Source organism: Luteimonas aquatica (assembly GCF_022662575.1).
GTDB lineage: Bacteria > Pseudomonadota > Gammaproteobacteria > Xanthomonadales > Xanthomonadaceae > Luteimonas > Luteimonas aquatica.
On the sequence record NZ_JALBFU010000010.1, the window covers coordinates 1 to 92,069 of the forward strand.

Annotated in this window: 84 protein-coding genes and 2 tRNA genes; 48 read left to right on the plus strand and 38 right to left on the minus strand. The window is 69.1% G+C overall.

Annotation, left to right across the window (positions count from 1 at the left end; genetic code table 11):
- The 7 genes from MD221_RS14410 to MD221_RS14440 all read left to right on the plus strand — a co-directional run.
- Window positions 1–2,437, plus strand: a 2,437-nt coding sequence (locus MD221_RS14410; protein ID WP_242112561.1) for a TonB-dependent receptor, incomplete at its 5' end; no start/stop codon positions are given.
- A gap of 217 nt (window positions 2,438–2,654) precedes the next feature.
- The gene (locus MD221_RS14415; protein WP_242112562.1) at window positions 2,655–3,212 is read left to right on the plus strand and encodes a hypothetical protein; all 558 of its coding nucleotides are present in this window, start codon (window positions 2,655–2,657) and stop codon (window positions 3,210–3,212) included.
- Between the two features lie 307 nt (window positions 3,213–3,519).
- Window positions 3,520–4,446: a hypothetical protein gene (locus MD221_RS14420; RefSeq protein ID WP_242112563.1), complete on the plus strand. Its 927-nt coding sequence runs from the start codon at window positions 3,520–3,522 to the stop codon at window positions 4,444–4,446.
- Between the two features lie 190 nt (window positions 4,447–4,636).
- Window positions 4,637–5,608 (plus strand): hypothetical protein, encoded by a 972-nt coding sequence (locus MD221_RS14425; protein ID WP_242112564.1) that lies wholly within the window; start codon window positions 4,637–4,639, stop codon window positions 5,606–5,608.
- Between the two features lie 73 nt (window positions 5,609–5,681).
- Window positions 5,682–6,647, plus strand: coding sequence for a hypothetical protein (locus MD221_RS14430; protein ID WP_242112567.1), 966 nt, complete (start codon window positions 5,682–5,684; stop codon window positions 6,645–6,647).
- Window positions 6,648–6,797: 150 nt separating this feature from the next.
- Window positions 6,798–7,331: a hypothetical protein gene (locus MD221_RS14435; protein ID WP_242112568.1), complete on the plus strand. Its 534-nt coding sequence runs from the start codon at window positions 6,798–6,800 to the stop codon at window positions 7,329–7,331.
- A 94-nt stretch (window positions 7,332–7,425) separates the two neighbouring features.
- Complete coding sequence (locus MD221_RS14440; RefSeq protein WP_242112569.1) at window positions 7,426–8,085, plus strand: hypothetical protein; 660 nt, start codon at window positions 7,426–7,428, stop codon at window positions 8,083–8,085.
- A gap of 73 nt (window positions 8,086–8,158) precedes the next feature.
- Here MD221_RS14440 and MD221_RS14445 read toward each other — a convergent pair whose 3' ends face one another.
- The 3 genes from MD221_RS14445 to MD221_RS14455 are packed head-to-tail and all read right to left on the minus strand — an operon-like array spanning window position 8,159 to window position 10,762.
- Window positions 8,159–8,830, minus strand: a complete 672-nt coding sequence (locus MD221_RS14445) for a class I SAM-dependent methyltransferase (RefSeq protein WP_242112656.1) — start codon at window positions 8,828–8,830, stop codon at window positions 8,159–8,161.
- Between the two features lie 17 nt (window positions 8,831–8,847).
- Window positions 8,848–9,468, minus strand: coding sequence for an SGNH/GDSL hydrolase family protein (locus MD221_RS14450; protein ID WP_242112570.1), 621 nt, complete (start codon window positions 9,466–9,468; stop codon window positions 8,848–8,850).
- A gap of 22 nt (window positions 9,469–9,490) precedes the next feature.
- The gene (locus tag MD221_RS14455) at window positions 9,491–10,762 is read right to left on the minus strand and encodes an aminotransferase class I/II-fold pyridoxal phosphate-dependent enzyme (protein WP_242112571.1); all 1,272 of its coding nucleotides are present in this window, start codon (window positions 10,760–10,762) and stop codon (window positions 9,491–9,493) included.
- A gap of 179 nt (window positions 10,763–10,941) precedes the next feature.
- On the opposite strand from MD221_RS14455, the gene rsgA reads away from it, so the two are divergent.
- The 6 genes from rsgA (at window position 10,942) to MD221_RS14485 (ending at window position 20,809) form a co-directional block, all read left to right on the plus strand.
- Window positions 10,942–12,072 carry a ribosome small subunit-dependent GTPase A gene (gene rsgA, locus MD221_RS14460; protein ID WP_242112572.1) on the plus strand — a complete coding sequence of 377 codons (1,131 nt, stop codon included), beginning with the start codon at window positions 10,942–10,944 and terminating at the stop codon, window positions 12,070–12,072.
- Window positions 12,073–12,101: 29 nt separating this feature from the next.
- Window positions 12,102–13,364 carry a flavohemoglobin expression-modulating QEGLA motif protein gene (locus tag MD221_RS14465; protein ID WP_242112573.1) on the plus strand — a complete coding sequence of 421 codons (1,263 nt, stop codon included), beginning with the start codon at window positions 12,102–12,104 and terminating at the stop codon, window positions 13,362–13,364.
- Between the two features lie 323 nt (window positions 13,365–13,687).
- Window positions 13,688–16,009, plus strand: a complete 2,322-nt coding sequence (locus MD221_RS14470; RefSeq protein ID WP_242112575.1) for an NADP-dependent malic enzyme — start codon at window positions 13,688–13,690, stop codon at window positions 16,007–16,009.
- 33 nt (window positions 16,010–16,042) lie between these two features.
- Window positions 16,043–16,963, plus strand: a complete 921-nt coding sequence (locus tag MD221_RS14475) for a glycosyltransferase family 2 protein (protein WP_242112577.1) — start codon at window positions 16,043–16,045, stop codon at window positions 16,961–16,963.
- Window positions 16,964–17,047: 84 nt separating this feature from the next.
- Complete coding sequence (gene aceE, locus MD221_RS14480) at window positions 17,048–19,741, plus strand: pyruvate dehydrogenase (acetyl-transferring), homodimeric type (RefSeq protein ID WP_242112578.1); 2,694 nt, start codon at window positions 17,048–17,050, stop codon at window positions 19,739–19,741.
- A 270-nt stretch (window positions 19,742–20,011) separates the two neighbouring features.
- On the plus strand, window positions 20,012–20,809 hold the full coding sequence (locus tag MD221_RS14485) for a type II toxin-antitoxin system RelE/ParE family toxin (protein WP_242112579.1): 798 nt from the start codon (window positions 20,012–20,014) through the stop codon (window positions 20,807–20,809).
- Window positions 20,810–21,118: 309 nt separating this feature from the next.
- Here the strand turns inward: MD221_RS14485 and MD221_RS14490 are convergent, their stop codons facing one another.
- A complete protein-coding gene (locus tag MD221_RS14490) occupies window positions 21,119–21,313 on the minus strand; it encodes a hypothetical protein (RefSeq protein WP_242112580.1) in 195 nt (64 codons plus the stop codon).
- Window position 21,314: 1 nt separating this feature from the next.
- Here MD221_RS14490 and MD221_RS14495 point away from each other — a divergent pair, with 1 nt between their 5' ends.
- Window positions 21,315–22,775, plus strand: a complete 1,461-nt coding sequence (locus tag MD221_RS14495; protein WP_242112581.1) for an outer membrane protein assembly factor BamB family protein — start codon at window positions 21,315–21,317, stop codon at window positions 22,773–22,775.
- A 66-nt stretch (window positions 22,776–22,841) separates the two neighbouring features.
- Here the strand turns inward: MD221_RS14495 and MD221_RS14500 are convergent, their stop codons facing one another.
- Window positions 22,842–24,386, minus strand: coding sequence for an MFS transporter (locus tag MD221_RS14500; RefSeq protein WP_242112582.1), 1,545 nt, complete (start codon window positions 24,384–24,386; stop codon window positions 22,842–22,844).
- A complete protein-coding gene (locus MD221_RS14505) occupies window positions 24,379–25,119 on the minus strand; it encodes a 3-oxoacyl-ACP reductase family protein (protein ID WP_242112583.1) in 741 nt (246 codons plus the stop codon). Before MD221_RS14505 ends, MD221_RS14500 begins: the two co-directional genes overlap by 8 nt.
- A 101-nt stretch (window positions 25,120–25,220) precedes the next feature.
- Between MD221_RS14505 and MD221_RS14510 the strand changes: the two genes are divergently transcribed.
- Window positions 25,221–25,832: a TetR/AcrR family transcriptional regulator gene (locus MD221_RS14510; RefSeq protein ID WP_242112584.1), complete on the plus strand. Its 612-nt coding sequence runs from the start codon at window positions 25,221–25,223 to the stop codon at window positions 25,830–25,832.
- A gap of 63 nt (window positions 25,833–25,895) precedes the next feature.
- Here MD221_RS14510 and MD221_RS14515 read toward each other — a convergent pair whose 3' ends face one another.
- On the minus strand, window positions 25,896–26,552 hold the full coding sequence (locus MD221_RS14515) for a YceH family protein (protein WP_242112585.1): 657 nt from the start codon (window positions 26,550–26,552) through the stop codon (window positions 25,896–25,898).
- A 152-nt stretch (window positions 26,553–26,704) separates the two neighbouring features.
- Here MD221_RS14515 and MD221_RS14520 point away from each other — a divergent pair, with 152 nt between their 5' ends.
- On the plus strand, window positions 26,705–27,280 hold the full coding sequence (locus tag MD221_RS14520) for a hypothetical protein (protein ID WP_242112586.1): 576 nt from the start codon (window positions 26,705–26,707) through the stop codon (window positions 27,278–27,280).
- Between the two features lie 66 nt (window positions 27,281–27,346).
- On the opposite strand, the gene MD221_RS14525 is transcribed toward MD221_RS14520, so the two are convergent.
- The 4 genes from MD221_RS14525 to MD221_RS14540 form a co-directional block, all read right to left on the minus strand.
- Window positions 27,347–29,464, minus strand: coding sequence for a M13 family metallopeptidase (locus MD221_RS14525; protein WP_242112587.1), 2,118 nt, complete (start codon window positions 29,462–29,464; stop codon window positions 27,347–27,349).
- 99 nt (window positions 29,465–29,563) lie between these two features.
- On the minus strand, window positions 29,564–31,078 hold the full coding sequence (locus MD221_RS14530) for a M14 family metallopeptidase (RefSeq protein ID WP_242112588.1): 1,515 nt from the start codon (window positions 31,076–31,078) through the stop codon (window positions 29,564–29,566).
- Window positions 31,079–31,193: 115 nt separating this feature from the next.
- Window positions 31,194–33,398 carry an AAA family ATPase gene (locus MD221_RS14535; RefSeq protein ID WP_242112589.1) on the minus strand — a complete coding sequence of 735 codons (2,205 nt, stop codon included), beginning with the start codon at window positions 33,396–33,398 and terminating at the stop codon, window positions 31,194–31,196.
- Window positions 33,399–33,547: 149 nt separating this feature from the next.
- Window positions 33,548–33,922 (minus strand): YciI family protein, encoded by a 375-nt coding sequence (locus MD221_RS14540; RefSeq protein ID WP_242112590.1) that lies wholly within the window; start codon window positions 33,920–33,922, stop codon window positions 33,548–33,550.
- Between the two features lie 224 nt (window positions 33,923–34,146).
- Here MD221_RS14540 and MD221_RS14545 point away from each other — a divergent pair, with 224 nt between their 5' ends.
- The 5 genes from MD221_RS14545 (at window position 34,147) to MD221_RS14565 (ending at window position 40,278) form a co-directional block, all read left to right on the plus strand.
- The gene (locus MD221_RS14545) at window positions 34,147–35,085 is read left to right on the plus strand and encodes an ABC transporter ATP-binding protein (RefSeq protein WP_242112591.1); all 939 of its coding nucleotides are present in this window, start codon (window positions 34,147–34,149) and stop codon (window positions 35,083–35,085) included.
- Window positions 35,082–35,843: an ABC transporter permease gene (locus MD221_RS14550; protein ID WP_242112592.1), complete on the plus strand. Its 762-nt coding sequence runs from the start codon at window positions 35,082–35,084 to the stop codon at window positions 35,841–35,843. The genes MD221_RS14545 and MD221_RS14550 overlap by 4 nt, the downstream gene beginning before the upstream one ends.
- Before the next feature lie 28 nt (window positions 35,844–35,871).
- Complete coding sequence (locus MD221_RS14555) at window positions 35,872–36,255, plus strand: MmcQ/YjbR family DNA-binding protein (RefSeq protein WP_277928918.1); 384 nt, start codon at window positions 35,872–35,874, stop codon at window positions 36,253–36,255.
- 180 nt (window positions 36,256–36,435) lie between these two features.
- Window positions 36,436–36,855, plus strand: coding sequence for a PepSY domain-containing protein (locus tag MD221_RS14560; RefSeq protein WP_242112595.1), 420 nt, complete (start codon window positions 36,436–36,438; stop codon window positions 36,853–36,855).
- Between the two features lie 303 nt (window positions 36,856–37,158).
- A complete protein-coding gene (locus tag MD221_RS14565) occupies window positions 37,159–40,278 on the plus strand; it encodes a LysM peptidoglycan-binding domain-containing protein (protein WP_242112597.1) in 3,120 nt (1,039 codons plus the stop codon).
- 47 nt (window positions 40,279–40,325) lie between these two features.
- On the opposite strand, the gene MD221_RS14570 is transcribed toward MD221_RS14565, so the two are convergent.
- The 8 genes from MD221_RS14570 to MD221_RS14605 all read right to left on the minus strand — a co-directional run bounded on the left by MD221_RS14570 (window position 40,326) and on the right by MD221_RS14605 (window position 46,601).
- The gene (locus tag MD221_RS14570) at window positions 40,326–41,237 is read right to left on the minus strand and encodes an SdiA-regulated domain-containing protein (RefSeq protein ID WP_242112599.1); all 912 of its coding nucleotides are present in this window, start codon (window positions 41,235–41,237) and stop codon (window positions 40,326–40,328) included.
- A gap of 387 nt (window positions 41,238–41,624) precedes the next feature.
- Window positions 41,625–42,842: an RtcB family protein gene (locus tag MD221_RS14575; RefSeq protein WP_425602290.1), complete on the minus strand. Its 1,218-nt coding sequence runs from the start codon at window positions 42,840–42,842 to the stop codon at window positions 41,625–41,627.
- 62 nt (window positions 42,843–42,904) lie between these two features.
- Complete coding sequence (locus tag MD221_RS14580) at window positions 42,905–44,029, minus strand: slipin family protein (protein ID WP_242112602.1); 1,125 nt, start codon at window positions 44,027–44,029, stop codon at window positions 42,905–42,907.
- A gap of 468 nt (window positions 44,030–44,497) precedes the next feature.
- Window positions 44,498–44,570 (minus strand) — tRNA-Arg (locus MD221_RS14585).
- Window positions 44,571–44,640 (minus strand) — tRNA-OTHER (locus MD221_RS14590). It lies immediately after the preceding tRNA gene.
- 682 nt (window positions 44,641–45,322) lie between these two features.
- Window positions 45,323–45,727: a DUF3224 domain-containing protein gene (locus MD221_RS14595; RefSeq protein ID WP_242112603.1), complete on the minus strand. Its 405-nt coding sequence runs from the start codon at window positions 45,725–45,727 to the stop codon at window positions 45,323–45,325.
- 36 nt (window positions 45,728–45,763) lie between these two features.
- A complete protein-coding gene (msrB, locus tag MD221_RS14600; protein ID WP_242112604.1) occupies window positions 45,764–46,231 on the minus strand; it encodes a peptide-methionine (R)-S-oxide reductase MsrB in 468 nt (155 codons plus the stop codon).
- An 85-nt stretch (window positions 46,232–46,316) separates the two neighbouring features.
- Entirely contained in the window at window positions 46,317–46,601 is a 285-nt protein-coding gene (locus MD221_RS14605; RefSeq protein WP_242112605.1) for a DUF4031 domain-containing protein, read from the minus strand.
- Window positions 46,602–46,775: 174 nt separating this feature from the next.
- On the opposite strand from MD221_RS14605, the gene MD221_RS14610 reads away from it, so the two are divergent.
- A complete protein-coding gene (locus tag MD221_RS14610) occupies window positions 46,776–47,198 on the plus strand; it encodes a hypothetical protein (protein WP_242112606.1) in 423 nt (140 codons plus the stop codon).
- 24 nt (window positions 47,199–47,222) lie between these two features.
- Here the strand turns inward: MD221_RS14610 and MD221_RS14615 are convergent, their stop codons facing one another.
- A complete protein-coding gene (locus tag MD221_RS14615; protein ID WP_242112607.1) occupies window positions 47,223–47,780 on the minus strand; it encodes a DUF3016 domain-containing protein in 558 nt (185 codons plus the stop codon).
- Between the two features lie 123 nt (window positions 47,781–47,903).
- Here MD221_RS14615 and MD221_RS14620 point away from each other — a divergent pair, with 123 nt between their 5' ends.
- Together MD221_RS14620 and MD221_RS14625 are read left to right on the plus strand one after the other, a co-directional pair.
- Window positions 47,904–49,124 (plus strand): DUF418 domain-containing protein, encoded by a 1,221-nt coding sequence (locus tag MD221_RS14620; protein ID WP_242112608.1) that lies wholly within the window; start codon window positions 47,904–47,906, stop codon window positions 49,122–49,124.
- A gap of 107 nt (window positions 49,125–49,231) precedes the next feature.
- The gene (locus MD221_RS14625; RefSeq protein WP_242112610.1) at window positions 49,232–49,900 is read left to right on the plus strand and encodes a DsbA family oxidoreductase; all 669 of its coding nucleotides are present in this window, start codon (window positions 49,232–49,234) and stop codon (window positions 49,898–49,900) included.
- 7 nt (window positions 49,901–49,907) lie between these two features.
- Here the strand turns inward: MD221_RS14625 and MD221_RS14630 are convergent, their stop codons facing one another.
- Window positions 49,908–50,573, minus strand: a complete 666-nt coding sequence (locus tag MD221_RS14630) for an arylesterase (protein ID WP_242112612.1) — start codon at window positions 50,571–50,573, stop codon at window positions 49,908–49,910.
- Window positions 50,574–50,780: 207 nt separating this feature from the next.
- Here MD221_RS14630 and MD221_RS14635 point away from each other — a divergent pair, with 207 nt between their 5' ends.
- The 5 genes from MD221_RS14635 (at window position 50,781) to MD221_RS14655 (ending at window position 56,537) form a co-directional block, all read left to right on the plus strand.
- On the plus strand, window positions 50,781–51,413 hold the full coding sequence (locus MD221_RS14635) for an ABC transporter ATP-binding protein (protein WP_425602287.1): 633 nt from the start codon (window positions 50,781–50,783) through the stop codon (window positions 51,411–51,413).
- Complete coding sequence (locus MD221_RS14640) at window positions 51,410–53,968, plus strand: ABC transporter permease (RefSeq protein ID WP_242112614.1); 2,559 nt, start codon at window positions 51,410–51,412, stop codon at window positions 53,966–53,968. The genes MD221_RS14635 and MD221_RS14640 overlap by 4 nt, the downstream gene beginning before the upstream one ends.
- Before the next feature lie 312 nt (window positions 53,969–54,280).
- Window positions 54,281–54,565 carry a hypothetical protein gene (locus MD221_RS14645; protein WP_242112616.1) on the plus strand — a complete coding sequence of 95 codons (285 nt, stop codon included), beginning with the start codon at window positions 54,281–54,283 and terminating at the stop codon, window positions 54,563–54,565.
- A 212-nt stretch (window positions 54,566–54,777) separates the two neighbouring features.
- Window positions 54,778–55,827 (plus strand): class I SAM-dependent methyltransferase, encoded by a 1,050-nt coding sequence (locus MD221_RS14650; protein ID WP_242112617.1) that lies wholly within the window; start codon window positions 54,778–54,780, stop codon window positions 55,825–55,827.
- Window positions 55,824–56,537: a pseudouridine synthase gene (locus MD221_RS14655; RefSeq protein ID WP_242112618.1), complete on the plus strand. Its 714-nt coding sequence runs from the start codon at window positions 55,824–55,826 to the stop codon at window positions 56,535–56,537. Before MD221_RS14650 ends, MD221_RS14655 begins: the two co-directional genes overlap by 4 nt.
- 3 nt (window positions 56,538–56,540) lie before the next feature.
- Here the strand turns inward: MD221_RS14655 and MD221_RS14660 are convergent, their stop codons facing one another.
- From MD221_RS14660 to MD221_RS14670, 3 genes are read right to left on the minus strand one after another with little or no spacing between them, the layout of a single operon-like run.
- Complete coding sequence (locus tag MD221_RS14660; protein ID WP_242112619.1) at window positions 56,541–57,026, minus strand: YcxB family protein; 486 nt, start codon at window positions 57,024–57,026, stop codon at window positions 56,541–56,543.
- 38 nt (window positions 57,027–57,064) lie between these two features.
- Window positions 57,065–57,607 (minus strand): DUF1415 domain-containing protein, encoded by a 543-nt coding sequence (locus MD221_RS14665; protein ID WP_339328433.1) that lies wholly within the window; start codon window positions 57,605–57,607, stop codon window positions 57,065–57,067.
- A 2-nt stretch (window positions 57,608–57,609) separates the two neighbouring features.
- The gene (locus MD221_RS14670) at window positions 57,610–58,092 is read right to left on the minus strand and encodes a YajQ family cyclic di-GMP-binding protein (protein ID WP_242112620.1); all 483 of its coding nucleotides are present in this window, start codon (window positions 58,090–58,092) and stop codon (window positions 57,610–57,612) included.
- A gap of 150 nt (window positions 58,093–58,242) precedes the next feature.
- Between MD221_RS14670 and MD221_RS14675 the strand changes: the two genes are divergently transcribed.
- Complete coding sequence (locus MD221_RS14675; RefSeq protein WP_242112621.1) at window positions 58,243–59,298, plus strand: NAD(P)-dependent alcohol dehydrogenase; 1,056 nt, start codon at window positions 58,243–58,245, stop codon at window positions 59,296–59,298.
- A 101-nt stretch (window positions 59,299–59,399) separates the two neighbouring features.
- Window positions 59,400–60,308, plus strand: a complete 909-nt coding sequence (locus MD221_RS14680) for a DMT family transporter (protein ID WP_242112622.1) — start codon at window positions 59,400–59,402, stop codon at window positions 60,306–60,308.
- Between the two features lie 74 nt (window positions 60,309–60,382).
- Here the strand turns inward: MD221_RS14680 and MD221_RS14685 are convergent, their stop codons facing one another.
- Entirely contained in the window at window positions 60,383–61,033 is a 651-nt protein-coding gene (locus MD221_RS14685; protein WP_242112623.1) for an OmpW/AlkL family protein, read from the minus strand.
- A 171-nt stretch (window positions 61,034–61,204) separates the two neighbouring features.
- Window positions 61,205–61,705: a hypothetical protein gene (locus tag MD221_RS14690; RefSeq protein WP_242112624.1), complete on the minus strand. Its 501-nt coding sequence runs from the start codon at window positions 61,703–61,705 to the stop codon at window positions 61,205–61,207.
- A 156-nt stretch (window positions 61,706–61,861) separates the two neighbouring features.
- On the opposite strand from MD221_RS14690, the gene aceF reads away from it, so the two are divergent.
- The 4 genes from aceF to MD221_RS14710 are packed head-to-tail and all read left to right on the plus strand — an operon-like array spanning window position 61,862 to window position 66,362.
- On the plus strand, window positions 61,862–63,556 hold the full coding sequence (aceF, locus tag MD221_RS14695) for a dihydrolipoyllysine-residue acetyltransferase (RefSeq protein WP_242112625.1): 1,695 nt from the start codon (window positions 61,862–61,864) through the stop codon (window positions 63,554–63,556).
- A 16-nt stretch (window positions 63,557–63,572) separates the two neighbouring features.
- Window positions 63,573–64,298 carry an aspartate/glutamate racemase family protein gene (locus MD221_RS14700; protein WP_242112626.1) on the plus strand — a complete coding sequence of 242 codons (726 nt, stop codon included), beginning with the start codon at window positions 63,573–63,575 and terminating at the stop codon, window positions 64,296–64,298.
- Between the two features lie 17 nt (window positions 64,299–64,315).
- On the plus strand, window positions 64,316–66,094 hold the full coding sequence (gene lpdA, locus MD221_RS14705; protein WP_242112627.1) for a dihydrolipoyl dehydrogenase: 1,779 nt from the start codon (window positions 64,316–64,318) through the stop codon (window positions 66,092–66,094).
- A gap of 31 nt (window positions 66,095–66,125) precedes the next feature.
- Entirely contained in the window at window positions 66,126–66,362 is a 237-nt protein-coding gene (locus MD221_RS14710) for a hypothetical protein (RefSeq protein WP_242112628.1), read from the plus strand.
- Window positions 66,363–66,462: 100 nt separating this feature from the next.
- Here the strand turns inward: MD221_RS14710 and MD221_RS14715 are convergent, their stop codons facing one another.
- Window positions 66,463–67,164: a hypothetical protein gene (locus tag MD221_RS14715; RefSeq protein WP_242112661.1), complete on the minus strand. Its 702-nt coding sequence runs from the start codon at window positions 67,162–67,164 to the stop codon at window positions 66,463–66,465.
- Window positions 67,165–67,901: 737 nt separating this feature from the next.
- On the opposite strand from MD221_RS14715, the gene MD221_RS14720 reads away from it, so the two are divergent.
- The 11 genes from MD221_RS14720 to MD221_RS14770 all read left to right on the plus strand — a co-directional run bounded on the left by MD221_RS14720 (window position 67,902) and on the right by MD221_RS14770 (window position 76,824).
- On the plus strand, window positions 67,902–68,348 hold the full coding sequence (locus MD221_RS14720; RefSeq protein ID WP_242112629.1) for an ATP synthase subunit I: 447 nt from the start codon (window positions 67,902–67,904) through the stop codon (window positions 68,346–68,348).
- A 4-nt stretch (window positions 68,349–68,352) separates the two neighbouring features.
- Window positions 68,353–69,249: a F0F1 ATP synthase subunit A gene (gene atpB, locus MD221_RS14725; RefSeq protein WP_242112630.1), complete on the plus strand. Its 897-nt coding sequence runs from the start codon at window positions 68,353–68,355 to the stop codon at window positions 69,247–69,249.
- 71 nt (window positions 69,250–69,320) lie between these two features.
- Window positions 69,321–69,605, plus strand: coding sequence for a F0F1 ATP synthase subunit C (atpE, locus tag MD221_RS14730; RefSeq protein WP_425602288.1), 285 nt, complete (start codon window positions 69,321–69,323; stop codon window positions 69,603–69,605).
- 113 nt (window positions 69,606–69,718) lie between these two features.
- Window positions 69,719–70,189: a F0F1 ATP synthase subunit B gene (locus MD221_RS14735; RefSeq protein ID WP_242112631.1), complete on the plus strand. Its 471-nt coding sequence runs from the start codon at window positions 69,719–69,721 to the stop codon at window positions 70,187–70,189.
- A gap of 3 nt (window positions 70,190–70,192) precedes the next feature.
- Window positions 70,193–70,720 carry a F0F1 ATP synthase subunit delta gene (locus MD221_RS14740; RefSeq protein ID WP_242112633.1) on the plus strand — a complete coding sequence of 176 codons (528 nt, stop codon included), beginning with the start codon at window positions 70,193–70,195 and terminating at the stop codon, window positions 70,718–70,720.
- A 51-nt stretch (window positions 70,721–70,771) separates the two neighbouring features.
- The gene (gene atpA / locus MD221_RS14745; protein ID WP_242112634.1) at window positions 70,772–72,322 is read left to right on the plus strand and encodes a F0F1 ATP synthase subunit alpha; all 1,551 of its coding nucleotides are present in this window, start codon (window positions 70,772–70,774) and stop codon (window positions 72,320–72,322) included.
- 97 nt (window positions 72,323–72,419) lie between these two features.
- Window positions 72,420–73,283, plus strand: a complete 864-nt coding sequence (gene atpG, locus MD221_RS14750) for a F0F1 ATP synthase subunit gamma (RefSeq protein WP_242112635.1) — start codon at window positions 72,420–72,422, stop codon at window positions 73,281–73,283.
- Between the two features lie 113 nt (window positions 73,284–73,396).
- Entirely contained in the window at window positions 73,397–73,759 is a 363-nt protein-coding gene (locus MD221_RS14755; RefSeq protein ID WP_242112637.1) for a hypothetical protein, read from the plus strand.
- A 170-nt stretch (window positions 73,760–73,929) separates the two neighbouring features.
- A complete protein-coding gene (gene atpD, locus MD221_RS14760; RefSeq protein ID WP_242112639.1) occupies window positions 73,930–75,378 on the plus strand; it encodes a F0F1 ATP synthase subunit beta in 1,449 nt (482 codons plus the stop codon).
- Window positions 75,379–75,435: 57 nt separating this feature from the next.
- Entirely contained in the window at window positions 75,436–75,858 is a 423-nt protein-coding gene (locus MD221_RS14765; protein ID WP_242112641.1) for a F0F1 ATP synthase subunit epsilon, read from the plus strand.
- Between the two features lie 381 nt (window positions 75,859–76,239).
- Window positions 76,240–76,824, plus strand: coding sequence for a hypothetical protein (locus tag MD221_RS14770; RefSeq protein WP_242112642.1), 585 nt, complete (start codon window positions 76,240–76,242; stop codon window positions 76,822–76,824).
- Window positions 76,825–76,920: 96 nt separating this feature from the next.
- On the opposite strand, the gene MD221_RS14775 is transcribed toward MD221_RS14770, so the two are convergent.
- Both MD221_RS14775 and MD221_RS14780 read right to left on the minus strand, forming a co-directional pair.
- Entirely contained in the window at window positions 76,921–77,304 is a 384-nt protein-coding gene (locus tag MD221_RS14775) for a GtrA family protein (protein WP_242112643.1), read from the minus strand.
- A complete protein-coding gene (locus MD221_RS14780) occupies window positions 77,301–79,295 on the minus strand; it encodes a hypothetical protein (protein WP_242112644.1) in 1,995 nt (664 codons plus the stop codon). The genes MD221_RS14775 and MD221_RS14780 overlap by 4 nt, the downstream gene beginning before the upstream one ends.
- An 80-nt stretch (window positions 79,296–79,375) precedes the next feature.
- Between MD221_RS14780 and glmU the strand changes: the two genes are divergently transcribed.
- Together glmU and MD221_RS14790 are read left to right on the plus strand one after the other, a co-directional pair.
- A complete protein-coding gene (gene glmU, locus MD221_RS14785; protein ID WP_242112645.1) occupies window positions 79,376–80,743 on the plus strand; it encodes a bifunctional UDP-N-acetylglucosamine diphosphorylase/glucosamine-1-phosphate N-acetyltransferase GlmU in 1,368 nt (455 codons plus the stop codon).
- A gap of 2 nt (window positions 80,744–80,745) precedes the next feature.
- The gene (locus MD221_RS14790) at window positions 80,746–81,276 is read left to right on the plus strand and encodes a GNAT family N-acetyltransferase (protein WP_242112646.1); all 531 of its coding nucleotides are present in this window, start codon (window positions 80,746–80,748) and stop codon (window positions 81,274–81,276) included.
- Window positions 81,277–81,309: 33 nt separating this feature from the next.
- Here the strand turns inward: MD221_RS14790 and MD221_RS14795 are convergent, their stop codons facing one another.
- From MD221_RS14795 to MD221_RS14835, 9 genes are all read right to left on the minus strand, one after another.
- Complete coding sequence (locus MD221_RS14795; protein WP_425602289.1) at window positions 81,310–82,620, minus strand: sensor histidine kinase; 1,311 nt, start codon at window positions 82,618–82,620, stop codon at window positions 81,310–81,312.
- Window positions 82,621–82,796: 176 nt separating this feature from the next.
- Complete coding sequence (locus tag MD221_RS14800) at window positions 82,797–84,137, minus strand: sigma-54-dependent transcriptional regulator (protein ID WP_242112647.1); 1,341 nt, start codon at window positions 84,135–84,137, stop codon at window positions 82,797–82,799.
- A gap of 9 nt (window positions 84,138–84,146) precedes the next feature.
- Complete coding sequence (locus MD221_RS14805; RefSeq protein ID WP_242112648.1) at window positions 84,147–85,376, minus strand: ABC transporter permease; 1,230 nt, start codon at window positions 85,374–85,376, stop codon at window positions 84,147–84,149.
- 58 nt (window positions 85,377–85,434) lie between these two features.
- A complete protein-coding gene (locus MD221_RS14810; RefSeq protein ID WP_242112650.1) occupies window positions 85,435–86,739 on the minus strand; it encodes an ABC transporter permease in 1,305 nt (434 codons plus the stop codon).
- Window positions 86,740–86,884: 145 nt separating this feature from the next.
- A complete protein-coding gene (locus tag MD221_RS14815; RefSeq protein WP_242112651.1) occupies window positions 86,885–88,114 on the minus strand; it encodes an ABC transporter permease in 1,230 nt (409 codons plus the stop codon).
- Between the two features lie 34 nt (window positions 88,115–88,148).
- Window positions 88,149–89,450 (minus strand): ABC transporter permease, encoded by a 1,302-nt coding sequence (locus tag MD221_RS14820; protein WP_242112652.1) that lies wholly within the window; start codon window positions 89,448–89,450, stop codon window positions 88,149–88,151.
- 8 nt (window positions 89,451–89,458) lie between these two features.
- A complete protein-coding gene (locus MD221_RS14825) occupies window positions 89,459–90,181 on the minus strand; it encodes an ABC transporter ATP-binding protein (RefSeq protein ID WP_242112653.1) in 723 nt (240 codons plus the stop codon).
- A gap of 39 nt (window positions 90,182–90,220) precedes the next feature.
- Window positions 90,221–90,493 carry a hypothetical protein gene (locus tag MD221_RS14830; protein WP_242112654.1) on the minus strand — a complete coding sequence of 91 codons (273 nt, stop codon included), beginning with the start codon at window positions 90,491–90,493 and terminating at the stop codon, window positions 90,221–90,223.
- 2 nt (window positions 90,494–90,495) lie between these two features.
- Window positions 90,496–91,797, minus strand: coding sequence for an efflux RND transporter periplasmic adaptor subunit (locus MD221_RS14835; protein WP_242112655.1), 1,302 nt, complete (start codon window positions 91,795–91,797; stop codon window positions 90,496–90,498).
- Between the last annotated feature and the right edge of the window lie 272 nt (window positions 91,798–92,069).

Consider the following 92,069-nt stretch of genomic DNA (forward strand, 5'->3'; position numbering starts at 1 on the left):
CACCTTCGCCTTCCGCGTGGCCACGCAGTACACCAAGCGCGACGGCTTCGACCACAACACCGGGACGGGCAAGGACGTCAACGACCGCGACATCCTGGGCGTGCGCACCTCGCTGGCGTGGAAGCCGAGCGAGAAGTTCAACGCCAGCTTCATCTGGGACCACTTCCAGGAAGAGGACAGCCGCTCACGCACCGGCAAGCAGCTGTGCCATAACGATGCGGGCCCGACGTCGGTCGGAAGCGTGACCCTGCGGCCGAACGACATCGGCTTCCTGAGCCAGGCCTGCAAGGACGGTTCCCTGTATGACGACGGCGCATTTGGCGTGCCCAATGGCAACAGCCTGCCGCCGGTGCTGGCCGCGCAGACCACGGCCGGTGCGCTGGGCTACTACTCGGACACCTTCAACCCTGCATACCTGATCGCGCAAGGCACCGACCCGTTCGCCGGCGTGACCCAATCGAAGGACCTGCGCAAGATCGCGACCAGCTACGACCCGAAGTTCCACGCCAAGAACGACACCCTGCAGCTCAACTTCGACGTCGGCATCGGCGACCATCTGAACTTCGTGTCGCAGACGCTGTACACGCGCGATCAGTACTACTCCACCCAGGATTACGGCCGATTCCAGTCCAATCCGATCTTCACCGATTCGAACAAGGTGGTTCAGTTCGGTCCGGACGGCAATCTCGTGCCCGCTTATCCGCTGACTCCGAATGGCGTGTTCTGCGATCCGCAGCTGGGGTGTTCTGACCGCCTGCTGCTGGTCGACCTGGTCGATGCCGACAGCCGGCAGTGGTCGCAGGAGTTCCGCCTGCAATCCTCGTACGACGGCCCGTTCAATTTCAGCGTCGGCGCCAACTACCTGGAATTCAAGATCGACGAAAGCTACTACGTCTTCAGCAACTTGTTCACGGCCGCCGCGCAGAATTTCTTCAACGGCAGGGGCGGCGTGCTGAGTCCGGCTACCTGCGCGCCGGGAACGGCGCTTTCGGTTGAGACCGACTTCTTCGGTCGGCATTTCCCTTGCGTCTACATTGACCCCAATCCGCTGCGCGGCATCGACGGTCAAGGCCACAACTACTTCCGCAGCCGCAACGTCGCCAACACCCGCTCGTCGGCAATCTTCGGCGAGGGCTACTGGCAGATCAACGACAAGTGGAAGCTGACTGCCGGCCTGCGCTGGACGCGCGACGTCAAGACCACCACGCCCGTTCCGAGCCAGCTCCTGCTGGCGGATTCCACGGCGCCGGATTTCCCGCTATTGGGCGGCGGCTATGTCGGCTATGGCTATCCGGCCGGGAAGAAGATCGAGCAGACCTGGAACGAGCCGACCGGACGCCTGGTGCTGGACTGGTCGCCTGACCTGTCCTTCACCGACAGCACCATGTTGTACGCGTCGTTGTCGCGCGGCTACAAGGCCGGCGGCACCAACTCGCCGGGGATTGGCGCCAATCCGGCGGTGCTGTCCTTCATTCCCAAGGACCCGCGCTTCAAGGCCGAGTACGTCAATGCCTTCGAAGTGGGTATGAAGAACGTGATGGGCGGCGGCCAGTTCATCCTCAACGCCACCGCGTTCTACAACGACTACAAGGACTATCAGGTTTCGCAGATCATCGACCGGCAGACGGTGAACCAAAACTTCGATGCCAAGACCTGGGGCGCCGAGATCGAGGCGGTCTGGCGGCCGACTTCGCAATTCCAGCTGAGCGGCAATCTGGGCCTGCTGCGCACGCGCATCGGTTCCAACCAGTACTCCATCGACGTGATGGACCGCACCGCCGGCAATCCGGATTGGATGGTCGTGCGGCCGTGGATGCAGCTGGCGTCGAACTGCATCGCGCCGAAGGCAATGGTGGAGACCTTCTTCGAGAACTTCTACAGCATCTTCGACGAAAGCAGCCTCGCCAACTACCTGAACAGCTTCTGCACGGTCAATCTTCCCACCGGCCTTGGCGGCTTCACGCGGGATCGGGGCTTTAACGGCGGGCCGGGCGACAATGCCTGGCTGCTGGGCGGGCTTTACTACAACCCGGAAACCGACGCTCCCAACGGCGGCGCCGGGTTCGCCAAGAACGTCGGCGGGCACGAGCTGCCCAACGCGCCCAAGATCACCGTCAGCCTCAGCCCCCAGTACACGTTCGCGCTGGCCGACAGCGACCTGACCTTGCGCGCGGACCTGTACTACCAGGGCAAGAGCTGGGCGCGTGTCTATCAGGACAGGATCGACCGCCTGCACGACTGGGGCAACGTCAACCTGTCGCTGACTTGGTACAAGCCGGGCAAGGATCTTACCGTGCAGCTGTACGTCAAGAACGCACTCGACGGCGAGGCGATCACCGGCACCTTCCTCAACAGCGACGACAGCGGCCTGACCTCGAACGTGTTCCTGCAAGATCCGCGCATCTTCGGGCTTTCGGTCCGCAAGGGATTCTATTGATAGGTATTTAGCCCAATCAGCCGCTCGCATTCGGCGGGCGGCGACTACAGACCAAGGAAGCATCTGTTTCAGCGCTCTGGCGACGCAAGAGTTGGAACAAGCTGAGGTTTGGTGCTCCTAGGTTCGGTGCCGCCACGGCACTTGCGTTCCCCCCGTGGCACGACCTCCGCGCGCTTCGCGCTCGGTGATTTCGCTAATTGACTGTGGAGCAAACACAATGACGAAGTTCAAAACCGCGCTTCTCGCCACCATGATGGCCGCGAGCCCGCTCTTCGCCTCGCCGGCCTTCGCCGGTTGGGAGATGTGGAACGGTAGCGCCTGGGTAAGTACGGGTACTGCGACGATCACGGGTGCCACGACCGCCACGGTCTCGGGTATCGCCGTTCCCTGTTCCAGCGCGACCTTCAATCTGACGCTGACCAGCGGCGTCGCAACGGTCTCCGGCGCCACCTTCACGGGCGGCTCGGCGTGCACCAACAACGTGACGGCGCTGAATCTGCCCTGGTCGATTTCCGCCGGCACGCCGGGTGCGACGAGCTCGGCCATCACGATCGGCGGCACCGTCGGTAGCCCGGGTCAGGTCCAGGTCAAGTTCAACACGCCTTCGCAGACCTGCACGGGTGGCGTTGCCGCTGGCACGCTCGCGAATCTCGGCAATTCCGCGACCAACAGCACGTTCACCTTTACCGCCGATTTTCTCCCCAAGCCGTCGCCTTGCACCAACGTCCGCTCCACTTCGACGCTGACGGCCAGCAGGCCGCTTCGCTTCACCTAAGTCGAGTGCAACTTCCCGTGCCCAAGGGTAGATTACTCAGCGGGCGTGGGGATGCTGTGAAAATCGCCGTTTAGCAGTTCGCTGCACCAGGCGCGATCCATGCGCCTGGTGCAGCGCTCCTAAATGGAATAGGCGGTGTCGAAGGCGCTGGGGCGAACAACGTGCCCCTCCGGCTGGATAGGGGTTCGACCAGACTGGTGCGTGAGGCGGTAACCCGGTGATGCGGCGATCGCCAACGAAGGGCAGACATTCCGTCCGCTAGGCGAAAAAATCAGGATTCTTCCTTAGATAGATTCAGGAGTTCATTATGTCCAAGGCATTGCTTTCCACAGCGCTCGCCACGGTGTTGGCTGGGGCCGCTGTCGTGCCCGCCGCCACGGCGGCACCGCCCGCCGCGGGTTTCGAGAGGTTTCAGTATTGCCCGTATGAAACTGCGCCCATGCAAGTCGAAGGAACCGCGTGCGTACACAGCATTACGTCCTCGGGTTCGTTCACCATCGGCAGCACCACGTTGCCGATCGACAAGCCGATCGTGCTGCAGGGCGGCATTACCGGCATCCAGCCCTCGCCGCTGTACGAGGCCGTGGGCGCACCGACGCTCAATTCGCCTCCCGGCAAGGTTCCGGGCGGTCTGCTCGGCATCGTCAACCCGGCGCCCGATTGGCCGTTCTTCCTGTGGCAGGCCTTCTGGAACATCGTCAATTCCGTCAACGACGTCACCGCGACGATGGAGCCGGTACAGACGATCCAGACCGACTTCGGCGCTGCGCTGAATCCGGAGTGGGGCGGTGATCCGACTGCAGTGAAGCTTGCGTTGCGCGTGCGCTTGCAGAATCCGTTCCTCGGCAACACATGCTATATCGGCTCCGCGCAGAATCCGATCGTGGTCAAGCTGCAGACCGGCACCACTGCGCCGCCGGCGCCCACCGCGCCGATCTCGGGCAGTCCCGGCAGCCTGGATTTCATCCAGGTGGGCAACGATCCGTACGCGTATTTCCAGAACACCGGCAATATCCTGGTCGACAATTCGTTCGCCGTGCCGGCAGCGAAGGGCTGTGGCAACATCGCGCTCGGACTGCCGATCCTGACGCAGTTGCTCGACGCCCTGGTGTCGGGAGCGGTCAACCTGAAGGTGGGGCTGCCGTCGGCTGCCGGCAAGAACGAGGCGATCCTGAAGGGAGATACGGGTATCGCCGCGGCCGATTACGTGCGCAACGGCTCTCCCTATCAGTAAGAAGAGCTCGGCAAGAGGTAAGCTGTAATCGCAGGGCGGCTTCGCGAGGGGCCGCCCTGCAAGTTCGAGGTCCGTTGGTGCGCCGCGTACAATGGACAAGAGCCGTACGACGCCAGCCTCCGCTCGCGACAGCGAGAGATCGTAGGTCCGGTTGCCGGTGCTTCTCGCGGTCCGGGATTGGATTCGGGAAATGCAGTTTCGCTACATCTTGATCGCTTTGCTGGGGCTGGGTGCGCTGATCGGTGCCTATTTTTTGGGGCGCGCGCAAAACCTGAAAGAGGCAGTTGAGGCCGGGCCGGACATGGCCGTCCACGAGCCGCAGGGAAAGCTGGATGTGGTTTCGGCTGGCTCGACTCCGATTACGGCGACACTGCCGGCGCGCGACCTGCCACTGAAGCGGATCTTCAATGACCTGCGCGCGCGCGCCGATGCCGGCGACGTGGCGGCGGCGACGCGCCTGTACCGGGATCTTCGTACCTGCGCGGGTCTCGACAGCCTGGACTGGTTCCTGGCGCGTGCCGCGGACGAGACGTTGGACGATAAAGTCGACGGAACGAACGCGCAGGCGTTGGAGAATTACCGAGTGCAGCTGGAGGCGGTTGAATCGCGCAAGCAGGTCATCCAGAAGACCCGCCAGCTTTGCGACGGAATCGATCGCTCCATGCTGGAGTCGCAGCTGACGAGCTTGCAGAAGGCCGCGCAACTGGGCGAGGAGCATGCGCGCGCCTGCTATCTCTCCAATGGGCCCGCCTATGACAGCCGGGGACTCATGCGCCACCCCGAATGGCTGCAGGACTACCGCACGAACGTCAAATCGATGATCGACGCCGGACTGGAAGCGGGCGATTGGAAGATCGTGGATATCGTCCGCAGAGCCTACGAGCCGGGATCGGACGGCATGCTGGCCGGCGTGCTCGGACAGAACCCTGTCGAATATTATCGTTATCTCAAGCTGTATCGCCTTGGTGCGGAAGAAGGCCGAACTTCGGCGCTGGATCGCCAGCTGGCGGCGGCTGCGGCGCGGATCAAGCCCGAGCAGCGCGCCGATGCCGACCTGTGGGCGCAAGCGAAATTCCGCCAGACGTTCGATAACGACCAGGTTTCAACTTCCGTGACGCCAAAAGGATGGGATCCCTGCTCGTTTCCCTACGACCCGTTGTGATGTCCGGAGCCGGCGATTGCGGGCTTGTCGGCAGATCGCAGGAACTGCAACCCCTTTATGAGCTGATCCACGCATGAATCGACGACTGCCGCTCATCGTTATCGCCGTGCTCGCGGTCGCCGCGGCGGCGTATTTTCTCGGCCGCGCCACGGCGCCCAAGCCGATCGAGACGCAAGCCGGGGGACTGGGCGGGACGATCGTGCCGGAGCCGCAAGCGCCGGCGCAAGCCGGGCCCAAGCCGTTATCCGACCTGCTCAAGGGCGCGCCGTTGCCGGCGCCGAACGCACCCCTGAAGCAGACGTTCGCCGACCTGCAAGCGCGCGCCAACGGCGGCGATCGCGGAGCGGCCATGCGCCTGTATCGCGACCTGGGACGCTGCAGCCGTTTGCGCGGCTCCGAATGGAGGAACGCGGGCGCCAGGAACGAGTTGACGGAAACGAAAACCGACGGCATGACCCCGGCGCAGCTGCGCACCTATCAGAAGCTGCTCGATTCGGCGGAGCTGCGTCAGCAGGGCGTGCGCCAGGATCAGGCGCTATGCGAAGGCGTGAGCGACGAGATGCTCGGAAATCTCGTGGACAGCATGGCGCAGGCGGCCAAGCTGGGCGATGAGGAGGCGCGCTCCTGCTATCTCGCCAGTGGCCCGCTCTACGACATGCGCAACATGGTCCAGAATCCGGAATCCCTGCGCAACTATCGCAGCAACGCGGCGGGCATGATCAAGACGGGCTTGGCGTCCGGCGACTGGCGGGTGGTGGACCTGCTGCAGCGGGCATACGAGCCCGGAGCGCAAAGCCTGCTCGCCGGCCTGATGGGCGCCGACCCGGTGCAGCACTACCGTTATCTGAAACTCTACCGTCTGGGTGCGGAACCGCATCGCGCCCTGCAGCTGGACCGGCAACTCGCCGCTTCCGCGGCGAGCCTGAATCAGGCGCAACTCGCCGAGGCGGACGAATGGGCGCAGCGCACCTTGCGCGGAAATTTTGAAGGCAATTCCACCAACACCACGCCGCCGGGATGGGAGGCATGCACGTTCTGATCCGGCAGACGCTTGGGAGGTCGAGCATAGGTTAGACGTCGTCCGGTACGAATGTGCTCCGGTCGATGGCATCACGGCATCTGTTTTCCCCCACGACAAGGCCCCCGAACGTCCGTCCGGGATCCCAACAATGGAATGTGGAGAAAATGCATGACTGCGCTAAAAAACACACTTCTTGCTGTCTTGATCGTGGCGGGTCCGCTCGCCGCTTCGCCTGCCTTCGCCTGGCAGTATTTCAACGGCACTGCCTGGGTAAATAACGGCAGCGTGACCATTAGCGGGCCGACCGTGGGTACGGTCGCCGGCATTATTATCCCGTGCTCCAATACGACTTTCACGTTGGCTTTGAACGGCGGAACCGCTTCGATTGTGGCCGCCAATTTTTCGGGAGGCTCGGCGTGCACCAACAACGTGACGGCGTCGAATTTATCGTGGTCGATGTCCTCCGGAACCCCGACTGGCTCGGGTTCGGCGGATGTGGTGATCACAGGGATCACCCTGACATTCAGAACGCCCCCGGCGACTTGCAGCAACGGTACGCTGAGGGGGAAATTCACCAACCTCGGGAATTCCGCGGTCAATAGCGTGTTCACCTACACGATCACGTTCCCACCCCCGACGCTGTGCAGTAACTTCAAATCCACTGGGGCAATGGCGGTCAGCGCGCCGCTGCGCAACTACTAAAGGCGGCTTGCAGGTTCACCCGCCAGCACGCTGCTATGCGTAGGCAATCCGAGCGGGCCCGGATTTGTGCCGCCGGGATTCCCTGGGGCGGCGGATGGACACGGCGCAAGGCTGGACGAATGCCGTGACCGTTGGATGGTGGACCTTCGAGCGTTCGTTTCCCGATTGCCGGGCATCCAATATGCCCGGCTGTTTCGACAGTTCTGACATGGAGGGCAACATCATGACGAAGTTCAGATCCATCGTCCTGGTCATCCTGGTGGCGGCCGGCGGATTCCTCGCGCGTCCAGCCGCAGCGGCGAGCTGGCAGATCTACGACGGCACCGCCTGGGTGTCGGACGGCGTGGTGGTCTTCACGGGGCCGACAACGGTGACGGTCGTTGGCATTCTTGTCCCGTGCACGATCACCACCGCTTGGACGCTCACCGGCGGCGTATTCGCGGTCACCGCGCTGTCGGGCAGCGGCAGCGTGCCGGCTTGTACGAGCGCTACTCCAATAGGCCTGCCCTGGGGGGTGTCCGCGCCTTCGGCCATCTCGGGGTCCAGTTCAGTGCAATTGGCGTTCCCGATTTCGATCAATTTCTTGCCTCCGCCGTGCAGCGGCACGGCGAATGCGGTCATGACCAACGCGAACCCGAACACAGGGCCTGCCGTCAACGCGCTGACGTTCACGGTGACCATGCCGCCGTCAACATGCAGCAACTTCAGGACCCGCCCGAATTGGACGTCTTCCAAGCCGATCAGGGCGATATAGGCGCGGCAGGGGACCGGGAAGCGGCGTCGAAGCCATGAGTCGGGCAGGGCATGAACATGCCTTGCCCGGTTCCTCACGAGCGCGCCGCCACGATCAGCCAGTGGTTGAACGGCGTGCGCCCGTGCAGCGGCGCGAAGCTGGCGCTCAGGCCGGCCTGGTCGAAGATGTCCCGCAAGGCCTGCGCGCGCGGATAGTGCTTCGGGGATGCCGGCATCCAGCCGGTGAGGTGCGCGAAGCGGTCCCCCCAGCGGGTGTAGCGCCCGCGCCGGCCCTCGTCGTCGAGGGCGGCGCGGATCACTAGGCGCGCGCCCGGCGTGAGCATGGCGATGGCGGCGTCGAGCAGGCGGCGCTGCGCCGGCGCGGAGAGGTATTGCAGGACGTCGAGGACGGCGACGCTGCCGGCATGCGGCGGGATCTCGCGGGCCAGGTCGGCGGCGGCGAACTCGGCCCGCGCCAGGCCTGCGCGCTGCGCCGCGCGCCGGGCGCGGGCGATCTTGGCCTGGTCGATGTCCACGCCGCGATAGGGCAGCGCCTGTCCGTCGCGGTGCAGGGCATGGGCGAGCAGGCCCAGGCCGCAGCCGACGTCGAGCAGCGGCGCCCGGCTGCCGCGCAATGCGTCCAGTACGCCGGGGTAGAGCGGGTCGCTGGCCAGCTTCTCGCGGACGTAGAAATAGTCCCAGTAGTTGCCCCAGCGCCGCTCGGGAAGAAAGATCCCGGCGATCTCGCTGGCGCGCCGGCGCGGCAGCGGCCGTGCGTCGTCACTCATGGGCGCAGCAATGCGCGCGCGACCGGCAAGGCCAGGCGCGTCCATTCGGCGTACATCGCCGCGGACGGATGCAGGCCGTCCGCGGCCAGCATCGCCGGCTCGGCGCCGCGCGCGCGGCTGAGCGGGGCGATGTCGACGAAGGCGACGCCGTGCTGCGCGCAGATCTCGGCGGCGGCGGCGTTGTAGGCGTCGAGTTCGCGGGCGATGTTCGCGGTATCCCGGCCCGAGGATGCGCCAAAGGGCGTCACGCCCCAATCCGGGATCGACAGCACCAGCACGCGGTTCGGGCGCGCATCGGCGAAGCCGATGGCGCGTTCGAGCAGGGCGGCGAATTCGCCGCGGTATTCGTCGACGTCGCGGCCGCGGTACTGGTTGTTCACGCCGATGGCCAGGCTGACGAAGCCATGGGGGCCGAGCGGCAACGCGGCATCGATGGCGGCGGACAGCTCGTCGGTGGTCCAGCCGGTGGTGGCGATCACGCGCGGGGTGTCCAGCGCGATGCCTTCGGCGCGCAGCGCCCGCGCCAGTTGCGCGGGCCAGCGGTCCTCGGGCGCGACCGCCTCGCCGATGGTGTAGCTATCGCCCAGGGCGAGGTAGGAGATCGCGTCGGTCCGCAATGCGCCGGCTCCGCCGTGCCGCTCAGGCGACGGCCGCTTGCTGCGCAGAACCGTCGGCGCCCGCGCCGCCTCCGGCGCGATCGGCGCGCCGCGACAGCACGCGGTCGATGCGATGGAAGACCTCGCGCAGGGCGTCGGGCTCGGGCAGCAGGGTGACGCGGAAGTGGTTGCGGTAGGGCACGTTGAAGCTGGAGCCGGGCACGATCAGCACGTCCTCGGTTTCCAGCAGCTCCAGCGCGAAGCCGTGGTCGTCGAAGCCGCGCGCGGCATCGCCCACCACGCCCGGGAAGGCGTACAGGGCGGCCGAGGGTTCGGCCAGGTACAGGTGCTCGCTGGCCTCGCAGCTCTCGATCACCGCGCGGCGCGCTTCGTACAGGCGGCCGCCCGGTTCGCACAGCGGGGTGATGGTGTCGACGCCGTGCAGGGCCGCTTCGATGGCGAACTGTCCGGGCACGTTGGCGCACAGGCGCAATGCACCGAGCAGGTCCATGGCGTGGTGGAACTCGCCGCTGCGCAGCGGGTCGCCCGACAGCACCGCCCAGCCCACGCGCCAGCCGCAGGCGCGGTGCACCTTGGACAGGCCGCCGAAGGACAGGCACGGCACGTCGCCGGCCAGCGGCGCCACCGGCACGAAGCGGGCGCCGTCGTAGAGGATGCTGTCGTAGATCTCGTCGCACATCAGCAGCAGCTGGTGCCTGGCGGCGATGGCGACGATGCGCTCCAGCAGCTCGCGCGGATAGGCGGCGCCGGTGGGGTTGTTCGGGTTGATCAGCACGATCGCGCGGGTGCGCGAGGAGACCAGCGCCTCGATCTCGTCCGGGTCCGGGAGGAAGCCGGTGCTGGCATGGCAGCGGTAGAACACCGGGCGACCGTCGTTGAGGATGGTGGCCGCCGACCACAGCGGGTAGTCGGGCGAGGGCAGCAGCACCTCGTCGCCGGGGTTGAGCAGGGCGCGCAGCGAGAGGTCGATCAGTTCGCTGACGCCATTGCCCACGAACACGCGCTCGGGCGAGGCGTTGGGCGTGCCGCGCTGCTTGTGGAAGGCGGCGATGGCCTCGCGCGCGGCCGGCAGGCCCTGCTGGTGGGTGTAGGGATCGGTGGCGTGGATGTGGTCGGCGATGGCGCGCTGCAGATGCTCGGGCGCGCGGAAGCCGAACGCGCCGGGGTTGCCGATGTTGAGCTTGATCTGGGTGCGGCCCTGGGCCTCCAGCTCACGGGCTCGGCGTGCCAGCTCTCCGCGGATCTCGTAACGGACTTCGGACAGGCGCTGGCGGGTGGCGATCGGCGTGGGCATGGCGGAATGGGAGGCAAGGGGGAAAACCCCGCCAGATTAACGGATGCGGCGCGGGCGGGGCAAAGCCGGCCGCGCGACGGACGCCGCCCGTTCCGACGGTGCCCGGATGGGGATTTTCTCGGAGCGGAGGCGAGGCTCCGGTTCGAAAGACCCCGCCGGGCCTGCGTACAATCCCCGCCATGCAGCTCGATTCCGACGCCGTGACGGCATTGCACGCGATCGGCTGGCCCGGCGACGGGCCGGCCGCGATGGCGGGCTGGCGCGAGGTGCTGCAGGCGCATCCGCAGGCGCGGCCGGCGCGGGTGATCGAGCAGCACCGTTCCGGCTACGTGGTGGCCGACGGCGTCGGCGACGGGTTCGCGGCGGAATCGCCGCCCGAATGGCAGCGCGCGCCCGGCTACCGCAAAGGCACGACCGCCGTCGAGCAGCGCGCGGCGGTCGGCGACTGGGTGCTGCTGGAAGGCAAGCGCATCGTCGCGCTGCTGCCGCGCCGGACCGCGATCAAGCGCGGCGCGGCCGGCGAGCACTACAAGCAGCAGGTCATCGCCGCCAACATCGATACCGTGCTGGTGGTGTGCGGACTGGACGGCGACTTCAACGCCCGCCGCATCGAACGCTACCTGCTGCTGGTGCAGGGCGGCGCGGCCCAGGCGGCCCCGGCCGCGGTTGTGGTGCTGACCAAGGCCGACCAGGAAGGCGCCGAGGCGTCCGCCGCGCTGGCCGAGCTGGCCGCGGTGGCCGGCCAGGACGTGCCGGTGTTCGCCGTCAACGCCAAGGACGGCGAGAGCGTGGCCGTGCTCGCGCCGTGGCTGCGGCCGGGCATGACCGCGGTGCTGGTCGGCAGTTCCGGCGCCGGCAAATCCACGCTGACCAATACCCTGCTCGGCATGGACAGGATGAAGACCGGCGCGGTGCGCGAACACGACGCGCGCGGCCGCCACACCACCACCTACCGCGCGCTGATCCCGCTGCCCTCCGGCGCCTGCCTGATCGACACGCCGGGCATGCGCGAGCTCAAGCCCACCGGCGAGGAGGACCTGGGCGAGGGCGGTTTCGCCGACATCGAGGCGCTGGCCGAGCAATGCCGCTTCCGCGACTGCCGCCACGAGCGCGAGCCCGGCTGCGCGGTGCGCGCGGCGATCGAGGCGGGCACGCTCGATCCGGCGCGGCTGGCCAATTATTTGAAGCTGCGCGACGAGGTCGCGGGCGCCGCCGACAGGCTGGCGACGCGGCTGACGCAGAAAGCCCATGCCAAGGTGCAGGGCAAGGCGCTGAACAAGCGCCTGGACGAGAAATACGGCAAGCACTGACCGATCCCGGGAGCCACGACCGTCGGAAGATGAACGACCAAGCCGCAGACATCGCCCATCACGCCGAACTCGACGCACGCATGGTCGCCGCCGTCCGCGGCATCAAGCTGCTCTCCCTGGTCAGCTGGCCGGCGAGCGCGCAGCAGCGGTTCCTCGAGCGGCACGCCCAGGGCCGGGACGAATTGCCGCACGTGGCCTACCCGAAGCTCGATTTCAGCCATACCCGGCACGAACTCGACGCCATCGCCGCGGCCGCCGACCCCGCCCATCCGCTCGGCGCCTACCTGGTCGATTCCACGCGCAGCTGGTCGATCGCCGCCGAGCTGCTGGAAGCGCTCGGCACCGACGCGGTGAGCACGCATTCGATCCGCCTGTTCGGACGTCCCGACGAGCCGCTGCCGGGCAACGGCCCGACCGGACGCGCGGCCGCGCAGCATTTCATCGACATCGCCAACGAGCTCGACCACGAGCTGATCGCGCCGGAGGAGCAGGTGACCATCTCGGCCACCGCACTGCAGCTGCAGCTGCAGGTCGACCTGGACGGGTTCTTCGGCGAGCGGGTGATCGAGGTGACGCTCGATCCGGACATGATCGCCAAGGCCGCGGCGGGCGCGCAGCGCATCCGTCTGCGCACCGGCGCCGAGTACACCGACTACGACCGCCACCAGCTGCTGCAGCACGAGGCCTTCGTGCATTCGCTCACCGCGCTCAACGGCCGCGCCCAGCCGGTGCTGCCGAGCCTGGCGCTGTCCTCGCCGCGCACCACCGCCACCCAGGAGGGCCTGGCCACCTTCGCCGAGCAGATCACCGGCAGCATCGACATCGAGCGCATGAAGCGCGTGTCGCTGCGCATCGAGGCGGTGGCGATGGCGCTGGAGGGCGCGGATTTCATCCAGGTGTTCCGCTATTTCCTCGCCGCGGGCCAGTCGGCGGCGGAAAGCTTCGCCTCGGCGCAGCGGGTGTTCCGCGGCGTGCCGCTGGGCGGCGGGCACGCCTTCACCAAGGACACGGTGTATCTGCGCGGGCTGATCAGCGTGCATACCTTCTTCCGCTGGTCGCTGCGCCAGGACAAGCTGCGGCTGTGCCGGCTGCTGTTCGCCGGCAAGATGACGCTCGGCGACGTGCAGCGCTTCGAGCCGCTGTTCGGCAACGGCACCCTGGTGCCGGCGCGCTACCTGCCGCAGTGGGTCTCGCGCGCCAACGGCCTGGCCGGCATGCTCGCCTTCTCGCTGTTCGCCAACCGCATCCGTCTGGACAAGGTGGACGGCGACGCGTCGACGCTCGATCTGTGACCGGGCGGATGCGGCGCACGGGAGTGGGGGCGGATGGAGCCGGCACTCCCGGCCGGTTCGCGACCGCTGCCGGCGATAGGCGCGACCTCGTCCCGGGCCGAACGTCTCTTTCCGCCTGGCCCGCGGACGCGCCGGCGGCCCGCCCTGCCTCGGTCGCCAGGACGCGCTGCCAGGCCGGGCTGCGAGCGCCGCCAGTTCCTGGAGACCTGGCGCAGCATCGTCCAGCCCCGGCCGCCGGCCGCCGCGCCCCGACCCAGCGGCCGGCTGCGTTGCCTTAGACTAGAAACCCGTCTTCGCCAAGCGGCCCCGCCGCCATCCCCCGAATGTCCGACAACGACCTGAAAACCGCCGCGCTCGACTATCACCGCCTCAGTCCGCCCGGCAAGATCAGAGTCGCCCCGACCAAGCCGATGGTGACGCAGCGCGACCTGGCCCTGGCCTACTCGCCGGGCGTGGCCTACGCCTGCGAGGCCATCGCCGCAGACCCCAACCAGGCCAGCACGCTCACCGCGCGCGGCAACCTGGTCGCGGTGATCAGCAACGGCACAGCGGTGCTGGGCCTGGGCGACATCGGCCCGCTCGCCGGCAAGCCGGTGATGGAAGGCAAGGGCGTGCTGTTCCAGAAGTTCGCCGGCATCGACGTGTTCGACATCGAGGTCGACGAGCGCGACCCGGACAAGCTGGTCGACATCATCGCCTCGCTGGAGCCGACCTTCGGCGGCATCAACCTGGAGGACATCAAGGCGCCGGAGTGCTTCATCGTCGAGCGCAAGCTGCGCGAGCGCATGAACATCCCGGTGTTCCACGACGACCAGCACGGCACCGCGATCATCGTCGGCGCGGCCGTGCTCAACGCCCTGGAGGTCGCCGGCAAGAAGATCGAGGACGTCAAGCTGGCCACCGCCGGCGCCGGCGCCGCCGGCATCGCCTGCCTGGACATGCTGGTCGCGCTGGGCATGAAGCCGGAGAACATCCTGGCCGTGGACCGCGACGGCGTGCTCTACACCGGGCGCGGCCACATGGACCCGGACAAGCAGCGCTACGCCCGCGACACCGCCAAGCGCACGCTCGGCGAGATCGTCGAGGGCGCCGATATCTTCCTCGGCCTGTCCGCCGGCGGCGTGCTCAAGCCGGAGATGGTGGAGACCATGGCGGACAAGCCGATCATCCTCGCCCTGGCCAATCCCTATCCGGAAATCCTGCCGGAGGACGCCAAGCGCGTGCGCCCGGACTGCATCATCGCCACCGGCCGCTCGGACTACCCGAACCAGGTCAACAACGCGCTGTGCTTCCCCTACATCTTCCGCGGCGCCCTCGACGCCGGCGCCACCGAGATCAACGAGGCGATGAAGCTGGCCTGCGTGCGCGCCATCGCCCAGCTCGCGCGCATGGAGTCCTCCGACCTCGGCAGCGCCTACGGCGGCGACGTGCCGACCTTCGGCCCCGACTACATCATCCCGCGCCCGTTCGACCCGCGCCTGCTGATCGTGCTGGCGCCGGCGGTGGCCAAGGCGGCGATGGAGTCGGGCATCGCGCTGCGGCCGATCGAAGATATGGCCGCCTACCACGAGAAGCTCGGCCAGTTCATTTACCGCACCGGCCTGGTGATGAAGCCGGTCTACGACCGCGCCCGCGCCGACAGGCAGCGCGTAATCTACGCGGAGGGCGAGGAGGAGACGGTGCTGCGCGCGGTGCAGACCGTGGTCGACGACCAGCTGGCGTACCCGATCCTGATCGGCCGACCGGACGTGATCGAGTCGCGCATCCAGCGCCTGGGCCTGCGCCTGCGCGCCGGCGTGGATTTCGAGCTCACCAACATCAACGACGATCCGCGCTTCAACGAATACTGGCAGTACTACCACGCCCTGACCGAGCGCCGCGGCGTCACTCCGGCGGCGGCCAAGAACCTGATGCGTTCGCGGCCGACCCTGATCGGCGCGGTGATGCTGCAGCGCGGCGAGGCCGACGCGCTGATCTCCGGCCTGGTCGGCCGCTACCACAAGAAGCTCGGCTATCTGCGCAGCGTGATCCCGCTCGACCCGGGCGTGCAGAGCACCTCGGCGATGACCGGCGTGATCAACCAGCAGGGCTCGTGGTTCTTCCTGGACACGCACGTGCAGGTCGATCCGACCGCCGAGCAGATCGCCGAGGCCACCCTGCAGGCCAGCTATCGGCTGAAGCTGTTCGGCATCGAGCCGAAGGTGGCGCTGCTCTCGCACTCCAACTTCGGCAGCCACGACAATCCGAGCGCGGCCAAGATGCGGCGCGTGCGCGAGATTCTCAAGCTGCGCATGCCCAGGCTCGAGGTCGACGGCGAAATGCAGGGCGACACCGCCTGGGACGAAAGCCTGCGCCAGCGCATGTTCCCCAACACCACGCTGAGCGGCCGCGCCAACCTGTTCGTGCTGCCCAACCTGGACGCGGCCAACATCACCTACAACATGGTGCGGGTGATGACCGACGGCGTGGCCATCGGGCCGATCCTGATGGGCATCTCCAGTCCCGCGCACATCCTGACGCCGGCCTCCACCGTGCGCCGCGTGATCAACATGACCGCCATCGCCGCCGTGGAGGCGCAGATCCGCAAGCTGCAGCGCGAGGCCAGCGAAAGCGCCGGGCGGATCATGCGCGACGAGGAAGCGTAGGCGCGCGGGCGCGAGGAGGACGGGGCATTGGCGATGCAGCCTGAAGTGTCGGTCGTCGTCCCGAACTACAACCATGCGCCCTATCTGGCGCAGCGGATCGACTCGGTGCTGGCCCAGACCTGCCAGGACTTCGAGCTGATCCTGCTCGACGACTGCTCCACCGACGACAGCCGCGCGGTGATCGAGCGCTATCGCGGCCACCCCCGCGTCGCGCACATCGTCTGCAACGAACGCAACGGCGGCAGCGTGTTCCAGCAATGGGACAGGGGCATCGCCTTGGCCCGGGGCCGCTACGTGTGGATCGCCGAAAGCGACGACTGGTGCGAGCCGAGCCTGCTGGACACCCTGCTGGCGGGCATGCGCGGCGATCCCGATTGCGCGATCAGCTACTGCCAGACCAGCGCCGTCGCCGACGACGGCCGCATCCTCTGGCAGTCCGGGCATCCGCGCCTGTCCGAGCGCGTGGACGGGGCCGAGTTCATCCGCAAGTACCTTTCCCGCGTCTCGATCTACAACGCCAGCATGGCGCTGTGGCGCCGCGACCTGTATCCGCGGATCCCGCGGGATTTCACCGGCTACCGCATGTGCGGGGACTGGATGTTCTGGATCGCCCTGGCCCAGTTGGGCAACGTGCACATCAGCGGCAAGGTGCTGAGCTATTTCCGCAGGCACGGCCCGAGCTCGGTCAGTGCGCAGGTGTACGGTAGCGGCGAGAACTTCCTGGAGGAGATGCAGGTCTACGGCTGGATGTACGGCCGCGGCCTGATCGGGGACCGGGAATACAACACAGCGTTCAAGAAAAAGTATCGGGAGTTCTGGCGGGCCCGCAGGCAGATCGCCCCGGAGCTGCGCGAGCGCGTCCGCGCCCAGTTCGCGCGGCCGGCGTCGCCCAAGACCCCGCTGCTCTCGATCCGCGCCGGCCTGTGGTGGCGCGCGCTGCGCGGGCGGGCCTGAGCGGCGAAGCGGGGCCCCGCCTGCTAGAATTCGTACTCTAAACGACCCCCCGATGGCGCGGCCGCCAGCCGCGCGGAGCCCCCCATGAATTGGTTGAACGAGATACTGCAGAACGATCCCGATCCGCTCGAGTCGCGGGAATGGATCGAATCGATCAAGGCCGTCATCGACACCGGCGGCCCCGAGCGCGCGCACCAGCTTCTGGAAGGCATGGTGGAGCTCACCCGCCGCGCCGGCGCGCACCTGCCGTTCGCGCCCACCACCGAATACATCAACACCATCCCCGTGCACCTGGAACCGAAGATGCCGGGCGACGCGACGATGGAGTGGCGCATCCGCTCGATCATCCGCTGGAACGCCATGGCGATGGTGGTGCGCGCCAACCGCAAGCCCGGCGACCTCGGCGGCCACATCGCCAGCTTCGCCTCCAGCGCCACGCTCTACGACGTCGGCTTCAACCACTTCTGGCGCGCGCCCAGCGACGCGCATCCGGGCGATCTGCTCTACACCCAGGGCCACAGCTCGCCCGGCATCTATTCCCGCGCCTTCCTCGAAGGCCGCATCAGCGAATCGCAGATCGACCATTTCCGCATGGAAGTCGACGGGCGCGGCGTCAGTTCCTATCCGCATCCGTGGCTGATGCCGGATTTCTGGCAGACGCCGACGGTGAGCATGGGCCTCGGCCCGATCGCCGCGATCTACCAGGCGCGTAACTGGAAATACCTCGAGGCGCGCGGCCTGATGCCCAAGAGCGACCGCAAGGTCTGGTGCTTCCTCGGCGATGGCGAGACCGACGAGCCCGAATCGCTCGGCGCGATCTCCGTGGCCGGCCGCGAAGGCCTCGACAACCTGGTCTTCGTCATCAACTGCAACCTGCAGCGCCTCGACGGGCCGGTGCGCGGCAACGGCAAGATCATCCAGGAGCTGGAAGGCCAGTTCCGCGGCGCCGGCTGGAACGTGGTCAAGACGGTCTGGGGCAGCTACTGGGACCCGCTGCTGGCCAAGGACACCCAGGGCATCCTCAAGAAGCTGATGATGGAAACCGTCGACGGCGAGTACCAGAACTGCAAGGCCTTCGGCGGCGCCTACACGCGCGAGCATTTCTTCGGCAAGTATCCGGAGACGCTGGCCATGGTCGCCAACCTGAGCGACGACGACATCTGGCGCCTGAACCGCGGCGGCCACGATCCGCACAAGGTCTACGCCGCCTACCAGAACGCGGTCGACACCAAGTACCAGCCGACCGTGGTCCTGGCCAAGACGGTGAAGGGCTACGGCATGGGCGCGGCCGGCGAGGCGCTCAATCCCACCCACAACACCAAGAAGCTCGACGACGAGGCGGTGCGCGCCTTCCGCGACCGTTTCAAGATTCCGGTCAGCGACGAGCAGCTCAAGGACGGCGCGGTGCCGTTCTACCATCCGGGCGAGAAGTCGCCGGAGATCGAGTACCTGCTCGAGCGCCGCCGCGCGCTCGGCGGCTTCCTGCCGCAGCGCCGCCGCAAGAGCACGCAGACCTTCGCCGCGCCCAAGCTCGAGGCCTTCGACCGCCTGCTCAAGAGCACCGGCGAGCGCGAGATCAGCACCACGATGGCCTTCGTGCAGAGCCTGGCGATCATCCTGCGCGACAAGCAGATCGGCCCGCGCGTGGTGCCGATCGTCGCCGACGAGGCGCGCACCTTCGGCATGGAGGGCCTGTTCCGCCAGCTCGGCATCTATTCCCCGCAGGGGCAGAAGTACAAGCCGGTCGATGCCGACCAGCTGATGTTCTACCGCGAGGACGCCGCCGGGCAGGTGCTGGAAGAGGGCATCTCCGAGGCCGGCGCATTCTCCTCGTGGATGGCCGCGGCGACCAGCTACAGCACCAACGACCTGCCGATGCTGCCGTTCTACATCTACTACTCGATGTTCGGCTTCCAGCGCATCGGCGACAGCGCCTGGCAGGCTGCGGACATGCGCGCGCGCGGCTTCCTGCTCGGCGGCACCGCCGGGCGCACCACGCTCAACGGCGAGGGCCTGCAGCACGAGGACGGCCATTCGCACCTGCTGGCCGGCGCGATTCCCAACTGCCGCGCCTACGACCCCACCTTCGCCGGCGAGGTCGCGGTGATCCTGCAGCACGGCATGCACCGCATGCTCGACGAGCAGCAGGACGAGTACTACTACCTCACCCTGATGAACGAGAACTACCCGCACCCGGAACTGCCCGAGGGCGCGGCCGAGGGCGTCATCAAGGGCATGTACCTGCTCAAGGACGCCGGCAAGCCGAAGAAGGGCGAGCTGCGCGTGCAGTTGCTGGGCAGCGGCACCATCCTGCGCGAGGTGATCGCCGCGGCCGAGCTGCTGGACAAGGATTTCGGCGTGAGCGCCGATATCTGGTCCTGCCCGAGCTTCACCGAACTGCGCCGCGACGGCTTCGACGCCGAGCGCTGGAACCGGCTCAATCCCGAAGCCAAGGCGCCGCGCAAGGCCTACGTCACCGAGCTGCTGGAAGCGCGCCAGGGCCCGGCGATCGCCGCCACCGACTACGTGCGCGCCTACGCCGACCAGATCCGCGCCTTCGTGCCGCAGCGGACATACACGGTTCTCGGCACCGACGGTTTCGGCCGCAGCGACACCCGCGCCAACCTGCGCCGCCACTTCGAGGTCGACCGCAACTACATCGCCCACGCCGCCATCGCGGCGCTGGCGGCGGAAGGCAAGATGACCGCCAAGGACGTGGCGCGGGCGATCAAGCAGTACAAGATCGACGGAGACAAGCCGAATCCGATCGGGGTGTGAAGCTGCATCGCATCGAATCGAATGGCCCGAGCGGCACAACGCGCCGGTCGATCCCAAGGCGCGCTTTTCCCCGGCGAGCCGGAGCGGGAATGGCGTTTGAGGGTGAGCACGCGGATGAGCTGGCGCTGACGGGAATGGCTTAACCCGCCCCTGCTGGCGCCGCGCCAGAAGCAGGCGGCCGCGGGCCTGCACGTTACGATGTCGTCCCCGCGTCCGTCCCCGTCCTAGAGTCCGCATGCCATCCCGCGCCTCAGAAGCACTTCCGGCGACATGAGCCGGACGCCGCGCCGAACCGATTCCGGGGCGCGGGACCGGGGCGAGCGCATGCGTTCGCGGATTGCCGTGCTCGTGACGGCGTTGCTGCATCTGTCGTTGGTCTTGCTGGTGATATGGGCACCCCCGATCACCGTGACGAGGCAAGGCGGCGATGCCGGCGGCAGCATGGAGGTGACCTTCATCGACCCGTCGTTGCGGCCCTCGCCGGCCGCGCATCCGCCGGCTGCTCGCGTGGCACCACCGCGCAAGCGCGCGAAGGCCGCTCCCAAGGCCAGCCGCATCCGGACGACGCCGGTGATGCAGTCGGAGGATCCCGTGCAGCCCGACTCGGCAGCCGCTTCGGACACGATGCCACCAAGCCCGGACGAAGTGCCCGAGGCATCGCCCCACATCTGGGGACAACCGCCGGGCATGCTTGCGCAGGATTCCGGCCGCGCGAACACCGGATCGGGTCGCGGCATGGCCAGTACCCCCGGCCGCAGTGCCGGCTCGTCCGGCCCCAGCATGCAGGTGGACGGCTATGAGGTGTATTACAGCCTGGTCCGCGAAACCCATCTGCGCGCATTGCGCGACCAGGGCATGACCGAGCTGTCTCTTCCGTTGCCGGGCACGCGGCGGCTGATGGTGTGCCCGCTGGAACTCATGCTGCGGCGCGACTCCGGCGTGTGCCGCATGGTCGAGCCGGACGCGCCGGAATTGAACGGCATCGGCGACGCGCGCGACGTCATCGATATGCGGGAGGTGTACAAGCTGGGCAAGAAGCTCTGGAGCGGACCGGGTCCGTATCGCTAGAACATCGCGATTTCCTTCGCGCCCTTGGGCACGACGCTCATCGACAGGCCGCCCGTCGATCCCCGGGGCAGGCCGCTTTCGACCTCCGTGGTCTTAAGCTCTGAGATGCCATTTTCGTAGAATTTTCCCCTGGATTTATAGGGGTTTTCGAGGCATCGGATCCGCGGCTGCGCCGGGTCCGGGCCGTAGATCCGGACAACGGGTATTCAATGGCGCGACGCGTCTCTGGTCGTCGCGTCGCGTGTCTTTGCGCCTGTTTTTCTGTCCTTGCACGTGACGGAACCCCTCGTCATGTCTCTTCGGCTTGGTTCATGGAGGATCATCAATGCGATATCTGAAACATTCGATGGCGGCCGCCCTGGCGGCCTGCCTGTGCGGGCTGGCGGCCGCCCATTGGGCGGAGGGAAGTTCTTCGGCCGGAATGGTTGCGTCGGTGTCGGCGGCGACGCCAAAGCCGGCACGGGCCGATGCGACGGCCAGGTCGTGGCTGTTCGCCAGCCCCACGATGCTGCAGTTCCACTCCGAGCATGGCGAACAGGTCTCCCGGCAGTTGAGGGTGGCCTCGAAGCTGCGCGGCATCGTCCTGGAAGCCTCCGCCAGCAGCGCCTCGATCGAGCCGAACCCGGCGGTGGTCCGCATCGACGAGCGCAATTACGCGATCACCGTACGCAGCGCCGCCGGCCTCGCGCAAGGCACCTATGCCGGCTACATCACGGTGAAGGCCTGCTACCAGGCGCCGTGTACGCAAGCGCTTCCGGGCGGCACGGCGCTGGTCGGCTACCAGATCGTCGTGGATGCCGACGGAACGGCGACGGTGGGCGAATGGCAGACCTTCCAGCGCGACGCCGGCCATTCCGGCTACGTGCCGATGACGCTGCAGCCGGCCTCGTTCGCCTACAAGTGGGAGTGGCGGCGCGCGACGCCCGGCGTGCTCGGCTTCATCAACGCCGTGGCGACCGAAGCGGGCAAGGTATTCGTCTCGGACGACGAGTATTCCGGCTCTCCCGCCATTCGCGCCCTGAAGGAAAGCGACGGGTCGCTGCTCTGGCAGCACGCGTTCACCGACTATCCCGCGCTGAATCCGCCCGCCGCCTCGGACGGCAAGGTGTACGTGACGACCACCGGGCACGAGCAGACCTTCCTCTGGGCGTTCGACTCCGCTACCGGGGCGCCCGTGTTCCAGAGCGCGTTCGGCGCGCAGTGGAGCCACCTGCTGGCGCCCACGGTCAGGGACGGCCGCGTCTTCACCAACGGCGGCTACTACGGTGGCGGCGTCTACGCCTACGACGCCGCGACCGGCGCGTCGCAATGGTCGATGTTCAGCGGCGACGACGACATGACCACGCCCGCGGTGGACGGTTCCAAGGCCTACTACTACGACGGTTCCGGATTGCGGGTCTACGACGCGGCCACGGGCAGCGTGCAGGCCTCGATCGCCGATCCCTACGATCCCGAGCCCGACTACTCGTACCATGGCGCGCCGATGCTGGGGTCGCCCGGAAGCGTGGTCGCCTTCAGCGGCGGCGCCTTCAGCGGTCGCGCGTCCTCGAGCACCGAGCAGTACGACAGCAGGCCGCTGGTGAACTACTCGATCGCCGAAGGCATCGCGCGCTGGCGCACCGCCAGGAACTATCTCACCCAGCCGGCGACGGCCAAGGGCGTAGTCTACGCGGCGGGCAACAACCCCAAGTCGTTCGATGCCATCGACGAGGCGACGGGAGAGGTGCTCTGGTCGTGGACTCCGGGACCGTCCGATCTGGAGTTCCACCGCAACGTGGTGGTCACCGACAACCTCGTCTTCGTCAGCACCGATCGCGCCGTGTACGCGCTCGATCTGGCCACGCACGAGCCGGTGTGGTCGTACCCGGCGCCCGGCATGCTGGCGATCTCCGGCAGCGGCACGCTGTACATCGTCGAAGGGGCGCGCGAGCCGACGGGCAGGCTGATCGCCATCGCGCTGAAGTAGGAAGCGCGTCGCCAGGGAAGGCGGCATGCGCGGGAAGGGCGGCTTCGGCCGCCCTTCTTTTTTGCCTTACCGGGAAAGACAGGGTTCGGCGGCAGAGGCGCGAGGAGCGCGCTCGCGCAACAGGACGTAGGAGGCGAGGCCCAGCAGCAGCGTCAGCGCGGCCAGCGCGAGCAGCAGCGTGTCGAAGGCATGCGCATGGACCAACGCCAGGCCCTCGCGCGACAGGCGCGGCGCGTGCAGCGAGGCGCGGGCCAGGTCCCCGGCCGCCAGGTAGCGGCCGGCATCGGCGCCGGCTTGTCCCGACAGGCCGCCCTGCGCGAACGCGGTCAGCGCCGCGCCGGCCGCGGCCAGGATGATCGCCTCGCCCGCCACGCGCGTGGTGGTGAAGATGCCGGTGGCCATGCCGGCGCGTTCCTTGGGCACGACGCTCACCGACAGGCCGTCCATCAGGCCCCAGGGCAGGCCGCTGCCGATGCCGATGACGATCAGCGGCCAGGCCAGCGTCGCCGCCGGCGCGCCGGGCGCGATACGGCTCAGCCAGGCCAGGCCCGCCGCAGCGATCGCCAGGCCGACGCCGGACAGCGCGGCGGCCGAGATGCGCCGCGCGAGCATCGCGCCGAGCAATGGGACCACCAGCATCGGCGCCGAGAGCGGGATCATCATCAGGCCGGCGGTAACCTCGCCGCGCCCCTCGATCCCGACGAAGCGGATCGGCAGCTGGATCAGCAGCACGACGTAGCAGAACGCGGTCGCCAGCGGCAGCGCCTGCACGCCGACGAAGCGCGGATAACGGAACAGCGACAGGTCCAGCATCGGCCGCGGCACGCGGCGCTCCACGGCCACGAAGACGCCGAGGGCGATCGCGGAGGCGGCCAGCAGGCCGAGCACGAGGCCGCTGCCCCAACCCCGCTGCGGCGCCTCGACCACCGCGAAGGTGAAGGCCACCAGGGCGAAGGTGAAGCTCAGCGTGCCCGGCCAGTCGAGCCCGCGCGCGTCCGGATCGCGCGATTCGCGCATGCGCGGCACGCCGAAGAGCAGCGCGAGCAGCGCGATCACGCCGCCGCTGACGAACACCGAGCGCCATCCGAAGTGCGCGACCAGCGATGCCGACAGCAGCGGGCCGAAGGCCAGGCCGAGGCCGAAGGTGGTGCCCAGCAGGCTGTAGGCGCGCGTGCGCGCGTGGCCCTCGAACTCCTGCGCGAGCGAGGCCGCGCCGGCCGACAGGGTCAGCGCCGCCGCGACGCCCTGCACCGCGCGCAGTCCGTCCAGCCACAGCACGTCGGGCGCGAAGCCCAATGCGAAGGAGACCAGCGAGAACGAGGCCAGGCCGATGCCGAACATGCGCTTGCGGCCGTGGAGATCGGCCAGCGTGCCGGCGGCCATCACCACGCCGCCGAAGGCGAGCATGAAGCCGTTGACGATCCAGGCCAGCATCGCCGGATCGCCGCCGAGGTCGCGGGCGATGGCCGACAGCGCGACCGGCGGCCCGGTGAAGGCCAGCGGCATGCCCAGGCCGGCGAGGCAGACCGCGCCCAGCACCAGCCATCGGTCACCGCGCGAATGCGCGCGCGCCTGCGGCGCGGCCACGGGCGGCGGCGCGACGTCAGGCATTGATGCCACCGTCGACGGCGAATTCGGCGCCATTGGCATAGCGACCTTCCTCGCCGGCGATCCAGGCGACGAGGCTGGCGATGTTCGCCCCTTCGCCGTAGCGCGGGATCGGCATCATCGCGCGCAGCGCGTCGGCGCGCGGACCGTCGGCGGGGTTCATGTCGGTGTCGGTCGGGCCGGGATGCACGAGGTTCACGGTGATGCCGCGCTCGCCCAGGTCGCGCGCGAAGCCGCGCGTGAGCCCGCCCAGCGCCGACTTGCTGGCCGCGTACACGGCGATGCCGGCGCGCCCGGCGCGCTGCGCCAGGCAGCTGCCGAGGTTGACGATGCGCCCGCCCCGGTCCATGTGCCGCACCGCCGCCTGCGTGGCGACGAATACCGCGCGCAGGTTGACCGCCATGGTGCGGTCGAAATCCTCCAGCGCGAAGCCCTCGACGTTGCCGGCGATCAGTACGCCGGCGTTGTTGACCAGGATGTCCAGGCCGCCCAGGTCGGCCGCCACCCGGTCGATGCCCGCGCGCAGCGCGTCCGCGTCGCCGCTGTCGATGCGGTAGGCGCGGCCGCGCCGGCCCAGCGCCTGGATCGCCGCGACCACCTCGGCGGCCTTGTCCTCGGAACTGGCGTAGGTGATGGCGACATCGGCGCCTTCCTGCGCCAGGCGCAGCGCGATCGCCGCGCCGATGCCGCGGGAAGCGCCGGTGACCAGCGCCGTCTTGCCTGCAAGCGTGTTCATAGGGAATATTTATATAGTGATCGATATATTATTTAAGCCGGCCTTGACGCCGGATGTCAATGGCCTTATGTATCGATCGGTAAATAAATGAGGTGCTCGCCATGGCCCAGCGCGGCCGTCCCCGCCAGTTCGATCGCGACCAGGCCCTGCGGCAGGCGATGAACCTGTTCCGCGAGCGCGGCTACGACGGCGCCTCGCTGGGCGAGCTGACCCAGGCGATGGGCATCAGCCCGCCGAGCCTGTACGCGGCCTTCGGCTGCAAGGAGGCGTTGTTCCGCGAGGCGCTGGCGCTGTATTCCGCCACCGAAGGGTCGACCACGGCCCGGGCGCTGAGCGAACCGGCCACGGCGCGCGAGGCGATCGAGGCCATGCTGCGCGATGCGGCGCGCGCCTTCACCGCGCAGCAGCCCGGGCGCGGTTGCCTGGTCGTGCTTGGCGCGCCGCACCGCACCGGCGAGAACGCGGAGATCTTCGACGACCTGGTGGCATGCCGCGAGCAGACGCAAAAGCGCATCCGCGCCCGCCTGCAGCGCGGCATCGCCGACGGCGACGTGCCGGCGGGCGCCGACGTGGCCGCGCTCGCCGCCTACTACGCGACCGTGCTCAACGGCCTGTCCCTGCAGGTGCGCGACGGCGCGCCGCGCAAGCGCCTGCTGTCGGTGGTGGACTGCGCGATGGCGAGCTGGGACTGCCTGGTCGGCGCTGACGGATAGCGAGGGGCGCGTCGCGCGCGGGATGGCCCGTGCCGCGCGGCTCTTCCGCGATCCGCGCGGGGCCTAGTCGATCCGCCCGCGCAATGCGTCCAGTTCCTGTCGCAGCGCTTCGACCGTCGCCTCCAGCGCGTCGAGGCGGCTCTCCAACGAGGTACGCTCGCGCGCCGGCGCGGGACGCGCGCTGGCGAACTGCTCGGCCGAGACGGGGCCGGCGAGCAGGTGCATGTAGCGGTCCTCGCGCTGCCCGGCGGCGCGCCCGAGGTTGACGACCAGCGCCGGCGTGCGCTGCATCAGCCGCTCCAGCACGGCGCGTATCTCCTCGGCGCCCTGGAACTTCGCCAGGCGCTCGCAGCGGGTCAGCAGCTCGACCACGGTCTGCGGGCCGCGCAGCAGCATCACCGAGAGGATGGCCTGCTGCTGCGCGGTGACCGAATAGGCCTGGGTGAAGCGGTGCTCGTAGCGATCGGCGCGCGCGCCGTGCTCGGAGCGGACCAGCCGCTTGTCTTCCATCTCGCGCAGCGCATGCCCCACGGCGCCGGGTTCGAGTTCCATCACCGGCTCGCGGTTGTTCTTCTGGTTGCAGGCCAGCAGCAAGCTGTTCGCGGTGAGGGGATAGGCCTCGGGCGTGGTGGCCTCCTTCTCGATCAGGCAGCCGAGGATGCGGGCCTCGATGCCGGACAGGGGCGCGGGAACCTCCGGCAGTGGAATCTCTGTCGACATGGAAGGAGCCTATCAGAGGCCGTCCTGCCGTGCCCCGAGCGGCGCGGCCGGGGGAGGGCCACCCCAGGCCCGAGCCGCCGGGCGGCAGTTGTGGGCCGGCCGGGATCGGCGCAAGCTCCCCACGCCTTCACTTGCGCAAGGGGAGTTCGGTCATGCGTATTCTGGTTGCGGGCATCATCGGCGGGATCATCGTCTTCGTCTGGGGCGCCGTCGCCCACATGGCGTTGCCGATCGGGGAGGCCGGATTCAGGCATCCGGCGCAGCAGGACGCGGTGCTCGGCGCGCTGTCGCAGTCCGCGCAGGGCGACGGGGTCTACATGTACCCCAGCATGGAGTTCGAGAAATACGGCGACCCGGTCGCCAGGGAAAGCTTCATCGCGCAGAACGCGAGCAAGCCCTACGCCCTGGTGATCTATCGGCCGGGCGGGAATCCCTCGATCCGCAGCATGGCGCCAAGCCTGGTGAAGCAGTTCGCCAGCGTGTTCCTGGCCGCGCTGCTGGCGGCGTGGATCCTGGCATCGGCGCCGCCGGGCTTCGGCCGCAGGGTCGCGGTCAGCGCGGCGCTCGGCCTGTTCGCCTGGTTGGCGGTGAACGTGCCGTACTGGAACTGGTATCTGTTCCCGCTCGATCTCACGCTCGCCGCATTGGCCGAGCAGGTGATCGGCTGGCTGCTGGGCGGCGTCGGCATCGCCTGGTGGCTGGGGCGCGGGCGCAGATCGCCGGCCTGACCTCGCCGCGCGCGGCGGCGCAGCGACGATGCGCGGGATCGGGTCCCGCGCATCGTCGGCATCGCATCACCAGACCTTGACGCGCTTGTCCGGCGCCAGATACAGCTTCTGGCCTTCCTTCACGTCGAAGGCCGGGTACCAGGCGTCCTGGTTGCGCACGGTCAGCGCGCGGTACTGCGCGGGCGCGTGCACGTCGGTGAGCAGGCGGTTGCGCATCGTGGCCTCGCGCATCTTGCTGCGCCAGGCCTGGGCGAAGCCGAGGAAGAAGCGCTGGTCGCCGCTGAAGCCGTCCAGCGGCTTGTCTTCCTTGCCCTGCTGCGAGGCCTTGTAGGCGTCGTAGGCGGCGGCCAGGCCGGCGACGTCGGCGATGTTCTCGCCGAGCGTCAGCTTGCCGTTGACCGAAACGTCGGGGAAGGGCTTGTAGGTATCGTACTGCGCGGCCAGCGCGTCGCCGGCGGCGTCGAAGCGCTTCAAGTCAGCCTCGGTCCACCAGTTGTGCAGCTTGCCGTTCTCGTCGAACTGGGCGCCGTTGTTGTCGAAGCTGTGGCTGATCTCGTGGCCGATCACCGCGCCGATCGCGCCGTAGTTGACCGCATCGTCCGCGGCCGGGTCGAAGAACGGCGGCTGCAGGATCGCCGCCGGGAACGCCAGGCGGTTCTCGAGCGGCACGTTCAGCGCGTTGACCGTCTGCGGCACCATGTAGAACTCGTCGTGCGTCACCGGCGTGCCGAGCTTGGCGAGGTTGCGGCGGTACTCGAACAGCCCGGCGCGCTCGGCGTTGCCGAGCGCATCGTCGCGCTTGACCTCCAGCGACGAATAGTCGTGCCACTTTTCCGGATAGCCGAGCGCCACGCGCAGGCCGTTGAGCTTGGTCTTGGCGTGGGCCTTGGTTTCCGGCGCCATCCATTCCAGCGCGTCGATGCGCCTGCCGAAGGCGGCGATGATGTTCTTCACCATCTCCTCGGCGCGCGCCTTGGTCTCGGGCGTGAAGTGGTCCTTGACGTAGAGCTTGCCGACCGCCTCGCCGAGCGAGGCGTTGGTCTCGGCCACCGCGCGCTTCCAGCGCGGGCGCTGCTGCGGCGTGCCCATCAGCGTGGTGCCGTAGAAGGCGAACTGCTCGTCGGCGAAGGCCTTGGGCAGGTGCGCGGAGGCGCGGTCGAGGGCGTGGAAGGCTAAGTAGTCCTTCCAGGTGTCCAGCGGCTGCGAGGCCACCAGCTTGGCGATGCCGATCACGGCCTCCGGCTGCCAGACGACGAAGTCCTGCTGGCCCTTCAGGCCGGCTGCGTCGAAGAAGGCGGCCCAGTCGATGCCTGGCGCCTTGGCGGCGAAATCGGCCTGCTTCCAGATGTTGGCGGCGCCGCGCTGCACGTCGTTGGTCTGCTCCTGCGAGGCGTGCACGCGCGCGATGGCGGTTTCCAGGGCGAGGATGCGCCCGGCCTTGGCTTCGGCATCCTGGACGCCGGCCAGGGTCAGCACCTTGGCCACGTGCGCCTGGTACTGCTTGCGCAGTTCGGCCGCCTTGCCGCCGTCGAGGTAGTAGCTGCGGTCGGGCATGCCGAGGCCGCCCTGCAGCAGATACGGCACGTAGCGGTCGGGCTGGTGGATGTCCTGGGTGATCCACAGGCCGAGCAGGCGGTCGGTGTAGTAGTCGGTCATGTTCAGCACGTCGACGTCGGTGCGCAGCTGCGCGCCGAATTCGCGCGAGAGCGCAGCCGCGTCGGCGATCTTGCCGAAGGCCTCGAGCTGCGGCTGGATCGGCGCCAGGCCCTTGGCCTCGATGCCGGCCTCGTCCATGAAGGCGGTGTAGTAGTCGCCGATCTTCTTCACCTCACCGCCGGCCTGGGCGTCCTTGGCGGCGCCTTCCATGATCGCGCGCGTGTCGGCCTCGGCTTTGTCGGCGAGCAGGTTGAAGCTGCCGTAGGCGGAGCGGTCGGCGGGGATCTCGGTGCGCTTGACCCATTCGCCGTTGGCGAAGTCGAAGAAGTTGTCGCCCGCCGCGACGCTGCGGTCCATGCCGCCGGCGTCGAAGCCGAAGCTGCCCAGCATCGGCTTGGCGGGCGCGGACGCCGGTTCGGGCTTGGCCGCCGGTTCCGGCTGCTGCGGCGCGTTGCGCTCGCAGCCGGCGACGGCCACCAGCGCGGCAACGGCGAGGAAAAGGGCTGAACGGCGGAGCGGAGCGGTCATGGCGCATCCCGGTCGGGTAAGGAGAGCGCGCAGGGTAGTGCCATCGTCCGGATGGCGCAAAGTGCGAAAGTCACGCGCGGCATCGCGCCGCGCGCGCGTTCAGGCCTGCACCGCCTCCACCCGCCAGGCGGGGAATTCCTCGCCGATGCCCGGCTCCTCGGCCCAGCCGCAGGCGACCAGGCTGTCGTCGCTGCCGGCCTCGCACAGATAGACTGCGATCGCGCCGTAGGGCTGCGCGGTGGGCACCAGCGCCCAGCCCGCCGGCAATGCGCGGGTTTCCTGCCGATAGTCGGCGTCGAGGTAGGAGGAGGCGTTGGCCTCCAGGATTTCGCGCCCGACGGTGGAGACGCGGCCGCGCACGGTGGCGATGCGCGCCTCGAGCCGCGGCGCCGTGTCCGGGCGCTCGACCTTCAGGCCGTGGCCTTCCAGCCGCGCGGCGATCTGACCGGGCACGGCGTAGGCGAACGGGCGCTCGACCACGTGGTCGCCGACGAAGCGCCCCAGGTGCGGCACCTCGACCTCGACCGGTGCGCCGTCGAGCGCGTACGGATCGCGCGTGGGAATCGTCGCCGGCGCGCCGGCGATTTCCTCCAGCCGGTAGCGCACGGCGATGCGATCGGGCGGCAGCGTGCATGCCGACAGCAGCGCGACGATTTCGTCGCCGTGCGCGGCGACGTAGTGCAGCGTCTCGCGCAGGAAGGCGTAGGTGACGCCCACGCGCCGCTCGAAGGGAATGTAGGAATAGGCTTCCAGCAGCAGGTCCATGCGGTTGGTCAGGCCGCGATAGTTGCCGCCGAAGCGCGGATGGTGGGTATAGGTGATCCAGCCCATGCCCTGGCCGCCTTCGTCGCGCAGGAAGTTGCCGTACCAGAAGGTGTCGAATCCATCGTGCGCCCGCACCGCCGCGCGCACCGCCGGCAGCAGCTTGGCGCGCATGTAGTCGATCGGTTCGCGCCGCCCGCTCTCCAGGGTATGCGGCACGTCGTAGGTCAGGTCGAAACGATGGATCGAGCCGTTGGTGGCGTGGCAGTCGACGATCAGGTGCGCGTTCCAGGCGTGGCAGACGCGGGTCTGCAGCAGCCGCATCTCCGGCGCCTCCTGGCGCAGGTAGTCGCGGTTGAGGTTGACCCCCGCCGGCGTGTTGCGCGTGCCCACGCCGCTGTCGGGCCCGAGCTGGCCGTGCAGGTTGGCGATGTCGAGCCGGCGGTTGTCGGGGCTGATGGCCTCGTTGCCGTCGGCGTTGAACAGCGGCACCACCACCAGGGTTAGCCGTTCGAGCACGTCGCCGTGGCGGCCGGCCAGCAGGTCGCGCACCAGCATCAGCGCCGCCTCCTTGCCTTCGACCTCGCCGGCGTGGATGCCGCAGATCGCCAGCACCACCGGCAGGCCGGAGGCGTGCGCGGCCTCCGGGGTGAAGTGGCCGTGCGCGGACAGCACCAGCAGCGGCAGCGTGCGTCCCTGCGGCGTCTGGCCGAAATCGCCGATGTGCAGTCGCGCATCGCCGAGCGCGGACAACGCTCCGATGAAGTCCATGACGTCGGCGTGGCGCGAGGTGTCGGCGTAGCGGCTGCGTTCTGCGCGGGTGAGCGGATGCGGAGCGGAGTCGGTGGTCATGCGCGTGCGTGGCGGGGGCGAAGCCACGATTGTAGGCCGCCGCTGCGCGCCGGCATGTGCCGTTGGTGCGGGGCGGGCACGCGGCGCGGCACTTCGCCGCGGCGTCCCGATGCGGTCAGGCGGCGAAGTCGTCCAGCGTCAGCGCGACCGAATCCGGATCGCCGGCCTCGATGGCACGGTGCACCGCGCGCATCTCGGCGTGCTCGATCCAGTTGCGCAATCCGCGCCCGCTCCAGCCCGAGGCGTATCCGGCCAGGTGCGCGATGCCGGCCTCGGCCTCGAAGGCCAGCGGCTTGCCGGCCAGCATCACCCGCAGCAGGCGCCGGATGCCCTCGGCGTCGGGCAACGGGACCTCGATGCGCTTGGACAGCCGCGAAAGCAGGGCCGCGTCGACATGCTCGACGCGGTTGGTGGCCGCCACCACGAACACGGGCCGCGGCTGCGCCTGCACGCCGTCCATCTCCTGCAGCAGCTGGCCGATGATCTCGTCGGTGAAGGCGTCGCCGCCGCCGCGGCTGCCGGCGATGACGTCGATCTCGTCGATGAACAGCAGCGACGGCGCCGATTCGCGCGCGCGCTCGAACAGCTCGCGCACCTTCTGCCCGCTCTGGCCGAGCCAGCCCTGCTTGACGTCGGCGGTGGAGGCGGCGATGAAGCGCAGTCCGGTCTCGTTGGCCAGGGTGCGCGCGATCTGCGTCTTGCCGGTGCCCGGCGGCCCGTAGAGCAGCAGGCCGCGCGGCACGCCGATGCCGCGCTTGAGGAAGGTGTCGGCGTTCTTGAGCAGGCCGGCGGTGGTCTTCAGGTCCTGCAGCGTGCGCTCGGCCAGCACCAGCGTGTCCCAGCTGGCGCCGGCGTCGGTGGCGGTGGAGCCCTGCCGGCGGAAGGCGACGGTATAGGCGTCGAGCACGGCCTCGCTCAGCGGCGCATCGTCGGCAAGCTCGCGCGCGATGCGCTTGGCCAGCCCGGCCAGGTCGCGTCCGGACATGCCCTGGGTGAGGGCGGCGGCACGCGCCGGCAGCGCGGTGGCGCGGCCGAGGCGGTCGAGTTCGTGCCGCAGGATCTCCAGGCGCTGCGCCTCGTCCGGCAGGCCGATCTGGATCTGGTCTTCGAAGCGCGACAGGATCGCCGGATCGATCAGGTCGCGGCGGTTGCTGGCGCCGATCACCCAGACGCTGGACTGCTTGTCGATGCCGTCCCATTGCGCGATGAAGGCGTTGACGATGTCCTCGCCGAAGGCATCGGTATGGGTGCCGCCGCGGCGGGCGAACACGCCCTCGCATTCGTCGACGAACACGATCGCCTGCGGCTCGGCCAGCGCGCGATGCCAGATCTCGCGTACCCTCTCGCCGCTTTGGCCGACGTAGCCGGCTTTCAGGTCGGGCAGCGAAAGGGCGAAGAAGGCGCAGTCCAGGCTGTCGGCCAGCGCCTTGGCGACCAGCGTCTTGCCGGTGCCGGGCGGGCCGTACAGCAGCAGTCCGCGCGCGGCCGAGGCGCTGCCCTGGGCGAAGTGCCGCGCCATCGTCGTCAGCCGCGTCGCGGTCGCCTCCGGCAGCGCGATCCGCGCCCAGGCCGCCTCGCCGCGGCGCGGCTGCGCGGGCGGGGCCGCGCGCAGCGCGCGGCTGCGTTCGATCTTCGGGGCATGGGCGCGATAGGTGTCGCAGGCGGCGCCGAATTCGCGCGCCAGCTGCTGCAGTTCCGCGGGCAGCGGCGGCAGGGCGTTGTCCTGGTACAGGTCGCGGTCCCAGACCATGATCGGAAGCCAGCCTTCGGTGCGCAGCACGATGATGGCCAGGCCGCGGTCCTGGGCATCGCTGACCGAGGCCACGATGTCGCCCGGCGCCACGCCGCGCATGGATTTCCAGTGCAGGGTGGCGAAGCCGCTGCCGCTGTCGTGGATGCGCGCCACCGTGTAGGCGTGCGGGTAGTCGCCCGCCTCGTGCGCGGCCGTCAGCCGCATGAGGCGGAAGCGGTGCGCGGCCAGGGAGACGCGCGGCCGCACCCGCATCTCGAACAGCAGCGCCGCCACCACGATCGCCGCCATCAGTACGTAGCGCAGCGGCGATGCGCCGTCGGTGGACACGCCGACGCCGATCAATGCGATCGCCGCCGCCAGCAGCGTCCACCACGACGGCAGCCAGGCGGCGGTGGCGCCGTGGGCGGCGGCGCGCAGCAGCCGGTGCAGGCGCCAGCCGGCGAAATGCCTGCGCAGCGCGGCATCGATGCGGCGGGACAGGGCGTCGAGATCGGCCTCGACGGCGTTCAGGTCGGTGGCGGTCGGCGCCTGGCGCTGCGCGAAGGCGTTGCTCGTCGTCCTGTTCATCTGCAAGCCCGGGCCTGGGTGGCCCACGAAGTCCTATCGTACGGATTGGGATATCGGGCGCAACCGCCGTTGCGGCATCGTCTTTTGGGATCGCCTTCGGGGATCGTCTTTGGGGATCGCGGAAACCGCGCGGCGAGCCCGCGCCGGCCTTATGCGCCGACCGCGCGCCGCACCGCGTCGAAATCGTCCACGGGCCGCACTTCCACGCTGCCGGTGCGCGCCCAGGGGAAGCTGTGCGCGATGCGCATCGCCTCGTCCCAGTCCTTGGCCTCGATCAGGTTGAAGCCGCCCAGCACTTCCTTGGTTTCCGCGAACGGCCCGTCGACCACGCTGCTGCGGCCGTTGCGCACGCGGATGGTCTTGGCGGTGGAGGGTTCCTGCAGCTTCTGCGAGGCCAGCAGGTGCCCGCTCTCGCGCAGTTCGTCGGCGTGGCGGATGCAGCCGCGCATCATCTCGTCGTACTCGCCCTCGGGCAGTTCGCCGGCCAGGGATTTGTCGTCGTAGATCAGGACCACGAATTGCATGGGCGGATATCCGGGTTGGGGGCGTGCAGGTTACTCGACCGGGCGCGCGGAAGCATGCGGGATCGATGCTGCAGCGCAAGAAAGGCCGAGGCCGGCATTGGCCCATGGGTGGGATGCTGTCTCCTCCATGTTTCCTCGCGCCGGTCGCAAGGAATGCGACGCGTCATCGGCTAGGATGTGCGGCGTCGTTTCGATGTCCTCATGGCGTCCCCAGAGATTCTCGCGTGCAACCGATCATTTCCATCCGCGGACTGCGCAAGACCTACGCGTCCGGGTTCCAGGCGCTCAAGGGCGTCGACCTCGATATCCGCAAGGGCGAGATCTTCGCCCTGCTGGGCCCCAACGGCGCCGGCAAGACCACCCTGATCAGCATCGTCTGCGGCATCGTCAACGCCAGCAGCGGCAGCGTCGCCGCCGCCGGGCACGACATCGCCCGCGACTACCGCGCCGCGCGCTCGAAGATCGGCCTGGTGCCGCAGGAGCTGTCCACCGACGCCTTCGAGAGCGTCTGGGCGACGGTGCGCTTCAGTCGCGGGCTGTTCGGCAAGCGGCCCGACCCGGCGCACCTGGAGAAGGTGCTGCGCGATCTCTCGCTCTGGGAGAAGAAGGACAGCAAGATCATGGCGCTGTCCGGCGGCATGAAGCGGCGCGTGCTGATCGCCAAGGCGCTCGCGCACGAGCCGGAGATCCTGTTCCTGGACGAGCCCACCGCGGGCGTGGACGTCGAGCTGCGCCACGACATGTGGCAGATGGTGCGGCGGCTGCGCGAGAACGGCACCACCATTATCCTCACCACGCACTACATCGAGGAGGCCGAGGAAATGGCCGACCGCATCGGCGTGATCAACCACGGCGAGCTGATCGTGGTGGAGGAGAAGCAGGCCCTGATGCGCAAGCTGGGCAAGAAGCAGCTGACGCTGACCCTGCAGACGCCGCTGCAGCGGATCCCCGAGGGCCTGAGCGGCCTGCCGCTGGAGCTGTCCGGCGACGGGCAGACGCTGGTGTACACCTTCGACACCCAGACCGAGGAGACCGGGATCGCGGCGCTGCTCAGGCGCCTGGGCGAGCACGGCGTCGACTTCAAGGACCTGCATTCGAGCGAGAGCTCGCTGGAGCAGATCTTCGTCAGCCTGGTGCACGCGTCCAAGGGAGCGAAGGCATGAACTGGCACGCGGTCCGCGCCATCTACCGCTTCGAGATGGCGCGGACCTTCCGCACCATCACCCAGAGCATCGCCTCGCCGGTGCTGTCGACCTCGCTGTACTTCGTCGTCTTCGGCGCGGCGATCGGCTCGCGCATGGGCGAGGTGGACGGCGTCAGCTACGGCGCCTTCATCATTCCCGGCCTGATCATGCTCTCGCTGCTCAACGAGAGCATCTCCAACGCCTCGTTCGGCATCTACATGCCCAAGTGGGCCGGCACGATCTTCGAGCTGCTCTCGGCGCCGGTGTCGTGGCTGGAGGTGGTAATCGGCTACGTCGGCGCGGCGGCGACCAAGTCGGTCATGCTCGGCATCCTGATCCTGGTCACCGCGCGCATCTTCGTGCCCTACGAGATCGCGCATCCGCTGTGGATGGTGTGCTTCCTGCTGCTGACCGCGCTCACCTTCAGCCTGTTCGGCTTCATCATCGGCCTGTGGGCGGACGATTTCCAGAAGCTGCAGGTGATCCCGCTGATGGTGGTCACGCCGCTGACCTTCCTGGGCGGCGCGTTCTACTCGATCGGCATGCTGCCGCCGGTGTGGCAGAAGATCGCGCTGTTCAATCCGGTGGTATACCTGATCAGCGGGTTCCGCTGGAGCTTCTACGGCATCTCCGACGTCAACGTGGCGGTGAGCGCGGCGGCGATCGTCGGCTTCCTCGCCGCCTGCCTGGCGGCGGTATGGTGGATCTTCCGCACCGGGTGGAAGCTCAAGCAGTGAGCGGCGGCCACGGAGCGATCCGGTGGCGATGAACGTGCGGCGGTTGCGGAATTTCTGCCGGCGCCTTCCAGGCGCCGTGGAGAATCCGCGGCCGCCGCCGACCAACATCCTCGGCTACACGGTCGGCGGCAAGTACTTCGCCTGGTTCAAGACCAGCGAGCCCGAGCGCTGGCGCTTCAGCCTGCGCGTCACGCCGGACCGCTTCCTGGAGCTGACCGACATGCCCGGCTGCAAGCCGGCGCGCTTCATGGCGCGCTACCACTGGGTCACGATCGTCGACGTCTCCAGGATGCCGGAGGCGTACCTGCGCGAGCTCGTGGAATGGTCGTACCGGCGTGCGCTCGGCGGCCTGAGCGGGAAGAAGCGACGCGAACTGCTCGGGGAGGCCGCGCCTTCGCGCGATCCGGCGTGATTGGCGCGGCGCCGATCGCGTTCACGCTGTTTAAGGACGCATGAACACGCGACGGCGGATCGCCTTCGGTCTCGCATCGCGATGATCCGCGCAACGCTGGCGCGATCGCCGCTCGCGCGTATTCATCGGCGGTTTCCGGCGGCCGCCCGACACTGCAGTCCCCCTCCATCGGAGACCGAGATGAAGAAGACTGCGGCAGTCGCGATCGTGCTCGCCGGTATCGCCGGCACGGCTTCGGCGCAGGAGGCGCTCACGCAGCAACAGGTGCGCGCCAAGCTCGAGGCGCAGGGCTACACCAAGGTCAACGACGTGAAGTTCCGCGACGGCGTGTGGAAGGCCGATGCGCGCAGCGCCGACGGCAACCGCGTCGACCTGCGCCTGGACCCCGCCACCGGCGCCGTCTATCCGGACGACCAGGTCGCCAACCTGGGCGAGGCCGACGTGCGCGCGAAGCTGTCGGCGGCCGGCTACACCAACGTGCACGATGTCGACTACAAGAACGGCATCTGGAACGCCGAGGCCGACGATGCGGCCGGCAAGGACGTGGAGCTGAGGATCGATCCGGCCACGGGCAAGGTCATCGGCAAGGAAAAGGATTGATCCGCGCCCCGGCGGCCGACGCGCCGCCGGGGACGCCCGCATTCAGCCCCGCCGCGGCGCGCAATCGCGCGCCGCGCGCGTTTGGGGAGGGCGAAAAACCGTGACAGCCGCGCCTAGGGCGTTCCCTAGCTTGCGGCGCGTCGCACAGCATGCGGGGCGCGGTTTCGGGGTGTGGAATGCGCCGCGAGCACACCAGTATGACAAGCGTGAGACGGCGTGTTGACAGCGCGCATGGCGGTTGCCGGGGCATTCAGATCGCAGCGGTCATCTATGCGCTCCCGCACTTCCACGCGAGCGCGTCCCATGTCCGTTCCCGCCGACCGTATTCCGCCGCCGCCGCCCCCTCCGCCGCCGCCTCCGCCGCCGCCGCCCGAATCCAAGCCGACCCACACGGTGAAGCCGGACGAGACCCTGCAGGGCATCGCCGACCAGAACCGCACCACGCCGCAGGCCATCCTCGACATCAACCCGCAGATCCGCACGCCGGAACGCCTGGCGGTCGGCGAGGTGCTGAACCTGCCGACGGCCAAGGTCGATGCCGCCGTCGCCAAGACGGTGGACGCGGTGATCGGCAAGGACGCGACGGCCGACCAGAAGAACGATGCCTATCTCGCCGTGCAGGCCGACGTCGATCGCGCCGGCGGCATCGGCGGCAGCGGCATCGACGAGGCCGCGCTGCCCGCCCAGGCGGCCAAGACGCTCGAGCAGGCCGGCATCCCCACGCGCACCGATGCGCGCGTCATCGCCGCGGTCGACCAGGTGATCGGGCGCGACGCCACCCTCGAGCAGCGGCTGGCCGGCTACGAGAAGGTGCAAGGCTATGTCGACCAGGTCGGCGGCATCAGCGACCAGGGCATCGTCGAGACGGCGCTGCCGATGCGCGCCTCGGAGCTGCTGCAGAAGGACGGCCTGCCGGTCGCCCTGCGCGCCGAGGTCATCGCCGCGGTGGATCCGCTGCTCAAGCCCGACGCCAGCGCCGCCGAGCGGACGCAGGCCTATGCCGCCGTGCAGGGCTATGTGGATCGCGTCGGCGGCATCGGCGATGCCGGCATCGTCGCGGACGCGCTGCCCGGCAAGGCGATGCAGGTCCTGACCACGCAGGGCATCCAGACCCGCTTCGCGCCCGAGGTGCTGGCCAGCGTCGACCGCGTGATCGCCAAGGGCGCCACCGACGCGCAGAAGCTCGACGCCTACAAGACCGTGCAGTCCTACGTCGACCAGGTGGGCGGCGTCAACGACCAGGGCATCGTCGCGGACGCCTTGCCCGGTCGCACCGTCGAGCTGCTCAAGGAGCGCGGCGTTCCGGTCGACACCGCCGTCGCCGCCGGCGACTCGGCCCGGGACATCGTGCTCGCCGCGCAAGGCAGCCGCGACGCGCAGCAGTCGCTGAGCATCCTCAGCGAAGGCTATGCCAAGGCCGACCCGGCCACGCGCCAGCAGCTGCTGGCCGATCCGGCCACGCGCAGCATCATCAGCGACGCCGCCGCCTGGGCGACCGAGCCGCTGGGGCAGAAGCCGGGGAACGCGCAGGGCGACGCGGTGCCGGCGCTCAACGCCACCAAGCGCCTGGACGAGCTGACCAAGGGCCTGGACAAGGACGTCGCCGCCGCGCTGGTGAAGAGCGCGGTGCCGGCGTTCGAGCAGTACCGCATGAACGACCAGGGCGGCCAGTTCGGCCCGGAGGGCGTGACCCATCTGCTGACGGTGCTCGATCGCGTGCGCGGCACGCCCGACGGCGACGCCGCGATCCAGCGCCTGGCCGACACCGGCATCTACGATTTCAACTCGGTGCCGAACTTCATCGGCCAGGGCGGCAGCCCGGTCTACGCGATCGCGCTGGGCAACCGCGACGTGGTGATCAACGGCGTGCAGCAGTTCTCCAAGGGACCGCTGGCGCAAAGCGTGGATGCCTACACCAAGGAAACCGAGGAGCTGAACTGGCTGGTCGCCAACCACGGCGGCAGCATGACGCCCGAGCAGCTGCAGAAGGCGATCACCGACTACACCGCCTCGAAGGGGCCGGGCTGGGAGAAGCGCGTCGACGACCTGCAGGAGCAGGTGGCGCAGCAGGGCATCAAGCTGCAGCAGCAGATCGACGAGCTGCAGCGCGCCGGCGGCTACGACGACCAGATCAAGTCGCTGCTGGAGGACCCGAAGAACCAGTTCGCGCTCAGCACCATGCTGGGGCGGCACCCGGAGCAGGTCACCGACACGCGACTGAAGGACATCGCGACCTATACCAAGTACGGCGATGCGGGCCGCAAGCTGCTCGGCGAGGCCGCCAACGCCTACGTCAAGGGGCAGGTGCTGCCCGACATCAAGAACGCCAATCCCGCCGACCCGGCCTCGATGCAGCGCGCCGAGGCGGCGATCGCCCGCCTCAACAACAGCCAGCTCGCCACCGCGCTCGGCGTCGACAAGGCCAAGCTGAGCGCGGCCGTCGACGAGCTGAAGAAGACCTTGCCGCAGGCCGGCGACACCGCCGCCGACCTCGAGGCGCGGCTGAAGACCTTCAACGACAACCTGGAGGGCGTGAAGGGCTTCGAGAAGTCCACCGGCGTCGGCCAGCTGTTCCGCGGCATCGGCGTGGCGGCGGCGGGCGTCGGCCTGGCCTATTCGGTGGACAAGGCGTTCAAGGATCCGGCCAACGTGCTCAACTGGGTCAAGGTCGCCTCGGATGCGGCCGGCCTGACGCAGAAGAGCGCCGAGATCCTCGCCGCGCGCGGCGCCGGCGGCGCCGGCACCGAGGCGCTGGGCAGCTCGCTGGCCGGCAAGATCGTCTCCGGCGTGGGCGTGGTGGTGGATGCCGCGTTCGCCGGCAAGGCGCTCATCGACGGCGACTACGCCTCGGCCGCGGTGTACGGCGTGGCCGCCGCCGGCAGCGGCCTGGTGTTCGCGTCGAGCATCGGCGCGATCGGCGCCTGGGGCGGACCGGTGGGCATCGCGCTGAGCGTGGTGGCGGCAGTGGGCATCGGCCTGGTCGCCAAGAGCAACGAGTCCAACAAGCACATGAACCAGACCTCGGCCGACTTCCTGCAGCACGCCGGCCTGAATCCGGACACGGCCAAGGCGCTGGTGGACCAGAGCGGCGAGGGCTACAGCCCGGTGCCGATCCTGGAGAAGTACGCCGAAGGCAAGGGCTACGACCTCAACAATCCGCAGCAGCGCCAGCAGTTCGTCGATTGGCTGAACAACATGCCGATCGAAAAGCTCGAGCACATCCGCGACTGGTTGCACCAGAGCCTGGACGATTTCGGCGGCGACGCCGGCAAGCTCGGCGGCGACAAGACCGTGCAGATGCCGAACGAGACCAGGTACACCACCGGCGGGCCGATCACCGGTCCGAAGCATGGACCCTATACCGTGGGCGAGGTCGATGCGTTCCTGCAGTGGTACGAGGCGACGCCGCTGCCGCAGGCCTGAGCATCGCCGCCGCGTCCGTGCGCGACAGGCGCGGACGGGGCGGCCGGTCAGTCGCGGACGCGGCGCAGCCGGTAGAACAGGTTCGGCTCGCTCACCACGTAGATCGTGCCCTGGTCGTCGAGCGTCACGCCTTCGGGCTGCGGCGCCGGCAGCCGGTCCAGGCGCGAGGCGTCGAGCGAGCGCCAGCTGACCGGCTCGCCGTGCGGTCCGATCTCCATCAGCATCTGCGACTCGTCGCTGAGCAGCAGCAGATGGCGATGGCGCGGGTCGAACTCGATGCTGGAGAAATCGGTGGCGAAGGGCATGCGCTTCAGCCATCCGCTCAGGTCGGTGGTCGCCAGCGGTCCGCCGCCGCGCAGGCCGCGGATGGCATGCAGGGCGACCGGCGAATGCTCCTTGGTGACGTAGAGCGTGTCGGTGGCGGCATCGTAGGCCATGCCCTCGGGGCCGCTGTTGTCGCGCTCGCCCGGCGCGAGCGCGTACACGCGGGCCGGATCGATGCGGATCGGCTCGCCGTCGCGCGCGGGCAGGGCGGCCACGGCGACCGAGCGCCGGCCTTCCTGCAACAGCGCGATCCGGCTCTCGCCCAGCCAGGCCAGGGCTTCCACGTCGGAAGCGCCGACGAGACGATGCCGTCGCAACAGCCTGCCTTCGGTATCCAGCACCACCACCTCGCCCGGGCGGTTGATGACCCCGACCAGCTCGCCGCGGGCATGGTCGAAGTCCAGGCCGGACAGATTGTCCTCGATGCCGGGAATCTCGCGGCCCTCGATGTCGAACCGGTAGCCCGGCAGCCACAGGCTGCGGCCGCGCCATCGCGGCTGGTTCCACGCCGAGTCCGGGTGCCAGGACATCCACCAGCGCTGCATGCGGTTGTCGACGTGGTAGAAGCGTACGGCCACGAACAGCGCCCAGAGCAGCAGCACGACAAGGACGAGGACGGAGAGCCAGCGCAGCATCCTGCGGCGCGATCTGGGGCGGGAGACCGGCATGCGGGGCTGGGCGCGGAAGGGGGCTTACTGTAGCGGGGGCGCGTTACTTTTTGGTAAGTCGGGGCATAAAAAAGCCCCTCTCTGGAGAAGGGCAAAAGAACTTTCATGCTTGGAGAATGGTGGGCGTTGAACCGCGGGATGGGCGATTGCTGCCGTCCCCGGCGGCGCGGCTCGAGATTCGTGGCCAGGCGTTCGGGTGCGCGGCGAACGCCTTGTGGGCATCCGTCGCATCGAGAGCTTTACTGCCATCCATGGCGAGGCACGCCGGCTTCGGAACGTCCGGCCCGGCTTCCATGGCCGGGCGTTCGGGCCCGCAGCGGACGCCTTGTGGGCGTCCGCTAAGCGCGCGGGCCCTCACCCCTTCACGCATAGCACCTGGCGGAGGGTGTGCACCACTTCCACCAGGTCGCTCTGCGCGGCCATCACCGCGTCGATCGACTTGTAGGCGGCCGGCGACTCGTCGACCACGGCCGCGTCCTTGCGGCACTCCACGTGCGCGGTGGCCTCGCGGTGCTGCTTGAGCGTGATCTCCTTGCGCGCCCGGGTCCGGCTCATGACGCGGCCGGCGCCGTGGCTGCAGCTGTGGAAGCTGTCGGGGTTGCCGAGTCCGCGCACGATGTAGCTGCGCGTGCCCATGCTGCCCGGGATGATGCCCAGCTCGCCCGCGCGCGCGCTCACCGCGCCCTTGCGGGTGACCAGCAGGTCCTGGTCGCCGTGCGTTTCCTTCTGCACGTAGTTGTGGTGGCAGTTCACCGCCATCTTCTCCAGCTGGAACTTCGGCAGCCGGTGGCGCATCTCCTGCAGCACCCTGGCCATCATCGCCTCGCGGTTGGCGCGTGCGTAGTCCTGCGCCCACGACACCGCCTCCACGTAGTCGTCGAACAGCGGCTCGCCCTCCATGAAGAAGGCCAGGTCCTTGTCCGGCAGGTGGAAGCCGAGCACGCGGTGCGCCAGCTGCTCGCGCGCCCGCTCGATGAAGTAGCTGCCGATCAGGTTGCCGGTGCCGCGCGATCCGCTGTGCAGCATCACCCACACCGCGTCGCTCTCGTCCAGGCAGACCTCGATGAAGTGGTTGCCGCCGCCGAGCGTGCCGATCTGGCGATCGATCTTGTCGGTGCGGATCTTGCGGTGCTTGGCCTTGATCGCCTCCAGCCGCGCCATCAGCCCCGACTGCGCCAGGCGCGTCTCGATGCTGTCCGGCAGCCGGCGGTGCTCGCCGCCCGGGCCGTTGCCGACCGGCACGCCGCGCTCGATGCTCGAACGCAGTTGCGCCAGGCTGTCCGGCAGGTCGCCGGCGCGCAGCGTGGTCCGCACCGCGGCCATGCCGCAGCCGATGTCGACGCCGACCGCGGCCGGGATGATGGCGCCCCGGGTCGGAATCACCGATCCCACCGTGGCGCCCTTGCCCAGGTGCACGTCCGGCATCACCGCCACCCACGGCCCGACGAACGGGATCGCGGCGATGTTGCGCAGCTGCTCGTGCGCCTGCGCCTCCAGCGGCACGCCGCGCACCCAGCCCTTGATCGGCGTGGCGCTGCCCTCGGCGTGCAGCAATTCGTAATGCGTGGTCATTTCCGTACTCATGTGATGGTTCCTTGAAAATCCGCGCGGCGATTCCGTTCGCCACGCGGAGGTTACTGCTTCATCGTCACCAGTTGCTTCAGCACGCCGTCCAGGCCGCCGAACACGGTGAGCTTGTCGATCTTCTCGGTCACCTTCTCCAGGGCCTCGAGCTCCTTCAGGCGCATCAGCACCGGGCTCTCCTCCACCAGCTTCGCGGTGTTGAGCAGGGAACGCGTGGCGTTCGCCTCCTCGCGGCGGCGGATCACGTTGGCCTGGGCCGCCTTCTCCGCCTGCACGACGCTGTTGAGGATCTCCTTCATCTCGCCCGGCAGGATCACGTCCTTCACGCCGACGCCGAGGATCTCGATGCCGAACGCGTCGACCTTGCCGCGCACATAGGCGAAGATGTCGGCGTCCAGCGAGGCCTTGTCGCCGAGCAGCTCGTCCAGCGACTTGGCGGAGATCGCCTTGCGCAGGCCGTACTGCAGCTCGCGGTAGAGGTGGTCGCCGAACTTCGCCACCTTGGTGCGCGCGGCGACCGGGTCGGTCACGCGCATGCTGGCGGCGAGGTTCACGCGCAGGGAGACCTTGTCGCGGGTCAGCAGTTCCTGGCCCGAGACCTCGACCGACTGCACACGCAGCTCGATCACCTCGGCGACGACGTTCTTGCGGAAATTCCAGAAGGCATAGGCGCCGGGATCGAGCTGGCGCGCCAGCTTGCCGTCCACGAACACCAGACCCGCGAATTCCGCCGGCACGTCCACCACGGCGGCGACCTTGGACAGCGCGCCGAGCTGGCGCAGGCGGCTGGCGGCCCAGGCGGGCACCTCCAGGCCGTCGGCCAGGGACAGGCGCTGCACCTGGATCTCGACCAGGCCGCGCCAGTACAGCTTGCGCGTGCCGGGGGCGAGCACGTCCTCGAGCTTGCCGTTCTTCAGCACCAGGCCGACTTCGTCGGTGCCGAGGTCGGCGAGCACGAAGGTCTCGCCCAGCTCGAGGCCGAGGCGCGCGATCAGGGTATCGGTGTCGCGGCCGGCATATTCCGCCTGCGCGATTCCGTGCACGCTCACCTCGATCCGCCGCAACGGGTCGAAGAAGCGATACACGCCCGCACCGAGCACGCCCTCGAATTGACGGTTGCGATACACCAGGCCGCGCTCGCCGTCGCCGATCACGACCCTCTTGGTCCAGAACATGGCAGTTCTCCTTGTTGGCTCTGGTGGTCCGGTCCCGTGGATGGCCGATGCGGCGGACCGGTTGCCGCATCGCCGATTGGTGCGCGTGCCGGCCGCGCATTCGACGCGGCAAGCCACGGTTGTCCCTCCGCCCGCTTCCCGAAAATCCGCGCCAAGGCGCACGGGGTGCGGCGGGAAAACATCTATGAAGCGGAAACGCCCCTCGACGACGATGCCGCGGAGCCGGCGCGCTGTTCGCGCGGAGGCCGAGGCGATCGAGCCGGTCCGGCGATGCATTGCCGTCCGGCGGTCAGGCGCCGGCCCGCGCGCTGCGAGGGCGGGGACCCGGCGGTACCGCCGCTGCGCTGCGCGGGCGCCTTCGCCGAATCCGCCGATGCAGGCGCGGGTTTCGGGAAGGGCGTCCCGCATCACCGCACGGGGCGTTTCCTGGTGCGGGACTTTCGTCCCGTGTCATGGCGTGACAGGCCATGGTTTGGAGCGGGAGTTGAACCCGCGACAGACAGATTAGGAATCTGTTGCTCTACCCGACTGAGCTATCCAGTGGCGAACGTGTCGGATTCGAACCGGCACCTGCGGCTTGCGCCGCCGCTCTCCCATTGAGCTAACGTCCCTTCGCCGAAACATGTCCTCCGGGCTTCGGGCATACGCCACGGCAGCGCCGCGCGCACCGGACGGGACGCAAGCCCGTACCGCTGGAAACCGTTCGAACCACGTTTCGCATTGGCGCCTTGTCGAAGGCGCCAATCCTTTTGCACGATCCGCCTTGATCGGCATGCCCCGCCCGCCGCCCGTGCCCGGCATCAGGGCACAGCGCTCTCGCGCCTCACAGCGGAAACCTCCTTGTCCTCGGGCATTCCATGCCCGGATGCGCAGGGTGCGGGTCGATCGTGCGTAAACCTTTTCTCCGTTTGCGAACGCGCAAAAGAAAACGCCCCCGGCATGGAGTCCGAGGGCGTTCGCGTTCCTCGGAGATCGGGGCGACCGATCTCCAGGAAGGAAAATCAGTCGATGTGTGTATCGCCTTCCAGCCGGTCCAGGCGGCTTGGCAGCGCACAGCAGCCCGCGTCGCGGTCTTCGTGCGACGTGCGTGCGGGGTTGGCGATGTGGAGGCGGGATTTCATGGGAATCTGTAGAAATTTCGAATCGCCGGATGGCGAATGGGCGCGCACATTACGCGCTCGTTCGCGAATGCGCAAGCATTTTTCCGAAATAATTTCGACGGCCGACGAGCGGTCGCCTGCTTGCGACGAGTGTCGCGCCGCGCGCCGCGGCACGGGTGCGATGCCGCGGCGCTCAGTCCGCGTCGGGAAGATGGTAGGTGAAGTGGTAGAAATGCTCGCCGTCGCGGATTTCGATGTCGAGCGTGCCGACGATGCCGGCGAGTTCGCCCGTGCCGGAATCCGGCACCACCGAGATGCGCAGCTGCGGCGCGCCGCGATCCATCGTGCCGCTGTGCTGCAGCGCGAATCCGCCGCTGCGGCCATGGATGGTGGCGGTGACGCAGTCCATCGCGACGTATCCGGCCGAGCCTTTCACCTCGGTGCGCACGGCCAGCATCTGGCCCTTCGCGCTGCCGACCATGTCGCCATCGAACACCTTGTGCAGCGCCATGCGGCCGATGCTCGGATCGCCGACGCCTTCCTCGTTCGCCTGCGGGGTGATGGTGACGGAGAAAGTGCCATGCGCGTATCGGGTCATGCGCGATGCGTCCTGTCGCTCGGGGGGAGGTGAGGGTCAGTCGGCGCCGGCGGCTTCCGCGCCGCCGCGCCGCAGCGGGTCGGGCAGGGCGTCGCCCTTGGCCACGAAGCCCAGCGAGACCGAGTTCAGGCAATGGCGCTGTCCCGTCGGCGGCGGGCCGTCGGGGAACACGTGGCCCAGGTGGCTGCCGCAGCGCGCGCACACTTCCTCCACGCGCTCCATGCCGTGGCTGCTGTCGCGCAGGTAGCGGATGTGCGCCGGATCGTAGGGCTGGAAGAAGCTCGGCCAGCCGGTGCCGGAATCGAACTTGGCGCCGGAGCGGAACAGCGGCAGGCCGCAGAAGCGGCAGACGTAGACGCCGTCGCGCTTGTTGTCCAGGAATACGCCGCAGAAGGGCGCCTCGGTGCCGTGCGCGAGCAGGACGCGGCGTTCCTCGTCGCTGAGGCCGGCGTCGATCGTGTGCCGCTGCGTGTCGCTGGGGGGTGTGAGGTCGAAGCTGCTCATGTCTGCGTACCGTGTCGGGCGGGTCGGGGCCGAGTGCCGTCGGCCCACGCGATTATGCACGCAAGCCGTGAAGCGTCCATCGCCTTCACTCGGCCTCGCCGCGGCCCTGCGCGCGCGCGCGGCGGATCACCGCGCGCACCTGTTCGCGGTCGCGATGGCGGGAGATCGCGACCGCCCCCAGGCGCAGCGCGTCCTCGCGCAGTTCGGCGGTGACGTCGTAGTGCGCGCCGCTGGCCTTGTCCTGGAAGGCGCGGCGCGGGATGCCCAGGCGCGCGGCGAAGGCATGCAGCTCCTCCAGCGTATCGGCCATCAGGTGCGCCCAGCGCTGCCCGCGCCACTGCACGACGGCATCGTCGACGTAGACGCTCATGCGTTGCGCGGGGTCGGGCCGGTCATGCCGGGAGTATGGCCGATTGCGGTCGGCGCGTACGGCCAGCGCGGGTTCAACATGGGCTTGCTAGCGTTGTGCTGCCGAGCCGGGAGCGCCGGCCGTCCGCGTCGCGGACGTGTTCGCCCAGGACAGCTCTCCTTCGGACGCAAGCCCATGAAGCCGTCATCGCTCGTGCTGTACGGTGTGTTCCTTCCCGGCGTGCTCCTTACCGGTATGTTCCTGGCCGCGTCCGCCGCCCGGGCCGGCGACCTCGACCTGAGCCTGCCGGGAGCGACGCGCTTCGGCGTGCCCTATGCGCCGCCCGGCCTGCGGCAAGAGGCGGACAGCCCCGTACCGGCGGAGGACGATGGCAAGGCGCGCATCCACGGCAGCTTCACCACCGGCATCGGCTATGCGAAAGGCCTGGGCACCTCGACCTACAACCGCGCCCACATCAATATCGACAAGACCCTGGGCGAGGAGCGCCAGACGCGCCTGAACCTCGACCTGCAGGTGGAGAAGATCGACGGGCCCGCGGCGGGCTACGGATACGGCTTCGGCCCCGATCCTTGGCATCGCCCTTCGCGCTGGCCGTGACGGCCGGCGCGGCGACCGCGCGGATCAGATGGCGGCGGACTTGAATTCCTTGCGCAGCCAGTCGTCGACCAGGCGCTTCTCGTAGCGCAGCGCGTCGGTGTTGCCGGGCAGGGCGGTATTGGTCATGAACGCCAGGTCGGTGAGCTTGCGCTCGCCCTGGGCGATGACCCGGCCGTCGCTGCCGGTGAGCTGGAACGACAGGGTCATGCGCGGCGGGTAGATGTCGCGCACGTAGCGGATCGAGTCGTCGCGCGGCCCGTGCCAGGGCTCGTAGTCGCCGGCGCGGCGGATGTCGTGCAGCGTGACCTCGAGGCGTTCGCCCGGCGCCAGCCGCTTCTCGGCGCGGCTGCGGATGTACTGGGCGATCTGCCGTACCCAGTCGCCGCGCCGCGCTTCCCAGCGGTTGCGGCTGTGGGTGATGTCGGTGAACTTGCCGGGATCGTCCCACTGCACGTCCACCGGGCCGGCTTCGGGCAGTTGGCGCGGCAGGCCGGGATCGGTGACGTCGGAGACCCGGGCGGCGGACTGGCCTGCGCCCAGCAGGCCGGCGAGCAGCAGGGGGATGAAAAATCGAGTGCTCATGGCATCGCTCCTTGGCGATATGGCTCGATTCTCTGCCTCGCTGCCGCACCTCGCAATGCACTTCGGTCACACCCGCGCGTACTGTTGCTTCGCATTCATGCGGCGGCAGGCTAGAGTGCCGCCATGCCGCCCGACAGCGCCGTCACCCCCCGTTCCCAGGGCGAACGCCACGAACTGATCGATGCGCTGCGCGGCTTTGCCCTGGCGGGCGTGCTGCTGGCCAACCTGGCCGCCTTCTCGCTGTACCAGTACCTGACCGAACAGGCGCAGTCGGCGCTGCCGACCGCGAAGTTCGACGCGGCGGTGAACGTGGCGCTGCAGGCGCTGCTCACGCACAAGGCGGTCACCGTCTTCTCGATCCTGTTCGGCCTGGGATTCGCGATGCAGCTCGAGCGCGCCCGCGTCCGCGGCGCGGACGGCCTGCGAGTCTTCCTGCGCCGCATGGGCGTGCTGCTGGCGATCGGCCTGGTGCATTCGTTCTACTGGTACGGCGACATCCTGCTGATCTACGCGCTCGCCGGCTTCGCCCTGATCCTGTTCCGCAACTGGCCCGACCGCTGGCTGGTGTGGGGCGGGTTCGGGATCGCGCTCGGCGCGACCGCCTTGCTGCGGCCCACGCTGATCGCCTCGATGACGGCCTACATGCCGCGCGAGGCGCACAACGCGCTGGTGCTGGAGGGCCTGTCCTCGCCCTCGTGGCAGGCGTCGCTGGCGGCGAACTTCGACCTGATGCGGCGCTGGTATCCCGTCGGCGGCCTCTGGCTGGGCTGTTTCGCGCTCGGCCGCTTCCTGCTCGGCTATTGGGCGGGACGGCGCCGGCTGCTGCAGGAGCCGCAAAGGCACCTGCCGCTGCTCAGGCGCATCCTGCTGTGGACGCTGCCGCTGGGCATGGCCGCCACCGCGCTGCAGTTCGCGCAGGCCTCGATCAAGCAGGCCGTGCCCGCGCTGGGCCAAGGCGTGGCGCCCACCGCCTGGACCGTGATCGGCTATGCCGGGCCGCTGCTGCTGGGGATCGCCTTCGGCCTGGTGTTCGTGCTGCTGTTCCTGCGCGAGGGATGGCGGCGCTGGCTGCGGCATTTCGCGCCGGCGGGCCGCATGGCGCTGACCAACTACCTGACGCAGACGCTGGTCTGCACGGGCGTGTTCTACGGGATCGGCCTGGGCGTGGGCCCCCGATTCGGGACGGCGTCCTGGCTGGTGCTGTGGGTGCCGCTGTTCGCGGCGCAGATGGCTTTCAGCCGCTGGTGGCTGGCGCGCTTCCGCTTCGGGCCGATGGAATGGCTCTGGCGCACGTTGACCTACGGACGCCGCCAACCCATGCGGCCGGTGCCCGCCTCGGGCTGAGGCGAGGATGCGGCCGCCGCGGAGGGCCGCAACGCAGCGTTGCGGAGGGCTTGTTTCCCGGTTCCGCGCCCGGGCGTCTAATGGTGTTTTCCCTGCCCGGCCCGCGCATGAACGATCAGCCCCGTCCCCTTCGCATCGATTTCGTTTCCGACGTGTCCTGTCCCTGGTGTGCGATCGGCCTGCAGTCGCTGGAGCAGGCGATCGCCAGGGTCGGCGATGCGGCGCGCGTCGAGCTGCACTTCCAGCCCTTCGAGCTCAATCCGCAGCTGGCGCCGGAGGGCGAGGACGCGGTCGCGCACCTGCGCGAAAAGTACGGCATCAGCGAGGCGCAGGTGCGGCAGAACGGCGAGGCCATCCGCGCGCGCGGCGCGGAGCTGGGCTTCGTGTTCGACATGCAGCGCCGCCGCCACGTCTGGAACACCTTCGACGCCCATCGCCTGCTGCACTGGGCGGAGACCCAGGACCTGCAGCTGCAGCGCGCGCTCAAGCATGCCCTGCTGCGCGCCTACTTCAGCGAAGGCGAGAACGTCTCCGATCGCGACGTGCTGGCGCGCATCGCATCTTCCGTCGGCCTCGATGCCGAACGGGCGCGCGAGGTGCTGGCCTCCGGGGAATACGCCGAGCAGGTGCGCGAGCGCGAGCGGTTCTACACCGGCAACGGCATCCACGCGGTGCCGTCGGTGATTTTCGACCAGCGCCACCTGGTGCAGGGCGGACAGCCGGTGGAGCAGTTCGAGCGCGTGCTGCGCCAGCTCTCGGCCGAGCCCGCGGCCTGAGCAGCGCTCAGTCGAGCAGGGGCGCGAGCGCCTGCCAGACGTGGTCGCGCAGCTTCGGCTGCGCCGCGGCGACCGGGTGCAGGTTGTCGTTCTGGAAATTGGCGCGATCGGCGGCGATGGGCTGCAGCAGGAACGGCAGCAGTTCGACGTCGAAGAGCTTGGCAAGATCGGTGTAGATCCGCTCGAAGCCCTGGGTGTATTCCGGGCCGTAGTTGGGCGGGATGCGCATGCCCACCAGCAGCACCCTGGCGCCGACGTGGCGCGAGGCGCCGATCATGCGCGCCAGGTTGCGGCGCATCTCCGGCAGCGGCAGGCCGCGCAGGCCGTCGTTGGCGCCCAGTTCGATCACCACCACCTTGGGCTTGACCCGCAGCAGCTCGCCGACGATGCGCGAGGCGCCGCCGGCGCTGGTCTCGCCGCTGATGCTCGCGTTCACCATGCGCCAGGCCGGCTTCTCCTTGCCCAGGCGCGCGGCGGTGAGCGCCACCCAGCCCTCCTCGGCCGAGAGGCCGTAGGCGGCCGAGAGCGAATCGCCCATCACCAGCACGGTCGGCGCGCCGCTCGCGGCGGGCGCGGGCTGCTGCGCCTGCGCCGACAGCGCGGCCGCCAGCAGGACCAAACCAATGGCCCATTGAAACCGCCGGAGCCATGCCGCATAGCTGGGGTTCGTCATATAAGTTCTCATTCGGTTTTCTCCAACTCCAACTTTGGATCGATGCCATCCATGGCGCAAGATCACAACTCCAGAGCGCCCGGCCTGACCATCCCTGGCCAGGCGTTCAGGGCCGCAGCCGATGCCGATAGGCCATCGGCCGAGCGCGGCCCTTCACCCGCAACTGAACCCCGCACCGCCCTGCACGTCGCCGGACTCGGCAAGCGGGTGTCGTTGCCGTCGGGGGAACTGACCATCCTCGAGGGCGTGAGTTTCGGCATCGCCGCCGGCGACACCGTCGCGATCGTCGGCGCGTCCGGATCGGGCAAGAGCACGCTGCTGTCGCTGATGGCCGGGCTGGACACGCCGAGCGCCGGCGAGGTGCGCGTGGACGGCGCGCCGATGTCGGCGCTGGACGAAGACGGACGGGCGCGGGTGCGCGCGGAGAAGGTCGGCTTCGTGTTCCAGAGCTTCCAGCTGCTGCCCTCGCTGACGGCGCTGGAGAACGTGATGCTGCCGCTGGAGCTGCGCGGCGACGCCGACGCCGAGACGCCGGCGCGGGCGATCCTGGGCAAGGTCGGCCTGGGCGCGCGCCTGGACCACTATCCGCGCCAGCTCTCCGGCGGCGAGCAGCAGCGCGTGGCGCTGGCGCGCGCCTTCGTCACGGCGCCGTCGCTGCTGTTCGCCGACGAGCCCACCGGCAACCTCGACACGCATACCGGGCAGGCGATCGTCGAGCTGCTGTTCGCGCTCAACGCCGATGCCGGCACCACGCTGGTGCTGGTCACCCACGACGAGCAGCTCGCCGCGCGCTGCGGCCGGCGCCTGCGCCTGGACAGCGGCCGGCTGGTGGCCCCGTGAGACTTTCGCGCGGCGTGCCCGGGCTGGCGTGGCGGCAGCTGCGCCGCGACCTGAAGGCGGGCGACATCCGCATCCTGTTCGCCGCCCTGGTGCTGGCGGTGATCGCGGTGACCGCGGTCGGCTTCGTCACCGACCGCGCCGAGCGCGCGCTGGCGATCGAGGCCAACCGCCTGCTCGGCGGCGACGCCGTGCTGCGTTCGGATGCGCCGATCGACGGCGCCCCGCGCACGGCGGCAGGCGCGCCGGGATTGCGGCGGACGGAAACGGTGGAATTCCAGAGCATGATCCGCGTCGGCGCGGGCAGCGCCGCCAACCTGCGCCTGGGCGAGCTGCGCGCGCTCGGCGCGGGATTTCCGCTGCGCGGCGCGTTCCGCATCCTCGATGGTTCCGGCGAACACGACGCCCGCAGCGTACCCGCGCCCGGCACCGTGTGGATGAGCCGCGCCGGCGCCGACGCGCTCGGCGCCAGGCCGGGAGACGGCGTGGTCATCGGCAATCTCACGCTCAAGCTCGCGGCGCTGGTGACGCAGGAGCCGGACGCGGCGATGGACTACTTCAACGTCGCGCCGAAGGCCTTCCTCAATCTCGCCGACCTGCCGGCGACCGGATTGGTGCAGGAGGGCAGCCGCATCCGCTATCGCCTGATCGTGGCCGGCGCCGCGCCGGCGGTGGAGCGCTTCGTGCGCGAGGCGCGCGCCGGGCTCGCGCGCGGGCAGCGGCTGGAGACCATCAACGACGCGCGGCCGGAAGTACGCTCGGCGCTGGATCGCGCAGGGCGCTTCCTCGGCCTCGCCGCGCTGGTGTCGGTGGTGCTGGCCGCGGTGGCGGTGGCGATGGCCGCGCGCCAGCACAGCGCCCGGCACCTCTCGGGCGCCGCGGTAATGCGCTGCCTGGGCGCCAGCCAGCGCACGCTGGTGGGCATTCACCTGGGCGAGATGCTGCTGCTGGGCACGGCCGCGAGCGCGCTGGGCGTGCTGGTGGCCTTCCTGCTGCAATGGGCGGTGGGGGCATGGCTGGCGCAGGCGCTGTCGCTGTCGATTCCGCCCGCGGGCTGGATGCCGGCGGTGCAGGGCTTCGGCGTCGGCCTGGTGGTGCTGATCGCCTTCGCCGCGCCGCCGGTGCTGGCGCTGCGCCGCGTGCCGGCGCTGCGCGTGCTGCGGCGCGACCTCGACGCCGCCGAACCCAGCGCCTGGGCGGTGCTGCTGGCCGGATTGGTCGGCCTGGCGGCGCTGGTGTGGTGGAAGGCCGGCTCGGCCACGCTGGCCGCGACCATGCTGGCGGGCATCACGCTCACTTTCGCGGCGCTGGCGCTGGTGGCGGGCCTGCTGATCCTCATCGTGCGCCGCCTGCGCCGGCGCCTGCGCGGCAGCCTGCGCTACGGGCTGGCCAACGTCAGCCGCCGTGCCGGCACCAGCATCGCGCAGATCACCGCGCTCGGCCTCGGGCTGATGGCGCTGCTGCTGCTCACCTTCGTGCGCACCGACCTGCTGGACCGCTGGCAGATCTCGCTGTCGGAGAACGCCCCCAACCGCTTCGTCATCAACGTGCAGCAGGACCAGGTGCGGCCGGTGCGCGCGTTCGTCGCCGAGCACGGCATGCCGGCGCCGACCCTGGTGCCGATGGTTCGCGCGCGCCTGCTCGAGCGCAACGGCCAGCCGGTGCGCGGCGAGGACTACGCGCAGCGCGCGGATTCCAGCTCTGACGAGCGCGTCGCGGACGACAACCGCCAGGCGCAGCGCCGCGCCGACCGCGAGTTCAATCTTTCCTTCGCCCGGAGCCTGCGCGAGGACAACAAGATCGTCGCGGGCCGCTTCTGGAGCGCGGAGCGGCGCCCGGCGACCCCTGAGCTGTCGGTGGAGGAGCGTTTCGCGCAATCGCTCGGCTGGCGGCTGGGCGACCGCATCGTCTTCGACATCGCCGGGCAGCGGCTGACCGGCACGATCACCAGCCTGCGCAGCATCGATTGGGAGAGTTTCCGGCCGAACTTCTTCGTGCTGGTCTCCCCGGGCGCGCTGGAAGGCTATCCGGCCAGCTACATCACCGCGCTGAGCGTGCCGCGCGGCGACAGCCGCTTCACCGCCGAGCTGGTGCAGCGCTTCCCGAACCTGAGCGTGATCGACATCGATGCGGTGCTGCAGCAGGTCCGTTCGATCGGCGACCAGGTCTCGACGGTGGTGCAGGTGGTGTTCTGGTTCTCGTTCCTGGCCGGCGTGCTGGTGCTGATGGCCGCGGTGAGCGCGAGCCAGGACGAACGCCTGCTGGAAGGCGGGGTGATGCGGGTGCTCGGCGGCAGCCGGCGGCAGCTGCGCCTGGCGCAGGTCTCCGAGTTCGCGGCCATCGGCCTGCTCTCGGGCCTGGTCGCGGCCATCGCCGCCTCGGCGCTGTCGGGCGTGATCGCCGCGCGCGTGTTCGACCTGCCGTGGGCGCCGAACTGGGCCCTGGCCGCGATCGGTGGCGGCGCGGGCATGCTGGCCGCCCTGTTCGCCGGCCTGTTCGCCACCCGGCGCATTCTCGATGCGCCGCCTTCGATCACCCTGCGCGAGCTCGACAACTGAATCGCCCGTGTTTGAGGCCTTGACGGCTCAGGTGATAGGGGATTTTATAAGTAGTTGATTATTAAGTGATAATTCCAGAAAGAGCGATTCGCAGGATTGGCCGGACGACCAATTGCAACGCTCGGGATGCTGGAAAAGGGAGAGGCGTAGGCTAGAATCGCCAGGACTGTCTGTGTCAGACAAATCGTTCAGGACAAGGCTCTTGCTAGGGAGGGGGCTATGAAGAGATGGATTTTGGCGGTGGCCTTGCTGGTGCTTCCGCAGTTTTTCGCGTGGGCGGATCAGCCCGGTGACTACAAGAGAGTCTGCCGGATGGACGATCCCTTCGTTTACTGCACCGAAGGGTGCAAGGAAACCAAGGCCTGGAAACCCGCTCCGCCCTACGCGGGCGTGGGCTATATCCCGCAACTGGGCTACTGCCCGTTCCCGACCACCAGTTGCTGCGACAGCTACTGCATCCTGCAGCCCTGGTCGACGGACGACTTCAACGATTACTTCCAGAATCGCGTGCGCATCTGTCCCAGGGCGCATACCGACGGCAGCTGGGTGCCCAGGGACGGCCAGGGAAGCGCGGCGGATACGCCTTACTCCCACTGACTTGACGCCCGCCATCGGAAAACCGCAGAGCCGCCGCACAGGCGGCTCTGCCGTTTCGGGGCGGACGCGTGGCGCGCCCGTCCGATCACGGTAGGATAGGGCGCGCCCTGCCCGGAGGATCCCTCTACGGGGAAACGAAGTCCGTGCGGGCGCAACGCGCCGCCGGATGCCTGGAGCGGTGACGCTCACTGCTCCTGGAATTCATCCCGCCCATGCCCGCGCCCAACGGCGATCCCGCGCTCGAAACCCTGCTGCTGCCCTTCGCCGACGGTGCCCTGGCCTGGCCCGGCGACGGCGCGCTGTTCCTGCGCGCGCGCGATGGCTGGCCGCTGCATGCGCAGCCCCTGCCGGGCCTGGTCTGCGAGCAGAGCTTCAAGCCGGACGCGGACGCCTTGCTGCGTTCGGGACTGCAGGTGCGCGCGGCGGACGATGCCGCCTATCCGCTGGTGCTGCTGCTGCCGCCGCGCCAGCGCGAGGAGGCGCGCGCGCTGTTCGCGCGGGCGCTGGCGCGGCTGCGTCCGGGTGGCGTGGCGATCGCCAGCATGGCCAACGACGAGGGCGCCAGATCCGGCGAGGACGATCTGGCGCGCGTCGCCGGCCCGGTGTCCTCGCGCTCCAAGCACAAGTGCCGGGTGTTCTGGACGCGGCCGCTGCCGGAAGGCGCGGCGGAATCGGAACTCGCCCGGCAGTGGCGCGCGCTGGACGCGCCGCGCGCGATCCTCGGCGGCCGCTTCGTCAGCCGCCCCGGCGTGTTCGCCTGGGACCGCGTCGACGCCGCCTCGGCGCTGCTCGCCGAACATCTGCCCGGCGACCTGCGCGGCCGCGCCGCCGACCTCGGCGCCGGCTATGGTTACCTCGCCGCCGAACTGCTGCGGCGCTGCCCGGCAATCGCGGCACTCGATCTGTACGAAGCCGAGGCGCGCGCGCTGGACCTGGCGCGGGAGAATCTCGCCCCGTTCGCGGCGCAGGCGGCGCTGGATTTCCGCTGGCACGACGTCACCGCCGGGTTGCCGGAGCGCTACGACGTCATCGTCAGCAATCCGCCGTTCCATGCCCAGGGCCGCGCCGAGCGTCCCGACATCGGCCGCGCCTTCATCGCCGCCGCGGCGCGGGCGCTCGCGCCGGGCGGGCGGCTGTGGCTGGTGGCCAACCGGCACCTGCCCTACGAGGCGGCGCTCGGGGCGGGCTTCGGCGAAGTGCGCATCGTCGCGCAGCGCGACGGATTCAAGGTGGTCGAAGCGGTGAAGTCGCGCAGGGCATGAACGGCGCCAGGCCCGAAAAACTGCTCAAGGCGATCGCCAATCTCGGCTATGGCAGCCGCAAGGAGGTCGCCACGATGTTTCGCGCCGGCCTGTTCACCGATGCGAGCGGCGAGGTGCTGTACGCCGATGACCGGCATCCGCTCGCGGACGTGCGCATCGAGGGCGAGCCGCTCGATCCGCCGCCGGGATTGACGCTGATGCTGCACAAGCCGGTCGGCTACACCTGTTCCACGCGCGATCCCGGGCGCGTGGTCTACGACCTGCTGCCGCCGCGCTTCCGGCGCCGCCAGCCCGCGCTCTCGCCCGTGGGACGCCTGGACCGCGACACCAGCGGCCTGCTGCTGATGACCGACGACGGCGCGCTGCTGCATCGGGTCATCTCGCCCAAGGCGAAACTGCCGAAAGTCTACGAGGCCTGCCTGGCGCAGCCGCTGCGCGGCGACGAGGCGGCATCGTTCGCCAGCGGCACGCTGCTGCTGGAGTCGGAGACCACGCCGCTGCTGCCGGCGACGCTGGAAACGCTGTCGCCGACCCTGGCGCGCCTGACCCTGACCGAGGGCCGCTACCATCAGGTCCGCCGCATGTTCGCCGCGGTCGGCAACCATGTCGAAGGCCTGCACCGCGATCGCATCGGCCGGCTCGATCTCGGCGACCTGCCGGCGGGGCAGTGGCGGGTGCTGACGGACGCCGAACGCCAATCCCTGGGTTGATCGCTACGCGGCCGCGCCGACGTGCCGGCGAAGACGGTCGACCAGTGCCTCGACGTCGAAGCCTTGCGAGGCGATCGCCCTGGGAACGATGTGGAACAGCCGCGGCATCGGGTAGAGCAGGACGAACCGGTCGTTCTGGCGCCATTTGAGCACGTGCGCCCAGGCCAGCGTGCCCTCGCCGTTGCGGGAAGCGAAGCGCACGCCGTTCTCGAGCAGTTCCACCGTGAACGTCTCATGGATGGCGCGGTACTTGCGGTAGTGACGTCGCGCCGTCCATGGCAGCAGCGCGAACGATCCCGCCGCCACCACGGCAATGCCGACCAGGCCGCCGATCGCGCCGGCCCTGACCAGCGGCGGCCCGAACAGGGCCAGTGCGATCGCGGCCAGGGCGATGGCAGCCAGGATCGAGATCGACCTGGCGCCTGGCCTGGCAAACAGCCGCATCGCGTCGACGTAGTCCTGCTCCGAGATTCGATACTGGGCGGGCATGGTCGGAATTCCTCGGTCGACGGTCGCCGGGTCGCCGCTCAGTGCGGATCGCGCCACAACGCTTCCCAGCCGTCGTGGCCGAGCTGGGTCAGGGTATCGAGGTTGCGGGAGACGATAGCGTCCGGGTCGGGAAACGCGGCCACCGCGCGCTCGACGCTGTCCTCGCGCAGCAGGTGCAGCGTTGGCCAGGGCGAGCGATTGGTGCAGTTGCCGATATCGTCGGCCTCGGTGCCGGCGAAGCGGTAGTGCGGATGGAAGCTGGCGACCTGCAGCACGCCTTCCAGGCCGAGATCGGCGACCAGGGCGTCGGCTTCGTCCAGGAAATCGTTGTAGTCCAGGAAGTCGGCCAGCACGGATGGGTGCACGATCAGCGTGGTGTCGATCTCGGCGGCGGGGGTGTCGCGCAGCCGCAGCAGTTCCTCTCCCAGCGCGCCCAGCAACGCCTCGCTGGTCTCCGCCTCGCTGAGCACGTAGCGCACCTGGCCCTTGGCGACCACGGCCTTGGCGAACGGGCACAGGTTCAGGCCGATGACGGCGCGCTCCAGCCAGCGCCGGGTATCGGCGATGTGGTCGGGAGCCACGCTCAGTCGCGGAAGTTGTCGAACTGCAGCGGCAGCTCGAATTCCTGCCCGCGCAGCAGCGCCATCGCCGCCTGTAGGTCGTCGCGCTTCTTGCCGGTGACGCGCAGCTTGTCGCCGTTGATCTGGCTGTCGACCTTGAGCTTGGCGTCCTTGATCGCGGACTGGATCTTCTTCGCCAGGTCGCGCTCGATGCCCTGCTTGACGGTGACCTTCTGCCGCGCGCCGGCAAGGTTGGTCTCGACGTCGCCGAAGCTCAGGCAGCGGGCGTCGATCTTCCGCGCCGCCAGCCGCGCGCGCAGGATGTCGGTCATCTGCTGCAGCTGGAATTCGCTGGGCGCCGACTGGGTAACGACGGCCTCATCGCGCTCGAACTTCGCGTCCACGCCCTTGAAGTCGAAGCGGGTGGACAGTTCGCGATTGGCCTGGTCGATGGCGTTGGTCAACTCGTGCGTGTCGACTTCGGAGACGATGTCGAAGGAAGGCATGGCGGCGGGGAAATGGCGGCGGGGAGCGGAAGTAGACCACAGATGCCGCAGGAAGATGCAGGATCGGGCAATTGCGCTGCAGCAATCGTCAAGCCTCCTTGACGGTGGCCGGCGTTATGCTGCGGCTTTTCCGCAGCCGGAAGCCTCCCCATGTCGAAAATTCCCGCCTATGCCGCCGCCAGCGCCAAGGCGCCGCTGGCCCCGTTCTCCATCGAGCGCCGCGAGCCCGGTCCGCGCGACGTGCTGATCGACATCCTCTATTGCGGCGTCTGCCATTCCGACATCCACCAGGCGCGCGACGAGTGGGGGGGCTCGATCTTCCCCATGGTGCCGGGACACGAGATCGTCGGCCGCGTCGCCGCAGTCGGCGCGCAGGTCGGCAAGTACAAGGTCGGCGATACCGTCGGCGTCGGCTGCTTCGTGGACTCCTGCCGGCAGTGCGAGCAATGCCGGGCGGGCGAGGAGCAGTACTGCAGCGAGGGCATGACCGGTACCTACAACAGCCGCGAGCGCGCCGACGGCGCGCCGACCTACGGCGGCTATGCCTCGCGCATCACCGTCGACGAGGACTACGTGCTGCGCATTCCCGACGGCATCCCGCTCGAGCGCGCCGCGCCGCTGCTGTGCGCGGGCATCACCACCTACTCGCCGCTGCGCCATTACGGCCTGAAGGCCGGCGACAAGCTGGCGGTGGTGGGCCTGGGCGGGCTCGGCCACATGGCGGTGAAGTTCGGCGTGGCGATGGGGGCGGAGGTGACGGTGCTCAGCACCTCCGAGTCCAAGCGCCAGGACGCGCTGGCGCTGGGCGCCCACGCCTTCGCCGCCACCCGCGACAAGGACACCTTCAAGCGCCTGGCCGGCAGCTTCGATTTCATCATCGACAGCGTCTCGGCGCCGCACGACTACAACGCCTACCTGTCCCTGCTCAGGACCGACGGCACCATGGTGCTGCTCGGCGTGCCGGAGGAGCCGGCGCCGGTGGCCGCGTTCTCGCTGATCATGCAGCGGCGCAAGCTCGGCGGTTCGCTGATCGGCGGCATCCGCGAGACGCAGGAGATGCTGGATTTCTGCGCCGAGCACGGCATCGCCTCCGACGTGGAGGTGATCGACATCCGCCAGATCAACGAGGCCTACGAGCGCATGCTCAAGGGCGACGTGCACTACCGCTTCGTGATCGACAACGGCACGCTGTCCGCCGCCGCGTAACGGCGGTTGGGCGGGGCGGCGATCCGCGCCGCCCCGGCGGCGTTCCCGGTTTCGGGCGGGCGCCGGGTTCGGTATCGTGGGGCGAAGCCCGAGTCTCCCCCATGTCCGATTCCGCGCCATCCGCCGACCCGCGCCGGGCCGGCCCCGTGCTGTACATGCTCGTCGCCGTCGCCCTGTTCGGCGGCATGGACGCCTGCCTGAAGATCCTCTCGCCGCACTACCCGGCGATGCAGGTGGCCTCCTTGCGCGGCCTGTCCTCGCTGCCGCTGGTACTGGCCTGGGTGTGCTTCACCACTGGTCCGCGCGCCCTGCTGCGCGCGCACTGGCCGCTGCACCTGCTGCGCGGCGCGCTGGGCGTGGCAATGATGGCCGGCTTCGTCTACGGGCTGCGCACGCTGCCGATGTCGACGGCCTATGCGATCACCTTCGTGGCGCCGCTGCTGATCACGGCGATGGCGGTGCCGTTCCTGGGCGAGCGGGTCGGTCCCAGGCGCTGGGTCGCGATCGTGGTCGGCCTGTGCGGCGTGCTGGTGATCCTGCGGCCCACGGGCGAGGGCATGCTCACCCTGGGCGGCCTGGCGATCCTGGGGGCCGCGGTCTGCTACGCAGCCTCGGCCATCACCGTGCGCATGCTCGCCCAGCGCGACAGCCCGCAGGCGATGGTGTTCTGGCTGATGACGATCCTGGCCGTGGCCTGTGGCGCCCTGGCGTGGTCGCAGTGGCGGGCCATCCGCCCCGAGCATTGGTGGGTGGTCGTGGGGATCGGCGTGGTGGGCACGCTGGCGCAGGTGGCGCTGACCGAGGCCTTCCGCCGCGGCGAGGCTTCGCTGATCGCGCCGCTGGAATACACCGCGCTGATCTGGGGCGTGCTGCTCGACCTGACGCTGTGGCAGGTATTGCCCGACGGCGTGACCTGGATCGGCGCCGGGATCATCATCGCCAGCGGCCTGTACCTGCTGCGCCGCGAGCGGGTGCGCGCCGAGGAGGCGCAGGGCGTGGTGCCGCCGTAGCGGACGCGCAAAAAAACGACGGGCCCTCGCGGGCCCGTCGTGGCGGTGCAGACAGCTGGATCGATGACGCAGGATCAGAAGCGGGCGCCGAGGCCGACACCGATCATCACCGGGTTGAACTTGGCCTCGCCGGCCTTGGCGCCGTTGAGCTTGATGTCGGAGTTGCCCTCGAAGTAGCGCAGGTCGGCGCGCGCGAACCAGGTCGGGTTGATGTTGAGGTCGACGCCGGCCGTGGCCACCGCGCCCTTCACCGTCTCGATGCCCAGGCGCTGGCCGGCGGCGACGCCGGTGCCCTCGGTGCTTTCGTTGGTGTAGTTGGCCTCGTAGTAGCCCAGGCCGACGAACGGACGGAACACGTTGTCCGCGGCGCCGAAGTGGTACTGGCCGCTCAGCGAGTAGGGCTGGCCGTCGAAGCTGGCGGTCTTGCCGCCGTTGACCTCGACCTTGTGGCCGACCTTGTCGGCGCCCCAGGCTTCGATCGACCAGTTGTCGTTGAAGTTGTAGCTGAAGCTCAGCGTCGGCGCGCCGCCGCCGTTGACCTTGGTCAGGGTGTCGGCAACGACCGGGTTGCGGGTCGGTTCGAAGTGGGCGTAGCCGCCGACGATGGTGTAGCGCTTGCCGGAAGCGGTATCGCCGGAAGCGTCCTGGGCGAACGCCGGCGCGGCGATCGCGCTGCCGATGGCGGCGGTGGCAATGGCAAGAGCGAGTGTGCGAATGGACGACATGGGGGAGTCTCCTTGGGGTCTCTAGTTGTCTTTCTCGTAGGCCCTTTGTTTCAGGGCAGGCGGCACACTAACGGGGCGCAGATGAACAAGCCTTGTTCGTGAAATGAATGTTCAGGGAACTTTGACTTCTCGTTAAGCAAACAATGCGCGCATGCAATGCGTTTCACCGCGTTACATGGAAAAACAGGCGTATTCAGGCCAAAAAACGCGGTTTTCCGTCTTGCCGCGACCATCGAAACGGATGAGGAGAAACTGAACGCAGCATCGCGCATGCGCTTGGCGCACTAGCCGCTTCATGTCGATCGACATGCATTGCGCGTGCTGCACCATTCGTGCGGATCTTCTCGCGTATGGAACAGCGCACGGCATCTCGATGCCCGGTGACGCGGCATCGAGCTTCGCGGCGAACACATCGCCGTAGCGCGAAGTGCGCAATCGACTCGCGGCATGGTGGCGACCTTGTGGCGAGGCGAGGTCGCGGCGAGGATCGTGATTTGCGGGGCGGGCGACAGCGACCGCGGCCTCCGGATCGACCGTCGGCACATCGCGCAGGCGGGAGATCGCCGATGCGCAACGGCGGCGATGCGCCGGCTTCCGTTCCCGGCCCTCGCGGCGTCCAGGTGCCGGTGCCCGAATGGCGCGATGCCGCCGCCGGCCGCGCCGGGACATCATGCCGGGACATACGGTGCGGTATCGCCGGCCGTCTCGGTGCCGAGGGCGTTGCGCCGGTGGAACGCATCGATGCCGCGCCCGCCGGGCGGCCGCGCAGTTGGCGCGTGCCGCGCGACGGGCGACAATAGCTATTCCCCTCGCACAGCGGAGCGCCGCATGGCCGATTTGAAGGAAGCACGAGTCCCGGACATCGGCGATTTCGACGATGTGCCGGTGATCGAGGTGCTGGTGGCGGTGGGCGATACCGTCGCCAAGGACCAGGGCCTGGTCACGCTGGAGTCGGACAAGGCGACGATGGAAGTACCGGCGCCGTTCGCCGGGGTGATCCGCGAGCTGAAGGTCAAGGTCGGCGATGCGCTGTCGGAAGGCAGCGTGGTCGCGGTGATCGAGGCCGCCGATGCCGCCGCGCCGGCCGAGCAGGCGGCGCCCGCCAAGGCCGAGGCGCCGCGACAGGCGGCCGCGCCGGCCAAGGCCGAGCCGCCGGCCAAGGCGCCCGCCGCGCAGGCGCCTGCCGCCGCGAAGGGCGGAGCGCAGGAAGCCAAGGTGCCGGACATCGGCGATTTCGGCGACGTGCCGGTGATCGAGGTGCTGGTGGCGGTGGGCGATACCGTCGCCAAGGACCAGGGCCTGGTCACGCTGGAATCGGACAAGGCGACGATGGAGGTGCCGGCGCCGTTCGCCGGCGTGGTGCGCGAATTGAAGGTCAAGGTGGGCGACACCGTGTCCGAAGGTCGCGTGGTCGCGGTGATCGAGGCGGCGGCCGAAGCCGGCGCCGCTGCCGCTGCCAAGCCCGCCGAGGCCGCGCAGGCCCCGGCGCCCGGGCCGCAGCCGGCTGCCGCGCCGCCGGCCGCCGCCGCACCGCAGACGCCTGCGCCGATGGGCGCCGGCCTGCCGCCCGTGCGCTTCGACGCCGAGGCGCTGCTTCCCGACAAGGTGCCCTATGCCAGCCCGGCGGTGCGCCTGTTCGCACGCGAGCTCGGCGTCGACCTGCTGCAGGTCAAGGGCAGCGCGCGCGGCGGACGCATCACCAAGGAAGACGTCCAGCAGTTCGTCAAGGCGGCGCTGCAGGGCGGCGGCGCCCGCGCCGGCGCGCCGGCGGCGGCCGGCGGCGGCTTGAACCTGCTGCCCTGGCCGAAGGTCGACTTCAGCAAGTTCGGCGAGATCGAGGTCAAGCCGCTGTCGAAGATCAAGAAGATCTCCGGCGCCAACCTCGCCCGCAACTGGGCGATGATCCCGCACGTCACCCAGCACGACGACGCCGACATCACCGAGCTGGAGGAGCTGCGCGTGCAGCTCAACAAGGAGAACGAGAAGGCCGGCATCAAGCTGACCATGCTCGCCTTCCTGATGAAGGCCAGCGTCGCGGCGCTGAGGAAATATCCGGATTTCAACGCCTCGCTCGATGCGGGCGGCGAGAACCTCACGCTGAAGAAGTACTTCCACGTCGGCTTCGCCGCCGACACGCCCAACGGGCTGGTGGTGCCGGTGGTGCGCGATGCCGACAAGAAAGGCGTGATCGAGATCGCCCAGGAAACCTCCGAACTGGCCAAGAAGGCGCGCGAGGGCAAGCTCACCCCGGCCGAGATGAGCGGCGGCTGCTTCTCGATCAGCTCGCTCGGCGGCATCGGCGGCACGGCGTTCACGCCGATCGTCAACGCGCCGGAAGTGGCGATCCTGGGCGTCTCCAAGTCGGCGATCAGGCCGGTATGGGACGGCAAGCAGTTCGCTCCGCGCCTGCTGCTGCCGCTGTCGCTGTCCTACGACCACCGCGTCATCGACGGCGCCGCCGCCGCGCGCTTCACCGCCTTCCTGGCGCAGCTGCTCGGCGACATGCGGCGCGTGCTGCTCTGACCGGGCCGTGACGGGCATGCGTACCCTCGGCCTGCTCGGCGGGATGAGCTGGGAGTCGACGATTCCCTACTACCGCACGATCAACGAGCGCGTGCGCGACCGCCTGGGCGGCCTGCGTTCGGCGCCGCTGCTGCTCTACAGCGTCGATTTCGCCCAGATCGAGGCGCTGCAGCATCGCGGCGACTGGGACGCGGCCGGGCGGGTGCTGGCGCATGCCGCGCAGGCGCTCGAGCGCGCCGGCGCGCAGGCGCTGGTGATCTGCACCAACACCATGCACCGCGTGCTGCCGCAGATCGAGCCGGCGCTGGGCATGCCGGTGCTGCACATCGCCGACGCCACCGCCGAGCGCATCCGCGCCGCCGGTTTCGAGCGCGTCGGCCTGCTCGGCACGCGTTTCACCATGGAGCAGGACTTCTACCGCGGCCGACTGCAGCGCTTCGGGCTGACGCCGCTGGTGCCGGAGCAGGCGCAGCGCGAGATCGTGCACCGGGTGATCTACGACGAGCTGTGCCGCGGCCAGTGCCTGCCGCAATCGCGCCAAGCCTACCGCGGCATCGTCGCCGACCTGGTCGCGCGCGGCGCGCAGGCGATCATCCTCGGCTGCACCGAGATCGGCCTGCTGATCGACGCATCCGACAGCGCGGTGCCGTTGTTCGACACCGCCACCATCCATGCAGAATACGCGGCCGACTGGGCGCTCGCGGCTCCCGAGCCGGCGCAGCGTCCGTTGCGAGCCCTTTGACACTTCCAGGAGTTGCGATGGCCACCATCGATATCAAAGTTCCCGACATCGGCGATTTCAACGATGTGCCCGTGATCGAAGTGCTGGTGGCCGTGGGCGACACGGTGGCCAAGGACCAGGGGCTGGTCACGCTGGAGTCGGACAAGGCGACGATGGAAGTGCCTTCCACCGCCGCCGGCACGGTGAAGGAAGTGAAGGTGAAGGTGGGCGATGCCGTGTCCGAGGGCGCGGTGGTGGTGGTGCTCGACGCCGCCGGCGCCGATGCCTCCGCGCCGGCCGCGCAGGCGCCCGCCGCCAAGCCGCCGGTCGCGCCGTCGCTGGCCAAGCCGGCCGAACCGGAGACGCCCGCGCCGCAGGCCGCCACCGCCAGCGGCAGGGCCGCGGACATCGAATGCCGCATCGTCGTGCTCGGCTCCGGGCCCGGCGGCTACACGGCGGCCTTCCGCGCCGCCGACCTCGGCCTGGACACGGTCCTGGTGGAGCGTTACGCGCAGCTCGGCGGCGTCTGCCTCAACGTCGGCTGCATTCCGTCCAAGGCGCTGCTGCATGCCGCGGCGGTGATCGACGAGGCCGCGCATGCTTCCGACTACGGCGTGGACTTCGGCAAGCCGAGCATCGCGCTGGACAAGCTGCGCGCCTACAAGGACAAGGTGGTCGGCCAGCTGACCAAGGGCCTGGCCGGCATGTCCAAGCAGCGCAAGGTGCGCGTGGCGACGGGCACGGCGACCTTCGTCTCGGCGAACGAGATGGAAATCGCCGGCGCCGACGGCAAGACGCAGCTGCTGCGCTTCGAGCAGTGCATCATCGCCGCCGGCTCGCAGGCGCTGAAGCTGCCGGGCTTCCCCTGGGACGACCCGCGTGTGATGGATTCCACCGACGCGCTCGAACTGGCGGACGTGCCGAAGAAGCTGCTGGTGGTCGGCGGCGGCATCATCGGCCTGGAAATGGCCACGGTGTACCGCGCGCTGGGCAGCGCCGTGACCGTGGTCGAGCTGGCCGACCAGTTGATGCCCGGCGCCGATCCCGACCTGGTCAAGCCGCTGGCCGACCGCCTGAAGAAGCAGGGCTTGGCCGTGCACCTGAAGACCAAGGTGGTCGAGGCCAAGGCGCAGAAGGACGGCATCAGCTGCACCTTCGAGGGGGCCAGCGAGCCGGCCGAGAAGCTGTTCGACCGCGTGCTGGTGGCGGTGGGCCGCGCGCCCAACGGCAAGAAGATCGCCGCCGAGAAGGCCGGCGTGCGCGTGGGCGAGCGCGGCTTCATCGACGTCGACCGGCAGATGCGCACCAACGTGCCGCACATCTTCGCCATCGGCGACATCATCGGCCAGCCGATGCTGGCGCATAAGGCCACCCACGAGGGCAAGCTGGCCGCCGAAGTGGCGGCGGGCGAGAAGAAAGACTGGGTGGCGCGGGTGATCCCGTCGGTGGCCTATACCGATCCGGAGATCGCCTGGGTCGGCGTCACCGAGACCGAGGCCAAGGCCAAGGGGCTGAAGGTGGGCGTGGGCAAGTTCCCGTGGGCGGCCAGCGGCCGCGCGATCGGACTTGGCCGCACCGAGGGCTTCACCAAGCTGGTCTTCGACGAGGCCACCCATCGCATCCTCGGCGCCGGCATCGTCGGCGTGCACGCCGGCGACCTGATCGCCGAGACCGCGCTGGCCATCGAGATGGGCTGCGAGGTCGCCGACATCGGCCACACCATCCATCCGCATCCCACCCTGAGCGAGTCGGTGGGCATGGCGGCGGAGGTCTTCGACGGCACCATCACCGACCTCTACATCCCCAGGAAGAAGTAGTCCGACGTCCGCAGCCAGGAAGGAGCCAGACATGCCGAAACTCTATGCCGTCGCCACCAGCCGCCTGCTCGGCGAGGTCAGCCAGGACGATGTCGACCTGCTGGTCGCCGCGTTCGAGGAGGAGTCCAGCCGCGACCGCGACTACTACGTCAACGGCGATACCCTGCAGCTGCTCGCCGACGCCGGCGCCTCGACCGCGTTCCTGGAGACGATCCGCGCGGCCTTCGACAACAACGGCGAGGCCGACATCCGCTGGGAAGCCGACTGAGCCTCTCCGTCGAGATGGGCGTCTTCTCGCTCGGCGAGCCGGCGCGTGCGAAAACCCCGGCGGCAACCGGGGTTTTCCGCCGCTGCCGCCGGTCGCGGCGCTAGAACGCCAGCGTGATGCCGGCCGTGGGGCCCTTGAAGCGCTGGTCGAGGCCGACGCTGCCGTCGCCGTAGTGGCGGTTGACGTCCAGCTTGAACCAGTCGTAGCCCGCGTACAGGCCGAAGTGCGGGGTGAAGCGGTATTCCACCAGCGCATTGGCGCGGGTGATGTCGCCGCTGTAGTCGTTGAAGTCGCCCCAGTCGGCGTCCAGGTACTGGCCCTGCACCGTGAAGCCCCACTTGCGGTCTTCCGTGTTGGCCGAGAAGCGCGCGCCGACCACCGGCGCGTAGCCGTCCTCGCTCTCGCGGCTGTCGAAGACGTCGTCCCCGGCCGAGGCGTAGACGCGGCCCTTCAGGCGCGCCCACTCGGCGCCGATCTGCAGCCCGAAGCTGACGGTCGGGGTTTCGACCACGGCGTAGTCGTAGACCAGGCTGGCCAGGTCGAACTGGATCTTGGTCTTGGCGAAGCTGCCGGCGGGAATGGTGGTGTCGCCGAGGCCGATGTCCTCGCCCAGGGTATGGCGCTTGTCCTTGTCGTAGCTGAAATAGTTGAACAGCAGCCGGTTGCGCTCGGAAAAGCGGAACACGCCTTCCACGCGCGGCACCGTGTCGTCGCCCAGGTCGACGCGGTCGCTGGTGTAGCGGTAGGTGTTGCCGGCGAAATCGGCCGTTCCCTTGAATTGGCTTTCCGCCTCGGCCTGCATCGCGCCCAGGCGCAGCGTGAAGCGGTCGGCCTCCTGCGCGTGCGCGCTCAGCGCGCAAAGCGCGCCGGCGGCGATCGCCGCGCGCGAAAGAACTTTGATCGATTGGCTCACTGGATGGCTCCTTTACAACGTGGGGGTGCAATTCCTTGCATGAATTGCCGAAAACATTTAACGCAAGGCGCCGGTTCAATTTGCGTGAAGCGCATGCATTCGAACTGAACTGGAATGCAGCACGCACTTGCGTCGCGATCTGGATGCGCGCAAGCGCGCGACACGCATCGCGCTGCGGGCGGCATGGCGTACATGCGATCGCCGCAGCGGGAGCGCGCGTGCGGAACGCGGCCGGGGCAGGGCATCGAATCGCCGCCCTGCGTGAGACGGCGGGCGGCGGACGGCGGGCGGCGGACGGCGGGCGGCGGACGGCGGACGGCGGGCGGCGGACGGCGGGCGGCGGGATTAAAGAGAAGCCCCGGCAGAGAGCGCCGGGGCTTCGGGGAGGGCCTGCTGGCAGATTCGACGAGGAAGTGGGGAGCAGGCCTCGGCAAGCACTGACCGGCGGGGCCGGGAAAGGTTCCCGCCCGCGCCGGCCGGCCGTCTCCGGGCCCCTGCCGCCGCCGCAGGCAGGCCTTAACGCAGTTGCCGCTGAAAATGGCCGACTGCTATACTTTTACGGCTTCGCAGGACCGGTTTGAGCCGGATTGTCGCCTTCCAGCTCTAGAAAAGGCCGTCCCGCCAGCATGTACCGACAGGCAGCCCAGCAAGCCGAGCAGGTGATTCGCGTGCACGACCCCGTCGCCGCGGGACGCCGAACCGCGCTGCGCGCGGCAGCCATCCAGGCCCTGGTCGCCGTTGTACTGGCGCTGGGCCTCCTCGCACAGGGGCCGCGCGCTGCGTTGGCGGCGGGGATCGGGGGGCTGGCGTTGGCGTTGGGCAATGCCCTGGCGGCCTGGATGGCGCTGGGGGGCATCGTCCCGGCCCGGGTCGCGTTCGGCAGGCTGCTGCTGGGGGCGATGGCCAAGTGGGGGATCGCGCTGGTGGCGCTGACGGCCGCTCTCGCGGTCTGGCGGCTGCCGCCGCTGCCCCTGCTGGCCGGCATGGCGGTCGGGCTGCTGGCATACCTGTTGGCGCTGAATGCCCCATCCTGGGGAGTCATCGAAAGACGTAATCGGAACCGGAAGGGTTAAAAGCGTGACTGTCGAGCACACGGGTCAAGCCGCCGAACACGCCGCCGAATCGGGCGGTGGAGCCACCCAGTACATCCAGCACCACCTGCATCATCTGCAGTGGCAGGTCGGCGAGGGCAAGTTCATGACCCTCAATATCGACAGCGTGGCGATCACGCTGGGGCTGGCGCTGCTTTTCCTGTTCTTCTTCCTGCTCACCGCGCGCCGCGCCACCGCCGGCGTGCCGGGCAAGTTCCAGGCCTTCGTGGAAATGATCGTCGGCTTCGTCGACGGCATGGTGCGCGAGACCTTCCACGGCCGCAGCAAGCTGATCGCGCCGCTGTCGCTGACCATCTTCTGCCTCGTGTTCCTGATGAACTTCATGGACATGATCCCGGTCGACTGGCTGCCGGGCGCCTGGATGAAGGGCCACGAGCTGGCCGGCAACAACCCGCACGAGGCCTTCCTGCGCGTGGTGCCCACGGCCGACCTCAACACCACCCTGGGCCTCTCGCTGACCGTATTCCTGCTGATCCAGGTGTTCGGCATCAGCCACAAGGGCATCGGCACCTTCACCGCCGAGGCGTTCACCGCGCCGTTCCACGCCAGCGGCCCGGTCGGCAAGGTGCTGCTCGCGTTCCCCAACATCCTGCTGCGCGTGATCGAGGAGCTGGTGCGTCCGCTCAGCCTGACGCTGCGACTGTTCGGCAACATGTACGCCGGCGAGCTGATCTTCATCCTGATCGCGCTGATGACCTGGAACGCCGCCCTGAGCAGCGGCATGACCTACGTCATGGCGCCGCTGCAGTTCGTCGCGGGCTTCGTCTGGACCGCGTTCCACATCCTGGTGATCACGCTGCAGGCGTTCATCTTCATGATGCTGACCATCGTCTACCTGAGCATGGCGGCCGAGAACCACTGATTTCCGGTTTCAGCTTTAAGTTCTTTTCCACCCAACCGTTTCTTTTCATCTAGCGCAACACGGAGCACACCATGGAAAACGCAGCCCTCATCGCCGAAGTGATGAAGTTCACCGTCATCGCCGCCGGCCTTCTGATCGGCCTGGGCGCCCTCGGCACCGCCATCGGCTTCGCCATCCTCGGCGGCAAGTTCCTCGAGGGTTCGGCCCGTCAGCCGGAGCTGACCCCGATGCTGCAGACCAAGATGTTCATCGTCGCCGGCCTGCTCGACGCCGTGCCGATCATCGGCGTCGCCATCGCCCTGCTGCTGATCTTCGCCAACCCCTTCGTGAGCGCCCTGCAGGCCGTCGGCGGCTGATCGCGGATGGTGGTGATCGTCCCTGAGCGAAAGCCCGGCCGCGCAAGGCCGGACTTTCCGCCGGGGTCAGGCAACCGCCGATGGCATCGGGCCGTCGGCGTCAGGAGCACGCAATGGATATCAATCTGACATTCATCGTCCAGGGCATCGCGTTCTTCGCGGTCGCCTGGATGGTGATGAAGTTCGGCTGGCCGCACATCATCGGCGCCATCGAGGAGCGCCAGCAGAAGATCGCTGAGGGCCTCGCCGCCGCCGACAACAGCCAGAAGGCGCTGGCCCAGGCCGAAGAGAAGGTCAACGAAGAGCTGCGCGCCGCCCGTGCCAAGGCCAACGAGATCATCGAGCAGGCGCACCAGCGCGCCAATCAGATCATCGACGCGGCCAAGAACGAGGCGATCGCCGAGGGCGCGCGCCAGAAGGCGCTGGCCGAGAGCGAGATCGTGGCCAGCACCAACCGCGCCCGCGAGGACCTGCGCAAGCACGTGTCCCAGCTGGCCGTGACCGGCGCCGAGAAGCTGCTGCGCCGCGAGATCGACGCCAACGCCCACAAGGCGCTGCTCGACGAACTGGCCGCAGAGATCTGACCGATGAGCCAGGCCCTCACGCTCGCCCGTCCGTATGCCCGCGCAGCGTTCTCGCTGGCGCGCGACGCAGGCAAGTTCGCCGACTGGTCCGACGCGCTCGGCTTCGCCGCGCGCGTGGCCGCCGACCCGCAGGCCGTGTCGGTGCTCGGCAACCCGAAGCTGACCGGCGCCGACGCGGTGGCGCTGCTGGCGCCCGACGGAGCCTCGGAGACCTTCGCCGACTTCCTCGCCCTGCTGTTCGACAACCACCGCCTCGCGCTGCTGCCGGAGATCGCCGGCCTGTACGAGGAGCAGCGCGCGGAGGCCGAGCGCATCGTCAAGGCCAGGATCACCTCGGCGTCGGCGCTGCCGGCCGGCGAGCTCGACAGCATCAAGGCCGCGCTGCGCAAGCGCTTCGGCCGCGAGGTGGAGGTCGAGACGGCGGTCGACGAGTCGCTGATCGGCGGCGCGGTGATCGACGCCGGCGACGTGGTCATCGACGGCTCGCTGCGCGGCAAGCTGTCGCGGCTGCAGTCGACGCTGGCCAACTAACAGAATTCATCTAGACAGCCGACGGCAACGCCGGCACACAGGGAAACACCCATGGCAACCACCACGCTCAACCCGTCCGAAATCAGCGAACTGATCAAGACCCGCATCGAGAAGGTCAAGCTGGCCGCCGAGGCGCGCAACGAAGGCACGGTCACCTCCGTGTCCGACGGCATCGTGCGCATCCACGGCCTGGCCGACGTGATGCAGGGCGAAATGATCGAGTTGCCCAACAACACCTTCGCCCTGGCGCTGAACCTGGAGCGCGATTCGGTCGGCTCCGTGGTGCTCGGCGACTACGAGCACCTGCGCGAGGGCGACACCGCCAAGACCACCGGCCGCATCCTGGAAGTGCCGATCGGCCCCGAGCTGCTCGGCCGCGTGGTCAACGCGCTGGGCGAGCCGATCGACGGCAAGGGCCCGATCAACGCCGCCGCGACCGCGCCGGTGGAGAAGGTGGCCCCGGGCGTGATCGCGCGCAAGTCGGTGTCGCAGCCGGTGCAGACCGGCTACAAGGCCATCGACTCGATGATCCCGATCGGCCGCGGCCAGCGCGAGCTGATCATCGGCGACCGCCAGACCGGCAAGACCGCGGTCGCGGTGGACGCGATCATCAACCAGAAGGGCACCGGCGTTAAGTGCATCTACGTCGCGATCGGCCAGAAGAACAGCTCGATCGCCAACGTCGTGCGCAAGCTGGAAGAGCACGGCGCGATGGCGCACACCATCGTCGTCGCTGCGTCGGCCTCCGAGTCGGCCGCGATGCAGTACATCTCCGCCTACTCCGGCTGCACCATGGGCGAGTACTTCCGCGACCGCGGCGAAGACGCGCTGATCATCTACGACGACCTGTCCAAGCAGGCCGTGGCCTACCGCCAGATCTCGCTGCTGCTGCGCCGCCCGCCGGGCCGCGAAGCCTACCCCGGCGACGTGTTCTACCTGCACAGCCGCCTGCTCGAGCGCGCCGCGCGCGTCAACGAGGAGTACGTGGAGAAGTTCACCGACGGCCAAGTCAAGGGCAAGACCGGCTCGCTGACCGCGCTGCCGATCATCGAGACCCAGGCCGGCGACGTGTCCGCGTTCGTGCCGACCAACGTGATCTCGATCACCGACGGCCAGATCTTCCTCGAGACCGACCTGTTCAACGCCGGCATCCGCCCAGCCGTGAACGCCGGCATCTCGGTGTCGCGCGTGGGCGGCGCGGCGCAGACCAAGATCATCAAGAAGCTCTCCGGCGGCATCCGCATCGCGTTGGCGCAGTACCGCGAGCTGGCGGCGTTCGCGCAGTTCGCCTCCGACCTGGACGAGGCTACCCGCAAGCAGCTCGAGCGCGGCCAGCGCGTGACCGAGCTGATGAAGCAGAAGCAGTACGCGCCGATGTCGGTGGCCGAGCAGGCGCTGTCGATCTACGCGGTGGACAAGGGCTACATGGACGACGTGCCGGTCAACAAGATCGGCGCCTTCGAGGAAGCCCTGCACGCGCACTTCGCCAACACCGCCGGCGAGCTGATCAAGTCGGTCAACGCCAGCGGCGACTGGAACGACGAGATCGAGGCCGCCTACAAGAAGGGCATCGAAGAGTTCAAGGCGACCGGTTCCTGGTGATTGTGCCTCGGTGATCGCGCGAAGCGGGCGGAACGGCCCGCCTTGCGCGGAATGGCGGACCCGGTCCGCATCACGACGATCGAATAGCGAGCAAGAGATGGCAGGCGGCAGAGAAATCAAAACCAAGATCAAGAGCGTGCAGAACACCCGCAAGGTGACGCGCGCGCTGGAAATGGTCTCGGCCTCCAAGATCCGCAAGGCGCAGGAGCGCATGAAGGCCTCGCGCCCCTACGCGCGCGCCATGAAGCAGGTGATCGGCCATCTGGCGCAGGCCAACTCCGAGTTCCAGCACCCGTACCTGGTCGAGCGCAAGCAGATCAAGCGCGTCGGCTACATCATCGTCTCCAGCGACCGCGGCCTGGCCGGCGGCCTGAACAACAACCTGTTCCGCAAGCTGCTGCTCGAGTTCCGCAAGTGGCAGGAGCAGGGCGTCGAGGTCGACGTGGTCACCATCGGCCAGAAGGCCTCGGTGTTCTTCCGCCGCATCAAGGTGGAGATGCTGGCCACGGTGACGCACCTGGGCGACCAGCCGCACCTGGAACAGCTGATCGGCGTGATCAAGGTCATGCTCAGCGCCTACAGCGACGGCAAGGTCGACAAGGTCTTCCTGAGCTACAACGACTTCGTCAACACGATGACCCAGCGCGCGGCGTTCGACCAGCTGCTGCCGCTGCCGGAGTCGGAGACGCAGATCGCCCACCACGACTGGGACTACATCTACGAGCCTGACGCGCAGACCGTGCTGGAGCACGTGCTCACGCGCTACATCGAGTCGCTGGTGTACCAGGCGGTGATGGAGAACGTCGCCTCCGAGCACGCGGCGCGCATGGTGGCCATGAAGGCCGCCAGCGACAACGCCACCAAGCTGATCGGCACGCTGAACCTGGTCTACAACAAGGCCCGCCAGGCGGCGATCACCCAGGAGATTTCCGAGATCGTCGGCGGCGCCGCGGCGGTCTGAGTTCGACCGGGACCGCCGACCGCGCAAGCGGCGGCCCCGGGCTGCAAGCAAAGCGGTTCGATGCGCGAAGGGTTCGACAGCGACATCCAATTCAGACCTAAGGAGAGACCACCATGAACAAGCTCGTGATCGCCATCGCGCTCTGCGCCGCGCTCGCCGCCTGCAAGAAGGAAGAGGCGCCTGCCGCCGATGCCGCCGCCGCCCCGGCCGCCGAGGCGCCCGCCGCCGAAGCCGCTGCTGCGCCTGCCGCCACGCCGGGCTCCACGCTGCCGCAGGAATGCCAGGACTATCTGGCCCGTGCCCGCGCCTGCTTCAGCAAGGCCGGCAACGCGGCCGCCGTCTCGGCATTCGACGGCGCGGTCAAGCAGGCCGAGGCGCAGTGGAACCAGATGGCCGACAAGAGCCAGCTGGGCCCGGTGTGCAAGAACGCGAACGACCAGTTCTCGCAGCAGGCCGCCGCCCTGAAGTGCGAGTGATGGCGTAACGCCGTCCCCGCCCGCGACAGCGGGCGGGGGCATCCCCGGATGTTTGGCAAAGCCGCGCCTGCGCCAGGCTTTGCCGAACACCCGAACACATTGCGATCGATCCAGATCAGAGGCCCGGCGATCCGAGGCCGGACTTTTCAAACTTAGAGCGAGCCAGTGACATGAACACCGTCGAGAAAACCAGCGCCAATACCCAAGGCAAGATCGTCCAGATCATCGGCGCCGTCGTCGACGTCGAATTCCCGCGCGAGAGCGTGCCGAAGGTGTACGACGCGCTGAAGGTGCAGAACACCGCGATCACGCTGGAAGTGCAGCAGCAGCTGGGCGACGGCGTGGTGCGCGCCATCGCGCTCGGTTCCACCGACGGCCTGAAGCGCAACCTGATCGCCGTGAACACCGGCAAGGCCGTGTCCGTGCCGGTCGGCGCCGGCACGCTGGGCCGCATCATGAACGTGCTCGGCGAGCCGATCGACGAGGTCGGCCCGATCGACACCAAGGACCACTGGGAAATCCACCGCGGCGCGCCGAGCTACGAAGACCAGGCCTCGGCCAACGAGCTGCTGGAAACCGGCATCAAGGTGATCGACCTGATGTGCCCGTTCGCCAAGGGCGGCAAGGTCGGCCTGTTCGGCGGCGCCGGCGTGGGCAAGACGGTGAACATGCTCGAGCTGATCAACAACATCGCCACGCAGCACAGCGGCCTGTCGGTGTTCGCGGGCGTGGGCGAGCGCACCCGCGAAGGCAACGACTTCTACCACGAGATGATCGAGGCCGGCGTCATCAACTCCGACAACCTATCCGAGTCGAAGGTGGCGATGGTGTACGGCCAGATGAACGAGCCGCCGGGCAACCGCCTGCGCGTGGCGCTCACCGGCCTGACCATGGCCGAGTACTTCCGCGACGAGAAGGACGCTTCCGGCAAGGGCCGCGACGTGCTGTTCTTCGTCGACAACATCTACCGCTACACCCTGGCCGGCACCGAAGTGTCGGCGCTGCTGGGCCGCATGCCGTCGGCGGTGGGCTACCAGCCCACGCTCGCCGAGGAAATGGGCGTGCTGCAGGAACGCATCACCTCGACCAAGACCGGCTCGATCACCTCGATCCAGGCCGTGTACGTGCCCGCGGACGACCTGACCGACCCGTCGCCGGCCACCACCTTCGCCCACCTGGACGCGACCGTGGTGCTCAGCCGCAACATCGCCGCGCTCGGCATCTATCCGGCGGTGGATCCGCTGGACTCGACCAGCCGCCAGCTCGATCCGAACGTGATCGGCAACGAGCACTACGATACCGCGCGCCGCGTGCAGGCCACGCTGCAGAAGTACAAGGAGCTGAAGGACATCATCGCCATCCTCGGCATGGACGAGCTGTCGGAAGAGGACAAGCAGGCCGTCTCGCGCGCCCGCAAGATCGAGCGCTTCTTCTCGCAGCCCTTCACCGTGGCGCAGGTGTTCACCGGCGCGCCGGGCAAGTACGTGTCGCTGAAGGACACCATCCGCGGCTTCAAGATGATCGTCGACGGCGAGTGCGACCACCTGCCGGAGCAGGCGTTCTACATGGTCGGCGGCATCGAGGAAGCGATCGAGAAGGCCAAGAAGCTCTCCGCCTAAGACTGCTGTCCCCTCTCCCGCTTGCGGGAGGGGGAAGAAAAGAAAAGCGAGTTACTTATGAGCACCATCCGTTGTGACATCGTCAGCGCCGAGCAGGAAATCTTCCACGGCGAGGCGGAACTGATCGTCGCCACCGGCGAGATGGGCGAGCTCGGCATCGCCCCGCGCCACGCGCCGCTGATCACCCGCCTCAAGCCGGGCAAGGTGGTGGTGACGCAGCCCGGCGGCACCACCGTCGATTTCGCCATCTCCGGCGGCATCCTCGAGGTGCAGCCGCAGCTGGTCACGATCCTGGCCGACACCGCGGTGCGCGCCCAGGACATCGACGAGGCGGCGGTTCGCGCGGCCAAGGAAGAGGCCGAGCGCGTGCTGGCGCAGAAGGATCCGAAGATGAGCGTGCAGGAGGCCGAGCAGCAGCTGGCCATGAGCCTGGCGCAGCTGCAGGCGCTGGAGCGCCTGCGCAAGAACATCAAGCACTGACGGATCCGCCACGCGAATCTCCGACGGCGCCGGCGAAAGCCGGCGTCGCCGTATCCGCGGCCGCGATTGCGTCGTCGCGATGACGGGCCGACGGCATCGCTTCCGCCGCCGCATTCATTTATTGCGGCGAGCGAGGCAACGAGTTCAGGTTGATCGATCTGCAACCGCCATCACGCGCGTTAAGCGTCGCAGCGATCCGCAAACGTTGAAAATCCGCCCTGCGGGAGTGGAGCGCCGGCGACCGGAGCGGAGTGGGTGTTGCCGACTTCTGATGCTCCGCTTCCGCTTCCCGCGCAAGGGCGAGTAAGACAGGGGGCCACGCAGGAATTCCGATGTCGCCGTGCTGGCGCGGCGGCTTGATTCCCTTCAATGAGGCCCATCATGTTCATCAAGTCGAAGCTGTTCCTGGCTGCACTGGCGGTACTTGCAGCCATTCCCGCGAATGCCGAAATCCGCTTCCCGGGACTTTACAGGTCGGTTGCCGAAAAAACCCTGGAAATTCCGATCAGCTACGGATGGACCACATCTCCCGAACGGCGGGTGATCTACAGCGTCGGGCCGCTCAACCTGATCTACGACCGCAGCAATTTCGTGGACGTCAGTTTCCAGGCGGGCCTGACCAAGCGCTGCGCGGGCACCGTGCGCGTGGGCTACTACGTCGTGCGCACCAACAGCCCGACCGGCACCGACGGCTTCTTCGTGACCCGCTACGCGGTCGTGGACCTGCCCGAAAGGCCGAGCTCGCCGGAGAACCTGCCGCTGGAGACGGACGAGGGCATCAACCACTCGATCTCGCAGGCGTCCTCGTACCAGTACAAGTACGGCGACCCGCTGGTGCAGAAGGCCTATTTCAACGTGGTGATGTTCGCCAATTCCTACGACAGCTCGTGCATCGGGCAGACCCTGCAGCTCAAGGGCAACGATGCCCACGACTACCACGGCGAGCTGGTGGTGAAGAACTACTGAGACCGGCGGCGACCGGCTTTGCCGCAGCAGGCGCGTCCGGGAGCCTCGGATTTCCCGAGGTTCCCGGCCGTTCCAAGGCTGCGGCGATCCGCCTCGCTAGCGCTTGTACACCCAGTGCCGCGACACCAGGAACCCGAACAGCGCGAGCACCGCTTCGACGCCCGGCTTGGCCAGCCACGCCCAGCGCAAGCCGAGGTGGCCGTCGATCGCACCCATCGCCCAGGTGCTGGCCGCCGTCGTGCACAGCCACAGCGTCACGAACCGCCGCAGCTGGGTGCGGCCGAGGGCGGTGTCCTCGCCGGCGAAGGTGAAGCGGCCGTTGAGCCAGTAGCCGAGCAGCGCGCCGCTGACGCGGCCGGCGATGTTGGCCGGCACGATCGGAACGCCGAGATGGGTGAGCGCCACCATCACCGCCCAGTCGAGCAGCCACTGGATGCCGCCGATGACCAGGTAGTAGCTGCCTTGCCGGCGCAGGCTCACGGCGGGTCTTCTCCGACGGCCGGCATCCGCCACAGTTCGGCGTCGCCGACGCGTTCGGCCCGCGCCGCGCCGCTGTCGGAGATGGCCTTGCGCAACGCGGGGCCGGCGGCGGGCGTCAGCAGGATCCAGCGCGCCCGCGAGGAGGCGAACAGCTCGCGCCAGCGCCGGCCGCTGCGGTCGGCCTCGGCGGCAAGACGCGCCGCATCGAGCGTCGGATCCTGCAGGGACACGGTGCGGCCGCGCCCGGCGAGCTCGGCGACGTAGCCGCGCTCGGGATCGGTGGCCAGCAGGATCGAGCGGTCGTCGGCGGGCAGCGAGGCGATGAGCATGCGTTCGGGCGCGTAATTCGCCAGTACGGTTGCAGCATCGCCGCCCGAGCGCAAGACGCGCTTGAGCGCGGCGGAGTGGTGGGTCCAGCCGGCATTGGCCTGGAAGGCGAGATTGAGCACGCACAGGCCCGCCAGCATCCAGCCGAAGCCGCGCCCCAGCACCGCTTCGCTGCGCGGCACCGCCGCGGCGAACAGCAGCACCATGCCGGGAAAGGCATAGCGCGCGTACTGCAGCGGCAGCAGCGGCAGCACGACGGTCATCGCGGCGGCGAGCGCGAAGGCGCGGTGTCGGCGACGCAGCAGCGCCAGCGCCCAGGCGCCGGCCAGCGCCAGCAGGCCGAAGCCGATGCCGCCGTCCCAGGCCTCCAGGTAGCGGTCGGTGTCCACGGTCATGCGCCAGGGCAGGGCGAACGATGCGCCGGCGTGCCAGCGCGGATCGGCGAAGTCGCGCAGCGGGAAATAGGGCGAGGCGAAATGGCTGTTGAGCAGCGGCAGTATCGGGTTGCCGGTGCGCGACCATGCGAACCAGTAGCTCGATCCGCCGATCGCGATGGCGATGACCACGGCGACCGACAGGCGGCGCCAGTCGGCCTCGCGCCGATGCACCCAGGCCGCGTACGCCAGCAGCGGCAGCGCGGTCCACAGGTGCATGAGCTTGAGCGCGGCCAGGCCGCCGACCAGCACCGCGGCGGGATAGAGGCGCGCGCCGTTGCCGGGCAGCAGCACCGCCGCCAGCGCGATCAACGCGGCCATCGCCGGCAGTTCGGTCTGCATGCCCGCCGCCAGCCACACCAAGGGCGGAAAGCTCGCGAACAGGGCGATGCAGGCCCAGCGTTCGCGCGCGCTCGCCTGCAGGCGCGCTGCCGCGCTCCACAACGCCGCGCCGGCCGCGGCGATCCACAGGGCGTTGACGGCGCCGCGCGCTTCCTGGCGCGCCAGCACCGCCGCCACGCCCTGCAGCACGTCGCCGGCCCAGGGCGCGAACGACCAGATCTGGTGCTCGGGCTGCGGCGCGTAGCGCGCATGCAGCAGCAGCTGCGAAGGCAGGCCGAGGTGGTAGCTCAGATCGTCGGCCTGCATCGTCGGCAGCCAGCACGCGGTGGAGGCCAGGCCGAGCAGCATCACCGCGAACGCGGCCCATTTCGGCGCGGCCGCGACGCCGGCTCCCCAGGCCGCGCGCATCTCGCGCCAGGCCTGCAGCAGCCGCGCGTGCCGCCAGGCGACGATCGCCAGCAACAGCGGCCACCACAGCCAGGCGGCGTGGATCGGCAGCGTCAGGCACCAGCCGGCAATGCCTGCGATCGCCAGCAGGCCGACCGGAAGCGCGATGCCCGGCGTTGCATTCACGCCCAGGCCGATCGCCAGCGCGGCGGCCGCGAGCGTCGCGACCGCCAGCAGCGCGAGAGGGCCGGCGAAATAGGCCAGCGCCGCGCCCCACACCAGCAGCAGCGCGGAAGCCGGCGGCCAGCGCAGCAATCGGCACAGCGGCCATGCCAGCGCGGCGCCGAGCAGCGCCAGCGCGAGCGACAGGCCGAAACGTTCCCACGGCAGCGCGTTCCAGAGCCGGTGCGTGCCGATCGCCGCGATCGCGAGTGCCGGTCCCGACGCGATCAGCAGGGCAGGGCCCGCGGTCGGCCAGGCGCGTTGCCAGCGTTGGATCATCGGCGAGGGAGGCGGGAAGGGTCAGGCATCGTAACAGCGGGGGACGTTAGAATCCCGCCGTCCCGCCACCGGAAGCCCCCATGTCCGCTCCCCTGCACGTGATCATCCTCGCCGCCGGCGAGGGCAAGCGCATGAAATCGTCGACGCCCAAGGTGCTGCAGAAGATCGCGGGCCGGCCGATGCTGGCGCACGTGATCGCGGCGGCGCGCGAACTGCAGCCGGCCGGGCTGCATGTCGTCTACGGCCACGGCGGCGACCAGGTGCGCGCGGCCCTGGCCGACCAGGCCGACCTGCAATGGGCGGAGCAGACGCAGCAGCTGGGCACCGGGCATGCCGTGCAGCAGGCGATCCCGGCCATCCCCGACGGCGCGCAGGTGCTGGTGCTGTACGGCGACGTGCCGCTGATCACGGCGGCCACGCTGCGCGCGCTGCTGGCCGCCGGCGGACGCCTGTCGGTGCTGGTGGCCGAACTGGAGGACCCGACCGGCTACGGCCGCATCGTGCGCGATCCGGAAGGGCGCGTGGGCGCCATCGTCGAGCACAAGGACGCCGACGAGGAGCAGCGACGCATCCGCATCGTCAACACCGGCATCCTCGCCGCCGAGGCCACCGCGCTGAAGGGCTGGCTGCAGCGCCTGTCCAACGACAACGCCCAGGGCGAGTACTACCTCACCGACGTGTTCGCGATGGCGGCGGCCGAATACAGCGCCGCGGAGATGGTGGCGGTCGCCGATCCCATCGAGACCGAGGGCGCCAACGATCCCTGGCAGCTGGCGCAGCTCGAGCGCGCATTCCAGCTGCGCCAGGTGCGCGCGCTGTGCGTGCAGGGCGTGCGCTTCGCCGATCCGGCGCGCGTGGACATCCGCGGCACCGTCGCCGTGGGGCGGGACGTGGAGATCGACGTCGACGTGGTGTTCGAGGGCGAGGTCACGCTCGGCGACGGCGTGCGCATCGGCCCGTTCTGCCGCATCCGCGGCGCCGCGCTGGCGGCCGGCAGCGAGGTGCGCGCGCATTGCGACATCGACGGCGCCAGGACCGAGGGCGCGGTGCAGATCGGCCCCTATGCGCGGCTGCGCCCGGGCACGGTGCTCGCCGACGGCGTGCACGTGGGCAATTTCGTCGAGACCAAGAACGCCACGCTCGGCGTCGGCAGCAAGGCCAACCACCTGACCTACCTCGGCGACGCCGTGGTCGGCAGCGGCGTAAACGTCGGCGCCGGCACCATCACCTGCAACTACGACGGCATCAACAAGTTCGTCACCACCATCGAGGACGGCGCCTTCATCGGTTCCAACACCGCCCTGGTGGCGCCGGTGACTGTGGGGCGCGAGGCCACCATCGGCGCGGGCTCGGTGATCGGCAAGGACGCGCCGGCCGGCAAGCTCACCGTGGCGCGGGCGCGCCAGGCGACGGTCGAGGGCTGGCAGCGTCCCAAGAAAAAGACCTGAGCATGGCGGTCGCGCGGATCCGCCCGGGACGCGCGGAGGAAGCGCAGGCGCTGATCGCGATCGAGCGCCGGGCCGTCCGACTGCTGCGCGGCCACGAGGCCCATGCGCTTTTCGCGGCGCTGACCACGGCGCCGGAAACGCATGCGCGGGCTGCGGCGCAAGGACGCTCGTGGGTGGCCGAGGCCGATGCGCGCGCCGTCGGCTACGCGCTCTACGAGCTTCCCGACGGACCGGAGGCCGCGGCGCACCTGCTGCAGATGGACGTCGATCCCGCCTACGGACGGCGCGGCATCGGCCGTGCCCTGCTCGAACGGGCCTGCCAGGCCGCGGCCGCGCAAGGCGCGCGCGAGATCGTGCTGACCACGCTGGCCGATGTGCCCTGGAACGCGCCCTTCTACGCCGGCGCGGGATTCGTCACCGTGCCGGAGCAGGCGTATACGCCGCAGTTGCGCGCGATCCTGGCGCGCGAGCGCGCGGCCGGCTTTCCCATGCATCTGCGCGTGGCGATGCGCAGGGCATTGCGGGAGGATTGAGGCATCGCCGATGGCGGTCCGCGGCTGCTTCGCTCAGTCCGGCAGCACGATCGACACGCACAGGCCGCCGCCCTCACGATTGAGCAGGGCGATGCGGCCGCCGTGCGCCTCGGCGATCTCGCGCGCCAGCGCCAGGCCCAGTCCGGTGCCGTTGCGCTTGGTCGAATAGAACGGCAGCAGGGCGTTGGCCAGCACCGCCTCGTTCATGCCGCTGCCGCGGTCCAGGATCTCGATCCGCCACGCGCCGGGGACGTGGCGCAGCACCATGCGCACCTCCTGGTGCGGAGACCCGGATTCGTGGGCGTTCTTGAGCAGGTTGAGCAGCGCCTGCTCCATCTGCGCCGAATCGATGCGCACGGTGCCGTCGTCCGGATGCAGGTCGACGGCGAAATCCACCTGGTCGCGCAGTTGTCCCAGGAACCGCGACCAGGCGACCGCTTCCAGCCGCGGCGCGGGCAGCTTGGCGAAGCGCGCGTAGTCGCGGATGAAGCCTTCCAGGTGGCGCGCGCGCTCCTCGATGGTGGTCAGCGCCATCGGCAGCCGCTCGTGCTGGCCGCGGCGCAGCAACTCGGCGCCCGAATGCGCCAGCGAGGCGATCGGCGCCAGCGAGTTGTTCAGCTCGTGGCTGATCACGCGGATCACCTTTTTCCAGGTCTGCACTTCCTGGCGGCGCAGCTCGGCGGTGAGCAGGCGCAGCATGATCAGTTCGTGCATGCGGCCGTTGAGGCGGAAGTGGCGGCGCGAGAGGTGATAGATGTCCTCGTTATCGGCCTCGCCCACGGTGAACATGCCGTCGCCGCCGCGGGCGAAGGCTTCCTGCATCGCGGTCTCGGCGCCGGCGAGCACTTCTTCGAACGCATGGCCCTCCAGGCGGCGGCCGCTGCCGAGCATCCTGCGCGCCGCGACGTTGCCGAGCACGATGTGCCGCGAGGGGTCCACCAGCAGCATCGCCACCGGGGTGTTCTGCACCATCGTGTCGAGCAGCAGCTCGCGCTGCACCAGGGCCAGGCGCTGCTCGCGCAGGGTGTCGCCGAGACGGTTGTGGCTGTCGACCAGCTCGCGCAGCTCGCCCTGGCCGTCCCAGGACAGGCCGAAGCTGTAGTCGCCGTCGCGGTAGGTGGCCACGCTGCCGGCCAGCGCCCGGAACAGCGAGCGCATCGGCGCGAAGGCGCGGTAGACCTGATAGGCGAGCACCGGCGCGAGCACCGCCATCGTCGTCAGCACCGCCGCCCACGGCGCCAGCCATCGCACCAGCACGAGCGCCAGCGCGGCCGCCGCCAGCATGTACAGGCAGGCGAGCAGCACGTAGATCAGGCCGAGCGGGAAGCGGTGCAGCCAGCGCATGGGCAGGGGGACGAGGGAGGGAAGGGCGGTGGCGATCGCGGGCCGTCGCGCAGCGGGCGCGGGGCTGGAACCGATGCCGTCGCGCGCATGAAAGCAAACGCCGGGCGCAAAGGCAAAAGCGGATGCCGGGAACGCGGGAGGCGCGGGCAGCCGACGGCGATCAAACGCGGCCGGCCTCAGTCGCGGCGGATGCCGAGCCGTTCCAGGCGCCGGTAGAGCGCCTGCCGCGACAGGCCGAGATCGGCCGCGGCCTGCGCCAGCACGCCGCCGTGCCGCTCCAGCGCGTGCTCGATGGCGGCGCGGTCGGGTTCGGCGACGGCCGGGCCGGCGGCAGCGCCCTCGGCCGCGGGCAGGCCCAGGTCGGCTTCCGACACCGTGTCCCCGCGCGCCAGCAGCGCCGCGCGCTGCATCGTGTTGCGCAGTTCGCGCACGTTGCCGGGCCAGGGATGGCGCAGCAGCAGGCGTTCGGCGCCGGCGCTCAGCCGCACGCCCGGCGGCAGGAAATGCCGCGCCAGCGGCAGGATGTCGCGGGTGCGCTGCGCCAACGGCGGCAGGCGCACCTCGATGCCGTTCAAGCGATAGTAGAGATCCTCGCGGAACTGGCCTTCGGCGATGAGCGCGCGCAGGTTGGCGTTGGTGGCGCTGACGATGCGCACTTTCACCGTGCGTTCGCGATTGCCGCCCAGGCGCTGGAAGCGGCCGGTTTCCAGCACGCGCAGCAGCTTGACCTGGCCGGCCTGCGGCAGCGTGCCGATCTCGTCGAGGAACAGCGTGCCGCCGTCGGCGGCCTCGAACTTGCCTTCGCGCGACTTGCCGGCGCCGGTGTAGGCGCCGGCCTCGGCGCCGAACAGTTCGGCTTCGATCAGCTCGCCGGGCAGGGCGCCGCAGTTGAGCGCCACGAACGGGCCGCCGCTCACCTTCGAATTGGCGTGGATGATCTCGGCGTACTTCTCCTTGCCGGCGCCGTTGGGGCCGGTGATCAGCACCGGGATCTCGGCGTGCGCGACCTGGCAGGCCAGGGCCAGCGTGTTCTCGCTGGCGGCATCGGCATAGATGATCCCGCGCAGGTCGTAGTCGCGCAGCAGCGCGTCGCGGCGCTCGCGTTCGCCGGCATCGCGCTGCGCCAGTTCGCGGCGCGTTTCGGCCAGTTCCAGCAGGTTGTTCACCGTCGCTAGCAGGCGGCGATCGTCCCAGGGCTTGGCGAGGTAGTCGGCGGCGCCGGCCTTGACCAGGTCGATGGCCGATTCCAGGTGCGTCCAGGCGGTCAGCAGCACGACGGGCAGGTCGGGATGGCGGGCGCGGATGTCGTGGAACAGGGCGACGCCTTCCTCGCCGGACGTGGTGTCGGCGTGGAAGTTCATGTCCTGGATGACCAGATCGATGTCGTGGCGGCGCAGGGCCTCCAGCCCCGCCAACGGGGACTCCGCGCGCAGCGTGTCGATCTCCTGCAGGGAGAACAGCATCTCCAGCGCGGTGGCGACCGCGGGGTTGTCGTCGATGACCAGGATGGTAGGCATCGCAACAGATTAAACGCTTCTGGTGGCGACCGCCGGCGGTACCGAGGCGGCGCGCCGCGCCGGCCAGAACACCGCCACCTGGCCGAGCAGCCACAGGATGCCCGCGCCGATAGGCAGGTAGAGCAAGGGCAGGCGCGGCAGCTCGTACCTGGCCATCAGCAGCTGGTTGATGCCGTAGGCCAGCAGCATGCCCAGGACGATGCCGAGCGTGGCGAGCAGGAAGTTCTCGGCCTGGAAGTAGCGCAGGATCTGCCCGCGCGTGGCGCCCAGGGCGCGGCGCACGCCGATCTGCTTGGTGCGCTGCTGCACCCAGAAGCTGGCCAGGCCGACGATGCCCAGCGCGGTGACCACCAGCAGCGCCAGGCACACGGTGACCAGCAATGCCACCATGGAGCGGTCGTTGCGGAAGAAGTCGCTGCGGATGGTCTGGTAGGTCTGGTTGACGATCAGCATGCGGCGCGCGTCCACCTTGTCCAGGGCGGCGGCGGCCTCGCGCATCACCCGTTCGCGTTCGGCCGGATCCTTCACGCGCAGCACGTAGATGCCGCCGTCGTAGGTCTCGCGGATCGGCAGGATCATCGCGTAGTCCAGGTTGCCGTCCGACCAGTTCGGGCGGCCCAGCGTCTGCACGACGCCGATGATGGTCAGCGCGATCGGGCCGATGTAGACCACCTTGCCCACCGCGTTCTGGCCGGGAAAGAGCTTGTTGGCCACGGCGGTGTTGACCAGGATCGGGCTGCGCAGCGTCTTGAGGTCGCTGTCGGTCATGCTCTCGATCCTGGAGACGTCGACGTATTCGTCGGCGGCGAAATCCCGGCCGGACACGATCTTCAGCCCGAGCGTGCCGACCATCTCCTCGCCGGCCCGGTAGAAGGCCACGCCCAGGCTCGATTGCTCCTGGTCGGGCGAGAGCGCGATGCCCGAGTTGGAGGAGGAGGAGGTCAGGAACGGCAGCTGGTTGGTGATCGTGGCCCGTTCCACGCCCGGGATCGCGCGCAGCGCCTGCAGGTCCTCGCGCGTGATCGCGTCGATGTTCGCCGGCTTGCCAACGCCCGACACCGACATCTGGATCAAGCGGTCCTCGTCGACCCCGCTCGGGCGCCGCATGCCTTCCGCGCGCTGGGCGACGATGAACAGCGCGTTGGCCACGATCGCGCAGGTGACGGCGATTTCCAGCACGAGCAGCAGCGCCGCGGTCTTGTGCCGCATCAGGGTGGAGAGGATGGGGCGAAGGTGCATGGCGCGGTTCCGGATGGGAAGGGCGAACGCGGAACGGGGCGGATCCCCGCTTCCGGCTTCACTGCGATTTGAGCTGGATGGCGGGCATGACCTGCATCGCGCGCCAGGCCGGCAGCAGCCCGGCCAGGACCGAGACGGCGATCGAGAAGGCCAGCGTGGCCAGCAGCATGGTGAGGTCCAGGCGCGCGAGGTCGGCATAGTTGGTCGGTTGCTGGCGCACGCCCCACAGCCCGAGCAGAGCCAGGGCCAGGCCGCCGATCCCGCCGGCGGCGCCGACCGTGCCGGCCTCCACCAGCGCCTGCAGGAAGATCGCCCGGCGCGAGGCGCCCAGGGCGCGGCGCACGCCGATCTCGCCGCTGCGGCGCAGGAACTTGGCCAGCAGCAGACCGACGGTGTTGAGCAGGCACACCAGCAGGAAGCCCAGGGCCAGCCAGACCTGCAGGCGCACGTCGCCGGGCACCACGCGGTTGGTGTCGAGCCAGTCCATCACGTCGTGCAGGCGCGTGTTGGCCGGACGCTCGAAGCGGCCGTCGCTCTTCTGCTGGGCGGAATAGTTGTCCAGGTAGGCCTTGAACTCCCGGGCCTGGCCGAGATCGTCCAGCTCCACCCAGTACTGGATCCAGGTGCAAGGGGCATTGAGGCCGAGCTGGTCGTTGGTGGGCTGGTCGCCGTAGCAGTTCATGTTGCCGCGGCGGCCGAGCTTGAGGTCGAGCGCGGTGGAGAAGGGCAGGAACAGCTGTTCGCTGCCGCCGTAGCCGCCGTTGGTGATGTCGAAGAAATACGGCGCGGGCGACCAGTCGTCGATGACCCCGACGATGCGAACGCCGACGTCCTCGACCAGCAGGGTGCGGCCGACGCTGTTGCCGCCGCCGAACAGCTTGTCGTTGAGCTTGCGGCCGATCACCGCGACGCGGCCGTGCCGCTCGTCGTCCTTGTCCGACCAGGGGGTGCCGTACAGGAACGGCACCTCGAACATCGGGAAGAAATCCGCCGTGGCATGGCGCGAATCGATCCGGAAGGGCTTGGCCGTCCGGCCCTCGGACTGCACCGCGGCGCTGCCGCCGACCATCATCGCCTGGCGCCTGGCGTGCTTTTGCCGCAGCAGTTCCTCTGCATCGAAGCGCGTCATCTGGCTTTCCGGTTCCTCGCCTGGCGTGTAGCCCCGCGCCGGGCGCGGGTCCATGCGCACGTAGAACAGGCGGTCGCTCTTGGACGGGATCGGGTCGCCGGAGAGCACGCGGAACACGGTGAGGGTGGTCATGCTCGCGCCGATGCCCAGCGCGATCGCCAGCACCATCAGCGCCGTCAGCACCTTGTTGCGCCGGAAGCTGCGCAGGGCGAGCTTGAAGTAGTAGCCAAGCATGGACGGCTCTCAGGCGTTGACGAGGGACAGGCCGGACGCGCGCGGGGCGCGCGTCTCAGCCGGTGTTTTGCGGCAGGGCTTCACGGGGTCGGGCATGCACGGCATGGGCGGTGCTCGGAAGGGAAACCGGGGAGGACGCTTTCGCTCAGACGCTCCTGGTGGCGACCGCCGGCGGCACCGAGGCGGCGCGCCGCGCCGGCCAGAACACCGCCACCTGGCCGAGCAGCCACAGCGCCAGGGCGCCGATCGGCAGGTACAGTAGCGGCAGGCGCGACAACTCGTATTTGGACATCAGCATCTGGTTGATGCTGTAGGCCAGCAGCATGCCCAGGACGATGCCGAGCGTGGCGAGCAGGAAGTTCTCGGTCTGGAAATAGCGCAGGATCTGCCCGCGCGTGGCACCCAGGGCGCGGCGCACGCCGATCTGCTTGGTGCGCTGCTGCACCCAGAAGCTGGCCAGGCCGACGATGCCCAGCGCGGTGATGAACAGCAGGCCGACGCAGACCGCGCCCAGCAGCCAGGCCATCGCCCGCGGCCCCTGGTAGAACTCCTCGCGCAGTTCCTGCATGGTCTTGGTGTTGTCCTGCAGGATGATGCGGGTGCTGCCGTTGGCGCGCAGCGTCGCGACGGCGGCCTTCAGCACCTCCGCGCGACGGCCAGGATCGGTGCGGATCAGGTAATTGCCGCCGACGTTGTAGTGCGGCCGGACCGGATAGATGATGCTGTATTCGCGCTCGGCGGGGCCGCCGCGCATGTTAGGGCGCACCAGGTGCTCGACCACCCCGACCACACGCGTGGGCTGGTCGCCCTGGCTGTAGAAGACCTGGCCGACCGCGTCCTTGCCGGGATAGAGCTTCTCCGCCAGCTTCCTGGTGATGATCGCGACGGCGATGTTGCCGTCCTGGCTCTTTTCCACGTCATCGTATTCCAGGTATTCATCGGGCTGGAACTCGCGCCCGGAGACCAGGCGCAGTCCGAGCGTGGAGATGAAATGGTCCTCGGTGTAGTAGTTGGTCGCGTTCAGGGTCGGGCGCTCCTGCTCATTGATCAGGCGCACGCCGCTGTTCCAGGAGGAATTCACGAACGGCACCTGATTGACCACCGTCGCATCCTTGACGCCGGGCAGGGCGCGCAGTGCGGCCAGGTCGCTGCGGGTCAGGGCCGAGGCATCGGCGTCCTTGCCGATACTGGTCAGCTGCACGCGCACCAGCTCGTTCTCGGCCACGCCGCTGACTTCGTGGATTTGCGATACGCGGTCGCTGATCATGTACAGCGCATTGCAAAGAATGGCGCAGGTCAGGGCAATCTCCACCACGATCAGGGCGGCGGCGGTCTTGTGCCGCATCAGCGTGGAGAGGATGGGACGCAGTTCCATGGAACGTCTCCTGGAGCAGTCGCAGGGGAAGGGGCTATTGCGATTTCAGTTGCAGGGCCGGCGCGATCTGCATCGCGCGCCACGCGGGCAGCAGACCGGCGACGAGACTGGCGGCGACGGCCAGGACGAAGGTCGTCAGCAGCATGCCCAGGTCCAGGTGGGCGAGTTCGGCATAGCTGGAGGGCTGTTGGCGCACCGCCCACAGGCCGAACAGCGCCACCCCGAGGCCGAGCACGCCGCCCGCCAGGCCGACCGTGCCCGCCTCGACCACGCACTGGCCGAAGATCGCCCCGCGCGAGGCGCCGAGGGCGCGGCGCACGCCGATCTCGCCGCTGCGGCGCAGGAACTTGGCCAACAGCAGGCCGATGGTGTTCACCAGGCATACCAGCAGGAAGCCCATGGCCATCCACATCTGCATCACCACGTCGTTGGGCACCACCTTGTTGAACTCCAGCCATTCCATGACGTTGCGCAGGCGCATGTTGGTCGGGCGCTCGAAGCGGCCGGCCGCGCGCTGCTGGTCGGAATAGTTGGTCAGGTAGTTCTTGTACTCGGCCACCTGCTGCGGCGTGTCCAGTTCCACCCAGTACTGGATCCAGACGCAGGGCGCGTTGACGTCGGTGTTGTCGCCGTTGCCGTCGCCCCAGCAGTCGATGCTGCCGTTGCGGGCCATGGATAGGTCGCGCGAGGTGGAGAAGGGCAGGAACACGTCCTCCAGTTCGCCATAGCGATCGCTGTTCATGTCGTAGAAGCGCGGCGTCGGGCGCCATTCGTCGGCGATGCCGACGATGGTGAACTCGCTCTTGTCCAGGCGGATCTGCTTGCCGACGTTGTTGCCGCCGCCGAACAGCTTCTCGTTCAAGTCCTTGGTGATGACCGCCACGCGCGCATGCGCCTCGTCTTCGCGCGCCGACCAGCCGTTGCCGTACAGCATCGGCACCTCGAACATCGGGAAGAAATCGGCCGAGGTGAAGCGGGCGTCGCTGAGGAACGGCACCATGCCGGACCGGTCCGGCGTGACGGAGACGCCGCCGCCGGTCATCAGCGCCTGGCGCACGCCGCGCTTCTCGCGCAGCAGCGTTTCCGCGTCGAAGCGGGTGAGTTGCGCCTGCGGCTCCTCGCCCGGCACGTAGCCGCGCGCGACCTCGGCATCGAGCTGCGGGTAGAACAGCTTGCCGCTCTTGCCCGGGATCGGGTCGCCGGACAGCACGTGGAACACGGTGAGCGTGGTCATGCTGGCGCCGATGCCCAGCGCGATGGCCATCACCATCAATGTCGTCAGTACCTTGTTGCGCTTGAAGCTGCGCAGGGCGAGCTTGAAGTAGTAGCCGAACATGGGCGGCCTCAGGCGTCGGCGGTGGAGGCGGGGGCCGTGGCCTCGCGCGTCAGGCTGGCGCCGGCCGAGAGGTCGGTGGCCATGCCGTCGACGATATGCACGTTGCGCTGCGCGCGCGCGGCCAGTTCCGGATCGTGGGTCACCATGATGATGGTCGTGCCCTGCGCGTTGATCTCCTCCAGCAGCTCCAGCACGCTGCGCGCCATCTGCGAGTCCAGGTTGCCGGTCGGCTCGTCGGCCAACAGCAGGCGCGGACTGCCGGCCAGGGCGCGGGCGATGGCCGCGCGCTGCTGCTGGCCGCCGGAAAGCTCGGCAGGATAGTGGCGGGTGCGCGAACCCAGTCCGACCAGGCCGAGCGCGTCCTCGATGCGCAGCTTGCGCTCGCTGGCCGGCATGCCGCGGTAGCGCAGCGGCACGTCGCAGTTGTCGAACAGGTTCAGGTCGGGGATCAGGTTGAAGCCCTGGAAGATGAAGCCGATCTTGCGGTTGCGCAGCCGGCTCCTGGCATCGTCGGAAAGTCCGCGCACGTTCTCGCCATCGAGGATGAACTCGCCGCTGGTGAAGGTCTCCAGCAGGCCGGCGATGTTGAGGAACGTGGTCTTGCCCGAGCCGGAGGGGCCGGTGACGGCGACGAACTCGCCTTCCTTCACGTGCAGGTCGAGCGAGCGCAGGGCATGCGTTTCGACCAGTTCGGTGCGGTAGATCTTGGAGACGGATTGCATGTGCAGCATGAGGGAGTCCTCGAAGGCGTCGGTGTCGATGCGGTTGGATCAGACGATGCGGAAAAGGGCGGCGTGCGCGGCGGCGGGCAGGTAGCCCGGCGCGGGCCTGGCATGCCGTGCCGAAGGCGCGGCGTTGGCGGCGGCCGCCAGCGGTTCGATCTGGTAGCGGAACATCTCGTGCAGCCGCAGCGGCACGGCGTCGGTCAGCTCCTGCGGCGACCAGTGCGGGTGGAACGGAATGCCGTCCTGCGACGCGCCCGACCGTGCGCGGCCGGAGGTTTGCGAAGAGAGGCGTTCTTGCGAGGGGATGTGCATGGCCATGTTCATTCTCCAGAGATGCGGATGCTCTCGGCGTCGCCGAACAGGTCGGTGCCGGAGACCACGATGCGTTGGCCGGGCTCCAGCCCGGAGCGGATTTCGACGTTGCTCAAGCTGCTGACGCCGGTTTCGATCGGACGACGCACGGCGCGGCCGCCTTCCACCACGTAGGCGAAGCGTCCGCCGTCCTGTTCCAGGAACGGGCCGCGCTCGACCATCAGCACGTTGCGGCGGGTATCGAGCACCACGCGCGCGGACAGGCGCTGGTTCTGCCGCAGTCCCGGCGGCTGCTGCCCCTGCGCGAAGCGCAGGCGCGCGTTGACCTCGCCGTTGACCACCTCCGGCGAAACCGCCGAGATCTCCGCCGGATAGGTCTTGCCCTGGCTGGCGATCTGCGCCGGAATGCCGATGGCGAGGTCGCGGGCAAAGCTTTCCGGGACCTTGATCTCGACCTCGAACTTGGTCAGGTCGACCACGCCCAGCACCGGGCCGTTGGCGGTCACGCTGGTGCCCTGCGCGATCTGCACCTGGCCGACCTGGCCGTCGAAGGGCGCGCGCAGCGTGAGCACGTCGACCTGGCGGCGCGCCTCCTCGGCGATCGCGCGCTGGCGGTCGGCGAGCAGCTGCTTGTTGCGCGCGTCCAGGCTGGCGCCTTCGCCCTGCAGCGCGAACTCCTTGCGCGCCGCCGCCAGGCCCAGATCGGCCTTCTTCAGTTCGTCCTGCGCCTTGGCGTATTCGTTCTGGGACACCGCACCGCCCTCGTAGGCGCGCTGGTAGCGCTCCAGGTCGCGCTGCGCGGCGGTGCGGGTGATCTCGGCCTGGTCGAGCGTCTTGCGCGCGTTCGAGCGCGCGAGCTGGGCGTCGAGCACCGCACGGCTGGCTTCGGCCTCCATGCTGGCGAGCGTGGACTCCTCCTGCGCCAGCTTGCTGCGCAGCTCCGGGCTGTCGATCACGGCCAGCTCCTGGCCCTTGCGCACCTTGTCGCCGGCGACCACCTTCAGGCTGACGGTGCCGGCGGCGATGGCGTACAGGGTGGGGCTGTTGGCGGCGATCACGCGGCCGTCGGCGGAGAGGTCGCGCACCAGATCGCCGCGCTTGACCTCGGCGATGCGCAGGCGGCTGGCGTCGAAGGAGCGCCCGCCCGAGGCCCAGCCGGAGATCACCCAGATCGCCAGCGCCAGCACCGCGGCGGCGATGGCGGCGCCGATCAGCCAGGGCTTGCGGCGGCGCAGCGGCGAGGGCGGACCGGCCAGGGTCTGGTCCTGGCCGGAGGTGTCGCGGATACGGAAGCGGGTGGCGGTGTCCATGCGATGCGGGCGACGGAAGCGGATCTTGCCCTGTACTCAGCAAGCGCCGTGCCAAACCACAAGTGCATGATTGGATTGATAATTTTTACGAAGCAAAGTGTCCGGGCGGACACTCGGAGCGTCCGCCCGGACACTTTGCCCCGGACACCGGGCTTGAACGGCGCGTTCAAACATCGCCGGACCGAACCCATACACTGTCGCGCTACGTTTTCTGGAGTCCCGGCCCTATGTGCGGCATCGTCGGCGCGATCGCGGATCGCGATGTGGTTCCC

What these genes read in the sequence shown, in the direction of transcription:
- MD221_RS14540 (WP_242112590.1), bottom strand. Translation starts at nt 33,922, where the DNA reads ATGCAATTCGTGGTCCTGATCTACGACGACAAATCCCTGGCCGGCGAA.
- MD221_RS14700 (WP_242112626.1), top strand. Translation starts at nt 63,573, where the DNA reads ATGCGTACCCTCGGCCTGCTCGGCGGGATGAGCTGGGAGTCGACGATT.
- MD221_RS14505 (WP_242112583.1), bottom strand. Translation starts at nt 25,119, where the DNA reads ATGAACACGCTTGCAGGCAAGACGGCGCTGGTCACCGGCGCTTCCCGC.
- atpD (WP_242112639.1), top strand. Translation starts at nt 73,930, where the DNA reads ATGAACACCGTCGAGAAAACCAGCGCCAATACCCAAGGCAAGATCGTC.
- MD221_RS14435 (WP_242112568.1), top strand. Translation starts at nt 6,798, where the DNA reads ATGACTGCGCTAAAAAACACACTTCTTGCTGTCTTGATCGTGGCGGGT.
- MD221_RS14495 (WP_242112581.1), top strand. Translation starts at nt 21,315, where the DNA reads ATGCTGCAGTTCCACTCCGAGCATGGCGAACAGGTCTCCCGGCAGTTG.
- MD221_RS14420 (WP_242112563.1), top strand. Translation starts at nt 3,520, where the DNA reads ATGTCCAAGGCATTGCTTTCCACAGCGCTCGCCACGGTGTTGGCTGGG.
- MD221_RS14440 (WP_242112569.1), top strand. Translation starts at nt 7,426, where the DNA reads ATGGACACGGCGCAAGGCTGGACGAATGCCGTGACCGTTGGATGGTGG.
- MD221_RS14550 (WP_242112592.1), top strand. Translation starts at nt 35,082, where the DNA reads ATGAACTGGCACGCGGTCCGCGCCATCTACCGCTTCGAGATGGCGCGG.
- aceF (WP_242112625.1), top strand. Translation starts at nt 61,862, where the DNA reads ATGGCCGATTTGAAGGAAGCACGAGTCCCGGACATCGGCGATTTCGAC.
- MD221_RS14470 (WP_242112575.1), top strand. Translation starts at nt 13,688, where the DNA reads ATGTCCGACAACGACCTGAAAACCGCCGCGCTCGACTATCACCGCCTC.
- aceE (WP_242112578.1), top strand. Translation starts at nt 17,048, where the DNA reads ATGAATTGGTTGAACGAGATACTGCAGAACGATCCCGATCCGCTCGAG.
- MD221_RS14525 (WP_242112587.1), bottom strand. Translation starts at nt 29,464, where the DNA reads ATGACCGCTCCGCTCCGCCGTTCAGCCCTTTTCCTCGCCGTTGCCGCG.
- MD221_RS14835 (WP_242112655.1), bottom strand. Translation starts at nt 91,797, where the DNA reads ATGGACACCGCCACCCGCTTCCGTATCCGCGACACCTCCGGCCAGGAC.
- MD221_RS14720 (WP_242112629.1), top strand. Translation starts at nt 67,902, where the DNA reads ATGTACCGACAGGCAGCCCAGCAAGCCGAGCAGGTGATTCGCGTGCAC.
- MD221_RS14670 (WP_242112620.1), bottom strand. Translation starts at nt 58,092, where the DNA reads ATGCCTTCCTTCGACATCGTCTCCGAAGTCGACACGCACGAGTTGACC.
- MD221_RS14830 (WP_242112654.1), bottom strand. Translation starts at nt 90,493, where the DNA reads ATGGCCATGCACATCCCCTCGCAAGAACGCCTCTCTTCGCAAACCTCC.
- MD221_RS14565 (WP_242112597.1), top strand. Translation starts at nt 37,159, where the DNA reads ATGTCCGTTCCCGCCGACCGTATTCCGCCGCCGCCGCCCCCTCCGCCG.
- MD221_RS14520 (WP_242112586.1), top strand. Translation starts at nt 26,705, where the DNA reads ATGCGTATTCTGGTTGCGGGCATCATCGGCGGGATCATCGTCTTCGTC.
- MD221_RS14530 (WP_242112588.1), bottom strand. Translation starts at nt 31,078, where the DNA reads ATGACCACCGACTCCGCTCCGCATCCGCTCACCCGCGCAGAACGCAGC.
- MD221_RS14645 (WP_242112616.1), top strand. Translation starts at nt 54,281, where the DNA reads ATGGACGATCCCTTCGTTTACTGCACCGAAGGGTGCAAGGAAACCAAG.
- MD221_RS14680 (WP_242112622.1), top strand. Translation starts at nt 59,400, where the DNA reads ATGTCCGATTCCGCGCCATCCGCCGACCCGCGCCGGGCCGGCCCCGTG.
- MD221_RS14660 (WP_242112619.1), bottom strand. Translation starts at nt 57,026, where the DNA reads ATGCCCGCCCAGTATCGAATCTCGGAGCAGGACTACGTCGACGCGATG.
- MD221_RS14780 (WP_242112644.1), bottom strand. Translation starts at nt 79,295, where the DNA reads ATGATCCAACGCTGGCAACGCGCCTGGCCGACCGCGGGCCCTGCCCTG.
- MD221_RS14790 (WP_242112646.1), top strand. Translation starts at nt 80,746, where the DNA reads ATGGCGGTCGCGCGGATCCGCCCGGGACGCGCGGAGGAAGCGCAGGCG.
- MD221_RS14415 (WP_242112562.1), top strand. Translation starts at nt 2,655, where the DNA reads ATGACGAAGTTCAAAACCGCGCTTCTCGCCACCATGATGGCCGCGAGC.
- MD221_RS14455 (WP_242112571.1), bottom strand. Translation starts at nt 10,762, where the DNA reads ATGCCCACGCCGATCGCCACCCGCCAGCGCCTGTCCGAAGTCCGTTAC.
- MD221_RS14800 (WP_242112647.1), bottom strand. Translation starts at nt 84,137, where the DNA reads ATGCCTACCATCCTGGTCATCGACGACAACCCCGCGGTCGCCACCGCG.
- MD221_RS14555 (WP_277928918.1), top strand. Translation starts at nt 35,872, where the DNA reads ATGAACGTGCGGCGGTTGCGGAATTTCTGCCGGCGCCTTCCAGGCGCC.
- MD221_RS14465 (WP_242112573.1), top strand. Translation starts at nt 12,102, where the DNA reads ATGAACGACCAAGCCGCAGACATCGCCCATCACGCCGAACTCGACGCA.
- atpA (WP_242112634.1), top strand. Translation starts at nt 70,772, where the DNA reads ATGGCAACCACCACGCTCAACCCGTCCGAAATCAGCGAACTGATCAAG.
- MD221_RS14580 (WP_242112602.1), bottom strand. Translation starts at nt 44,029, where the DNA reads ATGTTCTGGACCAAGAGGGTCGTGATCGGCGACGGCGAGCGCGGCCTG.
- atpE (WP_425602288.1), top strand. Translation starts at nt 69,321, where the DNA reads ATGGAAAACGCAGCCCTCATCGCCGAAGTGATGAAGTTCACCGTCATC.
- MD221_RS14715 (WP_242112661.1), bottom strand. Translation starts at nt 67,164, where the DNA reads ATGCAGGCCGAGGCGGAAAGCCAATTCAAGGGAACGGCCGATTTCGCC.
- MD221_RS14515 (WP_242112585.1), bottom strand. Translation starts at nt 26,552, where the DNA reads ATGTCGACAGAGATTCCACTGCCGGAGGTTCCCGCGCCCCTGTCCGGC.
- glmU (WP_242112645.1), top strand. Translation starts at nt 79,376, where the DNA reads ATGTCCGCTCCCCTGCACGTGATCATCCTCGCCGCCGGCGAGGGCAAG.
- MD221_RS14765 (WP_242112641.1), top strand. Translation starts at nt 75,436, where the DNA reads ATGAGCACCATCCGTTGTGACATCGTCAGCGCCGAGCAGGAAATCTTC.
- MD221_RS14595 (WP_242112603.1), bottom strand. Translation starts at nt 45,727, where the DNA reads ATGACCCGATACGCGCATGGCACTTTCTCCGTCACCATCACCCCGCAG.
- MD221_RS14650 (WP_242112617.1), top strand. Translation starts at nt 54,778, where the DNA reads ATGCCCGCGCCCAACGGCGATCCCGCGCTCGAAACCCTGCTGCTGCCC.
- MD221_RS14770 (WP_242112642.1), top strand. Translation starts at nt 76,240, where the DNA reads ATGTTCATCAAGTCGAAGCTGTTCCTGGCTGCACTGGCGGTACTTGCA.
- MD221_RS14425 (WP_242112564.1), top strand. Translation starts at nt 4,637, where the DNA reads ATGCAGTTTCGCTACATCTTGATCGCTTTGCTGGGGCTGGGTGCGCTG.
- atpG (WP_242112635.1), top strand. Translation starts at nt 72,420, where the DNA reads ATGGCAGGCGGCAGAGAAATCAAAACCAAGATCAAGAGCGTGCAGAAC.
- MD221_RS14755 (WP_242112637.1), top strand. Translation starts at nt 73,397, where the DNA reads ATGAACAAGCTCGTGATCGCCATCGCGCTCTGCGCCGCGCTCGCCGCC.
- MD221_RS14475 (WP_242112577.1), top strand. Translation starts at nt 16,043, where the DNA reads ATGCAGCCTGAAGTGTCGGTCGTCGTCCCGAACTACAACCATGCGCCC.
- MD221_RS14685 (WP_242112623.1), bottom strand. Translation starts at nt 61,033, where the DNA reads ATGTCGTCCATTCGCACACTCGCTCTTGCCATTGCCACCGCCGCCATC.
- MD221_RS14690 (WP_242112624.1), bottom strand. Translation starts at nt 61,705, where the DNA reads ATGATGTCCCGGCGCGGCCGGCGGCGGCATCGCGCCATTCGGGCACCG.
- MD221_RS14825 (WP_242112653.1), bottom strand. Translation starts at nt 90,181, where the DNA reads ATGCTGCACATGCAATCCGTCTCCAAGATCTACCGCACCGAACTGGTC.
- MD221_RS14605 (WP_242112605.1), bottom strand. Translation starts at nt 46,601, where the DNA reads ATGAGCGTCTACGTCGACGATGCCGTCGTGCAGTGGCGCGGGCAGCGC.
- MD221_RS14655 (WP_242112618.1), top strand. Translation starts at nt 55,824, where the DNA reads ATGAACGGCGCCAGGCCCGAAAAACTGCTCAAGGCGATCGCCAATCTC.
- MD221_RS14500 (WP_242112582.1), bottom strand. Translation starts at nt 24,386, where the DNA reads ATGCCTGACGTCGCGCCGCCGCCCGTGGCCGCGCCGCAGGCGCGCGCG.
- MD221_RS14575 (WP_425602290.1), bottom strand. Translation starts at nt 42,842, where the DNA reads ATGACCACGCATTACGAATTGCTGCACGCCGAGGGCAGCGCCACGCCG.
- MD221_RS14710 (WP_242112628.1), top strand. Translation starts at nt 66,126, where the DNA reads ATGCCGAAACTCTATGCCGTCGCCACCAGCCGCCTGCTCGGCGAGGTC.
- MD221_RS14625 (WP_242112610.1), top strand. Translation starts at nt 49,232, where the DNA reads ATGAACGATCAGCCCCGTCCCCTTCGCATCGATTTCGTTTCCGACGTG.
- lpdA (WP_242112627.1), top strand. Translation starts at nt 64,316, where the DNA reads ATGGCCACCATCGATATCAAAGTTCCCGACATCGGCGATTTCAACGAT.
- MD221_RS14815 (WP_242112651.1), bottom strand. Translation starts at nt 88,114, where the DNA reads ATGGAACTGCGTCCCATCCTCTCCACGCTGATGCGGCACAAGACCGCC.
- MD221_RS14795 (WP_425602289.1), bottom strand. Translation starts at nt 82,620, where the DNA reads ATGCGCTGGCTGCACCGCTTCCCGCTCGGCCTGATCTACGTGCTGCTC.
- MD221_RS14535 (WP_242112589.1), bottom strand. Translation starts at nt 33,398, where the DNA reads ATGAACAGGACGACGAGCAACGCCTTCGCGCAGCGCCAGGCGCCGACC.
- MD221_RS14485 (WP_242112579.1), top strand. Translation starts at nt 20,012, where the DNA reads ATGAGCCGGACGCCGCGCCGAACCGATTCCGGGGCGCGGGACCGGGGC.
- MD221_RS14675 (WP_242112621.1), top strand. Translation starts at nt 58,243, where the DNA reads ATGTCGAAAATTCCCGCCTATGCCGCCGCCAGCGCCAAGGCGCCGCTG.
- MD221_RS14740 (WP_242112633.1), top strand. Translation starts at nt 70,193, where the DNA reads ATGAGCCAGGCCCTCACGCTCGCCCGTCCGTATGCCCGCGCAGCGTTC.
- MD221_RS14735 (WP_242112631.1), top strand. Translation starts at nt 69,719, where the DNA reads ATGGATATCAATCTGACATTCATCGTCCAGGGCATCGCGTTCTTCGCG.
- MD221_RS14615 (WP_242112607.1), bottom strand. Translation starts at nt 47,780, where the DNA reads ATGAGCACTCGATTTTTCATCCCCCTGCTGCTCGCCGGCCTGCTGGGC.
- MD221_RS14620 (WP_242112608.1), top strand. Translation starts at nt 47,904, where the DNA reads ATGCCGCCCGACAGCGCCGTCACCCCCCGTTCCCAGGGCGAACGCCAC.
- MD221_RS14560 (WP_242112595.1), top strand. Translation starts at nt 36,436, where the DNA reads ATGAAGAAGACTGCGGCAGTCGCGATCGTGCTCGCCGGTATCGCCGGC.
- MD221_RS14570 (WP_242112599.1), bottom strand. Translation starts at nt 41,237, where the DNA reads ATGCTGCGCTGGCTCTCCGTCCTCGTCCTTGTCGTGCTGCTGCTCTGG.
- MD221_RS14805 (WP_242112648.1), bottom strand. Translation starts at nt 85,376, where the DNA reads ATGCACCTTCGCCCCATCCTCTCCACCCTGATGCGGCACAAGACCGCG.
- MD221_RS14820 (WP_242112652.1), bottom strand. Translation starts at nt 89,450, where the DNA reads ATGTTCGGCTACTACTTCAAGCTCGCCCTGCGCAGCTTCAAGCGCAAC.
- msrB (WP_242112604.1), bottom strand. Translation starts at nt 46,231, where the DNA reads ATGAGCAGCTTCGACCTCACACCCCCCAGCGACACGCAGCGGCACACG.
- MD221_RS14430 (WP_242112567.1), top strand. Translation starts at nt 5,682, where the DNA reads ATGAATCGACGACTGCCGCTCATCGTTATCGCCGTGCTCGCGGTCGCC.
- MD221_RS14630 (WP_242112612.1), bottom strand. Translation starts at nt 50,573, where the DNA reads ATGACGAACCCCAGCTATGCGGCATGGCTCCGGCGGTTTCAATGGGCC.
- MD221_RS14610 (WP_242112606.1), top strand. Translation starts at nt 46,776, where the DNA reads ATGAAGCCGTCATCGCTCGTGCTGTACGGTGTGTTCCTTCCCGGCGTG.
- rsgA (WP_242112572.1), top strand. Translation starts at nt 10,942, where the DNA reads ATGCAGCTCGATTCCGACGCCGTGACGGCATTGCACGCGATCGGCTGG.
- MD221_RS14510 (WP_242112584.1), top strand. Translation starts at nt 25,221, where the DNA reads ATGGCCCAGCGCGGCCGTCCCCGCCAGTTCGATCGCGACCAGGCCCTG.
- MD221_RS14810 (WP_242112650.1), bottom strand. Translation starts at nt 86,739, where the DNA reads ATGCTTGGCTACTACTTCAAGCTCGCCCTGCGCAGCTTCCGGCGCAAC.